General features: G+C 58.6%; 103 protein-coding genes and 4 pseudogenes (1 of these 107 only partly in view). 56 read left to right on the top strand and 51 right to left on the bottom strand.

Annotation, left to right across the window (positions count from 1 at the left end):
- The 10 genes from B3I26_RS17505 to yaaA all read right to left on the bottom strand — a co-directional run.
- Window positions 1-952, bottom strand: the 5' portion of a protein-coding gene (locus B3I26_RS17505) for an MBOAT family O-acyltransferase (RefSeq protein ID WP_296259441.1). It extends 614 nt beyond the left edge of the window; only the first 952 of its 1,566 coding nucleotides appear in the window; the start codon lies at window positions 950-952; its stop codon lies beyond the left edge, outside the window.
- Between the two features lie 215 nt (window positions 953-1,167).
- Complete coding sequence (locus B3I26_RS17500; protein WP_296259439.1) at window positions 1,168-2,307, bottom strand: mannuronate-specific alginate lyase; 1,140 nt, start codon at window positions 2,305-2,307, stop codon at window positions 1,168-1,170.
- Window positions 2,308-2,314: 7 nt separating this feature from the next.
- Window positions 2,315-3,754, bottom strand: a complete 1,440-nt coding sequence (locus B3I26_RS17495) for an alginate O-acetyltransferase (RefSeq protein WP_296259437.1) — start codon at window positions 3,752-3,754, stop codon at window positions 2,315-2,317.
- A gap of 13 nt (window positions 3,755-3,767) precedes the next feature.
- The gene (algG, locus tag B3I26_RS17490; RefSeq protein ID WP_296259435.1) at window positions 3,768-5,423 is read right to left on the bottom strand and encodes a mannuronan 5-epimerase AlgG; all 1,656 of its coding nucleotides are present in this window, start codon (window positions 5,421-5,423) and stop codon (window positions 3,768-3,770) included.
- A gap of 27 nt (window positions 5,424-5,450) precedes the next feature.
- Complete coding sequence (locus B3I26_RS17485; RefSeq protein ID WP_296259434.1) at window positions 5,451-6,956, bottom strand: alginate export family protein; 1,506 nt, start codon at window positions 6,954-6,956, stop codon at window positions 5,451-5,453.
- Window positions 6,953-8,365 (bottom strand): alginate biosynthesis TPR repeat lipoprotein AlgK, encoded by a 1,413-nt coding sequence (gene algK, locus B3I26_RS17480; protein WP_296259432.1) that lies wholly within the window; start codon window positions 8,363-8,365, stop codon window positions 6,953-6,955. The genes B3I26_RS17485 and algK overlap by 4 nt, the downstream gene beginning before the upstream one ends.
- 2 nt (window positions 8,366-8,367) lie before the next feature.
- The gene (locus tag B3I26_RS17475) at window positions 8,368-9,540 is read right to left on the bottom strand and encodes a PilZ domain-containing protein (protein WP_296259431.1); all 1,173 of its coding nucleotides are present in this window, start codon (window positions 9,538-9,540) and stop codon (window positions 8,368-8,370) included.
- Window positions 9,541-9,581: 41 nt separating this feature from the next.
- Complete coding sequence (gene alg8 / locus B3I26_RS17470) at window positions 9,582-11,063, bottom strand: mannuronan synthase (RefSeq protein ID WP_296259429.1); 1,482 nt, start codon at window positions 11,061-11,063, stop codon at window positions 9,582-9,584.
- A gap of 128 nt (window positions 11,064-11,191) precedes the next feature.
- Window positions 11,192-12,508, bottom strand: coding sequence for a nucleotide sugar dehydrogenase (locus B3I26_RS17465; protein ID WP_296259427.1), 1,317 nt, complete (start codon window positions 12,506-12,508; stop codon window positions 11,192-11,194).
- A gap of 1,055 nt (window positions 12,509-13,563) precedes the next feature.
- Window positions 13,564-14,343, bottom strand: a complete 780-nt coding sequence (gene yaaA / locus B3I26_RS17460; protein WP_296259425.1) for a peroxide stress protein YaaA — start codon at window positions 14,341-14,343, stop codon at window positions 13,564-13,566.
- Window positions 14,344-14,628: 285 nt separating this feature from the next.
- Here yaaA and B3I26_RS17455 point away from each other — a divergent pair.
- The 5 genes and pseudogenes from B3I26_RS17455 to moaE all read left to right on the top strand — a co-directional run.
- Window positions 14,629-15,729 (top strand): annotated as a pseudogene (locus tag B3I26_RS17455) (polysaccharide deacetylase family protein); the annotation flags it as partial.
- Between the two features lie 464 nt (window positions 15,730-16,193).
- Window positions 16,194-17,588: a PhoH family protein gene (locus tag B3I26_RS17450; RefSeq protein ID WP_296259424.1), complete on the top strand. Its 1,395-nt coding sequence runs from the start codon at window positions 16,194-16,196 to the stop codon at window positions 17,586-17,588.
- 123 nt (window positions 17,589-17,711) lie between these two features.
- Window positions 17,712-18,197 (top strand): cyclic pyranopterin monophosphate synthase MoaC, encoded by a 486-nt coding sequence (gene moaC / locus B3I26_RS17445; protein ID WP_296259422.1) that lies wholly within the window; start codon window positions 17,712-17,714, stop codon window positions 18,195-18,197.
- Window positions 18,194-18,445, top strand: coding sequence for a MoaD/ThiS family protein (locus B3I26_RS17440; RefSeq protein ID WP_409521951.1), 252 nt, complete (start codon window positions 18,194-18,196; stop codon window positions 18,443-18,445). The genes moaC and B3I26_RS17440 overlap by 4 nt, the downstream gene beginning before the upstream one ends.
- Before the next feature lie 2 nt (window positions 18,446-18,447).
- Entirely contained in the window at window positions 18,448-18,897 is a 450-nt protein-coding gene (gene moaE, locus B3I26_RS17435) for a molybdopterin synthase catalytic subunit MoaE (RefSeq protein WP_296259421.1), read from the top strand.
- Between the two features lie 111 nt (window positions 18,898-19,008).
- Here moaE and rhlB read toward each other — a convergent pair.
- Window positions 19,009-20,292: pseudogene (rhlB, locus tag B3I26_RS17430) on the bottom strand (ATP-dependent RNA helicase RhlB); the annotation flags it as partial.
- Window positions 20,293-20,580: 288 nt separating this feature from the next.
- Entirely contained in the window at window positions 20,581-21,237 is a 657-nt protein-coding gene (locus tag B3I26_RS17425) for an alpha/beta hydrolase (protein ID WP_296259418.1), read from the bottom strand.
- A gap of 484 nt (window positions 21,238-21,721) precedes the next feature.
- On the opposite strand from B3I26_RS17425, the gene B3I26_RS17420 reads away from it, so the two are divergent.
- The 9 genes and pseudogenes from B3I26_RS17420 to B3I26_RS17380 all read left to right on the top strand — a co-directional run bounded on the left by B3I26_RS17420 (window position 21,722) and on the right by B3I26_RS17380 (window position 29,602).
- Window positions 21,722-22,753 carry an amino acid ABC transporter substrate-binding protein gene (locus tag B3I26_RS17420; RefSeq protein WP_296259416.1) on the top strand — a complete coding sequence of 344 codons (1,032 nt, stop codon included), beginning with the start codon at window positions 21,722-21,724 and terminating at the stop codon, window positions 22,751-22,753.
- 65 nt (window positions 22,754-22,818) lie between these two features.
- Window positions 22,819-24,000 (top strand): amino acid ABC transporter permease, encoded by a 1,182-nt coding sequence (locus tag B3I26_RS17415; protein WP_296259415.1) that lies wholly within the window; start codon window positions 22,819-22,821, stop codon window positions 23,998-24,000.
- A 10-nt stretch (window positions 24,001-24,010) separates the two neighbouring features.
- Window positions 24,011-25,108, top strand: a complete 1,098-nt coding sequence (locus tag B3I26_RS17410; RefSeq protein ID WP_296259414.1) for an amino acid ABC transporter permease — start codon at window positions 24,011-24,013, stop codon at window positions 25,106-25,108.
- A gap of 10 nt (window positions 25,109-25,118) precedes the next feature.
- Window positions 25,119-25,883, top strand: coding sequence for an amino acid ABC transporter ATP-binding protein (locus tag B3I26_RS17405; protein ID WP_296259413.1), 765 nt, complete (start codon window positions 25,119-25,121; stop codon window positions 25,881-25,883).
- Window positions 25,884-26,384: 501 nt separating this feature from the next.
- Window positions 26,385-26,954 carry a lipid II-degrading bacteriocin gene (locus tag B3I26_RS17400; protein ID WP_296259412.1) on the top strand — a complete coding sequence of 190 codons (570 nt, stop codon included), beginning with the start codon at window positions 26,385-26,387 and terminating at the stop codon, window positions 26,952-26,954.
- A gap of 33 nt (window positions 26,955-26,987) precedes the next feature.
- Window positions 26,988-27,413: a hypothetical protein gene (locus B3I26_RS17395; RefSeq protein ID WP_296259411.1), complete on the top strand. Its 426-nt coding sequence runs from the start codon at window positions 26,988-26,990 to the stop codon at window positions 27,411-27,413.
- 422 nt (window positions 27,414-27,835) lie between these two features.
- Window positions 27,836-29,131: a CynX/NimT family MFS transporter gene (locus B3I26_RS17390; RefSeq protein WP_296259410.1), complete on the top strand. Its 1,296-nt coding sequence runs from the start codon at window positions 27,836-27,838 to the stop codon at window positions 29,129-29,131.
- Between the two features lie 2 nt (window positions 29,132-29,133).
- Window positions 29,134-29,256, top strand: a pseudogene (locus tag B3I26_RS17385) (DUF4440 domain-containing protein); the annotation flags it as partial.
- A gap of 46 nt (window positions 29,257-29,302) precedes the next feature.
- Window positions 29,303-29,602 (top strand): GIY-YIG nuclease family protein, encoded by a 300-nt coding sequence (locus tag B3I26_RS17380; protein ID WP_296259409.1) that lies wholly within the window; start codon window positions 29,303-29,305, stop codon window positions 29,600-29,602.
- On the opposite strand, the gene B3I26_RS17375 is transcribed toward B3I26_RS17380, so the two are convergent.
- The gene (locus tag B3I26_RS17375; protein WP_296259407.1) at window positions 29,586-30,548 is read right to left on the bottom strand and encodes a hypothetical protein; all 963 of its coding nucleotides are present in this window, start codon (window positions 30,546-30,548) and stop codon (window positions 29,586-29,588) included. The two genes, B3I26_RS17380 and B3I26_RS17375, sit on opposite strands and share 17 nt — an antisense overlap.
- 191 nt (window positions 30,549-30,739) lie before the next feature.
- Here B3I26_RS17375 and B3I26_RS17370 point away from each other — a divergent pair, with 191 nt between their 5' ends.
- Window positions 30,740-31,672: a glutathione S-transferase family protein gene (locus B3I26_RS17370; RefSeq protein WP_296259406.1), complete on the top strand. Its 933-nt coding sequence runs from the start codon at window positions 30,740-30,742 to the stop codon at window positions 31,670-31,672.
- 300 nt (window positions 31,673-31,972) lie between these two features.
- Here B3I26_RS17370 and B3I26_RS17365 read toward each other — a convergent pair whose 3' ends face one another.
- Both B3I26_RS17365 and yejK read right to left on the bottom strand, forming a co-directional pair.
- On the bottom strand, window positions 31,973-32,323 hold the full coding sequence (locus B3I26_RS17365) for a glutaredoxin family protein (protein ID WP_296259404.1): 351 nt from the start codon (window positions 32,321-32,323) through the stop codon (window positions 31,973-31,975).
- Between the two features lie 5 nt (window positions 32,324-32,328).
- The gene (gene yejK / locus B3I26_RS17360; RefSeq protein WP_296259403.1) at window positions 32,329-33,330 is read right to left on the bottom strand and encodes a nucleoid-associated protein YejK; all 1,002 of its coding nucleotides are present in this window, start codon (window positions 33,328-33,330) and stop codon (window positions 32,329-32,331) included.
- Window positions 33,331-33,683: 353 nt separating this feature from the next.
- On the opposite strand from yejK, the gene B3I26_RS17355 reads away from it, so the two are divergent.
- Window positions 33,684-33,965, top strand: a complete 282-nt coding sequence (locus B3I26_RS17355; protein ID WP_007905514.1) for an HU family DNA-binding protein — start codon at window positions 33,684-33,686, stop codon at window positions 33,963-33,965.
- A 101-nt stretch (window positions 33,966-34,066) separates the two neighbouring features.
- Here the strand turns inward: B3I26_RS17355 and rlmF are convergent, their stop codons facing one another.
- The 5 genes from rlmF to B3I26_RS17330 all read right to left on the bottom strand — a co-directional run bounded on the left by rlmF (window position 34,067) and on the right by B3I26_RS17330 (window position 40,845).
- Complete coding sequence (rlmF, locus tag B3I26_RS17350; RefSeq protein ID WP_296259386.1) at window positions 34,067-35,095, bottom strand: 23S rRNA (adenine(1618)-N(6))-methyltransferase RlmF; 1,029 nt, start codon at window positions 35,093-35,095, stop codon at window positions 34,067-34,069.
- 131 nt (window positions 35,096-35,226) lie between these two features.
- On the bottom strand, window positions 35,227-38,073 hold the full coding sequence (locus tag B3I26_RS17345; RefSeq protein WP_296259385.1) for a valine--tRNA ligase: 2,847 nt from the start codon (window positions 38,071-38,073) through the stop codon (window positions 35,227-35,229).
- Between the two features lie 337 nt (window positions 38,074-38,410).
- Window positions 38,411-38,851 (bottom strand): DNA polymerase III subunit chi, encoded by a 441-nt coding sequence (locus B3I26_RS17340; protein ID WP_296259383.1) that lies wholly within the window; start codon window positions 38,849-38,851, stop codon window positions 38,411-38,413.
- Window positions 38,852-38,858: 7 nt separating this feature from the next.
- Complete coding sequence (locus B3I26_RS17335) at window positions 38,859-39,287, bottom strand: DNA polymerase III subunit chi (RefSeq protein ID WP_296259382.1); 429 nt, start codon at window positions 39,285-39,287, stop codon at window positions 38,859-38,861.
- A gap of 67 nt (window positions 39,288-39,354) precedes the next feature.
- Complete coding sequence (locus tag B3I26_RS17330) at window positions 39,355-40,845, bottom strand: leucyl aminopeptidase (protein ID WP_296259380.1); 1,491 nt, start codon at window positions 40,843-40,845, stop codon at window positions 39,355-39,357.
- A 305-nt stretch (window positions 40,846-41,150) separates the two neighbouring features.
- On the opposite strand from B3I26_RS17330, the gene lptF reads away from it, so the two are divergent.
- On the top strand, window positions 41,151-42,269 hold the full coding sequence (gene lptF / locus B3I26_RS17325; RefSeq protein ID WP_296259378.1) for an LPS export ABC transporter permease LptF: 1,119 nt from the start codon (window positions 41,151-41,153) through the stop codon (window positions 42,267-42,269).
- The gene (gene lptG / locus B3I26_RS17320) at window positions 42,262-43,323 is read left to right on the top strand and encodes an LPS export ABC transporter permease LptG (protein ID WP_296259376.1); all 1,062 of its coding nucleotides are present in this window, start codon (window positions 42,262-42,264) and stop codon (window positions 43,321-43,323) included. The genes lptF and lptG overlap by 8 nt, the downstream gene beginning before the upstream one ends.
- 143 nt (window positions 43,324-43,466) lie before the next feature.
- On the opposite strand, the gene B3I26_RS17315 is transcribed toward lptG, so the two are convergent.
- The 13 genes from B3I26_RS17315 to gap all read right to left on the bottom strand — a co-directional run bounded on the left by B3I26_RS17315 (window position 43,467) and on the right by gap (window position 59,450).
- On the bottom strand, window positions 43,467-43,679 hold the full coding sequence (locus B3I26_RS17315; protein WP_003227496.1) for a cold-shock protein: 213 nt from the start codon (window positions 43,677-43,679) through the stop codon (window positions 43,467-43,469).
- A 393-nt stretch (window positions 43,680-44,072) separates the two neighbouring features.
- On the bottom strand, window positions 44,073-45,194 hold the full coding sequence (gene gcvT, locus B3I26_RS17310) for a glycine cleavage system aminomethyltransferase GcvT (RefSeq protein ID WP_296259364.1): 1,122 nt from the start codon (window positions 45,192-45,194) through the stop codon (window positions 44,073-44,075).
- A gap of 61 nt (window positions 45,195-45,255) precedes the next feature.
- On the bottom strand, window positions 45,256-46,632 hold the full coding sequence (locus B3I26_RS17305) for an L-serine ammonia-lyase (RefSeq protein ID WP_296259362.1): 1,377 nt from the start codon (window positions 46,630-46,632) through the stop codon (window positions 45,256-45,258).
- A gap of 105 nt (window positions 46,633-46,737) precedes the next feature.
- Entirely contained in the window at window positions 46,738-49,596 is a 2,859-nt protein-coding gene (gene gcvP, locus B3I26_RS17300; protein ID WP_296259361.1) for an aminomethyl-transferring glycine dehydrogenase, read from the bottom strand.
- Between the two features lie 10 nt (window positions 49,597-49,606).
- A complete protein-coding gene (gene gcvH / locus B3I26_RS17295; RefSeq protein ID WP_296259359.1) occupies window positions 49,607-49,990 on the bottom strand; it encodes a glycine cleavage system protein GcvH in 384 nt (127 codons plus the stop codon).
- A 459-nt stretch (window positions 49,991-50,449) separates the two neighbouring features.
- Entirely contained in the window at window positions 50,450-51,958 is a 1,509-nt protein-coding gene (locus B3I26_RS17290) for a sigma-54-dependent transcriptional regulator (protein ID WP_296259357.1), read from the bottom strand.
- Between the two features lie 199 nt (window positions 51,959-52,157).
- Window positions 52,158-52,508: a DUF5064 family protein gene (locus B3I26_RS17285; protein ID WP_296259355.1), complete on the bottom strand. Its 351-nt coding sequence runs from the start codon at window positions 52,506-52,508 to the stop codon at window positions 52,158-52,160.
- 62 nt (window positions 52,509-52,570) lie between these two features.
- A complete protein-coding gene (locus B3I26_RS17280) occupies window positions 52,571-52,996 on the bottom strand; it encodes a YbaN family protein (protein ID WP_296259354.1) in 426 nt (141 codons plus the stop codon).
- A gap of 94 nt (window positions 52,997-53,090) precedes the next feature.
- The gene (locus B3I26_RS17275) at window positions 53,091-53,690 is read right to left on the bottom strand and encodes a biliverdin-producing heme oxygenase (protein ID WP_296259352.1); all 600 of its coding nucleotides are present in this window, start codon (window positions 53,688-53,690) and stop codon (window positions 53,091-53,093) included.
- 186 nt (window positions 53,691-53,876) lie between these two features.
- Window positions 53,877-56,459, bottom strand: a complete 2,583-nt coding sequence (locus tag B3I26_RS17270) for a TonB-dependent receptor (RefSeq protein ID WP_296259350.1) — start codon at window positions 56,457-56,459, stop codon at window positions 53,877-53,879.
- A gap of 122 nt (window positions 56,460-56,581) precedes the next feature.
- Window positions 56,582-57,487, bottom strand: coding sequence for a FecR family protein (locus B3I26_RS17265; RefSeq protein ID WP_296259348.1), 906 nt, complete (start codon window positions 57,485-57,487; stop codon window positions 56,582-56,584).
- Between the two features lie 134 nt (window positions 57,488-57,621).
- Window positions 57,622-58,140, bottom strand: a complete 519-nt coding sequence (locus B3I26_RS17260) for an RNA polymerase sigma factor (protein WP_296259346.1) — start codon at window positions 58,138-58,140, stop codon at window positions 57,622-57,624.
- 308 nt (window positions 58,141-58,448) lie between these two features.
- The gene (gene gap, locus B3I26_RS17255; RefSeq protein WP_296259344.1) at window positions 58,449-59,450 is read right to left on the bottom strand and encodes a type I glyceraldehyde-3-phosphate dehydrogenase; all 1,002 of its coding nucleotides are present in this window, start codon (window positions 59,448-59,450) and stop codon (window positions 58,449-58,451) included.
- 237 nt (window positions 59,451-59,687) lie between these two features.
- On the opposite strand from gap, the gene edd reads away from it, so the two are divergent.
- The 10 genes from edd (at window position 59,688) to B3I26_RS17205 (ending at window position 71,863) form a co-directional block, all read left to right on the top strand.
- Entirely contained in the window at window positions 59,688-61,514 is a 1,827-nt protein-coding gene (gene edd, locus B3I26_RS17250; RefSeq protein WP_296259342.1) for a phosphogluconate dehydratase, read from the top strand.
- Entirely contained in the window at window positions 61,511-62,476 is a 966-nt protein-coding gene (locus B3I26_RS17245) for a glucokinase (RefSeq protein ID WP_296259340.1), read from the top strand. The genes edd and B3I26_RS17245 overlap by 4 nt, the downstream gene beginning before the upstream one ends.
- Before the next feature lie 149 nt (window positions 62,477-62,625).
- Window positions 62,626-63,363 carry a response regulator gene (locus B3I26_RS17240; protein WP_296259338.1) on the top strand — a complete coding sequence of 246 codons (738 nt, stop codon included), beginning with the start codon at window positions 62,626-62,628 and terminating at the stop codon, window positions 63,361-63,363.
- Between the two features lie 6 nt (window positions 63,364-63,369).
- Window positions 63,370-64,830: an ATP-binding protein gene (locus tag B3I26_RS17235; protein ID WP_296259336.1), complete on the top strand. Its 1,461-nt coding sequence runs from the start codon at window positions 63,370-63,372 to the stop codon at window positions 64,828-64,830.
- Between the two features lie 147 nt (window positions 64,831-64,977).
- The gene (locus B3I26_RS17230; protein WP_296259333.1) at window positions 64,978-66,264 is read left to right on the top strand and encodes an ABC transporter substrate-binding protein; all 1,287 of its coding nucleotides are present in this window, start codon (window positions 64,978-64,980) and stop codon (window positions 66,262-66,264) included.
- Between the two features lie 112 nt (window positions 66,265-66,376).
- Window positions 66,377-67,285, top strand: a complete 909-nt coding sequence (locus tag B3I26_RS17225; RefSeq protein ID WP_110946572.1) for a carbohydrate ABC transporter permease — start codon at window positions 66,377-66,379, stop codon at window positions 67,283-67,285.
- Window positions 67,278-68,123, top strand: a complete 846-nt coding sequence (locus B3I26_RS17220; RefSeq protein WP_296259330.1) for a carbohydrate ABC transporter permease — start codon at window positions 67,278-67,280, stop codon at window positions 68,121-68,123. Before B3I26_RS17225 ends, B3I26_RS17220 begins: the two co-directional genes overlap by 8 nt.
- Before the next feature lie 2 nt (window positions 68,124-68,125).
- Window positions 68,126-69,286 carry an ABC transporter ATP-binding protein gene (locus tag B3I26_RS17215; RefSeq protein ID WP_296259329.1) on the top strand — a complete coding sequence of 387 codons (1,161 nt, stop codon included), beginning with the start codon at window positions 68,126-68,128 and terminating at the stop codon, window positions 69,284-69,286.
- A gap of 139 nt (window positions 69,287-69,425) precedes the next feature.
- Window positions 69,426-70,784 (top strand): carbohydrate porin, encoded by a 1,359-nt coding sequence (locus B3I26_RS17210; RefSeq protein ID WP_296259327.1) that lies wholly within the window; start codon window positions 69,426-69,428, stop codon window positions 70,782-70,784.
- 203 nt (window positions 70,785-70,987) lie between these two features.
- Window positions 70,988-71,863, top strand: a complete 876-nt coding sequence (locus tag B3I26_RS17205; protein WP_296259325.1) for a D-hexose-6-phosphate mutarotase — start codon at window positions 70,988-70,990, stop codon at window positions 71,861-71,863.
- Between the two features lie 118 nt (window positions 71,864-71,981).
- Here the strand turns inward: B3I26_RS17205 and B3I26_RS17200 are convergent, their stop codons facing one another.
- On the bottom strand, window positions 71,982-72,851 hold the full coding sequence (locus tag B3I26_RS17200) for a MurR/RpiR family transcriptional regulator (protein WP_296259323.1): 870 nt from the start codon (window positions 72,849-72,851) through the stop codon (window positions 71,982-71,984).
- 230 nt (window positions 72,852-73,081) lie between these two features.
- On the opposite strand from B3I26_RS17200, the gene zwf reads away from it, so the two are divergent.
- From zwf to B3I26_RS17185, 3 genes are read left to right on the top strand one after another with little or no spacing between them, the layout of a single operon-like run.
- Window positions 73,082-74,551, top strand: coding sequence for a glucose-6-phosphate dehydrogenase (gene zwf, locus B3I26_RS17195; RefSeq protein WP_296259320.1), 1,470 nt, complete (start codon window positions 73,082-73,084; stop codon window positions 74,549-74,551).
- Window positions 74,538-75,257, top strand: coding sequence for a 6-phosphogluconolactonase (pgl, locus tag B3I26_RS17190; RefSeq protein WP_296259319.1), 720 nt, complete (start codon window positions 74,538-74,540; stop codon window positions 75,255-75,257). The genes zwf and pgl overlap by 14 nt, the downstream gene beginning before the upstream one ends.
- A 17-nt stretch (window positions 75,258-75,274) precedes the next feature.
- The gene (locus B3I26_RS17185) at window positions 75,275-75,949 is read left to right on the top strand and encodes a bifunctional 4-hydroxy-2-oxoglutarate aldolase/2-dehydro-3-deoxy-phosphogluconate aldolase (protein WP_296259318.1); all 675 of its coding nucleotides are present in this window, start codon (window positions 75,275-75,277) and stop codon (window positions 75,947-75,949) included.
- 201 nt (window positions 75,950-76,150) lie between these two features.
- Here B3I26_RS17185 and B3I26_RS17180 read toward each other — a convergent pair whose 3' ends face one another.
- Window positions 76,151-77,362, bottom strand: coding sequence for an aminotransferase class V-fold PLP-dependent enzyme (locus B3I26_RS17180; protein WP_296259317.1), 1,212 nt, complete (start codon window positions 77,360-77,362; stop codon window positions 76,151-76,153).
- Window positions 77,363-77,386: 24 nt separating this feature from the next.
- Complete coding sequence (locus B3I26_RS17175; RefSeq protein WP_296259316.1) at window positions 77,387-77,650, bottom strand: DUF3820 family protein; 264 nt, start codon at window positions 77,648-77,650, stop codon at window positions 77,387-77,389.
- Between the two features lie 228 nt (window positions 77,651-77,878).
- Between B3I26_RS17175 and B3I26_RS17170 the strand changes: the two genes are divergently transcribed.
- Window positions 77,879-78,355: a PA2169 family four-helix-bundle protein gene (locus tag B3I26_RS17170; RefSeq protein WP_296259315.1), complete on the top strand. Its 477-nt coding sequence runs from the start codon at window positions 77,879-77,881 to the stop codon at window positions 78,353-78,355.
- 168 nt (window positions 78,356-78,523) lie between these two features.
- Here B3I26_RS17170 and B3I26_RS17165 read toward each other — a convergent pair whose 3' ends face one another.
- The 10 genes from B3I26_RS17165 to B3I26_RS17120 form a co-directional block, all read right to left on the bottom strand.
- Window positions 78,524-78,796, bottom strand: a complete 273-nt coding sequence (locus B3I26_RS17165; protein WP_296259312.1) for an HPr family phosphocarrier protein — start codon at window positions 78,794-78,796, stop codon at window positions 78,524-78,526.
- Between the two features lie 16 nt (window positions 78,797-78,812).
- Window positions 78,813-79,670, bottom strand: a complete 858-nt coding sequence (gene rapZ / locus B3I26_RS17160) for an RNase adapter RapZ (RefSeq protein ID WP_296259311.1) — start codon at window positions 79,668-79,670, stop codon at window positions 78,813-78,815.
- A 2-nt stretch (window positions 79,671-79,672) separates the two neighbouring features.
- Window positions 79,673-80,137 (bottom strand): PTS IIA-like nitrogen regulatory protein PtsN, encoded by a 465-nt coding sequence (ptsN, locus tag B3I26_RS17155; protein WP_296259309.1) that lies wholly within the window; start codon window positions 80,135-80,137, stop codon window positions 79,673-79,675.
- A gap of 11 nt (window positions 80,138-80,148) precedes the next feature.
- A complete protein-coding gene (gene hpf / locus B3I26_RS17150) occupies window positions 80,149-80,457 on the bottom strand; it encodes a ribosome hibernation-promoting factor, HPF/YfiA family (protein WP_296259308.1) in 309 nt (102 codons plus the stop codon).
- Window positions 80,458-80,534: 77 nt separating this feature from the next.
- Entirely contained in the window at window positions 80,535-82,028 is a 1,494-nt protein-coding gene (locus B3I26_RS17145; RefSeq protein ID WP_296259305.1) for an RNA polymerase factor sigma-54, read from the bottom strand.
- Between the two features lie 187 nt (window positions 82,029-82,215).
- On the bottom strand, window positions 82,216-82,941 hold the full coding sequence (lptB, locus tag B3I26_RS17140) for an LPS export ABC transporter ATP-binding protein (RefSeq protein WP_296259302.1): 726 nt from the start codon (window positions 82,939-82,941) through the stop codon (window positions 82,216-82,218).
- On the bottom strand, window positions 82,941-83,489 hold the full coding sequence (gene lptA, locus B3I26_RS17135) for a lipopolysaccharide transport periplasmic protein LptA (RefSeq protein WP_296259300.1): 549 nt from the start codon (window positions 83,487-83,489) through the stop codon (window positions 82,941-82,943). The genes lptB and lptA overlap by 1 nt, the downstream gene beginning before the upstream one ends.
- On the bottom strand, window positions 83,476-84,048 hold the full coding sequence (lptC, locus tag B3I26_RS17130; RefSeq protein ID WP_296259299.1) for an LPS export ABC transporter periplasmic protein LptC: 573 nt from the start codon (window positions 84,046-84,048) through the stop codon (window positions 83,476-83,478). Before lptC ends, lptA begins: the two co-directional genes overlap by 14 nt.
- A gap of 10 nt (window positions 84,049-84,058) precedes the next feature.
- The gene (locus B3I26_RS17125; protein ID WP_296259298.1) at window positions 84,059-84,592 is read right to left on the bottom strand and encodes a KdsC family phosphatase; all 534 of its coding nucleotides are present in this window, start codon (window positions 84,590-84,592) and stop codon (window positions 84,059-84,061) included.
- On the bottom strand, window positions 84,593-85,567 hold the full coding sequence (locus B3I26_RS17120) for a KpsF/GutQ family sugar-phosphate isomerase (protein WP_296259297.1): 975 nt from the start codon (window positions 85,565-85,567) through the stop codon (window positions 84,593-84,595).
- A gap of 313 nt (window positions 85,568-85,880) precedes the next feature.
- Here B3I26_RS17120 and B3I26_RS17115 point away from each other — a divergent pair, with 313 nt between their 5' ends.
- The 10 genes from B3I26_RS17115 to hisC all read left to right on the top strand — a co-directional run bounded on the left by B3I26_RS17115 (window position 85,881) and on the right by hisC (window position 93,890).
- Window positions 85,881-86,690, top strand: coding sequence for an ATP-binding cassette domain-containing protein (locus B3I26_RS17115; RefSeq protein ID WP_296259296.1), 810 nt, complete (start codon window positions 85,881-85,883; stop codon window positions 86,688-86,690).
- Complete coding sequence (gene mlaE / locus B3I26_RS17110; RefSeq protein ID WP_296259294.1) at window positions 86,690-87,487, top strand: lipid asymmetry maintenance ABC transporter permease subunit MlaE; 798 nt, start codon at window positions 86,690-86,692, stop codon at window positions 87,485-87,487. Before B3I26_RS17115 ends, mlaE begins: the two co-directional genes overlap by 1 nt.
- Window positions 87,487-87,954 carry an outer membrane lipid asymmetry maintenance protein MlaD gene (gene mlaD / locus B3I26_RS17105; RefSeq protein WP_296259293.1) on the top strand — a complete coding sequence of 156 codons (468 nt, stop codon included), beginning with the start codon at window positions 87,487-87,489 and terminating at the stop codon, window positions 87,952-87,954. Before mlaE ends, mlaD begins: the two co-directional genes overlap by 1 nt.
- An 11-nt stretch (window positions 87,955-87,965) precedes the next feature.
- Window positions 87,966-88,619 carry an MlaC/ttg2D family ABC transporter substrate-binding protein gene (locus B3I26_RS17100; protein ID WP_296259289.1) on the top strand — a complete coding sequence of 218 codons (654 nt, stop codon included), beginning with the start codon at window positions 87,966-87,968 and terminating at the stop codon, window positions 88,617-88,619.
- A complete protein-coding gene (locus tag B3I26_RS17095) occupies window positions 88,616-88,918 on the top strand; it encodes an STAS domain-containing protein (RefSeq protein WP_296259288.1) in 303 nt (100 codons plus the stop codon). Before B3I26_RS17100 ends, B3I26_RS17095 begins: the two co-directional genes overlap by 4 nt.
- A gap of 115 nt (window positions 88,919-89,033) precedes the next feature.
- Complete coding sequence (locus B3I26_RS17090; protein WP_296259286.1) at window positions 89,034-89,273, top strand: BolA family protein; 240 nt, start codon at window positions 89,034-89,036, stop codon at window positions 89,271-89,273.
- A gap of 22 nt (window positions 89,274-89,295) precedes the next feature.
- Entirely contained in the window at window positions 89,296-90,561 is a 1,266-nt protein-coding gene (murA, locus tag B3I26_RS17085) for a UDP-N-acetylglucosamine 1-carboxyvinyltransferase (RefSeq protein WP_296259284.1), read from the top strand.
- Window positions 90,562-90,727: 166 nt separating this feature from the next.
- On the top strand, window positions 90,728-91,363 hold the full coding sequence (gene hisG / locus B3I26_RS17080) for an ATP phosphoribosyltransferase (RefSeq protein ID WP_296259281.1): 636 nt from the start codon (window positions 90,728-90,730) through the stop codon (window positions 91,361-91,363).
- 143 nt (window positions 91,364-91,506) lie between these two features.
- The gene (gene hisD, locus B3I26_RS17075) at window positions 91,507-92,835 is read left to right on the top strand and encodes a histidinol dehydrogenase (protein WP_296259280.1); all 1,329 of its coding nucleotides are present in this window, start codon (window positions 91,507-91,509) and stop codon (window positions 92,833-92,835) included.
- A 2-nt stretch (window positions 92,836-92,837) separates the two neighbouring features.
- Window positions 92,838-93,890 (top strand): histidinol-phosphate transaminase, encoded by a 1,053-nt coding sequence (hisC, locus tag B3I26_RS17070; RefSeq protein ID WP_296259278.1) that lies wholly within the window; start codon window positions 92,838-92,840, stop codon window positions 93,888-93,890.
- 126 nt (window positions 93,891-94,016) lie between these two features.
- Here hisC and algW read toward each other — a convergent pair whose 3' ends face one another.
- Window positions 94,017-95,201 (bottom strand): Do family serine endopeptidase AlgW, encoded by a 1,185-nt coding sequence (gene algW / locus B3I26_RS17065; protein ID WP_296259277.1) that lies wholly within the window; start codon window positions 95,199-95,201, stop codon window positions 94,017-94,019.
- Between the two features lie 108 nt (window positions 95,202-95,309).
- On the opposite strand from algW, the gene B3I26_RS17060 reads away from it, so the two are divergent.
- The 3 genes from B3I26_RS17060 to cysN all read left to right on the top strand — a co-directional run bounded on the left by B3I26_RS17060 (window position 95,310) and on the right by cysN (window position 99,050).
- Window positions 95,310-96,068, top strand: a complete 759-nt coding sequence (locus tag B3I26_RS17060) for a Nif3-like dinuclear metal center hexameric protein (RefSeq protein WP_296259274.1) — start codon at window positions 95,310-95,312, stop codon at window positions 96,066-96,068.
- 150 nt (window positions 96,069-96,218) lie between these two features.
- Window positions 96,219-97,136 carry a sulfate adenylyltransferase subunit CysD gene (gene cysD, locus B3I26_RS17055; RefSeq protein WP_296259272.1) on the top strand — a complete coding sequence of 306 codons (918 nt, stop codon included), beginning with the start codon at window positions 96,219-96,221 and terminating at the stop codon, window positions 97,134-97,136.
- Between the two features lie 15 nt (window positions 97,137-97,151).
- Window positions 97,152-99,050 carry a sulfate adenylyltransferase subunit CysN gene (gene cysN / locus B3I26_RS17050; protein WP_296259271.1) on the top strand — a complete coding sequence of 633 codons (1,899 nt, stop codon included), beginning with the start codon at window positions 97,152-97,154 and terminating at the stop codon, window positions 99,048-99,050.
- 418 nt (window positions 99,051-99,468) lie between these two features.
- Here the strand turns inward: cysN and B3I26_RS17045 are convergent, their stop codons facing one another.
- Window positions 99,469-99,906 carry a YhcB family protein gene (locus tag B3I26_RS17045; protein WP_296259268.1) on the bottom strand — a complete coding sequence of 146 codons (438 nt, stop codon included), beginning with the start codon at window positions 99,904-99,906 and terminating at the stop codon, window positions 99,469-99,471.
- Window positions 99,907-100,051: 145 nt separating this feature from the next.
- On the opposite strand from B3I26_RS17045, the gene B3I26_RS17040 reads away from it, so the two are divergent.
- The 3 genes from B3I26_RS17040 (at window position 100,052) to zapE (ending at window position 103,215) form a co-directional block, all read left to right on the top strand.
- On the top strand, window positions 100,052-100,681 hold the full coding sequence (locus B3I26_RS17040; RefSeq protein ID WP_296259267.1) for an alpha/beta hydrolase: 630 nt from the start codon (window positions 100,052-100,054) through the stop codon (window positions 100,679-100,681).
- Window positions 100,682-100,709: 28 nt separating this feature from the next.
- Entirely contained in the window at window positions 100,710-102,059 is a 1,350-nt protein-coding gene (locus tag B3I26_RS17035) for a tryptophan--tRNA ligase (RefSeq protein WP_296259266.1), read from the top strand.
- 61 nt (window positions 102,060-102,120) lie between these two features.
- Window positions 102,121-103,215, top strand: a complete 1,095-nt coding sequence (zapE, locus tag B3I26_RS17030) for a cell division protein ZapE (RefSeq protein ID WP_296259264.1) — start codon at window positions 102,121-102,123, stop codon at window positions 103,213-103,215.
- A gap of 212 nt (window positions 103,216-103,427) precedes the next feature.
- Here zapE and B3I26_RS17025 read toward each other — a convergent pair whose 3' ends face one another.
- Window positions 103,428-104,324 (bottom strand): GlxA family transcriptional regulator, encoded by an 897-nt coding sequence (locus tag B3I26_RS17025; protein WP_296259502.1) that lies wholly within the window; start codon window positions 104,322-104,324, stop codon window positions 103,428-103,430.
- A gap of 306 nt (window positions 104,325-104,630) precedes the next feature.
- Here B3I26_RS17025 and B3I26_RS17020 point away from each other — a divergent pair.
- Window positions 104,631-104,738 (top strand): annotated as a pseudogene (locus tag B3I26_RS17020) (acyl-CoA dehydrogenase family protein); the annotation flags it as partial.
- 144 nt (window positions 104,739-104,882) lie between these two features.
- Here the strand turns inward: B3I26_RS17020 and B3I26_RS17015 are convergent.
- The gene (locus B3I26_RS17015) at window positions 104,883-105,920 is read right to left on the bottom strand and encodes an NADP(H)-dependent aldo-keto reductase (RefSeq protein WP_296259262.1); all 1,038 of its coding nucleotides are present in this window, start codon (window positions 105,918-105,920) and stop codon (window positions 104,883-104,885) included.
- A gap of 240 nt (window positions 105,921-106,160) precedes the next feature.
- Between B3I26_RS17015 and rplM the strand changes: the two genes are divergently transcribed.
- The 7 genes from rplM (at window position 106,161) to B3I26_RS16980 (ending at window position 114,421) form a co-directional block, all read left to right on the top strand.
- Window positions 106,161-106,589, top strand: coding sequence for a 50S ribosomal protein L13 (gene rplM / locus B3I26_RS17010; RefSeq protein ID WP_133749624.1), 429 nt, complete (start codon window positions 106,161-106,163; stop codon window positions 106,587-106,589).
- A 14-nt stretch (window positions 106,590-106,603) separates the two neighbouring features.
- A complete protein-coding gene (gene rpsI / locus B3I26_RS17005; protein WP_296259259.1) occupies window positions 106,604-106,996 on the top strand; it encodes a 30S ribosomal protein S9 in 393 nt (130 codons plus the stop codon).
- A gap of 259 nt (window positions 106,997-107,255) precedes the next feature.
- Window positions 107,256-107,873 (top strand): glutathione S-transferase N-terminal domain-containing protein, encoded by a 618-nt coding sequence (locus B3I26_RS17000; protein ID WP_296259258.1) that lies wholly within the window; start codon window positions 107,256-107,258, stop codon window positions 107,871-107,873.
- A gap of 18 nt (window positions 107,874-107,891) precedes the next feature.
- On the top strand, window positions 107,892-108,302 hold the full coding sequence (locus B3I26_RS16995; protein ID WP_296259257.1) for a ClpXP protease specificity-enhancing factor: 411 nt from the start codon (window positions 107,892-107,894) through the stop codon (window positions 108,300-108,302).
- 707 nt (window positions 108,303-109,009) lie between these two features.
- Window positions 109,010-111,061, top strand: coding sequence for a type VI secretion system tip protein VgrG (locus B3I26_RS16990; protein ID WP_296259256.1), 2,052 nt, complete (start codon window positions 109,010-109,012; stop codon window positions 111,059-111,061).
- Window positions 111,058-111,891, top strand: coding sequence for a DUF4123 domain-containing protein (locus B3I26_RS16985; protein ID WP_296259254.1), 834 nt, complete (start codon window positions 111,058-111,060; stop codon window positions 111,889-111,891). Before B3I26_RS16990 ends, B3I26_RS16985 begins: the two co-directional genes overlap by 4 nt.
- A 19-nt stretch (window positions 111,892-111,910) precedes the next feature.
- Window positions 111,911-114,421 carry a LysM peptidoglycan-binding domain-containing protein gene (locus B3I26_RS16980; RefSeq protein ID WP_296259253.1) on the top strand — a complete coding sequence of 837 codons (2,511 nt, stop codon included), beginning with the start codon at window positions 111,911-111,913 and terminating at the stop codon, window positions 114,419-114,421.
- A 51-nt stretch (window positions 114,422-114,472) separates the two neighbouring features.
- Here the strand turns inward: B3I26_RS16980 and B3I26_RS16975 are convergent.
- Window positions 114,473-115,343, bottom strand: an 871-nt coding sequence (locus B3I26_RS16975) for a formylglycine-generating enzyme family protein (RefSeq protein ID WP_296259251.1), incomplete at its 5' end; no start/stop codon positions are given.

The following is a 115,343-nucleotide window of genomic DNA, read 5'->3' as shown; positions in this document are numbered from 1 at the left end:
CCAGCAGCATGGTCAGGAACAGGTTGCGGTAGGTCGCAACCTTGCCGCGGCGATTGCCGCCCAAGGTGATGTACAGGTAATCGCGCAACCAGGTCGAAAGGCTGATGTGCCAGCGACGCCAGAATTCGGTGATCGACTGGCTGACGTATGGCTGCTTGAAGTTTTCCATGAAGCGGAAACCCATCATCAAGCCCAGGCCGATGGCCATGTCGCTGTAGCCCGAGAAGTCAAAGTACAGCTGCGCGGTGTAGGCCAGTGCGCCGAGCCAGGCGTCGCCCGTGGTGGGCGCTTGCAGGGCGAAGCAGTGGTCTGCCAGCACGGCCAGGGTGTCGGCAATGAACACCTTCTTGATGAAGCCCTGCATAAATCGAGTGATTCCCTCGGAGAACTTGTCCAGGGTGTGCGTGCGGTTGTTGAACTGATCGGCCAGGTCGCGAAACCGCAGTACCGGGCCGGCAATCAGGTGCGGGAAGATCGCCACGAATGCCGCGAAGTCGATCAGGTTGCGCGTCGCAGGCGTATCACCCCGGTAAACGTCGATGATGTAGCTGATGGACTCGAAGATGTAGAACGAGATCCCGATCGGCAACAGTACGTGGGTGAGGATAAACGGCTCAAGACCGAACGAGGTCATGATCGCGTTAATGCTGTCCACGCCGAAATTGGCGTATTTGAAATAACCCAGGATGCACAGGTCGAGCGCGACCCCCAGCAGCAACCAGCGCTGCGCGGGTTTGCTTCGAACCCCGGCTGCACCCACGCGCAGGCCGATCCAGTAGTTCCACAGCGTCACACCTGCAAACAGCGCCAGGAAGTCCACTCGCCACCATGCATAAAACACGTAGCTGGCCACCAGCAGCAGCAGGTTGCGATAGCGTTGCCCGCTCAAGTAGTACAAGCCGAGAAAAACCGGCAAGAACAGGAACAGGAACACGTTGGATGAGAAAACCATCCTTATCTCTCCGTTTGTCCAACATCGAGAGCCGAAGCCCCCCCAAACCCCCCCTGCAAATGGAGGGGTCAAACCTATCTGCGACGACCCGTGCGTGATCGTTTCCGCGCTCTGCGGGGGAATGCATCCCCTGACGCTCTGCGCCTACTGATGCTGACGCGCAGCGTCGTCAGATGCGTGCCGACGCAGGGCGTGGGCACGATCACGTCACCGAATCAGGACCCGCCTTTGTCGCCTTTCTCATGACTGGGGTCATACGTGCGGGTCATGTCGCCGCCCAACCGGAAGTTCTTGAACGGCTGCATCCTGTGCTTGTCATTGAGCACGTCTGGGCTGCAGTCGTAGAGCGAGCAGTAGGGTTCCAGCCAGGCGAATTTCATGTCGGTCTTAAGATCGGTCATGTCCTGCTTCTGGCCATCCCGGGCCTGGAATTCATTGCCTGAATCCTTGACCCCGGCCAGCACCCGATCACCCAGGCGCTTGAGCGCGCCGTTGTTTTCAGGACGCAGATCCACCCCGTTGGCCTGGGCGAAACTGGCGATCATCGCCAGCGGCGGCAGGGCGTAGTTGTGGTAGGCCAGAGCGCGCTGCCTGCGCTTGAGTTCGTTAGGCAAAAAGCCTTGCGAGTCGACCTGATTGGCCGCGACCTTGAATTCTTTTACCGACCAGTCGAACAGGTCCTTGCGGTTGGTAGCCACCGCTGTGGACATCACCGACCAGGCTGCCCAGTACGAGTGGTTGTTGGTCTTGTCCAGCGGCAGGTTGTTCCAGTCGCTGACGACCTGATCGGCGAGCTTGCTGAACCAGGCCTCGATCACCTGAGCATCCTGCTGACGAGTCGCAAGCGGATGCGATTCGGAGAACTTCAGGCGCAGGTAGGAGGAGGACATGCTGCCCAGCGCCCATTTGCGCATCGACTTGCCGGTATGGTTGAAGTCCTTGGACTCCAGCGCATCGGCCTTGGCCCAGGTGGTGAGCATGCCTAGCGCGCAGTCCAGCTGTTCGGGACGACCATCACGCATGTACTGCATCACCACTTTGCTGGTGTTGCGTTCCATGGTGGTGATGTCCTTGGTGGTGTCGCGGAAGGCTTGTTCCGAGGCCACGTTCAGCGTAGCGCGAGCCTTGTCCGAGCCCTCGTACTTACTGCGAAACTGCAGCGAGCCGGTGTAGGGCTGCGGCGTGGCATCGCAAGTGAACTTGTTTTCGCCGCTTTTGTATTTCTCGACGCTTTCGTAATAGCCCTTCGGCGGCACCAGTGTCGACCCTGTAGGGGTGTTGGCGCTGGAGCACGCAGACACGGACAACATGGCCAGTGACACAAGGGTGGGGAGCATCAGTTTTGGAGTGTGCATAGGAGCCTCATAACCCGGCTTGCGCGGCTTGATGCGCGACATTCGGGAACACGTTGCGTTTGCATACTTTCGCTTCGACCTGCTGTGGCGCAGCGCCCGCTTCCGGACCCTGCACTTCCAGTGCGAGCAATTGCTGGTCGGCCCAGTCTTTGTCATCGCGCAGTTCGAAGGAGAAGCGCCCGTCGGTTTCAGATGTTTCAGGTTTTTCGATCTTCAGGTCTTCGTGGCGGCCGTTCATGTACCACAGGCGCGCCTGAAGGGTTTTCACCGAGGTGTCGGCGAACTTGATGTCGATCTGATTACTACCGTTGCGCACATCCTTGATGCCGTTTTTGCCATTGACCAACAGCTCGTTGGTGCCTGGCTTGAGCGTGGTGCTGGTGGTCATCAGCGCCGGTTTGCCCTCGCAACCGTTGTCCAGCAGCGACATCATCTGGCGATAGATGGTCTCCTGATCCAGGCGGTACAGAGGCGAAAATTCCCAGATGAGAATTTTCGGAGGGTGTTTCTGGAAGTCATCGCTGCCCAGGTACTGCAGCATCGACCCTTCGAGACCGCCGCCAGGGAACGCAACGTTCAGCACGTCGGCACCGATGTATTGCTGCAGAAAGCCGGCGAAGTTGTAGTTCTTGCCGCTGTGACTGGTACCGACCAGGGTGATTTCCGGGTTACCGGCATCGCCAAAAAGGTCGCCATCAGCCGCCTCGCCTTTGGGTTCGGTCTCGAATTGATCCATGTACTGGATCGCGTAACTGGTGCCGCACAACTGACCTGCCATGTTATGCAGAGTGCCCTTCTTGCCCATGCGACCCGACAAGTGGGTCTCGAATTCGCGCTTGGGAATGCTCGCGTACTCCGGCATCTTCTTCACCGACTCGGCGACGATTTTTGCCGTGCGCTCGGCACCGTAAGGGGTCCAGTGCTGGTCGCCACGGAAGTAGAAATCGTGCGCCTGTTGCTCGTTGGTCAACGGCGACAGGTCGGGCACGGTGTAACCCATTTTCGCGAAGCGGCCCAGCATGGTCTGGTAGTTGCGCAAGGCGGTGTTGTAGTCGAACTTGTCGCGCTCGGCGGGGAACAGCTTGTTGCGATCGACCAGCCCGCGGGTTGGCTGATACACCACGACCAGCTCGACACCTTTGCTCTTGAAGGCGTCGTGCAGCTGTTGCATGCGGCGGTAGCCTTCAGGCGTGGTATCAAACTCGGTGCGCAAATCTTCCTTGGTGCGGAACAGCCAGTCGCCCTGAGCCTGCACCAGCGTGGTGAAGTTCTGCTGGTAGCGGGTGACGTAGTTTTTTTCGTCATGCGCTTCGGGGCACAGGCTGCAGCAAGGCTCGGCGGTAAAGCTCGGCGCCGCTGCATCGTCGGCACGCGCAGCATTGCTGGCGGCGAACAGTGCGAGGGTCAGGCCCGAGAGGCCGAGCAATTTTGTCAAATGTGCGTGCATAGAAATGGCTTCCTCAGTCCCGGAGTTGTTTCTGGCTTTCGACCGGGTCGATCAACACGGCTTTTTGTTGGCGCACCAGCAGATCGAGGATTTCATCCTGACGCTCGCCCAGTACGCCGTTGAAGCTGATGCCGGTGGTCTTGCTCGGTGCCAGCATCGACACCTTGTACAGCTCAACGCTTAGCGGCGAGTCGATGGACAGCGGGCCGGAACCGTTGGAGGTCAGTTCGCCACCGACCATGATCATCGACACCTCGGCGTCGAACGGATCAAGCTTGAAATCGCGGTCGGTATTGGAGAGGTCCTTGATGTGGCCATAGACGCCCATCAGGCCGTTACCAATGGCCAGGTTCTCGTACAGCTTGATGTTGGTGCTGTTGCGAACCCGGATGCCGTGGCGTTTGTTGGCGAACACGCGGTTGCCCCACAGCAGGTTGTCGGCGCTTTCATACAGCGTGATGCCGTCGGTGTGGTTGCGGTAGATCTCGTTGTAGGCCACCAGGTTGTTCACGCTGTTACGGTCAAGCACGATGCCGGAGAGGTGGTTCTCGTAGCTCTTGTTGTTGATGATGAAGCTGTCGTTCACCTCGCGGGAGATGATGATCCCGTGCTTTTTCCGCGTTCCGTACACCGTGTTCTCGGCGATGATCAGACCGTGTGAACGGTCGTGAGGGTCGATGCCATAGATGATGTTGTCGTGGTAAGTGTTGCTCTTGACCACGAAGTCGCGGGTTTCATAGCAGTAGAAGCCGTACCACATGTCCGAGAACTCGGAATTGACGATCCAGCCAGTCGGTTCCGGACGGTTCATCTGCGCCTTCATGTTCGGCGTGTATTGGGAAATACTGACCCCGTACGACTTGCTGTTGTTGTAGCCCAGGCTCGCTACCTTGGTGTTGAACATGTAGGTCTGGGTACCGCCCCAGGCCAGCAGGAACGGACGGAATTCCTTTGGCGCCTTGAAGGTGGACGCAGCGTTGGCTTTCTCGCTCCAGCCGGTCAGCCTGGTGTCGGCCATGAACAGCTGGTTGTCATTGACCAGAAACGCGCCGGCTTCCTGAGACAGGCGCAGCTCGACGGTTTTTTTGTCGACTTCGAAGATGCCTTTCTTGCCGATCACGATGGGCAGACGCGCCAGGTAAACGCCCGGTGAGGTCTCGCTCAGGTACTGTTTAGGCACCTTTTTCGCCAGGTCCTGAAGGGTCATGTAGCCGTCTTCGACAAAGATCGCCTGGGGGATACCGTGCTGTCGGGCCACCCATTCTTCCATCTTGTTATCGCCGCCGATGAACTCCTTCAGCGCGTCTTCCTGCATCATGCGACGGATCGAAACCTTGGCCGCCTTACTGCGTACGATCTTCTTCTGCATGGCCTGCTGGGTGTAGCCCGACAGGTTCGGCAGCTTGGGCTTGTCCATCTTCAACGGCGCGGCGTCCGGGCTGCTGACGGTGTAGGTTTTGGCCTGATGCAGGCCTTTGACCACTTCCTCGCTACCGGCCGGTTGCGCGGCGGTTGCGGCGGCGGGTGTATGCAAGGGCAGCGCGGTGTTGGCCACCGCCGCGGTGCTGGCCAGCAGCAGCGCGCTGCTGAGCACGGCGCTTTCCAGCAGCGCATGGGGCCAGGCACGAGGCCCGGTCAAGCGCCGCAAACTGTTTGCTTGGCTGTTCATGTCATTGCACTCCTATCGCGGCTTGCATCAGAAGCGCCAGATGACGTCGACGATGGCGCGGTGCATGTAGTCGTCGACACCGCTGTGGTACGCATCGCCTGGCTTGAACACGCCTGCGCGCAGACGAATCAGCGCCGACGGTTCGTCGAAGGACTGGCTCACCGAAGCGGGCAGCAGGCCTTGTTTGAAGTACTTGGTGAGCACCAGGTCCATTTCCTGACCCAGGTCCTTGCGGCCGTCTTCCAGCGGCAGGGAATCCAGACTGCTGACGCCATCGGCATCGACGTTTTGGCTGACTGGATTGAGCCCTGAACCGCCAATCCCTGAGTGACCGTCTACGCGCCGGAACTTGTGGTAGATCAGCGATGCATCGTAGTCATCCTGCATCTGCCAGGAGGTAAACAGCGAGCCGGATTCCACGTTGGCCATTTCGCCCTGGAAAGCCTCGCCAAAGCGGTGAATCCGCGAGCGGGTACCGGTCCAGTTCGAACGGTTGGTTTCTAACCCGTTCTGCTCGTAGTTCTTGCTGGCGCGGGAGTAGGCGCCGCCCACTTGCCACATCGGATCGAGACGGAAACGAAGACCCAGATCGGTGGCCCAGCCATTGACGCTTTCGTTGTTCCTGGTGCCCGCCACGTACTGATCGGCAGTCGCGTCATATGTCGTTCCCAGGCGGTCACGATTGCCGGTCAACCAGGTCAGGCTGCCCCAATAATTGACGGTGTTCAGGTTGCGAAAGTTGTAGGCGTCGCTGTTGGCCTGAATCCCCAGCCAGGTCAGGTCGCCACGGGAGGTCTTGTCCAGATCGTCGATGGCCTCGCCCTGGCGTTTGAGGCTGCCGCCGTCGTGGCTGTAGTGGGCACGCACGCCGGCCCACTGGCCCGGTGTCCACTGGTAAGCCACATCGCCGAACAGGTGCTGACGATCCTTGTCCTGGGCCGACAGTTGGGTGAGGTCGGTGCGGTATTCGCTGAACCGTTGTGCAGCGCCCACTTCTGCCTTGAGCAGCGTGGTATCGAACATCCAGTTCAGCGCTTCGATGTTGGTGTCGTGCCACTGACCGTCATCATTGCGCAAACGCTGACGGCCGAATTTGAGGATTTCACCGGGGTAGGGCGTGAAACCGCTGTAGCCGACCCAGAATTCACGCAGGGCCGCATAGCTGTCATCCACCTCACGGCTGCTGGAGGTGCTTTTACTGCGTTGCGAGGTCTGACCATTGGCATCGGTGACTTGCTGATCCAGCGGGTCGGTCTGGATGGTATCGGTAGCCGTCACCACCTGACCCATGGCATACGCGCTCCAGTTGCCCCATTGGCCGTACATCCATGGTCGCAAGTCCAGGCCGATGCCGTTGACCTTACCGCCACTGCGGGTGCCAAGGTCAGTGTCACCTTCGGTCTGGCCAGTGACTTTCACTTCGATGCCGAAATTCTGTGTATCGGTCAAGGCTGCCAATGTCGGCGTAGCCCAGATCAGGGTGAAGCCCAGGCCGAGCCCGGCCGCCATCAAAGGGTTCAACTTAAGCTTCATAGAGGTGCGTCCTCGCCGTCTTTTTCTTCTTGCAGGGTCTGCAAGGCCAGCGCGTTCTGCGCTGTGGTGCCACGGACCTGCTGTTCACGCTGGAGAAGACTTTGCGCCTGGGCACGCTTCTCAGGCGGCAATTGATCGTTGAGTTGCTGCATCAGGTCGGTTGCCTGTGGCGTGCCCTGGGCTTGCGCGAGCTGGCCGAACACCCAGGCATTGACCGGGTCGGGCTTGATGCCCTTGCCTTGCGAGAACAGCTGCGCCAGGGCGAAGTCGGCGCTGTTCTGCCCGCCGCGGGCGGAGGTCAGCAACTCGTCGACGGCTTTCTGCGGGGCCGGGTGGCCCAGATAACCACGGCGGTACAGCTGACCCAGGTAGTAGTGCGCGGAGATCTGCGTCGGCGCGGCCTTGGTCAGATGCTCCTCGGCTTTTTTCGCGTCGGGCAGCACCAGTTTGCCCTCGTAATACAGCTTGCCCAGTAGCAGTTCGGCACGTGGTTGATCCGCGGCGCGACCGTTGTCCAGGTATTCCATCATCTTGTTGACGTCGCCCAGCTCCGGATAGTCGTACAGCAGTTGCGCCAGACTCACCCAGGAAGCGGGATAGCCAGGGGCGACCTTTTCCAGCAGTTGCTGAGCGGTATTTTCGTCGGGCTTGCCCAGGGTAGCGTCCGCCAACACGCGGGCGACGCTGTCGACCCGCATGGCCGGGACGCTGCCACTGGAATAACCTTTTTGCATCTGTTCCAGCAGCGCAGCCTGTTTGTCGGCTTCTGCACGCTTCTGATAAACCGTGGCCAACTCCGTGTAGCAAACATCACTGGTGCGCAGGGCCTGTTTGCAGATGCTTTCGACGTCCGCCAGATGCTGATCGTAGGTACCCTGCGTGCGGTACAGCAGCACCTGAGCCAAACCGGCTTCCGGGTAACCTTGCGCACGCCAGTCGCTGATCTGCTGCTGCGCATTCACGTTCGAGAACGTGTGCGGGTATTGCAGATAGAGCAACGCCAGCGGAATCAGGGTGCCGGTTTCGCCATTGGCAAAGGCTTTCTTCAGCAGGCCCTCGGCTTCGCGCTGCTCGGCTTCGGTGGAGTTGGGCTTGACGGCCAGCAGCTTGCCCAAACGCGATTGCGCTCTGGGCGAGGTCTGGGCTGCGGCGCGGTAAGTCGCTTCGGCCTGCTTGATCAGTTCCGGATCACGGGTGCCGACCTGGATGTCCGCAAGACCGACCTGTGCATCGCTATAACCCAGGTCCGCCAGTTGCCGATAGTTCTGCTCCGCCAGCGCAGTGTCTCCGCGCTGCAGGGCCTCATTGGCCAGGCGTTGATCGGGCAGGCCGGCGCAGCCGCCCAGACCGAGTGCGATCGCCAGGCTCAACAACGTAGGGGCTGACAAGCTTCGTAGTGGGCTAGCCATGCTTAGAGACCTGCGGCCGTGGCTTTATCGATCAGCCAGTTCAGCGATGGACCGCGATTACTGACCACTTCGACCGGCAGACCGGCCAGGGTGCTGCTCAGGCTTTCGTCAGGCTGGATCTGTACACGAATGTCAGACGACAGGTCGGCAGGGCTCAGGGCCGTGGCGCTGACGATCTTGCCGCTGTGTGTGGTGTTCTCACCGGCCACCTGGAAGTTCACACGGGCGCCTGGCTGTACGTCCGAGAACTGGCGATAGGTGAAGCGGGCCTCGACGTTGGCGGCCACGTTGCGCGGGATCATTTGGAAGATCACCTGGCCTTTGCTGGCATATTGACCGTCGGCGACCAGTTGCTTGCCGATGACGCAATCGCAGGGGCTGGTCATGGTCCCGGCCAGTTGGCGACCGAACAGTTCTTCGATCTTCGCCGGCTGCATCTCGTCCGGGTCCAGATTGCCTTTGAGCATGTCCAGCATGCTGGTGTTGAACGTGGCCAGCGGTGCGCCTTTGGCGACCCGGCCATTAGGGCCGACGAGACTGGTCAGGGTGCCTTCGCGCGGCATGGTCACGTCCATGCTCGGCACGCTGACCAGACCGGAAGTGGAGTGGCTGACGAAGTACATGCCGTAGACCGATTTGGCCACGAATCCGAACGCCACCAGGCCGACGACGAAGATACCGGCGCTTAAGGCGACTGCGCGCAGACGACCGAACGCGCTCAGTCCGCTGCCGCTGTCCTTGACCTTGCGCGCCTTGGTGAAGTTGTCGCGCTGCAGGGTGGCGAGCACTTCGCCCATGCTGACGATGTCGCCGGACAGGTGCGAAGTGATCAGGTGACGCAGAGTGGCGATGTCCTGGTTTTCCAGATGCTGGAACTGGCAGCCGATGCGGCCGCTGGCCGAATCTACGCTGCGAACCTGCAAGTCGACGTCCATCGCCAGGCCAAGATTGTCGATCAGGAACTGCAGGCGGCCTCTGACGATTTCGCCCACTGCGGGACGCAGGTTGCTGGGGGCAACATAGCTCAGACCACCAGCGGAAAGGTCTTCGACGCGCACCAGCGGAGCATTGGGCTGACCATTGAGCAGGCGCAGCTTGGCTGGGATCTTGATCCTGGCATGCTGGCGCTGCGCTTCGGATTCATGGACGACGTTTGCATTCACGGCTGTATTCATGGCGGTAATTCCTGATTAATCGAGTTGATCCATTAGTGCGGTCAGACCATTGTCAGCAGCACGGCAATGAAGATGCTGCCAGCCGAGAAAGTCATGGTTCGAGACGACCAGGTGTTGAACCAACCCTGGAAGCTGGCCATGTCGCGGCTCAGTTTGGTGTCCTGGCGTGTCCAGGACTGGCGGTCGAGGCGGAAGAAGACGTAGATCTTCATCAGTGCGCCGACGATCTGGTTGTAATAAAGAATCACGGGGTAGGCCGGGCCGATGGAATGCCCCGAGCAGGACAGCAGCACTGTCAGGATCAGGCGCGTGATACCGATCCACAGCAGGTAAGCCAACAGCACACCCAGGCCGAATTTGAAACTGGCAAGTACGGCCACGGTCAGGCCCAGGATCGAGGTCCACATCGAGACACGCTGGTCGAACAACACGATGCTGGTGAACACGCCCAGGCGGCGAACACCCAGGCCCAGTGCGCGAGAGTTCTGACGCAGGTTGTTGCCGTACCAGCGATACATCAGCTTGCGGCTGGCCTTGAGGAAGCTCTTCTCCGGCGGGTGCTCGACGGTGTTGATCGCCGCGTCCGGCACGTAGAACGTGTCGTAACCCAGGCGCATCAGGCTGAACCAGCTGGACTTGTCATCACCGGTCAGGAATTTGAAGCGACCCAGGCGCCAGTGTTGCAGCGAATCGCTTTCGACGTCGGCGATGAAATCGGGGTCGGTGACCACGGTGGCACGAAACACCGACATGCGCCCGGTCATAGTCAGGACGCGCTTGGACAATGCCATCGAGCACATGTTGATGTGGCGTTGAGCGAAGCGAAGCTTGTGCCACTCACTCATGATGTAGCCGCCACGCACTTCACAGAATTCGTTGGTGGTCAGGCCACCGACATTGCCGAACAACTGGAACCACGGCACGGTTTTCTTTACCACGCCTTCGGCCAGAACGGTGTCGCCGTCGATCACGGCAACCACTGCGCGGTCGTCAGGCATGTGGCGAGAAATGGCGCGGAAACCGAAGGCCAGGCCGTCACGCTTGCCCGTGCCGGCAATGCGTACGAAGTCCAGGGTCACGTGTGCAGGCGGGTTGTGTTTGGCCCACAGTGCCTTGACCAGCAGTTCGTCGGACATCTCGACCAGCGAGCAGACCACGGTGGTCGGATAGCCACACGCGATCGCCTCCTGAATGACCGAGCTGTACACCTGTGCAGTGGTCAGCGCATCGATCCGAAAACTGGTGACCATCAGGAATACATGGGATGGATCGGCCGCCTTGCCCAGCTTGCGTACTTTGCGGCGCAAGTGCGGATAAACGATGTAGAGAAAGATCATGCCCCGCACAAAGTGCGTTGCGCCCATCGAGTAGCGCCAGATACCGACGATACCAACCAGGAAAATAAAGTCCTTGGACTGCGAGTCGAACAGGGTTGCCGGCAGCGCCATTGCGATGGCAGCCAGCAAACTTAAATAAAACAGCCAACCGGCGGCCTGAAGAAAGCCGTGTCTGAGCCTGTGCATAGTCGGATCCCTAAAATCAGTTGCAAGCCGCGAGCTTCAGGCCTCAAGTCCACGCGCGAAACGCGTTGGACCCGAGGCCTGGGGCTGGCTTTGAACTTGTCGCTTGAAGCTGGCAGCTTGCCGCTGCTTTACCAGCAGATGCCTTCGGTCTGACCACCTTCGATGGTGGTGCCGGTCATGAAGCCGACGAGGTCGATGACCTTCTTGCCGGCCGGGGCATTGTTGGCCAGGGCGCGGAAACGCTCGTCACGGTTGCCCAGGATGATCACGTCGGAGTTGTCGATCACAGCGTCGAAGTCCGAGTTGAGCAGGGACGAGACGTGCGGGATCTTGGACTCGATGTAGTCTTTGTTGGCGCCGTGAACGCGGGCATATTCGACGTTGCTGTCGTAGATGCTTAGGTCGAAACCTTTACCGATCAACATTTCGGCCAGTTCGACCAGCGGGCTTTCGCGCAGGTCGTCGGTGCCGGCCTTGAAGCTAAGACCCAGCAGTGCGACTTTGCGAGTGTGGCTCGCTGCGACGATGTCGAAAGCGTTCTGCACTTGGGACACGTTGCTGCGCATCAGCGAGTTGAGCAGTGGTGCTTCAACGTCCAGGGAGCTTGCGCGGTAGGTGAGGGCGCGCACGTCTTTCGGCAGGCAGGAGCCACCGAACGCAAAGCCTGGGCGCATGTAGTACTGCGACAGGTTCAGGGACTTGTCCTGGCAGACCACGTCCATCACTTCACGGCCGTCGACGCCGACTGCCTTGGCGATGTTGCCGATTTCGTTGGCAAAGGTGACCTTGGTTGCGTGCCAGACGTTGCAGGTGTACTTGATCATCTCGGCAACGGCGATGTCCTTGCGGATAATCGGTGCGTCGAGTTCTTCGTACAGCGATTGCAGGACGTCGCCGGACGCCTTGTCGAACTCGCCGATAACGGTCATTGGGGGATGGTCGTAGTCTTTGATCGCGGTGCTTTCACGCAGGAACTCAGGGTTCACTGCAACGCCGAAATCGATGCCGGCTTTCTTGCCCGAGCAGTCTTCCAGAATCGGGATGACCACGTTGGCGACAGTGCCTGGCAGGACGGTGCTGCGCACGACGATGGTGTGACGAGACGTTTTGTCACGCAGCACGAAACCGATTTCGCGGCACACGGATTCGATGAAGTCCAGCTCCAGATCACCGTTTTTCTTGCTGGGCGTGCCGACGCAGATCATCGACAGGTCGGTGGCGCGAATCGCCTCGGCGAAGTCGGTAGTGCCGCGCAACTTGCCAGTCTTGATACCTTTGTCCAGAAGCTCGCCCAGACCCGGTTCAACGATTGGCGACTTGCCCTGATTGATCAGATCGATCTTGGCGCTGGAAATATCCACGCCGACCACATCATGACCACGCGCCGAGAGGCAACCAGCACATACTGCACCGACATAGCCCAAACCAAAGATGCTGATATGCATCGTAATCTCCTCGATGTTTACGCCATTAGTTGGCTGGATATTAAGTACTGTCTTACACGTTTCGCGCACTCGTCCGCACGGCAAGTTAATGTCGTGACACAAGCACAGGCAGAATTTAATTTGAGCGGCCTAATCAATCAGACGGGCTCGAATGTTACAGATTTAAAAACGTCGGGTAGCCCATATATAGACGTATGAGTTCCCGATCTGGGAATGGCATAACACTCCACCGGATGGTTAAAAGTCACCGCTGCGCGTCTGGCTCAGGGCGTTCCGCCGTGATTCAGCATTGCCCTGCCCGGCAGTAACATCGAGCACCCGATTGGTGCTTGCTCTAACTACTTCAACCAGTTTGGTGCGTTATCTCCTGGCACGTACCACTTAGACGTGTGAGGTCTAACCATGTTGTTGAGTAACTTCCAGATCTATTCTTATGCCTTGTAAGACATGTCGCACAAGGTGGACGAGAATTGTTACGGGATGTAGGAGCATGAGGTTTCCCCATAAGTTCCTGGCCGCTCGTCCTGTTTTCGCAATTTTCCGAGATAGATCCGCGCTTTTGGTGTGGTTGCACTATGATGGCACTTTCCCGCCGGCCCTTTATATTAAGGGCCCTGGGCCTAGTAGGCGTTAGTTCGCCACTAGTGCGCAGCAGGTCGTACCACAACAAAAAAATATTGTTAAATTTTTGAGAAAAATCTTTGAAATTGAAAGTGCGTCCGGTTATTGGCGCCAAGGGTTTGGCTTTGGTGCCGTTCGTCTGAGAAATAGGCGAATGGGGAACTTGAAAAGGTGCAAAAGCGCGGGCGGGTGACTGGATGGTTTTGGTGCGGTTAAGGCTCTAACTTCACACTAGAGTGGGTTGGCGTTAGAGGTGTAGGCGCTGGCGGTGCAGTAAACATCTGATATATGAACGGGCGTCCCTCGCTGTAGCAGGTTTAGGCGGGCGCGCGGAGGATCCTGCCAAAGGCGAGCCAGACTGCTACAGGAGCGGGGTGGTTCACATTCCCGACGCCTTCTTCTGCGACGTCGGCGGCGTAACTGCGTCCTCAGTTCTACGCGTGCGCTTCATCACGCAAGAAAACCAGCTTGTCGGCAGTCGAAAGGTGCTTGTCGAAGCGGTATCCCTGCACGTCGAACTGTTTTAAATGCTCAGGCCTGTCGATGCGCTCGGAAATGACGAACCGGGTCATCATCCCGCGCGCTTTTTTGGCGTAGAAACTGATGATTTTATATTGGCCGTTTTTCTGATCGCGAAATTCGGTATCAATGACGCGGGCGTTGAGCGCAGGCCGTTTGACGGCCGAGAAATATTCGTTGGAGGCCAGGTTGAGCAGGACGTCGTCGCCTTGTTCGTCCAGCGCTTCGTTGAGCCATTCGCTGATGCGGTTACCCCAGAATGCGTACAGATCCTTGCCGCGGGCGTTGGCCAGTTTGGTGCCCATTTCCAGGCGGTAAGGCTGCATCAGGTCCAGCGGCCGCAGCAGGCCATAGAGGCCCGAGAGCATGCGCAGGTGTTGTTGGGCGTACTCCAGGTCGCTGTCGTCGAGGGTTTCAGCGTCCAGCCCGGTGTACACGTCGCCTTTGAACGCGAGAATTGCTTGCTTGGCATTTTTCACGGTAAAGGCTGGAGTCCAGCTGCCGAAGCGGGCGGCGTTCAGGCCGGAAAGTTTATCCGACAGGTGCATTAACTCGCCAATCTGCGCCGGGCTCAATTCGCGCAATTGAGTGATCAGCTCCTGCGAATGATCCAGATAGGGCGGCTGGGTAAAGCGCTCGGTGGTCGGCGGGGTTTCGAAATCGAGGGTTTTGGCTGGGGATATCACCATCAGCATGCAGTAGTCTCCTTTGATCGTGGTGGCGATTCTAGGGGTTGCGTGCGCAGGACTCCAGCTATGGTGGCGATAGGCATTGCTCTGGATTTCCGTACTCCCTTGTCACCGCCCGACTCGCTGAGCGAGTCATCAGCTCAGGCGCCGCCCTTGGCAAGTCGGATCGAACAGGGTAACCGGGCTGTGGGTCGATCTGCGTCGATGGCCATTTGGCCCGGACAAATCCGCTATAGTGCCTCGCCGGCTTCGGCCTCTTTATTAAAGGATTGGGAGCACATCGTTTTGCGCATGTTGTTATTGATCGGTGCCTGCCTGCTGGGTCTCAACGCTCAGGCAGCGACCGGAGATATTGCGACGATCGATCGCAGTGTTTGGCCGGAGGTCCTGGAGACCCCTCAATTGTTCGATGTGGCCTCCCGAGCCCAGATTCTGAGTTTCGCCCATCAGTTGCTGGAGAGTGAGAACCTCAGCGATGTGCAACTGGCCGACAGGCTGGGCTTGCGCCAACTGAATATGGCGACCCTGAATCTTACCCGTACCCGCTTATGGACGCGTCTGTTCGAGAACTGGAAGGCGGCCGAGCGATCCTGTGAAGCCGATGCGTCTTTCTGTGTGCTGGTTGACGATGTGCCCATGCTGCGCCAGCGCGCGGCGGAGTACAAAGTTGCCGACGACTCCTTCTATGCGCGCTGGGCGGCCCCGTCTGACGCCTTCAGTCAACGTTATCTGAACGAATTGCTGCGCATGGCGGCGTTGTTCCCGCAGACCAGCAGTGAGGTCGAGCGCTTCAACTCGGACGAGCTGAGCGGGGATGAGATGCCGGATCGCACCTTCCTGCTGAATTTCGAAAGCGGGCCGACGGTCGCCGACGGCGCAACCGACTGGCTGGCCGACTTCATGCGCCAACAGAAAATCAATGCCACGTTCTTTGTCTTGGGCAAAAACCTGCAAAGTCGCATCGACAGCAGCTCACCCCAAGCTTTGCAGACGCTCTACCGCCAGCAATGTGTCGGCATTCAGGGATGGGAATATCGCTCCCATGCGCACTGGAACGACTGGCAGGATTCCATCGAGCGTACCGCAGCGCTGACTCAGCAAATGCTGCCGGACAATTTCGTTCCGCTGTTCCGGCCGCCTTATGGCCATCGTCGGGCCGACAGCGCGCAGTTCTTCCGCGATCAACAGTTGCGTGTTTCGCTCTGGAACATCGACTCCCAGGACGGAACGGGTCGCATCAGCGCCGAGCAGACTGCGCACCGAGTATTGACGCTGATGCTGCTGTGGCGTCGCGGCAACATCGTGTTCCACGACACCACTGACAGGGCGCAGCAAGCTGTGCCGTGGCTGATGGCCAATACCGCGCAAAGCGGCATTTCCTGGGAAGACTGCCATGTTTATCCGCGGCAACTGTCGAACGAAACCGATCAGGATGCCCCTGGAGATGAAGACGGCGACGAGCCCGTAGATGACCCAGCAGCCGAGCAGGCGCCAGAGTCCGTGGACCAGGCTCAAATGCCCGGAAAACAAGGGGAATAGAGGGGGGAGGCAAGGGCGGTCGAAATTCGGCAGGGTTTCTGGCGGACCGGAATTCCGACTGTAAACGGCAGGCATGCATCCGCCAAGGGCTATTCGTCATGCCGTGAAATAAACTTCGATTTCTGTGAAAACGCTTTTTTATGTCATCGGTTTTGCGGTATTACGACAACAGACCGCCGAACCCTGCAACACAGGTGGCGTCACCCAGACCCCACTTTGCGCAATTCTCTCCTGCCTCAAGGGGAGTATCGGCGGCCTTTTCGTAGCGCAGCATCGCTGTGTGTTGCGTTATCTGGCTTCTACAAAGGTGAGCGAGTATGGATGACCACGGACGCACCCCTTCCTCTAACCAGCCAATCCTCTATGTGCTCGATACCAACGTTCTGATCCACGATCCAAACGCATTGCTCAATTTTGAAGAACACCACGTCGCAATTCCCATGACGGTCCTGGAAGAACTGGACAAGCTCAAGGCAGGCAAGCACTCGGTCGCCGCGGAATGCCGCCAGGCGATTCGGCTGATCGACAAGACACTGGGCGAAGCGACCCCGGAGGAAGTCGAACAAGGTGTACCGATCGATCGCGGTACGGGTGTTTTAAAGGGGTATTTGTCCATCCTGATGAGCAAGCGCGAAGAGCCCAACAGCCTTCTGCCGGAACACCTCAACGACAACATCATCATCAACCAGTTGATCGACCTGCACGCACGCAAGAAGGACGTGCGCATCGTGCTGGTCACCAAAGACATCAATATGCGCCTCAAGGCGCGCGCGTGCGGTATAGAAGCCGAGGACTACAGCACGGACCAGTTGGTCGACGATGTGTCGATGCTGTCGCGTGGATATCACACCATGACGGGCTCCTTCTGGGATCGGGTCAGCAAGGTCGATACCCGACAGGATCACGGTCGCACCTGGCATAAAGTGCAGATGATCGAGCAGATTCCAGCGGTTCACATCAATGAGTTCATCATCGATGAACAAGGCTTCGTCGGTTGGGTCAAGGGCGTCAAGCCCGATGAATTGCTGCTGCTGGACATGCACCAGGAACCGCTGCTGCATCAGGAAGCCTGGGGCCTGAAGCCGCGCGACATTTACCAAGGGCTGGCGCTGTTTGCGCTGCTCGATCCGGATATTCACCTGGTTAACCTGTCCGGCGCAGCAGGCTCGGGCAAGACCATCCTGGCGCTGGCCGCTGCCATCGAGCAAACCATGGTCAGCAAGCGCTATCGCCGCATTATTGCCACCCGTAGCGTGCAAGGGCTCGATCAGGAGATAGGCTTCCTGCCGGGCACGGAGGCTGAGAAGATGGAGCCTTGGCTGGGCGCTATCACCGACAACCTGGAAGCGCTGCACATGGATGATGAGAACACCCATGGCAGTGTTGATTACATCCTCAGCAAGGTGCCGTTGCAGTTCAAATCACTCAACTACATTCGAGGCCGCAGTTTCCAGCAAAGCCTGATCCTGATCGACGAATGCCAGAACCTTACGCCGCACCAGATGAAAACCATCATCACCCGTGCCGGCGCCGGTTCCAAGGTGGTCTGCCTGGGTAACCTGGCGCAAATCGACACCCCTTACCTGTCGGCCACCAGTTCTGGCCTGACCTACCTCACGGAGCGCTTCAAGGATTTCCCCAACGGTGTGCACATCACCCTGCAAGGGGTGCCACGTTCCATCCTGGCCGAATACGCGGAGAGCCATCTTTAAGTAGAAGCATCGAGTCTCAAGCTACAAGCTTCAAGCGATGGTCCGGCGAACGGCTGTAGCTTTTGGCTTGTAGCTTGCCGTTGTAACTCCCTACAATCGCGGCTCCTGTCCAGGAGTCATCCCGTGCTTACTCATCTCGATTCCCAAGGTCGCGCCAACATGGTCGACGTCACTGAAAAAGCCGTGACGTCCCGTGAAGCCGTGGCTGAAGCGCGCGTGCGCATGCTACCCCAGACCCTGCAAATGATCGTCGCCGGTGGCCACCCGAAAGGCGATGTGTTCGCCGTGGCACGTATTGCCGGGATTCAGGCTGCCAAAAAAACCAGCGATTTGATCCCGCTCTGCCATCCGCTGATGCTGACCAGCGTCAAGGTCGAGCTAAGCGCCGAAGGCGATGACACCGTGCACATTGTCGCCCGCTGCAAACTTTCCGGTCAGACCGGGGTGGAAATGGAAGCGCTTACCGCTGCCAGCGTCGCGGCACTGACGATCTATGACATGTGCAAGGCGGTCGACCGTGGCATGGTCATCGAGCACGTGCGGTTGCTGGAGAAGCTCGGCGGCAAAAGCGGGCACTTCGTGGCCGATGAACAAGTGGGGGCGGCATGACTATTCACGTTCAAGTGCAATTTTTCGCCCGTTTTCGCGAGACGTTGGGCACCGAAAGCGAAAACCTGGAGGGTAGCTTCGCCACCGTCGAGGCCGTGCGCCAGCATTTGCTACTGCGCGGTGGCGTGTGGGAGGTGTTGAGCGAGCAAAGCATCATGTGTGCTCGTAACCAGGCCCTATGCTCGCTCGATGAGCCGGTGGAACCCGGTGACGAAGTGGCATTCTTCCCGACCGTTACCGGAGGCTAGGCATGGCCGTTCGTGTGCAGGTCGCAGCGTTCGACCCAGGCGCTGAAGTCAATGCGATGCATGACGCCAATGTCGGGGTCGGTGCAGTGGTGAGCTTTGTCGGTTATGTCCGAGACTTCAATGAGGGCCGGGAGGTCTCGGGAATGTTTCTGGAACACTATCCGGGGATGACCGAAAAAGCGCTGGTCAGGATTGTCGAAGAGGCGCAACAGCGCTGGCCGGTGCTCAAGCTTGAGGTGCTGCATCGAATCGGCCCGCTTGAGCCGGGTGAGCCGATTGTCTTTGTCGGCGTGGCCAGCGCTCATCGTCAGGCGGCATTCGAGGTCTGCGACTTCGTGATGGATTACCTGAAGACCCGAGCGCCTTTCTGGAAGAAGGAAAACACCGCTGAAGGACCACGCTGGGTAGAAGGACGCGACAGCGATCACAAGGCGGCGGATCGCTGGAAATAGGCGTTTGATCCAACAACTGTAGGGGGTCCGGCTGCCGGGCGATAGCATCCATCAAATCGCTACCGCCACCAAGGCGCACTGCTGCAGCAAATCATGCACCGACCTGCGGCATCACTCCCCCGCAGGCTCTACCTTTGGTTGACGCACTACTGCACGCAGCAACTCGGTCGGGGGCATCTCGCAGCTGATCTTGCGGCCCAGCTTCTCCTCGATGGAAGGCAACTGATAGGAGTCGTCTTCACCGGCAAAGCTGATCGACACCCCATCCGCCCCGGCGCGGCCGGTACGGCCAATACGGTGCACGTAGTCGTCCGGTACTTCCGGCAGGGTGAAATTGATCACGTGGCTGATGCCATCGATGTGAATCCCACGCCCGGCAACGTCCGTCGCCACCAGCACCCGAATCTTGCCTTCGCGGAAGCCTTCCAGGGTCTTGATACGCTTGTGCTGCGGGACATCGCCCGACAGCTGCGCAGCGTTGACGCCATCGCGCACCAGACGCTCTTCGATGCGCCGCACTTCGTCCTTGCGATTGGCGAAGACCATCACGCGAGACCAGCCATTGTCGGTGATCAGGTTGAACAGCAACTTGTATTTATCCGCCGCCGCCACGGCATAGATGTGCTGTTCTACATTGTCGCTGGCCACGTTATCGGATTCGATTTCGACGATCGCAGGGTCGGTGGTCCATTGCTTGGCCAGGTTCATCACGTCTTCGGTGAAGGTCGCCGAGAACAGCAGGGTCTGGCGCTCGCCCTTGTGCGGGGTCTGGCGGATGATCGAGCGCACCTGGGGAATGAAACCCATGTCCAGCATGCGGTCGGCTTCGTCCAGCACCATCACCTCGACCATGTCCAGGTGCACTTCGCCGCGCTGATTGAAGTCCAGCAGCCGCCCAGGGGTAGCCACCAGGATGTCGCAGTGACGGGCTTCGAGCTGCTTGAGCTGTTTATCGAAGTCCATGCCGCCGACGAAGGTCATGACGTTGAGGTCGGTGTATTTGGTCAGTGCCGCGGCATCCTTGGCGATCTGCACCACCAACTCACGGGTCGGGGCGATGATCAGTGCGCGGGGTTCGCCCATGTAGCGCTCTTTGGGCGGTGGTGTCTGCGTCAACTGAGTAATGATCGAGATCAGGAATGCAGCCGTCTTGCCGGTGCCTGTCTGCGCCCGACCGATCGCGTCCTTGCCCTTGAGGGTGAAGCCCAGTACGCCGGCCTGAATCGGCGTGCAATACGGGAAACCCAGATCCTGAATGGCATGCATCAGTTCCGGGGCGAGCGGGAAATCATGAAAGCGGGTCTTGCCTTCCTGAGGTTCGACCACGAAGTCATCAACACTCCACGGCACGACGACAGGCTTGGGTGCGCGTTCGCGGCGTGGGCGTTCAGCCTTGGCCCGTGGCGATGCAGTCAGGCTGACGGCCTCTGGTTCTGCGGTTGGCGCGACAGGTGAGAAGGTTTCCCGGTGCGTGTCTTCGGTCGAACTCTTGGGAACAGGGAGAGGAGCAGCTGGCGCGAGCTGCTCAGCCTCGCTTTTACCGAACATTTTTTTAAGTGCTTTGAGCACGGTCATCTCATCGATTGATTAAGGGATGTACGCCGGGCAGTGTAAAGCAAGAACCCGACGCGGCGTAGTGCCATACCAAATCCGCCAGACAAAAGAAACAGGCAAATGCGTTGTTTAACGCAGCCGGTCCCCGAGCCAGACGCCTATGTCGGCGATTTCCTGCGGTAACACTTCATGGCCCATTGGGTACTCCTGCCATGTCGCGGTGACGCCTTGGGCTTTTAGATGCTCGTAGGCGGTCCGGCCCATGGCGTTATGCACGACCTCGTCGTAGATGCCATGCAAGCAACACACCGCAATGCGCTGTTGACTGGCCGACAGGCTCATTTCGTCGCTGAACGTCGGCGCGTAAGTGGAGAGCGCAAGCACCCCGCCCAATGGACCTTGCCAGCGTAGAAAGGCTGTGTGCAGCACGACGGCGCCGCCTTGAGAGAAGCCTGCCAGAAAGATTCGGGCCGGGTCGATGCCACTGTCCCGTTGCTCCTCGATCAGCGACAGCATGCGCTGGGCCGAGTCTTCCAGTTGATCGCGGTCAATGGCCCTGGCCGGGCTCATGGCTTTGATGTCGTACCAGCTAGGCATTTCGTAGCCACCATTAATAGTGACTGGGCGGGTTGGCGCCTGGGGAAGAATGAAGCGGGTGGTGAGCAATGATTGCTGCAGCGCTTCGGCCACGGGCAGGAAGTCGTAACGGTCTGCGCCCAGGCCGTGCAGCCAGATTACGCAGGCGTCGGCTGGTTTTTCGGGCTCGATGATCAGGGGTTCGCTCATGTGCGCTCCGTTTGTGTGCAACGACTCTGGCGCAACGCTTCAGGGCGGTGCGCCTCGATATGCGGATGTGAAAGAAGATGTCGCAAGACTACAAGTTTTGACCTTGACCTGTCGCTAATTCGAGTTTGCCACCATGGTGGTACGGGCTTTGCTACAACTCAGGCGGAGTGAAGACGCTCACCTTGGCGGTAACACTGCCGCGCTCTCAATGACGCGGACCAGTGGTGAGCCGAGGCAGCATGGAGACCATCGACAGGATCTCCGGCACGATTTGCCTTGAGCCTTCGCGGTTCAGGGACATCATGGGGCTTGAATCCATTGGACCGGACAAGCCGATGACAAGGTGGACGAGATGCCAGGTACCGTCTCGGATTCGGTTTCAGCGTCGCATGACCCAAAAAATAGCCAGCACGGGTCATCACCGCCTCACAAGGGTGCGACGGGTTAAGGCTCCCACACAACAAAGAGCAAACTGGAGGTTTGAATGAAGATGTTGAAATCCACCCTGGCTGTAGTAGCCGCCGCTGCAGCGCTCGGTATCACCGGGTTCGCTCAAGCGGGCGCAAAACTGGACGCGATTCAAAAGAAAGGCTTCATCCAGTGTGGCGTGAGCGACGGTTTGCCGGGCTTTTCGGTACCTGATAAGGACGGCACCATCAAAGGTATCGACGCGGACTTCTGCCGTGCTGTCGCAGCCGCCGTTTTTGGTGACGCCAAAAAGGTCAAGTTCAGCCAGTTGAACGCCAAGGAGCGTTTCACCGCGCTGCAATCGGGCGAGATCGACATCCTCTCGCGTAACACCACCTGGACCAGCTCTCGCGACGCGAGCATGGGGCTGGAGTTCCCGGGCTTCGTCACGTACTACGACGGCGTTGGTTTCCTGGCCAATAGCAAGCTAGGCGTGAAGAGCGCCAAGGAACTGGACGGCGCAACCATCTGTATTCAGGCCGGTACGACCACCGAGTTGAACGTGTCCGACTACTTCCGTGCCAACAACCTCAAGTACACCCCGATCACCTTCGACACCTCCGACGAAAGCGCCAAGTCGCTGGAGTCCGGTCGTTGCGACGTGCTGACCTCCGACAAATCGCAGCTCTACGCACAGCGCTCCAAGCTGGCCTCGCCGAAGGACTACGTCGTTCTGCCTGAAACCATCTCCAAAGAGCCCTTGGCGCCTGTGGTTGCCCGCGGTGACGACGAGTGGACCGCCATCGTTCGCTGGGTTGGTTACGCGCTGCTGAACACCGAAGAAGCCGGCATTACTTCGAAAAACGTCGAAACCGAAGCCAAATCCACCAAGAACCCTGACGTAGCGCGTCTATTGGGTGCCGACGGGGACTACGGTCCGCAGCTGAAACTGCCGAAGGACTGGGTCGTCAAGATCGTTGCACAAGTAGGTAACTACGGCGAAATCTTCGAGAAGAACCTGGGTAAAGGCACTCCTCTGGAAATCGACCGTGGTCAGAATGCTCTGTGGACCAACGGCGGCATTCAATACGCACCACCAGTGCGTTGATTGACCTGCGCCCGGCTGCGTGATCCGCAGCCGGGTGCTTCGTTGTATTTCTTCTGGGGCACTCCATGCAAAATCAAATCAGCGCACCCAAGCCGAGGCTAACCCTCAGCGATCCCAAAGTGCGTGCGTGGCTATTTCAGATAATCACGGTTATCGCAGTAGTCGCGATGGGTTGGTATCTGTTCGATAACACTCAAACCAACCTGCAACACCGGGGCATCACTTCAGGTTTCGGCTTCCTTGAAAACAGCGCTGGCTTCGGCATCGCGCAGCACCTGATTCCCTTCAAGGAGTCAGACTCGTATTCGCGTGTTTTCCTCATCGGCTTACTCAACACGCTGCTGGTGACGTTCATCGGCGTGATTCTCGCGACCCTGCTCGGCTTCATCGTCGGCGTGGCGCGTCTGTCCAATAACTGGATCATCAACAAGCTGGCGACGGTTTACGTCGAAGTGTTCCGTAACATTCCGCCACTGCTGCAGATTCTGTTCTGGTATTTCGCCGTGTTCCTGACGTTACCGGGCCCACGGGCTGCGCACGGGTTCATGGGGTCGTTCTTCGTCAGCAGCCGCGGCCTGAACATGCCCGCGGCCCTGACCACCGGCGCCACCTGGCCGTTCGTGATCAGCATCGTGCTGGCCATCGTCGCCATCGTGCTTATGACCAAGTGGGCGAACAAGCGCTTCGAAGCCACGGGTGTTCCATTCCACAAGTTCTGGGCCGGCGTTGCGTTGTTGATCGTGATCCCGGCGCTCTGCGCGCTGATCTTCGGCGCCCCTGTACATTGGGAAATGCCCGAGCTTAAAGGTTTCAACTTCGTCGGCGGTTGGGTATTGATTCCCGAGCTTTTGGCCCTGACCCTGGCATTGACGGTCTACACCGCAGCGTTCATTGCCGAAATCGTGCGTTCGGGCATCAAGTCGGTCAGCCACGGCCAGACCGAAGCGGCGCGCTCGCTGGGCCTGCGTCCGGGGCCAACCTTGCGCAAGGTCATCATCCCGCAAGCCCTGCGGGTGATCATCCCGCCATTGACCAGCCAATACCTGAACCTGGCGAAAAACTCTTCGCTGGCCGCCGGTATCGGTTATCCGGAAATGGTTTCGCTGTTCGCCGGCACCGTACTGAACCAGACCGGGCAGGCCATCGAAGTGATTGCCATCACCATGAGCGTGTACCTGGCGATCAGTATCAGCATTTCGCTGCTGATGAACGGGTACAACAAGCGCATTGCGCTGATCGAGCGGTAAGGAAACGCGCATGACATCCCATACTTTCAAACCCGACATGCCGCCGCCAAGCAAAGTCTTCGGCCCCGTGGCATGGATGCGTGAAAACCTGTTTTCTAGCTGGATCAACACGCTGTTGACCCTGTTCGCGGTCTACCTGATCTGGCTGATCGTTCCGCCGCTGCTGAGCTGGGCGCTGTTCGACGCCAACTGGGTCGGCACCACGCGCGCCGATTGCACGAAGGCAGGGGCCTGCTGGGTGTTCATCGAGCAGCGCTTCGGCCAGTTCATGTACGGCTATTACCCACAGGCATTGCGCTGGAGGGTCGATTTGACCGTGTGCCTGGCGATCGGCGGCGCCGCGCCGCTGTTCATCAAGGCGATGCCACGCAAGGCGGTCTACGGCCTGAGCTTTCTGGTGATCTACCCGATCGTCGCCTTCTTCCTGCTCCATGGCGGGATCTTCGGTTTGACCGAAGTGGCGACCAGCCAGTGGGGCGGTCTGATGCTGACGTTGGTCATCGCAACCGTAGGCATCGCCGGTGCGCTGCCGCTGGGCGTGGTGCTGGCGCTGGGGCGCCGTTCCGACATGCCGGCGATTCGCGTGATCTGCGTAACCTTCATCGAGTTCTGGCGTGGCGTCCCGTTGATCACCGTGCTGTTCATGTCTTCGGTGATGCTGCCGTTGTTCCTGCCCGAGGGCATGAATTTCGACAAACTGCTGCGCGCCCTGATCGGCGTGATCATGTTCCAGTCGGCATATGTGGCCGAGGTGGTCCGTGGCGGCATGCAGGCCATTCCCAAGGGTCAGTATGAAGCAGCTGCGGCCATGGGCCTGGGCTACTGGCGTCGCATGGGTCTGGTGATTCTGCCGCAGGCCCTGAAGCTGGTGATTCCGGGTTTGGTGAACACAGTGATTGCGTTGTTCAAGGACACCAGCCTTGTGATCATCATCGGCCTGTTCGACCTGCTCAACAGCGTCAAACAAGCTGCCGCCGACCCGAATTGGCTCGGCATGGCGACCGAGGGCTACGTGTTCGCAGCCTTGGTGTTCTGGATCTTCTGTTTCGGCATGTCCCGCTACTCCATGCACCTGGAGCGTAAGTTGGACACAGGCCACAAGCGTTAGGAGTGATGTGATGATTGAAGCTGTCAGTAAACCGCTGGGCGCCGAAGGCATGATCCGGATGGAGGGCGTACACAAGTGGTACGGCCAGTTCCACGTGTTGAAAGACATCAACCTGAACGTGCGTCAGGGCGAGCGTATCGTTCTGTGCGGCCCGTCGGGTTCGGGCAAGTCGACCACCATCCGCTGCCTCAACCGCCTGGAAGAACACCAGCAAGGCCGCATCATCGTCGATGGCACCGAGCTGACGTCGGATTTGAAGCAGATCGAAACCATCCGTCGTGAAGTCGGCATGGTGTTCCAGCACTTCAACCTGTTCCCGCACTTGACCATCCTGCAGAACTGCACGCTGGCGCCGATGTGGGTACGCAAGATGCCGAAGAAAAAGGCCGAAGAAATTGCCATGCACTACCTGGAGCGCGTCCGCATTCCAGAGCAGGCGCAGAAATTTCCCGGCCAGCTCTCCGGTGGCCAGCAGCAGCGTGTGGCCATCGCCCGCGCCCTGTGCATGAAGCCGAAAATCATGCTGTTCGACGAGCCGACATCGGCACTGGACCCGGAAATGGTTAAAGAAGTGCTCGACACCATGGTCGGTCTGGCCGAAGAAGGCATGACCATGCTCTGCGTCACCCACGAAATGGGCTTCGCCCGCACCGTGGCCAACCGCGTGATCTTCATGGACAAAGGCGAGATCGTCGAACAAGCCGCACCCAACGACTTCTTCGACAACCCGCAAAGCGACCGCACCAAGCTGTTTCTCAGCCAGATCCTGCATTGAGATAACGGTTGCTGTACCCAAAAGCCCGGGCCTTTGTGCCCGGGTTTTGTTTTTTGAATCGCATTAAGTTTGTTAATTTTACTCAAGATTTTATTGATTTCAGGCCCAACGAGGTTGGTATGTCTTCGGACGCTTCCTACCGAATTGCAGGATGTGTAGTATTTTTTAATTATTAGTGAAGTGGTTAGATTAAATACCGGGTCGTGGTGATCCGGTTTAGAATCTAACAAGAGAGCTTTAAAATGAGTAGTGTGATCACTTTGCCTGCCACTAATATAAATGCGGTTGCTGGGGCTTTTTCAGTTTCATCACTGGGTCTGGCTCCTCCAATGCCCAATCCTGCGACTATAATGGTGGCTCAGCATCGTTGCAGAATGAAGATATAGGGCGATGGATTTTGGCGAGTTATAAATCATATGGAGAAAATGAATAGATATCTTCAGGATGGATGGCGAGTGATGCCGACTGCGGGTTTCCTGTTTGATCTGGAGAAAAATTCCCGTGGCTGACAAATTCATGTGCGTGCACCCCCACGCTCTTTCTACCGAGGCAGTAAGGCAGGCAGTATCCCGCTGGGGTTATGGAAAGAAAATCGCTGACGTTCGAGAGTTATCTGGCGGTGTATTGAGCGCTTTCGCAGCGTATGGGCATTATTTCAAAGGCGGTGGCGAAGAGGTTGTAACGAATATCAATAGACTTGGACTCAGTATCTCGGGAAAAAGCATCCCGGTTTTAGAAAGCGTGTTTGCCGCTGCACACATCGGACGTTCCCCAGTCAATCTGCCCAAGGTACCTTATAGTACGTGGGATAGCTCATGGATTACGGGAACATGGTTAGGGAATATCACCCTTAATGTTCAAGGAGTCGTTCACCAGTATCATGACGGGCGTTTGTCATTCAGTAGAGTCTCCAGTGCGTACAATGATACCTTCGATTTTAATGCCAGCACCCAACGAGCCGCGATCGGAAAAGTAGCCACTCGCGTGGTTAGGGAATTAGTTAAGGTGATGAGACCTCAACCGTATCAAATAGTTATACAGGGCAAGCTGCCTATCTCTATTAACCGATAGGAAAATCTTAGTAGACTGCTGGCGAGGAATAATATGCTGTTGGCTCGTTCAAAAAAAAGTATAGCGAGAGCTGCTTTTAATATGGGGTCGATCATGGTCGGTTTAGTGCTGCTACCCTGGCTGGCGTTTTTTCTCAGTAATCCTGTTGGTATGGACGATGGCTATATCCATTTAATTGTGTTTACGCTTTCGGTTTCGTCCATCTTGGTGCTAATTGTATTTTTGCTCTGCAGTCTTGTCAGTGTGTTGGGCCGATTTTCAGGGTCGACCTGGTGTGCGAAGATATGCGCGGCCTTACTACTGTCCGTGACTTTAGTCATTGTTCTGACAGTGATGCTTATTTTGCTGTACATCGGCACTGATGGATTACCCCTTGTTACAGCCGCAGCCGTTGTTTATGTCTGGCCAGTCGTTGTATTAGGCAAGCGCTTGTTTAGAATTGGCGAGGCGCGCGAATAGGCGTAGATATTATGAGGTCCTGGGTCATTTATTGGCCCATAACCTTTAATCATTCTGATCTTTGTGCGCGACGTTGAGCCTTCGATGAATCCGCGAACGCCCCAAGCTGGTCTTCAGCCAGATTCCGGACCGAGTTAACAGCAACTTTACCCAATGGAGCAGCGGGCCTTGTTCGGGTTTTTGTTTTACAGGCGGCCGTGTCACCCGTGCAGAAGGGCGCTTGATCCGCGATGGCGTTGTTGTCGCGGTGCAGCGCCTATGCTGGCTCAATCGCGAGCAAGCGATCTTAAAATTGATCGCGTCCGCCATGGATGTTAAGACTGTACCCAGTCCTCAGCAAAACTTGTGTTCTTTGCCGTTCTCCAACAGGATTGCACCTTTGCGCAATGCGCTGTTACACATCCTGCCCCCACGAGAATCCCATGACGACCAAGGCCCCGCCGGCGAGTGACACGCTGTCCCGTTCCCCGCAACATCACGAAATCGACGAGTTGCTGATCGACGTAGAGGCTGATGACGAGCAGGTTCAACAGCATCATCCGGTGTTGAAGAGGCCGTGGTTTTTGCTGCTCGGGCTGGTGCTGGTGGCGTTGAACCTGCGTCCGGCACTGTCGAGCATGGCGCCGTTGCTCAGTGAAGTGTCGGCGAGCCTCGGGCTGTCCGCGGCCAGGGCCGGGCTGCTGACAACGCTGCCGGTGCTGTGCCTGGGGCTGTTCGCGCCTTTAGCGCCGGTGCTGGCGCGCCGTTTCGGCAGCGAGCGAGTGGTGCTGGGTATCCTGATGACCCTGACCTGCGGGATCCTGCTGCGCAGTTCGTTTGGTCAGGTGGGCTTGTTCGCGGGCAGTATCATGGCCGGGGCGAGTATCGGCATTATCGGCGTGCTGCTGCCCGGCATCGTCAAACGCGATTTCGCCAAACAGGCGGGCACCATGACCGGTGTCTACACCATGGCGCTGTGTCTGGGCGCGGCCGTGGCCGCAGGCTCGACCGTGCCGCTGAGTCATCACTTTGACGACAGCTGGGCCATTGGCCTGGGGTTCTGGATCGTTCCGGCGCTGCTCGCCGCCGTCTTCTGGTGGCCACAGACGCGTCAAAGTCACGGCCAGCATCAGGTCGCCTATCGAGTGCGCGGTTTGCGCCGTGATCGCCTGGCGTGGCAGGTGACGCTGTACATGGGCCTGCAATCTTCGCTGGCCTACATCGTGTTTGGCTGGTTGCCATCGATCCTCATCGGTCGCGGCCTGACGCCGACCGAGGCAGGGCTGCTGCTGTCGGGCTCGATCATGGTGCAGTTGATCAGCTCACTGGCCACACCATGGCTGGCCACCCGCGGCAAGGATCAGCGTCTGGCGATCGTTCTGGTCATGGTGCTTACCCTGGGAGGCCTGTTCGGTTGTTTGTACGCGCCGGTCAGTCAGCTTTGGGGGTGGGGCATTATGCTGGGCTTGGGGCAGGGCGGGACGTTCAGCCTGGCCCTGACGTTGATCGTGCTGCGCTCACGCGACTCCCATGTCGCTGCCAACCTGTCGAGCATGGCCCAGGGCTTCGGATACACGCTGGCTTCCCTTGGACCGCTTGCGGTAGGTCTGGTGCATGACTGGACCGCAAGCTGGGCCCCGGTAGGCTGGATCTTTGGCGTCATCGGCATCGCCGCCATCGTTGCCGGCATGGGCGCTGGACGTGCACTTTATGTGGATGTCAGCAGCGAAAAGGTCTGAGTTGGGGCATCTGCCCTCAGGCACTCGGTGCAAAAGGCGCGCTGCTGGGTTGGACACCTTTTGTACAGGGCGCCATTCGTGCCCAGGCGCAGAAGGGCTTGAAGGCTTTTCAGGCAGGCCGTTGACCTCTGCTAGAATCGCCGCTCCCACGCGTTTAAACCCCGATGCCCTATGAATGACACCGCCCGTTCCGCCACTGCAGCCTTTGAAGACGTCACGCCAAAGCCTTGGTTCGTGTATCTGGTGCGCGCGGCGAACGGCGCTTTGTACTGCGGCATCAGCGATGATCCACACAAGCGCTTCGCCAAGCATCAGAGCGGCAAGGGTGCGCGATTCTTCCATTCCAGTCCGGCGGTAGCGCTGGTGTATACCGAGGCCCTGGAAAGCAAGGGGGCGGCGCTGCGTCAGGAGTTGGCGATCAAAAAGCTTAGCAAGGCAGCCAAGGAACTGCTGGTCACGGCCCAGCGATAGCCTGGTCTTCTGCGTGGAACGAGAACGGCTGCTGTGCCTGATAGTCGAGGCGAACGATAGGCACCGTATTGCCATTGGCGGCGAGTTTTCTTTGGAAATTTCGCGCCGCCTCCAACCCTTCCTCGCGTGAGGGCGCGTAAAGAAACACCGCCGGGATGTCGTCTTTCAGGGCGTAACCGTCATCTACGGTGGCCATGATCAGTTCATTCCAGATGAAGTCCAGTGACGGGTAAAGCGGGGCGATGGCAAGGGCGTTATTCCAGCCTGCCTGGCTGTCCACGTTCCATGAGCACTGACTGTGGGTGTCGCCTGCCTGTAGGTCGCCGGTGTACTCGACCCACTCTGCGACCGTTCTGATTCCGATGTCCTCACAAGACCCCCAGGCATAGGCGGCATTACGGTGGGGGACGTCCGGTTGCGGATAAACGGCTTGCGTGGTGGGCTTGCTGCCCTGGCGGCCACAGCCGTTGTGGCGCATGTTGCCGCTTGTCGACGCATCGAACGGGTAGAAGCAGATCAATCCTGCGTCATAGCCAGGCAGGCCGTATCGTTCTCCCTCTTTGGCGGTGCGCAAGATGAAGCCCGAAGGACTGAGCATCATGCTCGGGTGCATGTCCTTGCGAATCCATGAAAAGGCAGCGCCACCCTGAGCAATCGCACCGGGACTGAAGGTCCACGGAAGATAATCACCATCGGACGTTGCCCTGATCAACAACCCGCTGCAGTAGTAGTGGCCACGGGGCAGCAGCGTGCCGATTTCCCGGCAGTCATTCTGATCATCGTTATAAAGCCGATTAAGGGAGGCCACGACCTCATCGGTCGACTGCACACGGTGAGCGGCCTGGGGAGTTGCTACAACGTCCAGGTTATGTGAAGGCTTGGACTGGGTTAACGCGCAGCCGTATAACAAGACACAAAGCGCCAGACTGGTGCAAATCATCTTCATGATGTGATCGCTCCTTCCATTGATAAACCAAGCGTAGCCGGCCCCGCTACCACACGAGCGTTGCCGCGATAACGTCTTGCGATAAGCCCACCCGACTTTATCGCGGGCCTCTGAATTGGCAGTGTCGTCACTCGACGCCCCTTCACGGACCCTTTAGGCTGATCGCTTTTCGGACGAGGCTTCGAGCGCAAATGTCAGAACTGATCCTGCATCATTACGCAATCTCCCCTTTCGCCGAAAAAGCGCGCCTGATGCTCGGTTTCAAAGGGCTGTCCTGGCGCTCGGTGAGCATTCCGTCGATCCTGCCAAAACCTGATCTGACGGCGCTCACCGGCGGCTATCGCAAAACGCCGGTGCTGCAGGTCGGCGCAGACATCTATTGCGACACCGCGCTGATCGCTCGCCGACTTGAAGCTGAAAAGTGCTCGCCGTCTTTCTATCCCGAAGGTCAGGAGTTCACTTGCGCGAGTCTGGCGAGCTGGGCGGATTCGGTGTTGTTTCTGCACTCGGCGAGCCTGGTGTTTCAACCCGCGTCGCTGGCCGTGCGTTTTGCCAAAGTGCCGCCTGAGGCGGTGAAAGCCTTCATCGCCGACCGTTCGACCCTGTTTGACGGCGGCAGCGCGACTCGTCTACCGCTGGAGTTAGCGCAGCACCAATGGCCGACGTTAATGAATCGCCTTGACACCCAGCTGCAACGCAATGGCGACTTCCTGTTGGGAGTACCGTCGATTGCCGACTTCTCCGTCGCTCATAACTTTTGGTTTTTGAAACAGACACCGGTCACGGCGCCTCTGGTCGACGATTACCCGGCGGTGCTGGCCTGGTATCAGCGGGTGATCGGCTTTGGGCATGGCGCTGCCAGTGAGTTGAGCCCTGCCGATGCCATCGAGATAGCGCGCAACGCAACCCCTGTGGCATTACCGGAGGAGGCGTTCATCGATCCGAATGGCTTCAACGTGGGTCAACAGGTCAGCGTGTCGGCCGTGGACTACGGTGTGGACCTGGTCGAGGGCGAGCTGGCATTCAACGGCCGGGAGGAAATTATCCTGCGTCGTGAGGATGCGCGCGCGGGTGTGGTGCATGTGCACTTTCCTCGTTACGGGTTTCGAATCAGTGCTGTTTAAGGGCGGCCCCGACCAGTTGAATGATCGGGGCGTCTGCCGATGCTGCTACTGAGCATCCGCTTGATCCGCTGCGACGTAGCTGAAAATATCACCGCCTGCATTGGCCTGTTTAGTCCCACGAACGTAGGTCAGACTGATTTAAGTATCGGACCGGGAATCGCGGGTCTAATCAGTAAAAATTACAACGAGAACTCCACTTCGTGTATCGAGTATGGAGGGCAATGTGCATGGGATGCTGACAACCCGACAGGCTGGGCCAATAGAGCGGCCGGCTCCTATCCTTAGCGGATGAAGCCCCCTTCACTTCAACGCAGCCAGAATCGCGTCAGGCGAGAACCCTCTGATCAGCGTGCCGTTCACGTCGATCAGAGGGATACCTCGGCCACCCAGCGCCTCGTAGGCCGTGCGGCCTTCCTTGGACTTTTCGATGTCGAACTCGGTGTAGGGAATGCCCTTGCTATCGAGAAAGCGCCGCGTCTGCTTGCAGTAGCCGCACCAGTCGGTGGCGTACAGCGTGACTTTGGCGTTCGCCTGAACCTGCGTCGACACGGCGGCGGAGGGGTGGATGAAGTTTTCGATCTTGCCCCAGTTCTGATAGACGACCACCACCAGCATGATCAGCGCTAACTTCTTGAGAGTACGTATCAGCATCGCCGTCAGCGCCGCTTCAACTGGTCGGTCAACTGCGTCGGCAGGCCCTTGATGATCAGCGTGCCTTTTTCTTCGTCGTACTCGATCTTGTCGCCCAGCAAGTGCGCCTCGAAACTGATCGACAAGCCCTCGGCACGACCGGTGAAGCGGCGGAACTGGTTGAGCGTGCGCTTATCGGCCGGAATTTCCGGCGACAGGCCGTAATCCTTGTTGCGGATATGCTCGTAAAAGGCCCGCGGGTGGTCTTCGTCGATCAGCCCGGAAAGCTCTTCCAGCGCAATAGGCTCGCCCATTTTGCTCTGGCTGCTGGCGTAATCGACCAAGGCCTTGGTCTTCTCGCGGGTGGATTGCTCGGGCAAGTCTTCGCTCTCGACGAAATCACTGAAGGCCTTGAGCAGGGTGCGGGTCTCACCCGGGCCGTCCACGCCTTCCTGACAACCGATGAAGTCGCGGAAGTATTCGGAGACCTTCTTGCCGTTCTTGCCTTTGATGAATGAGATGTACTGTTTGGACGCCTTGTTGTTCTGCCACTCGGAGATGTTGATGCGCGCGGCCAGATGCAGTTGGCCCAGGTCCAGATGCCGCGACGGCGTAACATCCAATGCTTCGTTCACCGCCACGCCTTCGCTGTGATGCAACAGGGCGATGGCCAGGTAGTCGGTCATGCCCTGTTGGTAGTGGGCAAAGAGCACGTGACCACCGACCGAGAGGTTGGACTCTTCCATCAGCTTCTGCAGGTGCTCGACCGCGATGCGGCTGAAGGCGGTGAAGTCCTTGCCCTCGTCCACGTATTCCTTCAGCCAGCCGCTGAAAGGGTGTGCGCCGGATTCGGGGTGGAACAAACCCCAGGCCTTGCCTTGTTTGGCGTTATAGCTCTCGTTGAGGTCGGCCAGCATGTTCTCGATGGCCTGGGACTCCGCGAGTTCGGAATCTCGAGCGTGGAGGACTGCGGGCGTACCGTCGGGTTTCTTGTCGATCAGGTGAACGATGGCATGACGGATCGGCATGGATTTCTCGGCTGCTGAAGTGGAACTGAACGGGTGCAAGCTTGGCCCGTGCGAAAGGCGGCAAGTGTACCGCAGACTCGCCCCGGAACGGGTTGGCGAGGCCTGAAACAGGGATTGAGGCCCATTAATATGACTTTTTTGGGCTCCATCCGCGATAAAGCTGACCAAATGGCTAGGTAGGTGCGGATATTTGCGTGGCTCTGTGCTAGTTTTGCCCGGTCTTGCGCACTGAAGCGCGCCAAGCACGCAGTTTGTGGGCGTTCGGCCGAACCAAAGGCCGATTTCAGTATCTACATTTCGCGTCCGTACACACTCTGCAAACCATATGAATTTGATAGGGAAGGAACACCACCATGGCTCTGACTAAAGACCAATTGATCGCCGATATCGCAGAAGCTATCGACGCGCCTAAAACCACCGCGCGCAATGCTCTCGACCAATTGGGCCAAATCGTCGCCGACCAACTGGAAAATGGCGGCGAGATCACCCTGCCAGGCATTGGCAAGCTGAAAGTGACCGAGCGTCCTGCCCGTACCGGCCGTAACCCTTCGACTGGCGCTGCCATCGAAATCGCTGCCAAGAAAGTGATCAAGCTGGTTGTGGCCAAAGGCCTGACTGACGCAGTCAACAAGTAAGCGAAAAACGCTGCTTGCTGGAAAAAACCGTGCGACGGAGTGATCCGGGCGCGGTTTTTTTGTGCCTGGAATTCAAGTGCGCGCGAGTGCAGAACCTTCATTCATTGGGAACTCATGGCCCACCGCGCCGCCCGCCACGCCGCCTGTTGGGCCTTGCCATGGAAGGTCCAGGCAACGAAGCGACTTTGTTTTTGTCCTTGCGACATCTCCACGACCCGGCTTTCCACGGCACCGGCTTTTTTCAGCGTGTTTTGAATCGAAGGCAGATTCGAAGCCTTGGACACCAAGGTGCTGAACCACAGCACCTGAGTCGGCACCTGTGCGCTCTCTGCGATCAGTTGCGAAACGAACCGCGCCTCGCCGCCTTCGCACCACAATTCGGCCGCTTGGCCACCGAAGTTCAGCACCGGGAGTTTGCGCTTGGGATCGGCCTTGCCCAGTGCGCGCCATTTGCGCTGGCTGCCCCGCAGGGCTTCCTCGGGGCTTGCGTGGAACGGAGGGTTGCACAGGCTGATGTCGAAGCGCTCATCGGCCAATAGCAGACCTGCAAGGATCTGCCTGCGGTCGTGCTGCTGGCGCAGGCTGATGGCTTTACCCAGATGGTTTGCCTTGACGATGGTCGTGGCCGAGGCCAACGCCACTTTATCGATATCCGAGCCCAGGAAGTGCCAGCCATATTCACCAAGGCCGATCAGCGGGTAGACGCAGTTGGCGCCGGTCCCGACATCCAGTGCCTTGACCGCCGCACCACGAGGAATGACACCATCGTTGTGCTCGGCCAGCAAGTCAGCGAGAAAGTGCAGATAATCGGCCCGCCCCGGTATCGGCGGGCACAGGTAATCGGCCGGGATGTCCCAATGGGCAATGCCGTAGAAAGCCTTGAGCAGTGCCCGGTTGAATACCCGAACCGCTGCCGGATTGGCGAAGTCGATGCTTTGCTTGCCGTAGGGATTGGTGATCAGGAATTTGCCCAGTTCCGGGCTGCTCTTGATCAGGCGCGGGAAGTCGTAATGACCCTGATGGCGATTGCGCGGGTGCAGGCTGGCCTTTTCTCGCGGCTGGACAGGCTGGAGTGCTGACGCAGGTCTGGGTTTTTTACGCGGTGGCTTGGGAGGTGTCTGATCGTTCATAAGTGTCGATTCTGTCGAAGATACGTAGCAGTCCGGCAGGCCGTAATGCCACGCAAACGTGTGAGCGGTCAGGCTAGCGCGACAAAAAAGGGAGGTCTGTGCAGACCTCCCTTTTTCAATTGCTTTACCTGTTACAGACTGGCAATCCGCGCATGCTGTTCGGCCAGCTTGGCCAGTGCTTGCTCGGCTTCGGCCAGCCTGGCGCGTTCCTTGGCGATGACCTCAGGCGGCGCCTTGTCAACGAACGAGGCGTTGGACAGCTTGCCGCCCACGCGTTGCACTTCGCCTTGCAGGCGCTGGATTTCCTTGTTCAGACGGGCCAGTTCAGCGTCTTTGTCGATCAGGCCCGCCATAGGCACCAGCACCTCCATTTCGCCGACCAGTGCGGTCGCGGACAACGGCGCTTCAGCACCTGCCGCCAGCACGGTGAACGATTCAAGCTTGGCCAGCTTCTTGAGCAAATGCTCGTTCTCGTTCAGGCGGCGCTGGTCTTCAGCGCTGACGTTGTTGAGGAACAACTGCAGTGGCTTGCCCGGGCCGATGTTCATCTCGCCGCGGATGTTGCGCACGCCAAGCATCAGGCCCTTGAGCCATTCGATGTCGCCTTCGGCAGCCGCATCGATGCGAGATTCATTCGCCACCGGCCATGGCTGCAGCATGATGGTCTTGCCCTGAACACCCGCCAGCGGCGCGATGCGCTGCCAGATTTCTTCGGTGATGAACGGCATGAACGGATGGGCCAGACGCAGCGCCACTTCCAGCACGCGTACCAGTGTGCGACGGGTACCACGCTGACGCTCGACCGGCGCGTTCTCATCCCACAGCACGGGCTTGGACAGCTCCAGATACCAGTCGCAATACTGGTTCCAGATGAACTCGTACAGCGCCTGCGCCGCGAGGTCGAAACGGAACTGGTCCAGCTGGCGCGTCACTTCGGCTTCGGTACGTTGCAGTTGCGAAATGATCCAGCGATCCGGCAGCGACAGTTCGACTTGCTCGCCGTTTTGACCACAGTCCTCGCCCTTATCCAGCACGTAGCGCGCAGCGTTCCAGATCTTGTTGCAGAAGTTGCGATAGCCTTCGACGCGCCCCATGTCGAACTTGATGTCGCGGCCGGTGGAGGCCAACGAACAGAAGGTGAAGCGCAAGGCATCGGTGCCATAGCTGGCAATGCCGTCGGCAAACTCATCACGGGTCTGTTTTTCGATCTTCTTCGCCAGTTTCGGCTGCATCAGGCCCGAAGTGCGTTTCTGCACCAGCGTTTCCAGCTCGATACCGTCGATGATGTCCAGCGGGTCCAGGACGTTGCCCTTGGACTTGGACATCTTCTGACCCTGGCCGTCGCGGACCAGACCATGTACGTAGACGGTCTTGAACGGGACCTGCGGGGTGCCGTCCTCGTTCTTCACCAGGTGCATGGTGAGCATGATCATCCGGGCGACCCAGAAGAAAATGATGTCGAAGCCGGTGACCAACACGTCAGTGGGGTGGAAGGTTTTCAGGAAATCGGTCTGCTCAGGCCAGCCCAGCGTGGAGAAGGTCCACAGCCCCGAACTGAACCAGGTGTCTAGCACGTCGTTGTCCTGCTGCAGCGCAATCTCAGGCCCGAGGTTGTGCTTGGCGCGGACTTCGGCTTCATCGCGACCGACATAGACTTTGCCCGACTCGTCATACCAGGCCGGAATGCGATGGCCCCACCACAGCTGCCGGCTGATGCACCAATCCTGAATGTCGCGCATCCACGAGAAGTACATGTTTTCGTATTGCTTGGGCACGAAGGCGATACGGCCATCTTCGACCGCAGCGATCGCAGGCTCGGCCAGCGGCTTGGTGGACACGTACCACTGGTCGGTCAGCCACGGCTCGATAATGGTGCCGGAACGGTCGCCTTTCGGGACTTTCAAGGCGTGATCGTCGACGCTGACCAGCAGGCTCGCGGCATCGAACGCAGCGACGATCTGCTTGCGCGCTTCGAAGCGGTCCAGTCCTGCGTATTCGGCAGGCAGCGTGCCGTCAAGCGACTCGTTCAGCGTGCCATCCAGGTTGAACACCTGGGCCGAAGGCAGAACGGCGGCGTTCTTGTCGAAGATGTTCAGCAGCGGCAGGTTGTGGCGCTTGCCGACTTCATAGTCGTTGAAATCGTGAGCCGGGGTGATTTTCACGCAACCGGTGCCGAATTCAGGATCGCAGTAATCGTCAGCGATGATCGGGATGCGACGGCCAACCAGCGGTAGCTCGACGAACTTGCCGATCAGCGCTTTGTAACGCTCGTCATTGGGGTTAACCGCTACGGCGGCATCGCCGAGCATGGTTTCCGGCCGCGTGGTGGCAACGACCAGGTAATTCAGGCCTTCGGCCGTCGTGGCGCCATCGGCCAACGGGTAGCGCAGGTTCCACAGGCTGCCTTTCTCGTCATGGCTTTCCACTTCAAGGTCGGAGATCGCCGTGTGCAGCTTGGTGTCCCAGTTGACCAGGCGCTTGCCGCGATAGATCAGGCCGTCTTCATGCAGGCGCACGAAGGCTTCTTTAACGGCTTCGGACAGGCCGTCGTCCATGGTGAAGCGCTCACGGCTCCAGTCTACGGACGAGCCCAGGCGACGGATTTGACGACTGATGTTGCCGCCGGACTGATCCTTCCACTCCCAGACTTTTTCGAGGAATTTCTCACGACCCAGGTCGTGACGGTTCTGGCCCTGTGCTTCGAGCTGACGCTCGACCAGCATCTGCGTGGCGATACCGGCGTGGTCGGTGCCGGGCTGCCATAGGGTGTTACGACCCTGCATGCGGCGCAAACGAATCAGCGCGTCCATGATCGCGTTGTTGAAACCGTGGCCCATGTGCAGGCTGCCGGTGACGTTCGGCGGCGGAATCATGATGGTGTACGAGTCGCCCTCGCCTTGCGGAGCGAAATAGTTTTCGGACTCCCAGGTCTGGTACCAGGAAGTTTCGATGGCGTGCGGCTGGTAGGTCTTGTCCATGCGCGGCGGGAACCCTGATCTGCTTTGAGTCGGAAAAGCCGGGAAGTATAGCTTTTCGAAGCAGCTGCAAGCTATAAGCGGCAGTCCCTTTGATTCTGCGCGGAGGGTCTAGGCGCGTGGCTAACCCAAGATTCGGCGCGAGGCAGCAGTGAAATCAGGCGACATGTTGTGTCAGACAGACTTCGTTCATTTACTGCCGATTCCCGGCAGATTGCTGGTAAGCCCGCTCCTACACCCTTCTGGCAGAAGCGCAGTCCTGTCGCTGGAAAGCCATGCTCCTACGCGTCCGGCCGAAGCGGAGTTGGTCGCTGGCAAGCGAGCCTTCAGTTGATCGGGCTCAGTTTTCGTACTGACTCAAGAGCCGTTCCATCCGCGCTTCCAGGCGGCGTTTGATTTCGTTTTCGATGTGGGGGGCGAAATCGTTGATCACGTCCTGCATGATCAATTGCGCTGCAGCGCGCAATTCGTTGTCCAGGTGCAACAGAGCGTCCGGGTTCGGTGTACGGGGCGACGGCTCTGATGGTGCAGGCGTTGGCGGCTCGATGGCAGCTGCGGGCTCGGCGGTGAGCACGGGAATGTCGTCAACGGCCTGATCATACTCATCGGCGCTGATTACTTGACCCGTGACCACATCGAACAACAGGGGAATCTGTTCGTCGCTCTGAACCGTATCGGTCAGCAGCGGCGGTTGCAGCGTTTCATCGCCGAGCAACTGGCGGATCGACTCGAGGTCATCGAGCAAGTGGGCGGAGTCTTTCATGTTTTTGGAAGTATCCATCGTATGCTCAAAGCCGCTGCAGTCGGTGATCCTGCAGAGGATAGCCCTGTTCACGGTAGAAGCGAAAACTCTCGCGCGCTGCCAGCCGGATGGACGGATCTTCCACGACGATCTCCGCCACACGGGCGAATCGTTTGAAGAATTCGGGAATACGCAGGTCCAGGTTGACCAGCAAATCCTGATGGGGCCCGGGATCGGTGCCAATGCCCAGTGCCACGGGAGCGTCCTGATCGTCCTCCACGGGACCATGAGGCAGGAAAGTCTCGCCCTTGAAGCGCCACAAGCGGGCGTCCAGTTCTGTCCGTTGCTCGGCGTCACTGCAATGCAGATAGACCTTATGGCCGAGTCGCCAGGCCTTGTCCGTCAGTTTGCAGGCGAAGTCCAGGCGCGCGAGCGGGTCGGCGCTGGGCAGGATGTAGAAGTCGACTTGGGTCATGGAGATTCCAGAGCGCAGGCCCTGCCAACCCCTGACCGATGCCAGGGTTGGCAGGCTCAATGCGTGGTTACACGCCAGCGCGGTCGAGCAGGTATTGAGTCAGCAGCGGAACCGGACGGCCTGTGGCGCCCTTGTCCTTGCCACCGCTCAGCCACGCGGTGCCGGCGATGTCCAGATGCGCCCACTCGTAGGCTTTGGCAAAGCGTGAGAGGAAGCAAGCCGCGGTGATGGTGCCGCCTTTCGGACCGCCAATGTTGGCGATGTCGGCGAACGGGCTGTCCAGTTGCTCCTGGTATTCATCGAACAGCGGCAGTTGCCAGGCACGATCATCGGCGCGCTTGCCAGCGTCCAGCACCTGGTTGATCAACGCATCGCTGTTACCAAGCAGGCCGGAAGTGTGGCCGCCCAGGGCAACGACGCAAGCGCCGGTCAGGGTGGCGATGTCGATCACCGCTTGTGGCTTGAAGCGTTCGGCGTAGGTCAGGGCGTCACACAGCACCAGACGACCTTCGGCGTCGGTGTTGAGGATTTCCACGGTCTGACCGCTCATGGTCTTGACGATGTCGCCAGGGCGGGTCGCGTTGCCGCTCGGCATGTTTTCCGCAGCTGCGATGATGCACACCAGGTTGATCGGCAGTTGCAGTTGCAGTACCGCATTCATGGTGCCGAACACGCTGGCCGCGCCGCACATGTCGAACTTCATTTCGTCCATGCCCAGGCCTGGCTTGAGACTGATGCCGCCGGTGTCGAAGGTGATTCCTTTACCGACCAGCACGAACGGTTTTTCGCTTTTCTTGCCGTTGGAGTACTGCATGACGATCAGGCGCGGCGGCTGAGCGCTGCCCTGACCCACGGCCAGGAACGAACCCATGCCAAGGTCTGCAATTTTCTTCTCGTCGAAGACCTCAACCTTCAGGCCCTTGTTCGCCTTGCCCAGCGCCTTGGCTTGTTCGCCCAGGTAGGTCGGGTGGCAGATATTAGGCGGCATGTTGCCAAGATCGCGAGTCACCGCCATGCCTGCAGCAATGGCCTGAGCGTGTCTGGCGGCGCGTTCGACTTCGACAGCGGCAGACTTGGCGGTCAGCAGGGTGATCTTCTTCAGGGCGCGCGGGTCGACTTTCTGGCTCTTGAAGCGATCGAACACATACTCCCCATCAACCAGGGTCTCGACCAACAGACGATTCTTGCCATAGATGTCGCGGTTCTTGACGTTCAAATGGTCCAGCGCGAAGGCCGCGTCGGTGCCGCCCAGGCTTTTCAGGGTGCTGAGCACGCCGCTGATGATCTTGCGGAATTGACGATCGGAGAGTTCGGGCTCCTTGCCGCTGCCCACCAGCAGAACGCGGTCGGCCTTGAGATTTGGCAGGCTATGCAGCAACAGGCTCTGGCCAACCTTGCCAGCCAGGTCGCCGCGCTTGAGCACGGCGCTGATCGCCCCGCCACTGAGGGTGTCGATGCTTTGTGCAATATCGCTAAGGGTACGGCCTTCACCGACGGCAACCACCAATGTGGCAGTCTTAAAGGTTTCTGCAGTGACGCTTTTAACAACCAATTCCATGTCGGGGTCCCCGGATAAACAGTGGGTTATCGCAAAATGAATGCGCGGCTTGGTGGCTGCCAAGACCCGCGGCACCGAGCTCGCGGCAAGGCCCGCAGTTTGACCCCGCCAAAGGACCGATGACAACCCCGTTAAGTGCGCCCGTGTCAGGTCGGGTTAAGGAAGTATCCGGCGCGCTCAGTGACAGACACACCCAATCACAGGATAATGCCGCATATTTTTTCGCTGGTTCGCGGTCGCGCGCGCCAAGAGTGACCCATTTCCTTGTCAGGCTGTATGAGCGTGACGACCCTGGAGTGTCTGGTTTGATTGTCTTCCGTTACCTGTCCCGAGAAGTGCTGGTTACCTTGAGCGCTGTGAGTGCCGTGCTGCTGGTAATCATCATGAGTGGCCGTTTCATTAAATACCTGGCCCAGGCTGCATCTGGCGCGCTCGATCCCGGCGTGCTGTTTCTGATCATGGGTTTCCGTCTGCCGGGCTTCATGCAACTGATTCTGCCGCTGGGCCTGTTCCTTGGGATTCTGCTGGCCTACGGGCGCCTGTATCTGGAAAGCGAAATGACTGTCCTGGCGGCCACCGGCATGAGCCAGCAACGCCTGCTGTGGATGACCCTTGCACCTGCCGCCCTGGTGTCGCTGCTGGTGGCATGGTTGAGTTTCAGCCTGGCGCCTCAGGGTGCGACTCAGTTCCAGCTGCTGATCAACAAGCAGGACGCAATGACCGAGTTCGACACCCTGGTGCCGGGACGTTTCCAGTTACTGCGCGACGGTAGCCGCGTTACCTATACCGAAACCATGACCGATGACCGTATCAACCTCGGTGGCGTTTTCATCTCCGAAAAGAAAGTGGATGAGAAGAAGGACCATGGCATCACCGTACTGGTGGCCGAAAAGGGCAGGCAGGAGATCAAGCCCGATGGCAGTCGTTACCTGATCCTCAACAACGGCTATCGCTATGACGGCAATCCCGGTCAGGCCGACTATCGTGCGATCCAGTACGACACCTATGGCGCGCTGCTGCCAAAACCGGACATCAGTGACGAGATCACCGACCGTGACGCCATTGCGACCAGTGAGTTGCTGACCGGCGAGAATTCGTTGCGCAACAAGGCCGAGTTGCAGTGGCGCATTTCGCTGCCGATCCTGGTGTTCATCGTGACGCTGATGGCGGTGCCGCTGGCGCGCGTCAACCCGCGTCAGGGCCGCTTCCTAAAGCTGTTGCCAGCGATCCTGCTGTATATGGCGTACCTCACCATCCTGATTGCCGCTCGCGGTGCGCTGGAGAAAGGCAAGATTCCGGGGCCGCTGGGCTTGTGGTGGGTGCATCTGATCTTCCTGTCTATTGGGCTGGGCCTCCTGTACTGGGAGCCGCTGCGTTTGAAGATGGCCAGTCGCCGCGATGCGTCGGAGGTGACCCGTGGCTAAGCTCGATGGGTACATCGGCAAAAGTGTGTTCATGGCGATTCTCGCCGTGCTGGGCATCATCCTCGGCCTGGCTTCGCTGTTTGCGTTCATCGACGAGATGGCCGATATCAGCGATACGTATACCTTCTGGGATGCTGGCAGTTACGTGGTGATGACCGCGCCGCGGCGGCTATACGACATGCTGCCGATGGCCGCGCTGATCGGATGCCTCATTGGCCTGGGTGCCTTGGCCAGCAGCAGCGAATTGACCATCATGCGTGCGGCGGGCGTGTCGATCGGGCGCATCGTCTGGGCAGTGATGAAACCGATGCTGGTGCTGATGCTTGCGGGTCTGCTGATTGGCGAGTACGTCGCGCCGGTCACCGAAGCGCAGGCTCAGGCGGCCCGCTCCCTGGCACAGGGTACCGGTGATGCGCAGAGTGCTCGTCACGGTTTGTGGCATCGTCAGGGTGACGAATTCATACACATCAACACCGTGCAGCCCAACGGCCTGTTGTATGGCGTGACCCGCTACCGCTTTGACGACCAGCGTCACATGATCAGCGCCAGTTTTGCCAAACAGGCGAACTACATGAACGACTACTGGCAACTCAAGGACGTTGCTACCACGCTGTTCCATGAAGGGCGTACTGAAGTGGTCAACACCCCGGAGGAGCGCTGGAATATCGCGCTCAGCCCTCAGCTGTTGAGCACGGTGGTACTGCCGCCGGAATCTCTATCCATGACCGGACTGTATGGCTATGCGCACTATCTGGCTGATCAGGGCCTGGCCAACGGTCGCTACTGGCTGGCGTTCTACACCAAGATCCTGCAGCCGCTGGTGACGGTGGCGCTGGTGTTGATGGCGATCTCGTTCATCTTCGGTCCGCTGCGTTCGGTCACCCTGGGGCAGCGCGTATTTACCGGTGTGCTTGTGGGGTTCACGTTCCGCATCGCGCAGGACCTGCTGGGCCCATCGAGTCTGGTATTCGGCTTCTCGCCATTGTTTGCAGTGCTGGTACCTGCGGGTGTCTGCGCGCTGGCGGGTATCTGGTTGTTGCGTCGAGCGGGTTGATCGTCAGTCTGCAATGAACAAGCCGGTCTCAGGGCCGGCTTTTTCATGAGGCATCAGCGCTTTTCTCCCTGTACGGCCTCAACGAATCGCAGGCATGAAAAAGCCCCTGACGTCGCCATCAGGGGCTTTTGTGTTTGCAGCTATCAGGCTTCAGCTTGAACTTCGTCAGCCTGCATGCCTTTCTGCCCTTGCACTGCAACGAAGGTCACCTTCTGGCCTTCCTTCAGGCTTTTGAAGCCATTGCCCTGAATAGCGCGGAAGTGGACGAACAGATCCGGACCGCTCTCAGGAGTGATAAAACCAAAACCTTTCTCGTCGTTAAACCACTTAACGGTGCCGCTCTGACGTGTAGACATTTTTCTTATTCCTAAACACATAAATTAATGACAGTCTCTTTCGCGCGAAAGAGTACTGGGCTGGTTGCAGGAAGAAGAAACGTAGAGCGGGATGTAGCATTGCTTTTGGCGCTACTGCCCAGGTCACGATCCCAGCGACCCATGCAAACACAGTCGGGAAACTCTACGCTAACTCTCGCAGAAAAAACAAGCCCCCGAATAGGCCCGGTTTCAGGGGGCTTGGGCTAGATTTTGAAAACATTAACCAAGACGGCTGGATCGATAGTTTTTGCTATTGGAGTCAGCAAAAGAGTGCACTTTTCTGACACTACATTGCTGTTAAAAGAAGCATCAAGCTGCGGCAGCCGAACTACAACGCACTGTTGCGGTGCCGCAGTTTTTTGACGTTGGAAATCAGCCGCGGAAGTAACGGGGTGCGACGAAAGGCATTTTGCTGACCCGCATCGGCACTTTCTTGCCTCGTACGATAGCCCACATCGGGGTCTCGAGCGCTGTGAACGCCGCGTCCACATATCCCATGGCCAATGGAGCGCTCAACGTCGGTCCAAACCCGCCGCTGCAGATGGCGCCGATGACGTTGTCATGGGTATCGACGATTTGCGCGCCCTCACGCACCGGTGTGCGCTCTTGGGGCAGCAGACCAACCCGCTTGCGAGCTGCACCGGCCTGGTGCTGGGCGAAGATCCGTTCGGCGCCCGGGAATCCGCCTGCCCGCGCGCCATCGACCCGACGCACTTTGGAAATAGCCCATAACAAGCTGGCCTGGATCGGCGTGGTCTCGGTATTCATGTCGTTGCCGTACAGGCACAGACCCGCTTCCAGACGCAGAGAATCTCGCGCACCCAGCCCGATCGGCGCGACTTCTGGTTCGGCCAGTAAGCGACGCGCCAGGGATTCTGCCTGATCAGCAGGAACGGAAATCTCGTATCCATCCTCGCCGGTATAACCCGAGCGGCTGACATAGCAGTCAATGCCGATGACCCGGGCCTTGGTGTACTGCATGAAGGTCATGTTCGCGACATCTGGCGCAAGCCGGGCCAGAACCGTTACGGCTTGCGGGCCTTGCAATGCGAGCAGCGCGCGATCTTCGAACAGCGGGGTAATTTCGCACTGCCCGCCGATGTGCTTGCGCAGGTGTGCAAGATCTTGGTGCTTGCACGCGGCATTGACCACCAGCATCAGTTGATCGTTGCCCAGATTGGCAACCATCAGGTCATCCAGGATGCCGCCGCTTTCATTGGTGAAGAAGGCATAGCGCTGCATCCCCACAGGCAGGCCGATGATGTCCACCGGCACCAGTGTTTCCAGGGCTTGGGCAGCTGTCGGTCCGCTGAGCAGGATCTGACCCATGTGCGACACGTCGAACAGACCGGCGTGCTGGCGCGTATGCAGGTGTTCTTTCATCACGCCGGCCGGGTACTGAACGGGCATGTCGTAGCCAGCGAATTCGACCATCCGGGCACCCAGTTCCCGATGCAGGTCGTTAAGTGGGGTTTTCAACAGTTCTGCAGACATCGATGACTCCTTGAATACAGGTGCAGCCGTCGGGGGCTGCACCCGATGAAATGGGCTGAGATCAGCACTCGATAATGTTCACGGCCAGCCCGCCACGGGCTGTTTCCTTGTATTTGCTTTTCATGTCGGCGCCGGTCTGGCGCATGGTGCGGATCACCTTATCCAGCGAGACGAAGTGCTGGCCGTCACCGCGCAAGGCCATTCGAACGGCGTTGATCGCCTTCACCGAGCCCATCGCATTGCGCTCGATGCAAGGCACCTGCACCAATCCGCCGATGGGGTCGCAGGTCAGGCCGAGGTTGTGCTCCATGCCAATCTCGGCCGCGTTTTCGGCCTGCTGGACGTTGCCGCCCAACACTTCGCAGAGGGCACCGGCGGCCATGGAGCACGCCACGCCGACCTCACCCTGGCAACCGACTTCGGCGCCGGAAATGGAGGCGTTCTCTTTATAAAGAATGCCAATGGCGGCTGCAGTGAGCAAAAAACGCACGACACCGTCTTCGTTGGCTCCGCCGATGAAGCGCATGTAGTAGTGCAACACCGCCGGAATGATCCCCGCCGCGCCATTGGTCGGTGCGGTCACCACGCGCCCGCCATTGGCGTTTTCCTCGTTGACTGCCAGCGCATAGAGGTTGACCCAGTCCAGCACGGACAAAGCGTCCCGCAGGGCAGCTTCCGGATTGATGCACAGCTGCCGATGCAGCGCGGCGGCACGCCGTTTGACCTTAAGGCCCCCCGGCAGAATGCCCTCGTTGCGACAGCCTGCCTTGACGCAATCCTGCATGACTTGCCAGATATTCAGCAGTCCTGCGCGGGTTTGGGCCTCTGGCCGCCAGGCGGCTTCGTTGGCCAGCATGACCTGACTGATCGCCATGCCGGTATTTGCGCAATGGGCCATCAACTCTTTGCCGGTCTTGAAAGGGTAGGGCAGCGGGGTGCTGTCCTCAACGATGCGATCGGCACCGGCGGCGTCCTCGTCCACCACGAACCCGCCACCAACCGAGTAATATTCACGGCTGCGAATCTGCAAGCCAGCGCCATCCAGGGCGCGGAAAATCATGCCATTGGGATGGTAGGCCAGCGGCTTGCGGATCATCGCCAGGTGCTGTTTTTCGATGAATTCGATGCTGTGTTGACCGAGTAGATTGATTCGCTCGCCGCTGCGAATTCGCTGCAAACGCTCGTCGACCTGTTCGGTGTCCACGGTATCCGGGTGTTCACCTTCCAGGCCCAGCAACACGGCCTTGTCGCTGCCGTGGCCTTTGCCAGTGGCGCCCAGTGAGCCGTACAACTCGACCCGCACGCTGGCGGTAGCGGAAAGCAGGTCATCACGGCGCAGGCCCTCGGCAAACCGCGCCGCAGCGCGCATCGGGCCCACGGTGTGGGAGCTTGAGGGGCCAATGCCAATCTTGAACAGGTCAAACACGCTCAGGGACATGGTCAGGCTCCAATTGTTGTTATAGGCGCAGTTGCGAGCGACAAGCCGCACGCCAGAGCCAAACGGCGTCTAACGTGCGGCTTGCAGCTCAAACTCGCAGCTTTTTCAGGCGTAATCTGCGATGGACGGGCAGGCGCAGACCAGATTGCGGTCGCCGAACACGTTGTCCACACGACCGACCGGCGGCCAGTATTTACCTTCGATCAATGAGGCAACCGGGTAAACGGCCTGCTCGCGGCTATACGGGTGTTTCCACTCGCCAACCAGTTCCGCTGCGGTGTGCGGCGCGTTTTTCAGCGGGTTGTCGTCCTTGTCCAGGGCGCCGTTTTCGACCGCGCGGATTTCCTCACGGATCTTGATCATGGCGTCGCAGAAGCGATCCAGCTCTTCTTTGGACTCGCTTTCGGTCGGCTCGATCATCAGCGTGCCCGCTACCGGGAACGACATGGTCGGTGCATGGAAGCCAAAATCGATCAGGCGCTTGGCCACGTCGTCGACAGTGATGCCGCTGGTTTCCTTCAGCGGGCGCAGGTCAAGGATACACTCGTGTGCCACCAGGCCACTGCTGCCGGTGTACAGCACTGGGTAGTGCTCTTCCAGGCGACGGGAGATGTAGTTCGCGTTCAGGATCGCCAGTTGCGACGCGCGCTTGAGACCTTCGCCACCCATCATGCGGATGTACATCCAGGTGATCGGCAGAATGCTCGCGCTGCCGAACGGCGCCGCACAGACCGCGCCTTCCTTGCGATCCAGTTTGCCGTGCCCTGGCATAAACGGCGCCAGGTGCGATTTCACGCCGATCGGGCCCACGCCTGGACCGCCGCCGCCGTGCGGGATGCAGAAGGTTTTGTGCAGGTTCAGATGGGACACGTCACCGCCGAACTTGCCCGGCGCACAGAGGCCGACCATGGCGTTCATGTTGGCGCCGTCGATGTAGACCTGACCGCCATTGTCATGAACGATGCCGCATATTTCGCGGATGCCTTCCTCGAACACCCCATGGGTCGAGGGGTAGGTAATCATTAGCGCTGCGAGGTGTTCGCGGTGCTCGATTGCTTTGCCGCGCAGATCTTCGATGTCAACGTTGCCGCGGGCGTCGCAGGCGGTCACGACCACGCGCATGCCGGCCATGTTGGCAGTGGCCGGGTTGGTACCGTGGGCGGACGACGGGATCAGGCAGATGTCGCGACGGTCATCGCCACGGCTCTGGTGATAGGCACGGATCGCCAGCAGGCCTGCGTATTCACCTTGGGAGCCAGCGTTCGGTTGCAGCGAGATCGCGTCGTAACCGGTCGCGGCACACAGCATCGTTTCCAGCTCATCGGTCAGTTGCTGATAACCGGCGCTCTGTTCGGCTGGCGCAAACGGGTGCAGGTTGCCGAATTCGGCCCAGGTCACCGGAATCATTTCGCTGGCGGCATTGAGCTTCATGGTGCACGAGCCCAGCGGAATCATGGTGCGATCCAGCGCCAGGTCCTTGTCGGCCAGGCGACGCAGATAGCGCATCAGCTCGGTTTCGCAATGGTAGCGGTTGAACACCGGGTGGCTGAGGATCGGCGACTGGCGCTTCAATGCTGCAGGCAGGCGCGCTTCGACGTTGTTGGCCAGTGCGGCGAAATCAGGCAGCGTCTGACCCTCGTTGGCGAACAGCTTCCACAGCACTTCAACATCGCCTTGCTGGGTGGTTTCGTCCAGCGACAGGCCCAAACGATCGGCGTCCACTTCACGCAGGTTGATCTGCTGAGCGCGTGCCTTGGCGTGCAGGTCGGCGGTTTTAGCGCCAGTGTCGAGGGTAATGCTATCGAAGAAGAACGCCTGTTCGACGTTTAGGCCCAGTTGGCCTAGCCCCTTTGCGAAGATAGCGGTCAAGCGATGCACGCGGTTGGCAATACGGGTCAGTCCGCGCGGACCGTGATACACGGCGTACATGCTGGCGATGTTGGCGAGCAGCACCTGCGCGGTGCAGATGTTGCTGGTGGCCTTTTCGCGACGGATATGTTGCTCGCGGGTTTGCATCGCCAGACGCAGGGCCGTCTGGCCGAAGCGGTCGATGGACACGCCCACCAGACGGCCTGGCATGTCGCGCTTGTAGGCATCGCGGGTCGAAAAATAAGCCGCGTGCGGGCCGCCGAAGCCCAGAGGAACGCCGAAGCGCTGTGCGCTACCGATGGCCACATCGGCGCCGAATTCGCCCGGCGGGGCCAGCAGGGTCAGGGCCAGAAGATCGGCGGCGACCGCAACCAGTGCGTTAGCTGCATGGAAACGCTCGACCAGTTCCCGGTAGTCGAACAGGTCGCCATTACTGGCCGGATATTGCAGTATCGCCCCGAAGAACTCATTCACATCGCTCAGTTGGCTCTCGTCCGCCACTACCACCTCAATACCCAAGGGTTCGGCGCGGGTGCGCAGCACGTCGAGCGTCTGTGGGTGGCAGTGGGCGGAAGCGAAGAATTTGTGGCTGCTTTTATTCTTGCTCAGGCGTTTGCAGAAGGTCATGGCTTCGGCAGCGGCGGTGGCTTCGTCGAGCAGCGAAGCGTTGGCAATCGGCAGGCCGGTCAGGTCGCTGATCAGGGTCTGGAAATTGAGCAGAGACTCAAGGCGACCTTGGGAAATCTCTGGCTGATAGGGCGTGTAAGCGGTGTACCAGGCCGGGTTTTCCAGCAGGTTGCGCAGGATCGGTGCAGGGGTATGCGTGTTGTAGTAGCCCTGGCCGATGAAGGTTTTGAACAGCTGGTTCTTGCCAGCGATGGCCTTGATGTCGGCCAGTGCGTCCGCTTCGCTTTGACCCGCAGACAGGCCGAGGACGCTGGAGCTCTTGATGGATTCAGGAATGACGCTGGCACTCAGCGCCTCCAGCGAGTCGAATCCCAGGGTGGCGAGCATGGCTTGCTGGTCGTCGGCGCGTGGCCCGATATGACGGGCGATGAACTCGTTGGCGGTGCTCAATTCGATGCGATCAGTCATGACGTGCTCCTCAGGCTTCGGCGCTGGCTTTGATCAGGCGGTCGTAAGCGTCCTGATCCAGCAGTTGGCCGACAGCGGTGGCGTCGGAGGGGATAAAACGGAAGAACCAGCCTTCGCCCAGCGGGTCTTCGTTAACCAATTCAGGGCTTTCGTCCAACGCAGGATTGGTTTCTACGATCTCACCATTGAGTGGCATATACACGCCGCTGGCGGCTTTCACCGACTCAACGGTCGCGGCTTCCGCACCCTTGTCGTAGGACTGAAGCTCTGGCAACTGCACGAATACCACGTCACCCAGTGCGTTTTGCGCGAAAGCAGTGATGCCCACGGTGACGCTGCCATCCGCTTCGGCCCGCAGCCACTCGTGATCTTCGGTGAAACGCAACTCGCTCATGGAAACTCCCGTGAATGGAAAAGCTGCTCGTCGTTGGCGCGAGCATGATTGGGGATTGTGCATAGCAAATTCGCGGCCAACCTATGGCAAGTGTTGTAAACAAAGGGTTTCAAACGCTTTTCGCTATTCCTGTGGTAGGACGTCTGTAGCGAAATCGATACGGTTGGCGGACATTTGAAAACGGGTGCGGGATCAAAGTCTTGTCTGTCGGGGGTAGGAGATAAATGGAATGAAAACGTTACGCTGTTTCGAAATCGTTCCGGGCCACTTACCTCGGGTTCAGGCGTTGGAACAAGGCTGGCGGCGAGGAGTTAACGCGTGTCGTTGAACGCGTCAGGCGGCGATCGCGGTGCATGTCATCGACTGACCAGCTGTGGTTTCGCGGCAGATCGCTGGCGAACCGAACGCTAACGCTTTGGGCAGAAGCAGTCCGCATCAGGTCGGCGCCTCTGTCGACGATCAACCCTTGCCAGGAATCCCATACTTGCGTAACCGATGAGCGATTGCGGTGTGCGAGGTTTTTAACCGGGTGGCCAACTGCCGCGTCGAGGGATAGTGGCCGTAGAGCTTTTCCAGCAGCGACTTCTCGAAATCCTCAACAGCCGCTTCCAGGCTCTCAATCTCGCCATCGTTCTGCCGAGCGACCGAAGTGCCTGCGATGTCGAGGTCGCCGATGTCCACGATCGCGCTCTCGCAGATTGCCGCCGCACGGAAGATCACGTTCTGCAACTGGCGCACGTTGCCTGGCCAGCGGTTACCGAGCAGGGCAGGGTAGGTGCCCGGCGCAAGTCGGCACACCGGGCGCTGGATCTGGGTGCAGGCCTGCTCCATGAAATAACGGGCCAGCAACAGGATGTCCTGGCCACGATCGCGCAGCGGAGGGACTTCCAGATTCAACACGTTGAGGCGATAGAACAGGTCTTCGCGGAATGTACCTTCGACGACCATTTTCTCCAGATTGCGGTGAGTGGCGCTGAGAATGCGTACGTTGACCTGCACCTCCTTGTCACCGCCAACTCGTCGAAAGCTGCCATCGTTCAGAAAGCGCAGCAGCTTGGCCTGAAGGTAAGGGGACATTTCGCCGATTTCGTCGAGAAACACCGTGCCTTGGTTGGCCAGTTCCATCAAGCCAGGCTTTCCGCCGCGCTGCGCCCCTGTGAATGCGCCGGGGGCATAGCCGAACAGTTCGCTCTCGGCGAGATTTTCCGGCAGCGCTGCGCAATTCAATGCCAAAAACGGCGCCCCGTTGCGTGCACTCACCGCATGGCAGGCGCGGGCCACCAGCTCTTTACCGGTGCCGGTTTCGCCCTGAATCAGCAGTGGCGCATCCAGCGCAGCCACCCGTTGGGCACGCGCCTTGAGCGTGCGGATGGGCGTTGAGTCGCCGAGCAGGGCATCGAACCCTTCGGCGTGATCGTGATGCAACGCCGACAACCGCTCGCCGATACGGCTGGGCAGGTACAACGTCAGCAGCGCTCCGGCGTCGGTGATCGGGGTGGCATCCAGCAGCAGCGCTTCGCCATTGAGCGTGACCTCGCGCAGAGGCAGTCGGAAGCCGTTTTCCAGCAAGGCCGTTTGCAAGGCTGCATCGGAAAACAGATCCCCCAACGACTCCCCGGCAGGCTCGCGCCCGCACAAGGCTACCAGCGCGGGGTTCGCCAGCAGTACATGCCCGGCGCTGTCCAGCGCCAGCACCGGGTCGGTCATGGCGGCCAGCAGGGCGTCGAGTTGGAGGTGACGACGCTGGCCGGGGAGGATGTCGACGACGGTGATCGCCTCCACGCCGCGCACCCGAAATAGCCGGTCCTTGAGTTCTTCGAGTACGTCGTGGCTTAAGGTCGGCGCATCGATGTAGACGTTGGGTGGCACCATTTCCACCGCATCCAGGTTCAGATTGCGTCCACCCAGAATTGCCAGCACTTCCTGGGTAATACCGACGCGGTCGATGAATGTAACGTGGATGCGCATGGCGGGTGGGAGGGTTCGGGCGATAGACGAGGGCGATTATGCCAGTAAACGTCGTGTGCGTTGCCACCGCAGTCTGGGGCAGGTTGACCGGAGCTTCCAGAGCTGTGCAACAGTAGCTAAAGCGTTACATCAGGCAGCCCCCCCTCGCGACTGTTGCACCGCATCAAGATGCTCCCAGAGGTGTGCGCTGCTCTATGTGTTACTGCAAATGCTCCGGCTTTACCGGATCGCCAGACTTCATGTGTAGCTGGTGTCGGACGTCTTCGAACATTGCGTCGTACTCGCCGTGCATGTTGTGCAGGTCGGTGGTTTTGGGCAGGCCGTGCTTTTCGAGGATGTGCGAGGCTTCGCTGGCGAAGTTGTAGGCTTTGTCCTTGAGCAGGTCGAAGGTCTCGTCGACGGCCTTGCCATTGACCTCGCCTTGCAGGGTGAAATGCATCCCGGCGCCCGCGTCGGTCTGGCTCACTTCGTAGCGGATGTGAATGTCGTAGCCTACGTCGTGCGGTTGCAGGGCAAAGTGGACGATGTGCAGATGGCCGGGTTCGAACATGTGACGGCTCCCCTTTGGTAACGATGACGGTAAGCAAGCAGACCGCTCGCTTTTGTCTCGGTTCAGCGTGGGCCGGAAGACTCGGCGGCCTTCGCGTCTTGCGCTTCAGGCTCAGGCCGCGACCAGATCCACAGATTGACCAGCAGCATGCCGGTGATTGCGAAGTAGATCCACCAGTTGTGCTTGAGCACCATCAGCATAACCACCGCGCAGATCAGCATGGTCAGGGTGGCGCTGATCTTGGCGCTGCGAGCAATGAGCTTGCCATTGCGCCAGTTGCTCAGCATGGGGCCGAACAGACGGTGGTTTTCCAGCCAGGCGCTTAGACGTGGCGAACTTTTGGTCGCGGCCCAGGCGGCCAGCAGGATGAACTCAGTGGTTGGCAGGCCGGGAATAAAGATTGCGATGATACCGATCGCAAGGCTGATGTACGCCAGGATGCCGAACAGGATGCGGGACAATTTACTGCCTGGGGGTGTGTTGGTCATGAGTCTCGGGTACGGCAGGGTGAAGACGCTTCTTGCCCGGATCGCTCCGGCAAAGGCGCCCAGCTTAACAGTGCCGGGCGTGGAACGCTTCGATTCAGGCAGGTTCGGCTTCAGGAGCCGTTGTATAGGCATGCCGCAGCAGAACGTTAAAGCGTTCGAATGCGGCCACGGCGGCCTTGTCGATTTCACGCTCCTGTTCATCGCTGAACGGCAAGTCGTCGAGGATGCGAATGAAGCGTTTCCAGCCCTCGGCACGGCCGCCGACCGGTTCTCCAAGATGACGTGCGCCGAAGGTCTCGCTGAGGTTAAGCGCCGCGGCGCGCTTGATCAGAAACGCTGCGCCAAGCTTCGAGCCTTCCGAGACGAACAGCCAGCCCAAGGCTTCGGCCTGGGAGGGAGCCAGGGCGGCGCCGGCAATGGCCGTGGGAATCTTGGCACCGAGGTCTGCCAGGTCGGCTTTGGCTTGTTCGGCACGGCAGCGCTCGGGCAGGTCAGCGATCAGTTCGACCAGTTGAGGATCGGAGTACAGGGCTTTGAGTTCCTGTTGAAACAGGTACTGGGCGCTCAGGAAGCGGGTGTAACTGGCCAGGGTATCGAACGGCGCGTTGGCCTTGACCGCCTTGTCCAGTTGTTCATGCGCAGCGTGGGTAATCTGGTTCAGGCGTTGGGAGCGACGAATCGGTTCTTGAGGCATGGTGGTCCTTGTAGATAGAGCGCGTGTAGACGAAACGAGTGAGCGGGGCCACACGAAAAAATCCCGTTGGCGCGGGAGGGCTGTCAGCCACCCTGATCGACCTGGCAGCACGGCTTGCCGGCGGTGACGGTTGCGAATACGCCACCGCTGGCGAGGCGGACTGCTACAGCGCGCGGCAAATGCGGGTTAGATATCCCACACCACGTTGATCGCGAAGTTGCGCCCTGGCTGGGTCAGGCGATCCAGGCTGGCGGGCGCGGTCGCGCCTGCTTCGCCGACTCCGTCGTAGCCACGCACGTCATCCCAGCGCCAGTATTTCTTGTCGGCCAGGTTGTAAACGCCGCCGCTCAGCGTCACGTCGTCGGTGACTTTGTAGAAACCGGTCAGGTCCACCAGACCAAAGCCAGGCGTCTTGAACTGTTTGGAAACACCGTCCGGCGCGTGGAAGTTGTCACTGTCGACGCGGGTCTTGCGCTTGACCAGGGTCCAGTTGAGCAGACCACCGTAGTTATCGTGCTCATATCCCAACCCGAATACGCCGGTCAGTGGGTTGACGCTGTTGATCGGCTTGCCGGTGTCGTCGTTACGGCCATACAGGTAGGCTAGCGAGCCTTGGGTGTAGAGGCCCTGTGGTGCGCCGAAGCTGTCCAGGTCCAGGCGGCCTTTGAGCTCCACACCTTTGATGGTGGCGTGCCTGATGTTGTTGGACTGGAACACCGCCTCATTCGATGAGGCTGGTTGAATGGCATCTTCATTAATGAAGTCACGGTATTTGTTGTAGAACACCGCGACATCGAACGAACCTGCATCGAAGCGTCCGCGCAGACCGGTTTCAAAGCTTCTGCTCTTCTCCGGCTCCAGGTTCGGGTTGGGTTCGACGATGTAGCCGGCGGTGCGGTTTTCGAAACGGCCATAAAGCGCCTTGGCGCTCGGCGTACGGAAACCTTCAGCGTATTGGCCGTACCAGGTGTAAGCGTCATTGATCGCATACGTCACACCCAGTTTCGGCGACAGGCGATGCCACTTTTTCTCTTTATCGTCGAACTCGGCAGCATTGGTCAGCCGGACGGCGCGCAGAAACGCCTCGGTCGCGTGTGGATCGAGCGTTGTGTAGTCGTAGCGTGCGCCGGGCGTGAAGGTCCAGTCGCCCCACTTGATCTGGTCTTGGGCGAACAGGGCATAGGTATTGACGGTAGGGTCCGGGAAGTCGCTATTCGGCTGAAGAAGATCATTTGCAGAGGGCGCTCCAACGGTCCGACATGAGCGCAGCACTGCGGCGCAAGTGCCACTCCCGCTGCGCAGTCCGGTGACTTTCTGCTGTTTAAGGGTAGTGCCGTAGGTCAGCAGATGCTCGGTGTCGGCGATGCTGAAAGCCTTGTCCAGTTGTGCATCGAAGATCCATTGGCGCTCTTTATAGGTGGTGTCGCGGCTGCGCCAGACATCACGACTGACGGGCACATAACGTTCAAGGGTGTCTTGATCGGTCTTGGCAATCTGGTAGTTCAGGCTCCACTTGACGTTGTCGACCAGCAAGCTGTCCAGCGCGAAGGTGTTTTCGAGGCCGAAACGCTCGCGTGTAATGACGTCATTGCCCTCGCGTGCGCGATAGAAGCCGATAGCGCGCCCACGGCCGAAGGGCCCACCCACTGCGCTTTTCTGGTTGGTGTGGATGTCGTTCTTGTATTTCTCATAGGTGAACGCCAGCCGGTCGCCATCGCCGTAGTTCCAGCCCAGTTTGGCCAGCACATTGGTGGCGCGAGCGTCTTCCGGGTTCGCGGCGGAACGGCTTAGGCCGGTGCCACCGTGTTCGCCATAGGATTCGGTCTCACGACCGTTACGCTGACTGACATGCAGCAAACCGTCGACATCGCCCTGGCGACCGGCCACGGTGGCTGAGTTCAGCCAACTGTTGTCCGCCGAGCTGTATCCGGTCTTCAAACGTGCACCGACGTCCTTGCCCGGTTTGATGATGTCCTCGGGGTTGAGGGTGTAATAGCTCACGGCACCGCCAATGGCGCTGCTGCCGTACAGCGCCGATGCCGGGCCACGCAGGATCTCGACGCGCTTGATGATTTCCGGATCCACGTAGTTGCGATGGGTGTTGGCGTAAGGGCCGTAGAAGTAATTGTCCGGCACTTCGACGCCGTCCACTTGAGTGAGAATCCGGTCGCCGTCGATACCGCGGATGTTGAAGCCGCTGGTGCCTGCGCGTTGACCTGCGCCACCTACGGAAACACCGGGCTCATAGCGCACCAGATCACGAATGTTGTTGACGTTCTGGCGGTCCAGATCGGCGCGGTCATGCACGGTGACGGTATTGGGTACCGAATCCACTGATTGCGCCTGCCGGGTTGCACTGACAGTGACCTGGTCCAGCGCCAGTGCACCGATGACGTTGCGCTTTTCCAGCACGACGTTGTTGTTGCCCAGATTGCGGTAGCTCAGGTTGCTCCCTGCGAGCAGGCGATCCAGGGCACCTTCGGCCGACAGGGTGCCGCTAACTCCTGGCGAGGTAATGTTACGCGCCAGATCCGACGAAATTCCCACCTGCCAGCCGGTGGTCTGGCTGAATTCATTGAGGGCCGAAGCCAGCGGTTGTTGCTTGATCGAAAACGGATAGCTGCCAGCCATGCGGACCGTCTGCTCGGCGGCGGCAACGGGTGCGCTGTGCAACCCTGCGGCCAGCATCGCCACGGTTAATACCGAAAGTGTGAAATGGCGGGTGCTGGTGGGCGAATGGGATAAAGCGGGGGTGAACGTGGACGGCATCGATAGCGCTCCCTGTCGTGCGAGTCGAGATAGTGTTGACAAGTGTTTTTAGTAATAGGAATCACTTGCATTGGCTATGACGAGACGTACGACGAACGGTTATCGCGTAAAAATAATGGTTCTTAATCCAAAATAACCAGGGCAGGCAGTTCATGTAGATGCGCAGAGGTGATTTGCGCCAGCGAGCGGACTACGTCCAGCGGATTGTCCAGACGATAATTACCTGTCACTGCGACCTGATCCAACCGCGTGTTGGCATTGACGATCCAGCCGGGGTAGTAGCGACGAAGCTCGGCCAGTACGTCCTTCAGCGGGCAATTATCAAAGACCAATCGACCCTGTACCCAGGCCAAATCCTTGCGCTTGTCAATGTTCTCCCGAGGGCCGAAACCCTCGGGACCGACGCGAAGGCTGTCTCCGGCACCGAGGTTGAGCTGAGAGTTGCCTTGGGTCGCCTGCACATTTACCGCGCCGCGCTCGACCTGAATCTGCGCCACGCCGTCCAGGTAACGCACGGCGAATGATGTGCTGCTGGCGCTCATCCGCACTGGGCCGGCTTCCACTTCCAGGGGCAGACCCTTGGCGGTGGGTACTTCGAAGAAGGCTTCGCCTTCGTACAATCGTGCGAGGCGGTGCCGGTCATCCAGGTCGCTGGAAAAAGCCGATCGGGTATTGAGTAGCACCTTTGATCCGTCGCCTAGCTGCAGGCGCTGGCGCTCTCCCGCCACCGTCATATGATCGGCCTTGAGGCGCAACGACAGGTCGCTGAAGCTGAAAAGCCCCAGCAGCAACACCGCCGCTGTAGCCAGTGGAGCCCAATGTGGACGCCAGCGCTTGAGCGCTGACGGTTGTTTCGGCGTCACCACGGTCGCGGCCGCCTCAAGTACCGTTTGCGAATTCCAGAGGGTTTGCGCCTTGGTGAAGGCTCGGCCGTGTGCGGGGTCTGCCGCCAGCCAATTCTGAAAGCGCGCCCGCTGCTGAGCGTCGGCATGCTCCAGTTCGATCAGCCAGTTCAGGGCCTGGTCCATAGCGTTGTCCGTCACAGGCCCGGGAGAGTGGGAGTCCGTCAAGGAGCGTCCTCGAATACACGGTGGGGTGCGCAAGTGTAGCGATAGGTTCGCCGCGCTGCCGCCGGATTTCTTGTTAAATAGGGATCAAGCTCTCATCGACGTTCAAGTCGGGCTGCTACTTCTACGCAGATGGCCATGATCAGCTTGAGCTCCTTTTGTACGGTGCTGGCGGAAACGCCCAGTTGCTCGGCAATTTCCAGATAACTGCGACCGTTGAGTCGGCTCAGTGCAAAGATTTTCTGCTGGCGCGGCGTGAGTTTCTCAAGGCTCGCGTTCAAGCTTTGCAGGAGGCGGTTGGCGTGGGCGGCATCCTCCAGCGCAGCTTCGGGCGCGACCACGTTATGCAATTCGGACAGTGGAGCGTCGTCGACGATGGTGCGGGCATGAATACGGCGGGCTCGCAGATGGTCCAGCGCCAGGTTGCGGGCAGTCTGGAATACGAACGGTTCGAGATGATCGATGGCCCGCTCGCGCAGTGCACGGGTCACTCGCAGGTAGGTTTCCTGCAGCAGGTCTTCGGCGGTGCTGGGGTTGCGGACCATGCGCTGCAGGGTACGCAGCAGGATCGTTCGCCTTGCCAGGAAAACGTCGTTGAAGTGCGACTGAGTCACAAGGATATCCGAGCAGAAATTCAGCGAATGATAATGATTGTCATCTACTGCTCGGGTCAAGGGCGGTTGCCGATGATTTTGTAAAGGTTAGAGTCTGATCTGCGTACACCGCGTCCCCGGCGAAACTTCCGCTGGCGAGTCGCTCCTGTTCGCTGCAACTGCACGCCGAACGGCTACGCAAAGAGCCGATCTTTCCTGCAGGTTCAACCGGGGTTCTACAGCAGTCCGGCTTGTCGGCGGCGTACCAGAGGTCGCCGCCGTCAGCCGGTCGCACGGCTACAAAGTGATGCCCAGGGTCAACCCTGCGTTTATTCGGCGTTCATCAGCGCCAGGCAGTTATCCAGCATGCGGTTGGAAAAGCCCCACTCATTGTCATACCAGGCCAGGACCTTAAGCAGACGACCGCTGACCTTGGTGTGATTGGCATCGAATATCGACGACAGCGGGTTGTGGTTGAAGTCATGGGAAACCAGCGGTAGCGAGTTGTAACCGAGGATCTTCGAGTGCTGCGCGGCCTCTTTCATGATCGCGTTGACCTCATCGACCGTTGCATCACGCTTGAGTTGAAGGGTCAGGTCCACCAGCGACACGTTAATGACCGGCACTCGCACCGCCATGCCGGTGAGCTTGCCTGCCAGTTCTGGCAGTACCAGGCCAACGGCTTCAGCGGCGCCGGTTTTGCTCGGGATCATCGACTGAGTCGCCGAACGCGCGCGGTACGGGTCGGTGTGATAGACGTCCGTCAGGTTCTGGTCATTGGTGTAAGCGTGAATCGTAGTCATCAGCCCGCTTTCGATGCCCAGCTCGCGATTCAACACCTGCGCGACAGGTGCCAGGCAGTTGGTTGTGCAGGATGCGTTGGAGATCACCTGATGGGACTGGCGAAGCACATCGTGGTTGACGCCGTAGACTACGGTGGCGTCGGCGCCCTTGGCTGGAGCCGAGACGATGACTTTTTTAGCGCCGGCGGCAATGTGCACAGCCGCTTTATCTCTGCCGGTGAATAGGCCCGTGCACTCGAACACCACATCGATGTTTTGGGTTTTCCACGGCAGCTCGGCGGGGTCGCGAATGGCCGTCACCGTAATCACGTCACCATTGACGGTCAGGCTTTCCTTGTCGTGCTCGACAGTGCCGTCGAATTGGCCATGGACCGTGTCGTACTTAAGCAGGTGGGCGTTGATCTGACTGTCGCCCAGGTCGTTGATGGCGACGACCTGCAGGTCTTGACGATAGCCTTGGGTATAGAGTGCACGTAGGACGTTGCGGCCGATACGGCCAAAGCCATTGATTGCGATGCGGAGAGTCATACACCCGTCCTCTGTGAATTTGTTGTTGGAATTACAAGATTATTCTCATAAAAATAGAAAACAAGCCTTTTTAGTGGCAGTATTTTGTTTTATCTACAAATAGAAATCCGTAAAGCCTACACAACTGTTTGAAAAATCAGGCCTTTGCTGAAGCGTTTCTCCAGGAGCCTGGTTCGACCGTCGGTTTTGAAAGCGCTTGAACGGGTGACCACATCCGCTAGCCTGGAGTTCATCACAATGCATCCCCGCGTCCTTGAGGTAACCGAACGGCTGATTGCTCGCAGCCATGAAACCCGTCAGCGCTATCTGCAACTGATCCGGGGTGCGGCGAGCGACGGCCCGATGCGCGGAAAGCTGCAATGCGCCAACTTCGCCCATGGGGTCGCGGCATGTGGCACCGAAGACAAGAACAGCCTGCGGATGATGAATGCGGCTAACGTCGCCATCGTTTCTTCTTACAACGACATGCTCTCGGCGCACCAGCCGTATGAACATTTCCCTGAACAGATTAAAAAGGCCCTGCGTGAAATCGGCTCGGTCGGGCAGTTCGCTGGCGGCGTGCCAGCCATGTGCGATGGCGTGACGCAAGGCGAACCCGGCATGGAGTTGAGTATCGCCAGCCGGGAAGTCATCGCCATGGCAACGGCGGTCGCGTTGTCGCACAACATGTTCGATGCGGCTTTAATGCTGGGTATCTGCGACAAGATCGTGCCGGGCCTGCTGATGGGCTCGTTGCGCTTTGGTCATCTGCCGACGATCTTCGTGCCTGGGGGGCCGATGGTGTCAGGCATCTCCAACAAGGAAAAAGCCGACGTGCGGCAGCGCTACGCCGAAGGCAAGGCGACCCGTGAGGAACTGCTGGATTCAGAGATGAAGTCTTACCACGGCCCGGGCACGTGCACTTTCTATGGCACGGCTAACACCAACCAACTGCTGATGGAAGTCATGGGGCTGCATTTGCCGGGCGCCTCCTTCGTCAATCCTTACACGCCGCTGCGCGATGCCCTGACACGCGAAGCGGCGTTCCAGGTGACGCGGCTGACCAAACAGAGTGGAGAATTCATCCCCCTGGGTGAGATCGTCGACGAGCGCTCGCTGGTCAACTCCATCGTTGCGCTGCACGCGACCGGCGGTTCCACCAACCATACGCTGCATATGCCTGCTATCGCGCAGTCCGCCGGGATTCAACTGACCTGGCAGGACATGGCGGATCTGTCGGAAGCGGTACCGACCCTGACTCACGTTTACCCCAACGGCAAAGCCGACATCAATCACTTCCAGGCGGCGGGTGGCATGTCGTTCCTGATCCGCGAATTGCTCGATGCCGGTTTGCTGCATGAAGACGTCAACACTGTCGTGGGCCACGGCCTGCGTCGTTACACCCAGGAGCCGTTCCTTGACGACGGCCAGTTGGTGTGGCGTGACGGCCCGACCCAGAGCCTGGACGAAAACATCCTGCGCCCGATCGCCCGTCCGTTCTCCCCGGAGGGCGGGCTGCGCGTGATGGAAGGCAACCTTGGGCGCGGTGTGATGAAGGTGTCGGCCGTTGCCCTGGAGCACCAGTTCGTCGAGGCGCCAGCCAAGGTGTTCGAAGATCAGCAGGACTTGGCGGACGCGTTCAAGGCCGGAGAGCTGGAGTGTGATTTTGTCGCGGTCATGCGGTTTCAGGGGCCACGCTCCAACGGCATGCCCGAGCTGCACAAGATGACGCCGTTTCTGGGCGTGTTGCAGGATCGCGGTTTCAAAGTGGCGTTGATCACGGACGGGCGCATGTCGGGCGCCTCCGGGAAAATCCCGGCGGCGATCCACGTTTGCCCTGAAGCCTGCGATGGTGGCCCCTTGGCGCTTGTGCGTGACGGGGACCGTATTCGGGTCGATGGCGTGAAAGGAACGTTGCAAGTTCTGGTCGAACCGGCAGAATTGGCAGCCAGAGAGCCGGCAATCGGGCGTCTGTCACACAATGTGGGCAGTGGTCGCGAGTTGTTTGGTTTCATGCGCATGGCCTTCAGCTCGGCAGAGAAGGGCGCCAGCGCCTTTACTTCGAATCTGGAGACGCTCAAGTGACATTGGCGATGGTGGGTGATATCGGCGGCACAAATGCTCGTTTTGCCATTTGGGAAGATGATCAGTTGCATTCGATCCGGGTGTTCCCGACGGTCGATCACCCGAGTCCGGAACAGGCGTTGCTGGTTTATTTGCAGGATATGAAGCTGCAACCGGGTGATGTCGGGTCGATCTGTCTGGCCGTCGCAGGGCCGGTCACCGGTGACGACTTTCACTTCACCAACAGCCACTGGAAAATCAATCGCCCGGCGTTCTGCGCAGCGCTCAAGATCGACAGCCTGATCATGGTCAACGATTTCACCGCTATGGCGTTAGGCATGACCCGCCTGCGAGATGACGAATACCTCACCGTGCGAAGTGGCAAGGGAGACCCGAAAGCCGCACGCGTAGTGATCGGGCCGGGCACCGGCCTGGGTGTCGGTGCGTTGATCCGTTCCAGTGAAAGCCACTGGACCGCCATACCGGGCGAGGGCGGCCATGTCGACCTGCCCATCGGTACTGCACGCGAAGCGCTGCTTTGGACGCGGTTGATGGCCGATCACGAGCATGTCAGTGCTGAAACGATTCTCAGCGGCGCCGGTCTGTTGTTGCTGTATCAGGTCAGCTGCGCGCTGGATGGGATCGAGCCGGACCTGAAATCTCCCGCAGCCATCACCTCGGCGGCGCTCAAAGGCGATGCGCTAGCCAGCGCGGTGCTCGAACAGTTCTGCGTATTCCTTGGTCGCGTGGCAGGCAACACGGTCTTGACCGTTGGCGGCCGTGGCGGTGTGTACATCGCCGGTGGGGTGATTCCGCGCTTTGCCGATTTCTTCATGCAAAGCGGCTTTAACAAAGCACTTGCGGAAAAAGGCCTGATGAAGGATTACTTCGATGACGTGCCGGTGTGGCTGGTGACAGCCGAGTATCCGGGTTTGATGGGCGCCGGGGTGGCGCTGGATCAGGCACTGCTCGCCCAACGTTGAGTCGCTACCTGTGGCAGTCCGGCTTGCCGGCGGTGGGCTGGCAAGCTCGCTAACGCCGAAGCCGTGCTGCTACAGGGGGCGTTCTCGCTCACGTGGTGTGCAGAGCTGCTGCCTCATAACAATAATCAGTGCTTACAAGGACGACCAAAGTGAACGCTGTCAGTAAATCGATTCTGGTGGTCGACGATGACCAGGAGATTCGGGAATTGCTGCAAGCCTACCTGAGCCGCTCTGGCTTTCAGGTGCGCACGGTAGGCGATGGTGCCGAGTTTCGTCAGGCGTTCAATGAAGAGCCCAGTGACCTGCTGATTCTCGATGTCATGCTGCCTGATGAAGATGGCTTCAGCCTGTGCCGCTGGGTCAGGCATCACCCGCGCCAGCCTCACGTGCCGATCATCATGCTCACCGCCAGCTCCGATGAAGCTGACCGGGTCATCGGCCTGGAACTCGGTGCCGATGATTACATGGCCAAACCCTTCAGCCCTCGTGAACTCCAGGCCCGCATCAAGGCGCTGCTGCGCCGTGCCCAGTTCGGACAGGAGCGTGCCGGTGGTGAAGTGCTGGTGTTCGATGAATGGCGGCTGGATATGGTCAGCCATCGACTGTTCCACAACGATGGCGAAGAAGTGATTCTGTCTGGCGCCGACTTCGCACTGCTTAAGTTGTTTCTGGATAATCCGCAGCAGATCCTCGATCGTGACACCATCGGCAACGCCACGCGCGGTCGCGAGCTGATGCCGCTGGAGCGCATCGTCGATATGGCGGTCAGCCGTCTGCGCCAGCGTTTACGCGACACCGGCAAGGCACCGCGCTTGATCCGCACGGTGCGAGGCAGTGGTTATTTGTTGGCGGCCAATGTGCTACCGCAAGCCAGCAGCGGTTATTGACCGCTGATGGTGGCCGAGAAAAAGCGCCGTCTGCCCGCACCGCGTTCCTTGCTCGGGCGCATGTTGCTACTCACCCTGCTGGCGGTTTTGCTTGCCCAAACCCTTTCGAGCCTGATCTGGCTTTCCCAGTTGCGCGCTACGCAGATGGAGGGCCTGATTACCAGTGCGCGCAGCTTGGGTTATTCCATGTCGGCGAGCGTCAGTTACTTTCGTTCCTTGCCGGTTGCGTTTCGTCCTCTGGTGCTCGATCAACTGCGCAGCATGGGTGGCACACGGTTCTTCGTCTCGCTCAATGACCGCCCGCTGGACATGCAGGTGCTGGAGCCCACTGCACGCAAAACCGCCGTGATCGATGTGGTAGGGCAGGTGTTGCGCCAGAACCTGGGCGCTGGCCCCGACATTCTGGTGCGGTTCGTGCGGCCGGAGGACTTGCGCATCTTCAACAGCGGTCTGAGGCTGGACGAGTTACCGCGTTCCTGGGCCCACTACGCGCTGACCCTGGAACCGGTGAACCCGCCGGTGCTGGTGACGCAGATCGAGCTGTCGCCCGGCGAGTGGCTGTACATCGCTTCATTGTTGCCCGAGCCGTACACGATGCTTGAAGAGGAAGGTCTGCCCTCGCAACAAGTGTGGTTCATTGGCCTGACGAGCCTCTTCCTGCTGCTGTTCATCGGCTTGCTGGTGCACTGGCAAAGCGGCCCGCTCAAGCGTCTGGCACACGCGGCCCGGGATTTGTCGCTGGGGGCTGAGGTCGAGCCGGTAGTCGAGGGCGGGGGCAGCGAAGTGGTCGAGGTGATGCGCGCCTTCAACACCATGCGTGATCGGATCAGTCGTTACCTGACCGAGCGCGGGCAGCTGTTCAGCGCCATTTCCCACGATCTGCGCACCCCGATCACGCGCCTGCGCCTACGCGTGGAACTGCTGGAGGACGAGGTCGTCCAGGCTAAATTCACCCGCGATCTCGATGAACTGGAGTTGCTGGTCAAGGGCGCGCTGCAGTGTGTGAAGGACACCGACATTCACGAGAACATCGAGCCTGTGGATCTGAATCACGCACTCGACTGCCTGATCGAGCCTTATCTGGCGTGTGCCGGGGATGGCCGCGTCACGCTTCAGGGCAAAGCCATGTCGATGTTTCACGGCAAGCCGCTGGCGTTGCGGCGGTGCATGGGAAACCTGATCGACAACGCTATCAAATACGGTGACAAGGCGCATCTGTACATCGAAGACAACGCACAGGCGTTCGTACTGCATGTCGAAGATGAAGGGCCAGGCGTGCCAGAGCAGCGACTGGAGCAGGTGTTTGAGCCGCATTTTCGGCTGGCTGGCAAATACCAGCAGGGATACGGGCTAGGTTTGGGCATTGCACGCAACATTGCTCACAGTCATGGCGGTGAAGTGACGTTAAAAAATCTGCGTGAGGGCGGGCTGCGGGTGACGTTGTATCTGCCACGCGGCACGGAATGAATGCATGATGAGCGACGTTTTTCGAATGTAACCGTCCAGTGACACTTGCGCATCGCTTCGTTACCGTCCTTGCAAGCCCCTTGTTTAGAATCCATGCAGCGCAAGCACCAAGACTTGCTCATGCATAACAACAATAAGGTTAACTAGATGAAATCGATCTCCCGTCTCGCAGCACTTATTTCTCTCGCCTCATTGTTCCCTCTGAGCGCCATGGCCGCTGATTCCAAAGGCACCGTTGAAGTTGTCCACTGGTGGACCTCCGGTGGCGAAAAAGCGGCTGTCGATGTGCTCAAGGCCCAGGTTGAAAAAGACGGCTTCACCTGGAAGGACGGCGCTGTCGCCGGCGGCGGCGGCTCGACCGCCATGACCGTGCTGAAAAGCCGCGCCGTCGCCGGTAACCCGCCTGGAATCGCTCAGATCAAAGGCCCGGACATTCAGGAGTGGGCGTCTACCGGTCTGCTGGATACCGACGTTCTGAAGGAGGTCTCCAAAGGCGAGAAGTGGGACAGCCTGCTCGACAAGAAAGTCTCCGATACCGTGAAGTACGAGGGTGATTACGTGGCCGTGCCGGTGAATATTCACCGTGTGAACTGGTTGTGGATCAACCCGGAAGTCTTCAAGAAAGCCGGCATCGAAAAAGCCCCGACCACCCTCGAAGAATTCTACGCAGCGGGCGACAAGCTCAAAGCGGCAGGCTTCATTCCGTTGGCGCATGGCGGTCAGCCCTGGCAGGACAGCACTGTCTTCGAGGCCGTCGTGCTCTCGGTGATGGGTGCCGACGGTTACAAGAAAGCGCTGGTTGACCTGGATAACGGCGCATTGACCGGTCCTGAAATGGTCAAGGCGCTGACCGAGCTGAAGAAAGTGGCTACTTACATGGACCCCGATGGCAAAGGCCAGGACTGGAATCTGGAAGCAGGCAAGGTCATCAACGGCAAGGCCGGCATGCAGATCATGGGGGACTGGGCCAAGAGCGAATGGACCGCCGCCAAGAAAGTCGCTGGCAAGGACTATGAGTGCGTAGCGTTCCCTGGCACCGATAAAGCTTTCACCTACAACATCGACTCCCTGGCGGTGTTCAAGCAGAAAGACAAAGGCACCGAGGCGGGTCAGCAGGACATTGCCAAAGTCGTACTGGGCGAAAACTTCCAGAAAGTCTTCAGCATCAACAAAGGGTCGATTCCTGTTCGAACCGACATGCTGGCTGACATGAACAAGTACGGCTTCGACTCATGTGCCCAGACCGCTGCCAAGGATTTCCTCGAAGATGCCAAGACCGGCGGCCTGCAACCAAGCATGGCGCACAACATGGCAACCACGTTGGCCGTTCAAGGCGCGTTCTTTGACGTTGTGACCAATTTCATCAACGACCCGAAAGCAGATCCTGCAGACGCGGCGAAGAAATTGGGCACGGCGATCAAGGCTGCCAAGTAAGCGTTCGCGCACTACGTAAATCCCAGCCGCAGTACGTGCTGATGAAACCGTCTCATCCGGTTTCACGCACGACTGCGGCCTGGGCCTGATGGTTTCAGAGTGGATGCTTCCAATGAGTTCTGTTGCTGTGTTCAGCAAAGCCTCGCCGTTCGATGCACTGCAGCGCTGGCTTCCGAAACTGGTGCTGGCGCCCAGCATGTTCATCGTATTGGTGGGCTTCTACGGCTATATCCTGTGGACGTTCGTGCTGTCGTTCACCAACTCGACTTTTCTGCCGTCCTACAAGTTCGTTGGATTGGCGCAATACGCTCGGCTGTTCGACAACGACCGCTGGTGGGTAGCGAGCAAGAACCTGGCGGTATTCGGTGGCATGTTCATCGGTATCAGCCTGGTGGTCGGCGTGTTACTGGCGGTGTTCCTTGATCAGCGCATTCGTCGTGAAGGTTTCATCCGCACCATTTATCTGTACCCGATGGCGCTCTCGATGATCGTCACTGGTACGGCCTGGAAATGGCTGCTCAACCCTGGCATGGGCCTGGACAAACTGCTGCGTGACTGGGGCTGGGAAGGCTTCCGCCTGGACTGGCTGATTGATCCTGATCGCGTGGTATATTGCCTGGTTATTGCGGCGGTATGGCAAGCGTCGGGCTTCATCATGGCGATGTTCCTGGCGGGATTGAGGGGGGTCGACCAGTCGATCATTCGTGCCGCGCAGATCGATGGTGCCAGCATGCCGAAGATCTACTGGAAAGTGGTGCTGCCAAGCCTGCGTCCTGTGTTCTTCAGCGCCGTGATGATCCTGGCGCACATCGCGATCAAAAGTTTCGACCTGGTCGCTGCGATGACCGCAGGTGGGCCGGGCTATTCGTCCGATCTGCCTGCGATGTTCATGTACTCGTTCACTTTCAGCCGCGGCCAGATGGGCATGGGCTCGGCCAGTGCGATTCTGATGCTCGGCGCGATTCTCGCGATCCTCGTGCCTTACCTGTATTCCGAGCTAAGGACCAAGCGCAATGACTAGTTTCGCCGCCAAACCATCGATCAGCCTGAGCCGGATTGCGATCTACGCCGTGCTGATCGGCGCTGTGTTGATCTATCTGATTCCGCTGGTGGTCATGCTGCTGACCAGTTTCAAATCGCCTGAGGACATCGGCACCGGCAACCTGCTGAGCTGGCCCACCGAGATCACCACCATTGGCTGGGTCAAGGCCTGGGCGACGGTGAAGGGCTACTTCGTCAACTCGATCCTGATCACTGTTCCTGCGGTGCTGATCTCAACGGCCATTGGCGCCTTGAACGGCTACGTGCTGTCGATGTGGCGGTTCAAGGGCTCGCAGATGTTCTTCGGGCTGTTGTTGTTCGGTTGCTTCCTGCCTTTCCAGACCGTTCTGCTGCCAGCTTCCTTCACCCTCGGCAAAATGGGTCTTGCCAGCACGACGACAGGCCTGGTACTCGTCCACGTAGTCTACGGGCTGGCCTTCACAACGCTGTTTTTCCGTAACTACTATGTCAGCATTCCCGACGCACTGGTCAAGGCCGCGCGCCTGGACGGCGCTGGCTTCTTCACCATTTTCCGGCAGATCATCCTGCCGATGTCGACGCCGATCATCATGGTCTGCCTGATCTGGCAGTTCACGCAGATCTGGAACGACTTCCTGTTCGGTGTGGTGTTCTCCAGTGGTGACTCGCAGCCCATCACGGTGGCGCTGAACAACCTGGTCAACACCAGCACCGGCGCCAAGGAGTACAACGTTGATATGGCGGCGGCGATGATCGCCGGTCTGCCGACCCTGCTGGTCTATGTGGTCGCAGGCAAGTATTTCGTGCGCGGGCTGACGGCCGGCGCGGTCAAGGGGTAATCATGGCAACGCTTGAACTTCGCAATGTAAACAAGACGTATGGCGCCGGTCTGCCGGACACCCTGAAGAACATCGAGCTGTCGATCAAGGAAGGTGAATTCCTGATCCTGGTCGGTCCATCGGGTTGCGGCAAGTCGACCCTGATGAACTGTATCGCGGGCCTGGAAACCATTACCGGCGGCGCGATCATGATCGGCGATCAGGACGTCAGCGGCATGAGTCCCAAAGATCGCGACATCGCCATGGTGTTCCAATCCTATGCGCTGTACCCGACCATGAGCGTTCGCGAGAACATTGAGTTTGGCTTGAAGATTCGCAAGATGAATCAGTCGGACATCGATGCGGAAGTGGCTCGCGTCGCCAAGCTGCTGCAGATCGAGCACCTGCTCAATCGCAAGCCCGGTCAGCTTTCCGGTGGTCAGCAACAGCGCGTCGCCATGGGCCGGGCGCTGGCCCGACGTCCGAAGATCTACCTGTTCGACGAGCCGCTGTCCAACCTCGACGCCAAGTTGCGGGTCGAGATGCGCACTGAGATGAAACTGATGCACCAGCGCCTGAAGACCACCACCGTCTACGTGACCCACGATCAGATCGAAGCGATGACCCTGGGCGATAAGGTGGCGGTGATGAAGGACGGGATCATCCAGCAGTTCGGTACGCCCAAACAGATTTACAATGATCCGGCCAACCTGTTCGTCGCCAGCTTCATCGGTTCGCCGCCGATGAACTTCATCCCGCTGCGCCTGCACCGCAAGGATGGCCGACTGGTTGCACTGCTCGACAGCGGGCAGGCACGGTGCGAACTGCCATTGAGCATGAGCGATGCCGGTCTTGAAGACCGTGAGGTGATTTTGGGGCTGCGTCCTGAGCAGATCGTGTTAGCGTTCGGGGAAGCTGCGGGGATGCCGACCATTCGAGCCGAGGTACAGGTCACCGAGCCGACCGGCCCCGACACGCTGGTATTCGTCACGCTCAACGAAAGCAAGGTGTGCTGCCGCCTGGCGCCTGACGTGGCACCCGCGGTGGGCGAAACCCTGACCCTGCAATTCGATCCAGCCAAGGTTCTGCTGTTCGATGCCAAGAGCGGCGAGCGCCTGGGTGCTTTGGGAAAGCCGCAGCCGGTTGAGAACATGGGGAATGTGACGCGGCTCAACCGCAACTGAATTCCGCGCGCAGGAAACTGCGTTAAGGAGCACATCTGTCGGGGGTGATCTTTGTGCCGTAGAACAACCCCGGCAGGCACACGAAGCAAGTGGTTACGATGCTGTTTAGAGCTAATAACAATAAAACGAGGAATAAGGGATGAAGAAGGTAAAAGGCAAATCGCTTAACCAGCAGATGCACCTGATCGGTGGGTTGTCTGTTTTGAGCGCATTGACGCTGTCCGGCACTGCCATGGCCATGGAACCTTTCAACGCCAACGAGCACATGACAGGTGACTGGGGCGGACTGCGTCAGGAATTGCATGACAAGGGTTACGACTTCAGCCTTGAGTACGTCGGTGAGATGGGAGCCAACGTCAAAGGCGGCTATAACCATGACAAGACGGCGCGCTACAGCGATCAATTCGCGATCGGCACCAACATCGACCTGGAAAAGGTATTCGGCCTCAAAGACGCCGAATTCAAGCTCGCCATCACCGAGCGTAGCGGCAACAACATCTCCAACGACCGCCTGGGCGATCCTCGTATCGGCACCCTGAGTTCGTCGCAGGAAGTCTGGGGTCGCGGCCAGACGTGGCGCCTGACACAAATGTGGGTCAAGCAGAAGTACTTCGATGGCGCACTGGACATCAAGCTGGGTCGGATGGGTGAAGGTGAAGACTTCGGCAGCTTCCCTTGCGACTTCCAGAACCTGACGTTCTGCGGCACGCAAGCGGCTAACTACGTGAACACCTGGTACAACTGGCCGGTCAGCCAATGGGCGGTCCGCGTGAAATACAACATCACGCCGGAAGTGTTCGCCCAGGTCGGGGTGTACGAGCAAAACCCTTCTTATCTCGAAACCGGTAACGGCTTCAAGCTCAGCGGCAGCGGTGCCAAAGGCACGCTGGTTCCCGTTGAGTTGGTGTGGTCGCCTATGGTCAACGACTATGCGGGCGAGTACCGCCTGGGTTGGTATTACAGCAGCCCAAGCGCGAACGACCTGAAGGACGATGTCAATGGCCAGCCGCAAGCGCTGACCGGCAATGACTTCAAGTCTCACGGCAGCAAGCATGGCTGGTGGGTGGTTGCTCAGCAGCAACTGACGTCTGTGGGCGGCGACAAGTCTCGCGGCATGAGCGTGTTCTTCAACGCCACCGTGCATGACAAGGCGACCAACTTCGTCGACAACTTCCAGAACGTCGGTCTGGTGTTCAAAGGGCCGTTCGATGCACGCCCCAAAGACGACATCGGTGTAGGCCTGTCGCGTATCCACGTCAACGAAGCCGTGCGCGATCGTGCGCGCTTGATCAACGACCTGAACGGTATCGAGGATTACGATAATCCCAACTACCTGCCGATTCAGCACACCGAGTACAACTCGGAGATCTACTACGGGGTACACGTAACAGATTGGCTGACCGTGCGTCCTAACGTGCAGTACGTCATGCACCCAGGCGGAACCGATCACGTGGATAACGCGCTGGTTGCCGGTATCAAGCTGCAAACGAAGTTCTGAGTCAAAAGCGAACGCTCCTTCGCGCTTCACAACGATCAAGGGTCGTGTGTGCTTTACGGGTAGCCTGGCTACCCGTTTTTTTTGTGGCGTATCGGCTCCGTTATTCGGAGCGTTTTTTGTAGCGAGCTTCGATTGAACCTGTGGCAGACCGGCAACCGGCGTGCGCCACACGGGTTGGTGAAACTCAATGGATCGCAACGGCAATGGCCACCAGAGATACAGGATCGCTCGACCATCCTCTGCAACGCTTCTTCACGGCTGCCAGGCCGCAGCCGACATTTCAATGGGAGCGGTATCAGCAGCGCGATGTGCTGGTGATCAATCATCCACGTTGTCAGGCGGTGTTCAGTCGCCAGGGCGCGCAACTGCTGCATTTTCAGCCAGCGCAGCAAAAGCCCTGGCTATGGTGCGCCGCACAATGGCCGCAGGTCGGCGCGATTCGGGGTGGCGTGCCGGTGTGCTGGCCGTGGGTCGGGCGTCATCCAGGGGAGGGCGGTTGGCCGGCCAATGGCTGGGCCCGTTTGCTGGACTGGAAGCTGATCGACAGCCGCGAACACGATGCCGGTGTCTCGCTGCATTGGCGCCTAAGCCTCTGGGACTGGCAGGCCGATCTCTATGCCGAGCTGGGGCAGGGCATGGACCTGCGGCTGGAAACCCGACACGAAGACAGCCAGCCCTGCCATTTTGGTCACGCCTTGCACGCGTACTGGCGCATCAGCGACATCGCCGACGTTGCGCTTGAGGGGCTGGACGGTGCTCAAGGCTATGACGCGCTCAGTCGCAGTGCTTGCGAACAAAAGGGCGAGTTGCGGGTGATGGGCGGTTGTCAGCGGGTCTTCGAACGCGCAGGCCCGTTGCAACTACACGACGATGCCTGGTCGCGCAGATTGAGTATCGATACCCGCGACAGCCGCAACACCGTCGTCTGGCATCCCGGCAATCGGCCCTTGCTGGGTGTGGGCGGCAGCGAAGCGGCAGGGTTTCTGCGAGTCGAGGCAGTGTCAGGCGCCGACGATTGCCTGAGCCTGGCGCCGGGGCAACAGGCGCGCTTGAGTTTGCAGGCGATGCTGGTGCATTGAGCGAGCATGGGTGTCACGTGCTGTCCCGTGGCCATCCGGCCTGGCGGCGATAGTCATTGAAGTCCGTCGCCGCCAAGCCAGATACCTGCAGGGCATCATTGCCTTCGAATGCGCAGGTTCAATTCAGCTCATCGTCCACTGGATAGCGGCTGGCGTTGAGGCTTTCCTTGATCTTGCGCAAATGCGGCTGGAAATCCACGCCACGGCGCAGGGTCATGCCGGTGGCAAGGACGTCGAGCACCGTCAGCTGGACGATCCGCGAGGTCATCGGCATATAGATGTCGGTATCTTCCGGCAGCGGAATGTTCAGGCTCAAGGTGCTGGCCTTGGCCAAGGGCGAGTTGGCGGCTGTCAGGCCCAGCACCGAGGCACCGTTCTCTCGCGCCAGGCGTGCGACTTCCACCAGTTCGCGTGTACGTCCTGTGTAGGAAATGATCACGAACAGCTCCCCCGTGTGCGCCACCGAAGCCAGCATGCGCTGCATCAGCACATCGGCGTGGGCTGTCACCGCCAGATTGAAGCGGAAGAACTTGTGCTGTGCATCCAGCGCCACCGGTGCCGAGGCGCCGAGGCCGAAGAAATGGATTTGTCGCGCCTGGATCAGCAGGTCTACGGCCTTGCTGATCAGGCTGGGGTCCAGCACCTGACAGACACTGTCGAGCGATGCAATGGCGCTGGCGAAAATCTTGCGAGTATAGGCTTGCGGATTGTCATCGGCTTCCACTGCGCGGCTGACGTAAGCAGCGCCGCTGGCCAGGCTTTGCGCCATTTGCAGTTTGAGTTCGGGGTAGCCACTGACATCGAACGAGCGACAGAAGCGATTGACCGTCGGCTCGCTGACCTTGGCCGCCTGCGCCAGCGCAGCAATACTGAAACGGGTGGCCTGCTGGGGATTGCTCAGGATCACCTCGGCGACCTTGCGCTCGGCCTTGTTCAGTTCAGCAAGACGAATCTGGATCTGCTCCAGAAGATTGCGTACGCGGTCCATTCAAAGTCCTTCTCGTGAAGCTTTAACAGGCTAATTTGCGAGCATTTATGCAAAGGTGCGCAACTGGGCCTTTAGCCTGTCGCAAAGGTGGCCTATCGTACTGAGGGCCTGTTGTGATCACCACTGTAATGTGCTCTTTGAATAAATGTTGTGGTTATTACTACATATGGCCTTGAGTAACGCCTTTAAAAAAGGTATTTGTAGCCTAACTTGATAAAAGAACCAACATTATGCTCTCGATTACGGTTGAACCGTGCACTTTTGCCTTGTTCGGCGCTCTGGGCGATCTGGCCGTGCGCAAACTGTTCCCTGCGTTGTACCAGTTGGACCGTGCTGGACTGCTGCATGCCGAGACCCGAATCCTTGCCCTGGCGCGTGAGCCGGGTACTCCCCAGGAACACCTGGCTTATATCGACAAGAGCCTGCGCCGCTTCGTCCCCGATGCCCAGCTTGAAAGCGAACACGTGGAGCGCTTTCAGGCTCGCCTGAGCTACCTGCACGTGGACTTCCTCAAAGGTGAGGACTATGTCGCCCTGGCGCAAACCGTGGGCGAGGCGCAGACCATGATCGCTTACTTCGCCACTCCGGCTTCGGTATACGGGGCGATCTGCGAAAACCTGGCACTGGTGGGCCTGACCGATCGCACACGTGCGGTGCTGGAAAAGCCGATCGGCCACGACCTCGCCTCATCGCGCCGGGTTAACGACGCAGTCGCCCAGTTCCTACCGGAAAATCGCGTCTACCGCATCGACCACTATTTGGGCAAGGACACCGTACAGAACCTCATCGCACTGCGCTTTGCCAACAGCCTGTTCGAGACCCAGTGGAACCAGAACTACATTTCCCACGTCGAGATTACCGTGGCGGAGAAGGTGGGAATCGAGGGCCGCTGGGGCTATTTCGATCAGGCCGGTCAACTGCGCGACATGATTCAGAATCATCTGTTGCAGTTGCTGTGCCTGATCGCGATGGACCCGCCAAGCGATCTTTCCGCCGACAGCATCCGTGATGAAAAGGTGAAAGTGCTCAAGGCGCTGGCACCCTTTACCCCGGAGCGCCTGGCGACCCAGGTGGTGCGCGGGCAATACATCGCCGGTTACAGCGAAGGCAAGCCGGTCCCCGGTTATCTGGAGGAGGAAAATTCCAACACCCAGAGCGACACCGAAACGTTCGTTGCGATTCGTGCTGATATCCGTAACTGGCGTTGGGCAGGGGTTCCGTTCTATCTGCGTACCGGCAAGCGTATGCCACAGAAGCTGTCGCAGATCGTGATCCACTTCAAGGAACCGCCGCATTATATTTTCGCCCCGGAACAACGAATGCAGATCAGCAACCGCTTGATCATCCGCTTGCAGCCTGATGAAGGTATCTCGCTGCAGGTGATGACCAAGGACCAGGGACTGGATAAAGGTATGCAATTACGCAGCAACCCCTTGCAACTTAGCTTCTCCGACGCCTACCGCAGCGCCCGCATCCCGGACGCCTACGAGCGGTTGTTGTTGGAGGTCATGCGTGGCAACCAGAACCTGTTTGTCCGCAAAGATGAGATCGAGTATGCGTGGCAATGGTGCGACCAACTGATTGCTGGCTGGAAAAAGGCGGGCGATGCGCCCAAGCCCTACGCAGCAGGCTCTTGGGGCCCCATGAGCTCCATTGCGCTCATTACTCGTGACGGGAGGTCTTGGTATGGCGATATGTGAACTTGAATTTCCGGCTGGCTTGAAAGCCAACGAATTCGATAACCCCGAGCAACTGGCCAATGCGTTGGCTGACCATGTGGCCGAACGTTTGAGCGCGGCCATTTCCAGCAATCCACACGGCATCGCGACATTGGTCGTGTCCGGCGGCAAAAGTCCGGTGGCTTTCTTTCAGGCGTTGTCGCAAAAGCCGATCGAGTGGTCCAAGGTCGCCATCAGTCTGGCCGACGAGCGTTGGGTGCCCACCGAGCACGCCGACAGCAATGCCGGCCTGCTCAAGCGTTACCTGTTCCGGGGGCTGGCGGAAAAAGCGGGCTTTTTCAGTCTGTACCGCCCGACCGCTACGCTGGACGAAGCCGCTGTTGCCGCCGATGAAGCGCTCAAGGAATTGCCGAAAATCGATGTGCTGGTGCTCGGCATGGGTGATGACGGTCACACGGCATCACTGTTTCCCAACAGCCCGAACCTGACCCAAGCGCTGGATCTGCACAGCGAGCGCCGATGTCTGCCGATGTTGGCGCCGACCACACCCCATCAGCGCTTGACCATGACGCGGGCGCTGTTGTCGTCGGCTACGACCCCGATTCTGTCCATTTCCGGGCAGGCCAAACTGCAAACCCTGCGCAAGGCCCTGGCTGGCGACGACCTCGCCGAAATGCCGGTGCGTGCGTTTCTCAACTCGTCTTTAGAGATCTACTGGTGCCCATAAGCAAAGGATCAGCCGCCATGGTAAATACCCAAGCGAAACAGCCGTTGAATAACATGGCGAGCAAGATTGCCCGGATCGACGAACTCTGCGCGAAAGCGAAGATTCTGCCGGTCATCACCATCGCGCGCGAACAGGACGTGCTGCCGCTGGCCGATGCGCTGGTTGCAGGCGGCCTGAACGCGCTAGAAATCACCCTGCGTTCCGAGTTCGGTCTCAAGGCCATTCGCATCCTGCGTGACGCACGCCCAGAGTTGTGCGTTGGAGCCGGTACCATCCTAGACCGCCATATGCTCAAGGCGGCGGAAGAGGCCGGGTCGCAGTTCATCGTTACCCCTGGCAGCACCCAGGATTTGCTGGAAGCTGCTGTGCAAAGTGAATTACCGCTGTTGCCGGGCATCAGCAGTGCGTCGGAAATCATGATCGGTTATGCCTTAGGCTATCGTCGCTTCAAGCTGTTTCCCGCGGAAATCAGCGGTGGCGTTGGCGCGCTTAAGGCATTGGGCGGTCCCTTCCCGGAAGTGCGGTTTTGCCCCACTGGCGGCGTCAGCGCAGCCAACCTGAAAAGCTATATGGCACTGCCCAACGTGATGTGCGTCGGCGGCACCTGGATGATCGACAATGCCTGGGTCAGCAATGGTGACTGGGGCCGCATTACTGACGCGACTGCCGAAGCGATCGCTCTGTTCGACTAAGACGTGAGCCAAAACGCTTGTCCATCGGCCCTCGATTGATTTTCGACAGCTGCGGTTCATGAAGAGGCTGTTTTAATCATCTCAATGTGACGGATTCAAGCGCCTCTGCGCTGCTACGAAAGTCGTTGTTGCACGGCTGTTTAACGGTGCTCCCTTGGTCAGGAGCACCGTTTTTTTTGCGTCCTTGTTGCGCGCGGTGGCTCAAGCCAACGCGCGTAATGCCTCGGTCAGTCGCGCGACATCATCGGCCGAGGTCACCAAGCCCGGGGTGATGCGAATGCACGGTCCACATGCCGATCCATTTCTGGCGACGGTAAAAATTCCGTGCTCATCCAGCAGTCGCTGGGTCATGAGTAATTGGTCGGCCTGACGCGTGAAGCGCAGAGACGTGATGCCGCAATATAGGCGCGGGTCATCCGGAGTCAGCACTTCGACACCCTGCAGGTTACGAGCTTCGCGCACCCACAAGTCTCGCAGGTAGGCCAGGCGCGCACCCTTTACGATAGAGCCGCCAATTGCCCTGTGCTCACTGAAGACCTTGGTCAGCGTCATCAGCGCGGGAATATTGGGTGTGCCGTAAGGCGCTTGGCCCAGAATATCGTCAGGCGCATAGCGTGCATCGCCCATGTCGGGATCTATAGATGACAGCCGTTCCTGCTTCACGTAGATGAAGCCCAGACTCAACGGTGCCCCCATCCATTTCTGCAGGTTAAAGCCGGCAAAGGCCACTCCCAATTCACCCAGGCTGAAATCCAGTTGCCCGAGGGCGTGGGCGCCATCGAGAATCACATCGATGCCGTGGGCCGTGGCCAGAGCCGCGATGGCCTGGACAGGCATTACCAAGCCGGTGCGATGAGTGACATGGGTCAAAGCCATCAACTTGATTCGTGGATGGGCGGCAAATGCGTCGCGATAGGCGTTGAGCAGAGACTCATAACTGGCGGGGTGCGCGTGGCTGATCTCGATCACCTCAACACCACGATTTTTCGCCAGCCAGCGCATCGAGGTCTGTACGCTGTTGTAGTCCAGATCGCTGATGAGCACCTGATCTCCAGGTTGCAGCTCATTGTAGTTACGGATCAGCGTTTGCAGCGACTCCGAGGCGCAGCGGGTAAAGGCGATTTCTTCAACGGAAACATCCAGCAACTGCGCCAGATCGGCTCGAATGACCCCGCTGTCTCGCGTGTCGAACCGCTGGCGTACGTAGACGGAGTTGCTGCGGTTCACATAGGCGAGATTCTGTTCGTACGCGCGTAACACCTCTCGTGTCATACGCCCAAAATAGCCATGTTCAAAGTTGATTGGGCCGGGCTCAATGTCGTACTGGCGCGCGACGTCCTGCCAGAAGGCCTCATCCTGTGCACGTTCATTTGCAAATTTCTGCACTGCAGATTGAGCACTGGCACGGGTCATCGTTTGCTCGTCTCGTCGAATGGGTCAGGAAAAACGGATGGGAGTCTTTGAGGGTTTTCCCCCTAGCGGTTCACGAGGTCGAGTACGCAGGGGGGCCAGCAGGTCTGACAGGCCGTTGTGGTCGATCTCGTGCATCAGCGCCAGCAGACTGCCGAGCTCTCCAGTCGGAAACCCCTGGCGTGCAAACCAGTTAAGGTAATCGCCCGGGAGGTCGGCGAGCAGGCGGCCCTTGTATTTGCCGTACGGCATGTCGCGGCTAACCAAAAGTTTGAGTTTTTCGGGATTCATCGCATGCCTTTCGCTTTTTCATGGAACCTTAAGATACGTGCATTCTGCATGCCTGCAAACAGGTAGATCATGCATAACGCGAGGGTTGGCGGAGTATCACTAAGGATAACCCGTTGAAAAATAAGAATTTATTTCAAACAAAAAGTTGGCATGCACTCTGCAGCAGTATTGTTATCGAATAGATGTAACGGTTTTTACCCAATTAACCTGCCAGAAAGGAACTGCAAAATGACAGATATTAATAAAGAAGCGATTTCGGTCCTTAATGATCTGATCCAGACCAGCATTGATGGCGAAAAAGGTTTTCACACCAGCGCCGAAGATATCAAAAACCCAGAAATCAAAGCGTATTTCCTGTCGCGTTCGTCAGAGTGCAAGGCCGCTGTTACCGAGCTACAAAGTGAAGTCCGCGCATTGGGTGGAGATCCAGAGGACTCTTCCAGCGCCGCCGCTGATGTGCATCGTCTCTGGGTTGGGCTGAAATCCGCCCTCGCTGGTAAAAGCGATGAGGCTGTGTTGAACGAAGTAGAGCGCGGCGAAGACCATGCGCTAAAAGCGTATAAAGAAGCATCACAGAAGGCACGTGAGAAAAATCTGCCTGTGAATGTGACGAGTCTGATTGAGCGCCAGCAGGCGGGCGTGCAAGCCAATCACGACAAGGTCAAACAACTGCGTAACACCGTCAAGGCTAGCAATACGCACTAGGCATTGTGGCCGGATTAGTTTCTGATTCGGTCGTGCAGCATAAAAAAACGCCAGCGTAGCCTGGCGTTTTTTTATACCACTGATATATAGATAACGGCCCTTGGCTTCAACGAAAGTCAATTTTCCCCATGCTCAGCCAGCGCTCTCAGCCCGCAGACAGTCAAGCGATCACTCACCCTCATCAAACCTGTCGTTGATCAATTTGATCAAATCATCCAGCGCTGCCTGTTCGCCTTCACCCTCGGTCATCAGGTGTATATCGGTGCCCTTACCGGCTGCCAGCATCATCACGGCCATAATGCTTTTGCCATCGACCATGCTATCTGGCGTGCGACCGACCCGAATCTGGCAGGAATATTTGCCGGCGACGCCGACGAACTTTGCAGCGGCGCGGGCGTGCAGGCCCAGCTTGTTAATAATGGTAATTTGTTGAGCGGGCATCGCGGTGGGGATCCTTTCAGCTTAGGTCGCGGTGGCGGACCTGAACATTCTTGAGCGATTGTTGCAGGACCTGACCTAAACGTTCGGTCAGGTAGACGGAGCGATGATGTCCGCCGGTGCAGCCAATGGCAATGGTGACATAGGCTCGGTTGCTGGCAGCGAAACGCGGAAGCCACTTGGTCAAGTAGGTAGAGATGTCCTGAAACATCTCTTCAACGTCAGGCTGTGCCGCCAGATACTCCGCTACCGGTTTGTCGAGCCCGGATTGCTCGCGCAGACTGGGTTTCCAGTACGGGTTGGGCAGGCAGCGCACATCGAACACCAGATCCGCATCTACCGGCATGCCCCGTTTGAAGCCGAAGGACTCGATCAGGAAAGCCGTTCCGGGTTCTGGTCTGTTTAAAAGGCGCAACTTAAGAGTGTCGCGCAGTTGATAGAGATTCAGATGGGTCGTGTCGATGGTCAGGTCGGCCAAGTCGATGATCGGTCCAAGTAAACTCTTCTCGTCACGTATGGCTTCTGCCAGCGAGCGCGTGGCGTTGCTCAAGGGGTGGCGTCGACGTGTTTCCGAAAAGCGCTTGAGCAGCGTGGCCTCGTCAGCATCCAGAAACAGGACATCGCACTGGATATGGCGGTCGCGTACTTCTTCGAGCATTCGGGGGAAACGGGTCAAATGACTGGGGAGGTTGCGTGCATCTATGGACACCGCGAGCAGCGGTTCAGCATGTTCGCTATTGATTAGCGCACGCTCTGCAAGCTCAGGGAGCAAGCCAGCCGGCAAGTTGTCGACACAATAAAATCCGCTGTCTTCAAGAACATCGAGGGCCGTGCTCTTGCCGGAGCCTGAGCGACCGCTGACGATGATCATGCGCATGGTCAGTGCCCGTTCTGAACGTTGAGCACCACGTTGTACAGTTCCTCGCTACTCTTGGCATTGCGCAGGCTGGCGCGCGCCTCGGCGCGGTCAAGCATACTGGCAATCTGGCGGAGCAGCTCGAGGTGTGCATCGGTGGCCGCCTCAGGTACCAAGAGAACGAACAGCAGGTCCACCGGGGCGCCGTCGATGGCATCGAAGTCGACCGGACGCTCCAGATGCAACACAGCGCTGACCGGCGATGTGCAGCCCTTGAGTCGGCAGTGAGGAATAGCGATGCCATTCCCAAACCCGGTAGAGCCGAGTTTCTCTCGGGCGATAAGGCTTTCAAAAACGGATTGCCGGTCGAGTTCGGGCACTTGTTGCCCGATCATCTTGGCAATCTCTTCGAGTACAGCCTTTTTACTGCCGCCTGGCACATTCACGAGAGAACGGCCAGGGGTCAGGATATTTTCAAGTCGGATCATGGATGGGATCGTTAGCGAGCGGCCGCACCTTTGAGGATGTTGTGCTGCTTTTCCTTATGCTTGAGCAATTGTCTGTCTAGCTTGTCAGTGAGCAGGTCGATCGCCGCGTACATGTCATCATGTTCGGCGTTGGCAACCACCTCTCCACCGTGGATATGCAGGGTGGCCTCGATCTTCTGCTTGAGCTTCTCGACGGCCATCGTCACCTGCACGTTCGTAATCTTGTCAAAATGCCCTTCGAGCTTTTTCAGCTTCAGCTCGATGTACTCGCGCAGGGGCTTGGTCACTTCCAGTTGGTGTCCACTGATGTTGACTTGCATACAGCTTCTCCTTCGTTGCCAGTGCATTAAGAGGCAGGCTTGGATGCCTGCCACTGGAACGCTGTGGCGTGTGACCTTTACATCAGCCGCTTGCGTTCGCTTGATGGCGCTATCCCGAGGGACTCGCGGTATTTGGCGACTGTGCGGCGGGCCACTTGAATGCCTTGTGCCTCCAGTAAACCAGCGATCTTGCTGTCACTCAACGGCTTTTTCTGATTTTCCGCCGCCACCAGTTTTTTGATGATCGCGCGGATGGCGGTGGACGAGCATTCACCGCCTTCGGAGGTGCTGACGTGACTGGAAAAGAAATACTTGAGTTCGTAGATGCCGCGGGGCGTGTGCATGAATTTCTGCGTGGTCACCCGTGAAATCGTCGATTCGTGCATGCCCACTGCCTCGGCGATGTCATGCAGTACGAGCGGCTTCATTGCCTCGTCGCCATACTCGAGAAACCCGCGCTGATGCTCGACGATCTGAGTCGCGACCTTCATCAGCGTTTCGTTGCGGCTTTGCAGACTCTTGATGAACCAGCGCGCTTCCTGCAACTGGTTGCGCATGAAGGTGTTGTCGGCGCTGGTGTCGGCACGACGCACAAAGCCGGCGTACTGCGGGTTGACGCGCAAACGCGGTACCGCTTCCTGATTAAGCTCGACCAGCCAGCGTTCATTGTCTTTGCGCACGATAACGTCGGGAACGACGTATTCGGCTTCGCTGGACTCGATTTGCGAACCGGGACGCGGATTGAGGCTCTGCACCAGTTCAATGACCTGGCGCAGGTCATCTTCCTTGATCTTCATGCGACGCATCAGCTGTGCGTAATCGCGGCTGCCCAGCAGGTCGATGTAGTCGCTGACCAGCCGCTGTGCTTCAGCGAGCCACCTGGTCCTGGCCGGCAACTGACGCAACTGCAGCAGCAGGCATTCGCTCAGGGTGCGGGCGCCTACTCCGGCAGGCTCGAATTGCTGAATGCGGTGCAGCACGGCTTCGATTTCGTCCAGCTCGATGTCAAGTTCCGGGTCGAAGGCGTCGAGCAGTTCTTCGAGCGACTCGTCGAGATAACCCTGATTATTGATGCAGTCGATGAGCGTGACGGCGATCAGTCGATCGGTATCGGACATCGGAGCCAGGTTCAATTGCCAAAGCAGGTGGCTTTGCAGGCTTTCCCCAGCCGACGTACGGGTGGTGAAGTCCCACTCGTCATCATCGTTGCTGGGGAGGCTGCTGGCGCTGGTCTGGTACACATCTTCCCAGGCAGTGTCGACAGGCAGTTCGTTGGGAATGCGCTCGCTCCAGTCGCCATCTTCAAGATTGTCGACAGTGGGGGCGGGTTCCTGATAGGTCGGTTCCTGAACGTCAGGGTTGGGCTTTTGCTCGATGTTGTCGGCCATCGGGTCGACGTTGTCGAAGTCCTCACCCTCTTCCTGGCGCTCCAGCATGGGATTGGACTCCAGTGCTTCCTGGATTTCCTGTTGAAGGTCCAGAGTCGACAGTTGGAGCAAGCGGATGGCCTGTTGCAGCTGCGGTGTCATCGTCAGCTGCTGGCCCATTCTCAAGACTAGCGAAGGTTTCATGGCAGGGGCTTCATACCTTATTCGCCGGCGCATATGCGCGCCATCCACTACTAGGGCGCCGAAGCGCCAACTTAAGCAAATTATATGCCTGAAAGCGGAGTATTTGCCTAGGGTGTGATGACAATTATTGTGAGAGGGCAAAGAGGCGTATGTTGCATCCGCCCACCCATCTCTGTCATCGCTACGCTTACAGGCGGAACTCGTGACCCAGATACACTTCCTTCACCAGCTGGTTGGCAAGGATGGTTTCAGCGTTGCCCTCTGCGATCAGCTGCCCATCATTGACGATGTAGGCGGTTTCGCAGATATCGAGGGTCTCACGGACGTTGTGGTCGGTGATCAATACACCGATGCCTTTAGCCTTGAGATGGTAGATGATTTGCTTGATATCGCCCACTGAGATGGGGTCGACGCCGGCAAATGGTTCGTCCAGCAGTATGAATTTCGGCGAGGTCGCGAGCGCGCGTGCGATTTCGACACGGCGGCGTTCACCACCGGACAGGCTCATGCCCAGGTTGTCGCGGATGTGCGTGATGTGAAATTCCTGCAACAGGCTTTCCAGCTCCTTGCGGCGCCCGGCCCGGTCGAGTTCCTTGCGGGTCTCGAGGATCGCCATGATGTTGTCGGAAACCGAAAGTTTGCGGAAGATCGAGGCTTCCTGCGGAAGATAGCCGATACCGGCACGCGCACGACCGTGCATGGGTTGGTGGCTGACGTCATTGTCGTCGATCAGCACGCGCCCCTGATCAGCCTGAACCAGGCCGACGATCATGTAGAAGCAGGTGGTCTTGCCTGCACCGTTTGGCCCCAGGAGGCCAACGATCTGACCGCTGTCGATGGACAGGCTGACGTCGCGTACGACCTGACGGCTTTTATAGGCCTTGGCCAGGTGTTGGGCTTTCAGCGTCGCCATTACTGGGCCTTCTGCTGGTCGGTTTTCTTTTTCGGCTGGATCACCATGTCGACACGAGGCCTGGCTTCAGTGACCTTGCTGCCCGTGGCGCGCCCGGCACTGGCCTGTTTCTTAACCGTGTCATAGACGATTTTCTCGCCCTGAGTGGTATTGTTGTCCTTGTCGATCACCTTGGCCTTGTCGATCAACACAATGCGGTTCTGGGGTGCATGGTACTGAATCGTGACGCCCCAGCCCTGGACGGGCTTCGGGTCCCCGGCGGTCTGTATCTGCTCGAAATAGGCAAGGTTGCCCACCGATGTCACGACGTCAATGTCACCTGCCGGCGTACGGGTCATGGTCACTTTGTTACCGGTCACCTTCATCGAGCCCTGGGTGATGATCACATTGCCTGTGTAGGTCGCGATGCCTTGCTTGTCGTCCAGCTGCGCATCGTCGGCCGAAATGTGGATAGGCTGATCCTGATCGTTCGGCAGAGCCCAGGCGCTCACGCTTCCCAGTGCTGCGCCCAGGCCGAGCAAAATAGGGAGGGTTTTAAGGAGCCTCATACTGTCCTCTTGCGTTCGATAGCAGGTGTATCCTGCTTTCTTTTAGATAGGCTTTCATACCCGTGCCGGTGCTCACGCCGTTGAATCCGTCGATTCTAACGGGTTGAGCGGTTTCCGCATATTGCTTCTGAGGGAAGACAGTCATGCGCGTGCTGGTAATGATGGTTTCGCGCTTCTGTTCGTCGGTACGGTTGATGCGCACCTTGTCGATCAGTTCTACGTGATCGCCACCGGGGGAGACTTCGGCGCGCACGCTCTGAACATGCCAGGGAAACTCCGAGCCGCGATACATCTGCAGGACCGGAGTGGTCATCAGCGTGACGTCGGTGGCCTTCAGATGCTCGACCTTGTCTGCCGTCATGTCGTACTGCATGCCGCCATCGGGCAGATACTGAATGCTGTGAGCATTCGTCGCGTAATAGTCGATAGCGCTCTCGTCCACGGCGGCCTTTGGCTGGTCCATGAAGCTTTCCGGGCTGATATTCCAGTAGCCAGCCGCCGCGAGCAATGCTGCCAGCACACCGAAGATCAGGAATGTACGAATTCGTTTGCTCAGCATAAATCCACTTCTATAAGTAGGCGGCGTGGGCCGCTTCGAGGTTGCCCTGAGCTGTCAGGATCAACTCGCAGAATTCTCGAGCCGCACCACCGCCGCCCCGTGCCTGGGTAGTGCCATGCGCGTGCTCGCGGACGAAGCCGGCGGCATTGGCGACGGCCATCCCCAGGCCGACCCGGCGAATAACCGGCAGGTCCGGCAAGTCGTCGCCCAGATAAGCGACCTGTTCATATGTTAGGTTCAACTGCTGCAACAGCTCGTCGAGCACTATCAGCTTGTCTTCGCGGCCTTGATAAAGATGGGCGATGCCCAGGTTTTTTGCACGGCGCTCGACCACCGGCGTTTTGCGGCCGCTGATAATGGCGGTGATGACACCCGAGTTGATCAGCATCTTGATGCCTTGGCCGTCCAGGGTGTTGAACGTCTTGAATTCACTTCCGTCTTCGAGAAAGTACAGGCGGCCATCGGTCAGCACGCCATCGACGTCGAAGATGGCCAGTTTGATCTGTTTACCGCGCTGCAGCAGTTCGTTTTTATCGAGGTTCATTTACATCACTCCTGCGCGCAGCAGATCCTGAAGGTTGAACGCGCCGACCGGGTAGTCGTTCCCGTCGACAACGATAAGCGCGCCGATCTTGTTGTCTTCCATGATTTTCAAGGCCTCGGCTGCCAGCATTTCGGCTCGCACGGTCTTGCCATGGACGGTCATGACATCGTCGATGGTCGCCTGGCGAATGTCGATGTCGCGATCCAGGGTTCGGCGCAGGTCGCCATCGGTGAAGATCCCGGCCAGACGCCCATCGGCTTCGATGATCGCCGTCATGCCCAGGCCCTTGCGGGTCATCTCCATCAGCGAGTCGCGCAGCGGCGTGCCGCAAGCTACCTTGGGTAGTTCATCCCCGGTGTGCATGACGTGCTCGACCTTGAGCAGCAGGCGGCGGCCCAGCGCACCGCCGGGGTGCGAGAAGGCGAAGTCTTCGGCAGTGAAGCCGCGCGCATCCAGCAACGCCACCGCCAGCGCGTCACCCATGACCAGCGCTGCGGTAGTGGAGGAGGTCGGGGCCAGATTCAACGGGCAGGCTTCTTTTTCCACTCGCGCATTGAGATTGATGTCGGCGGCCTTTGCCAGTGTCGATTCGGCGTTGCCAGTTAAGCTGATCAGCTTGATGCCCAGGCGTTTGATCAGCGGCAGCAAGGTCACGATCTCAGCGGTGCTGCCGGAGTTGGACAGCGCCAGGATGATGTCGGCGCTGGTGATCATGCCCATGTCGCCGTGGCTGGCCTCGGCAGGGTGTACGAAGAAGGCCGGAGTGCCAGTGCTGGCCAGCGTGGCTGCGATCTTTTTGCCAATGTGCCCGGATTTGCCCATGCCCACCACGACCACGCGGCCCTGGCTTGCCAGAATCATCTCGCAGGCGTTGACGAAATCCGCATCGATGTGAGCAAGGACACCTTCGACCGCCTCGATTTCAAGGCGGATGGTGCGCTGTGCAGATTGGATCAGGTCGCGGGCGTTGGTCATGTCGGGAAAGGGTCAGTCGGGTGAAAAGGCCGGGATTATAGCGACAATGTTCAAAACCCTCACGCATCATCGTCGCTCTTTGTTTATAGAATCGCTCGGTCCGTCAGTTCCTGTTCAGCAGGTGGCTCATCCACTGCAGGAAATTTCTGCTAGCGGCGAAATATTTCTCGCCATCGTGCGACTTGCCGTGTTGTAGCTTTGGCGGCATACGACAGCGGTGTTATAGTTCGCCGCTTGTTCGGCCCCTCCAGACAGTGTGTCGTTCGTCAAGGACGCGACGTCTGAGAGACTGGCTGCCTCGCAAGGAGTTTAGATGAGTGCCGATAACGCCTACGCGGTCGAATTGAAGGGCGTGTCCTTCAAACGCGGTACGCGCAGCATCTTCAATAATGTGGACATCCGCATCCCCCGGGGCAAGGTCACCGGCATCATGGGGCCGTCGGGCAGTGGTAAAACCACGCTGCTGCGACTGATGGGAGCACAGCTGCGCCCGAGCGGCGGCGAGGTTTGGGTCAATGGCCAGAACCTGCCGAAGCTGTCGCGCAGCGATCTTTTCGATGCTCGCAAGCAAATGGGAGTTCTGTTCCAGAGCGGCGCGCTCTTCACCGATCTGGACGTGTTCGAAAACGTGGCGTTCCCGCTGCGTGTGCACACCAAGCTGCCCGAAGACATGATTCGCGACATCGTGCTGCTCAAGCTCCAGGCCGTGGGCCTGCGTGGCGCGGTCGAGTTGATGCCTGATGAGCTGTCCGGTGGTATGAAGCGCCGCGTGGCGCTCGCCCGCGCGATTGCGCTCGACCCGCAGATTCTCATGTATGACGAGCCATTCGTGGGGCAGGACCCTATCGCCATGGGTGTGCTGGTGCGCCTTATTCGCCTGCTCAACGATGCGCTGGGTATCACCAGTGTCGTGGTTTCTCACGACCTGGCGGAAACCGCGAGCATCGCCGACTATCTATATGTTGTCGGTGACGGTCAGGTTCTGGGGCAGGGAACGCCGCAGGAACTGATGCAGTCGGATAACCCGCGTATCCGTCAATTCATGACAGGGGATCCAGACGGCCCCGTGCCTTTCCACTATCCGGCACCGGATTATCGCGAAGATCTTTTGGGGAAGCGCTGATGCGCAGAAAGTCATTGATGGATCGTGTTCGCCTGATGGGGCGCTCGGCGATCGATATTGTTGCAGTACTGGGGCGTTCGGGGATTTTTCTGGTTCATGCGTTGCTTGGGCGCGGCGGAATCGGTGGCGGTTTCCAGCTGCTGGTCCGTCAGCTTCACTCGGTTGGCGTGATGTCGCTGGCAATCATCGTCGTGTCCGGTGTGTTCATCGGCATGGTATTGGCGCTGCAGGGTTTCAGCATTCTCGCCCAATACGGTTCCGAGCAGGCGGTCGGGCAGATGGTCGCCCTGACCTTGCTTCGCGAGTTGGGACCGGTGGTGACGGCGTTGCTGTTCGCCGGTCGTGCGGGTTCCGCGCTGACCGCCGAAATCGGCAACATGAAGTCCACCGAGCAGTTGTCCAGCCTCGAAATGATTGGCGTCGATCCGCTCAAGTACATCGTCGCGCCACGTCTGTGGGCCGGCTTCATTTCGTTACCGGTGCTGGCCCTCATATTCAGTGTTGTCGGCATCTGGGGCGGTTCATGGGTCGCGGTGGACTGGCTGGGTGTCTACGAAGGTTCGTTCTGGGCGAATATGCAAAACAGCGTTTCTTTCCCCAACGATGTGATCAACGGTGTCATCAAGAGCGTCGTCTTCGCCTTTGTGGTTACCTGGATTGCCGTGTTCCAAGGCTATGACTGCGAGCCCACGTCAGAGGGGATCAGCCGCGCCACGACCAAGACCGTGGTTTACGCCTCATTGGCCGTACTGGGCCTGGACTTTATTATGACCGCCTTGATGTTTGGAGACTTCTGATGCAAAACCGCACCCTAGAAACCGGTGTCGGCCTGTTCCTGCTGGCCGGGATCCTGGCTTTGCTCTTGCTCGCCCTGCGCGTCAGCGGTCTGAGCGCCAGCACGACGAACGACAGTTATAAACTTTATGCAAATTTCGACAATATTGCCGGTTTGACTGTCAGAGCGAAGGTGACTATGGCCGGTGTGACCATCGGCAAGGTCACAGCAATCGATCTGGACCACGATACCTTCACCGGTCGGGTGACCATGGAAGTCAACAAGAAGGTCAACAATCTGCCGTCGGACTCCACCGCCTCTATTCTCACCGCAGGCTTGCTGGGCGAGAAATATGTCGGCATCAGCGTCGGCGGTGATGACCAGTTGTTGAAGGATGGCGGCACGATTCATGACACCCAGTCGTCGTTGGTACTCGAGGACCTGATCGGTAAGTTCCTGCTTAATTCCGTAGGCAAAGACGCCAAATGAGGAGTTTTTTCATGATCTCGATTCTGCGCCGTGGCCTTTTGGTGCTATTGGCTGCTCTGCCCTTGATGGGCAATGCTGCCCCTACGACTTCTGCACATGATTTGGTTCAGGACACAACCAATCGGTTGCTGGCCGATCTGGCTGCAAACAAAGAGCAGTACAAAAGCAACCCGCAGGCCTTCTACGATGCGCTCAACGGCATCGTCGGACCGGTACTCGATGCTGATGGCATTTCAAAAAGCATCATGACCGTCAAGTACTCACGCAATGCTTCCCCTGCGCAGATGCAGCGCTTCCAGGAAAACTTCAAGCGCAGCCTGATTCAGTTCTATGGCAACGCGCTGCTCGAATACAACAACCAGGGCATCACCGTCTCCCCAGCCAAGGAGGAGGGTGCTGACCGCACTTCCGTTGATATGTCGGTCAAGGGCAATAACGGCGCGGTCTATCCTGTGTCCTACACCCTCGTCAAACTCAACAACGAGTGGAAAGTGCGCAACGTGATCATTAACGGCATCAACATTGGCAAGTTGTTCCGTGATCAGTTCACTGACGCCATGCAGCGCAACGGCAACAATCTAGACAAGACTATCGATGGCTGGGCGGGTGAAGTCGCCAAGGCCAAGGAATCTACCGAGAATTCCAACGACAAGGTCGTTAAATGAGTGATCCAAATGTCACCGTTGGCGGCGGCGAGCTCAAGCTGTTCGGCGTACTGGATTACCGTACCGGCCCGGCGCTGCGTGAGCAGGGGGCCGAATTGATCAAGGCCAGTGATGCACCAGCGTTGGTGCTTGATTGCTCGGCGGTGGAGAAATCCAGCAGTGTGGGCCTGGCCCTGCTGCTGGCGTTCATGCGCGACGCCCAGGCCGCTGGTAAATCGGTCAGCGTTCGCTCCTTGCCTGCAGACATGCGGGAAATTGCACAGGTATCGGGTTTGACCGAACTGTTCGACCAACATTGATTGCTGTCATCGCTCAAGCCCCTCGTCCGGCTCCTATGAAAGTAGGGTTCGCAACGAGAGGGCTTTTTTGTATGATGGCCGACCCGCGCGCGTAGGGCGCCGATTGAGGTTAAGCATGCAGGCCGTAGAAGTTAAAGGCTTCCTTGAAGGTAAGTTGCCAGAAGTCCAGGTTGAAGTTGAAGGTGAAGGCTGCAACTTCCAGTTGAATGTGATCAGCGACGAATTGGCCGCGCTGAGTCCGGTCAAGCGCCAGCAGCAGATCTACACGCATTTGAACCCATGGATCGCCGATGGCAGCATCCATGCGGTCACCATGAAATTTTTCAGCCGCGCTGCATGGGCCGAGCGCACCTGAGCCAATTGGCGTCGAGATTCTAATGGACAAACTGATTATTACTGGCGGCATTCGTCTTGATGGCGAAATCCGCATTTCCGGGGCGAAGAATTCTGCCCTGCCGATTCTCGCTGCCACGTTGCTGGCTGATGGTCCTGTGACCGTCGCCAACCTGCCGCACCTGCACGACATCACCACCATGATCGAGCTGTTCGGGCGCATGGGCATCGAGCCCATCATCGACGAGAAGCTCAGTGTCGAAATTGATCCACGTACCATCAAGACCCTGGTTGCCCCGTACGAACTGGTGAAAACCATGCGTGCGTCGATCCTGGTGCTGGGGCCGATGGTTGCCCGTTTCGGTGAGGCGGAGGTTGCATTGCCGGGCGGGTGCGCCATCGGTTCGCGCCCGGTAGATCTGCACATCCGCGGCCTTGAAGCCATGGGCGCGATCATCGACGTCGAAGGCGGCTACATCAAGGCCAAGGCGCCAGAGGGCGGCTTGCGTGGGGCGCACTTCTTCTTCGACACCGTAAGTGTGACCGGTACCGAAAACATTATGATGGCTGCCGCTCTGGCCAACGGCCGCAGCGTACTGCAGAACGCCGCGCGCGAGCCGGAAGTCGTCGACCTGGCAAACTTCCTCAACGCCATGGGCGCCAGTGTCTCCGGTGCGGGCACCGATACGATCACCATCGAAGGCGTCAAGCGTCTGGGTTCGGCGACCTATCGCGTCATGCCTGACCGAATCGAAACCGGTACCTATCTGGTCGCAGCAGCTGCCACTGGCGGTCGCGTCAAGCTCAAGGACACCGATCCGACGATTCTGGAGGCCGTGCTCGAGAAACTGCGTGAGGCCGGCGCCGAAATCACTACTGGCACCGACTGGATCGAACTGGACATGCACGGCAAGCGTCCGAAAGCGGTCAACGTGCGCACCGCGCCGTACCCGGCTTTTCCGACCGACATGCAGGCGCAGTTCATCTCGCTGAACGCCATTGCCGAAGGCACAGGTGCAGTGATCGAAACCATCTTCGAAAACCGCTTCATGCACGTATATGAAATGCACCGCATGGGCGCGCAGATCCAGGTCGAAGGCAACACGGCGATCGTCACCGGTTGCACCAAACTCAAGGGCGCGCCAGTCATGGCGACTGACCTGCGCGCTTCGGCCAGCCTGGTGATCTCCGCGTTGATCGCTGAGGGCGATACGCTGATCGATCGCATCTACCACATCGACCGCGGTTACGAGTGCATTGAAGAGAAACTGCAAATGCTGGGCGCCAAGATCCGTCGCGTTCCGGGTTAGCAGTGTTCGGCGCTCCCTCGCTTGCATCGAGTGCAGGCGAGGGAGCCGCTGAGTGAAGGTTTGACCTTTTGAATCGTTTCGCTTCGAGTCCGCGTCATGGGCTCGAAGGTTGCCGGGCGCCGCTTGCGACCCGACACGCGCTTGCTGATAAGGACTGACGTTTCCCATGTTGACCATTGCACTGTCCAAGGGCCGAATCCTTGACGACACTCTGCCGCTTCTCGCTGCTGCGGGCATCGTGCCGACTGAGAATCCGGACAAGAGCCGTAAGTTGATCATTCCTACGACTCAGGACGATGTGCGCCTGCTAATCGTACGTGCGACCGATGTGCCAACCTACGTCGAACATGGCGCGGCTGATCTGGGTGTGGCCGGCAAGGACGTCTTGATGGAATACGGCGGCCAGGGCCTTTACGAACCGCTGGATCTGCAAATCGCCCAGTGCAAGTTGATGACCGCCGGTGCCGTCGGTGCTGCCGAGCCCAAGGGACGTCTGCGCGTTGCCACCAAATTCGTCAACGTTGCCAAGCGTTACTACGCCGAACAGGGCCGTCAGGTCGATATCATCAAGCTGTATGGCTCCATGGAGCTTGCGCCGCTGGTGGGGCTGGCCGACAAGATCATCGACGTGGTCGACACTGGCAATACGCTGCGTGCCAATGGCCTGGAGCCTCAAGACCTGATCGCACACATCAGTTCGCGTCTGGTGGTCAACAAGGCATCGATGAAAATGCAGCATACCCGTATCCAGTCGCTAATCGACACTCTTCGCAGTGCCGTGGAGTCGCGACACCGCGGTTGACTGTTCTGCGTGACCTCTCGCGGGGTTGCGCCCAGCTATCCGTGTCATAGCCAAATTCTCAGGTGCCTGCGCGGATGGCTTGGTAGCTTAGGCTGCCGCTGTTCAAGGCATCTGAGAAAACGCCAATTAATGAGGCTCACGCTATGACCACTTCCAACCCCATTCGCCGACTCAACGCTGCTGATCCGGATTTCGCCCGACATCTGGATCATCTGTTGAGCTGGGAAAGTGTGTCTGACGATTCGGTCAATCAGCGTGTGCTGGACATCATCAAAAACGTGCGCGAGCGCGGCGATGCGGCGGTGGTTGAGTACACCCAGCGTTTCGATGGGCTGAACGTCGCCTCGATGGCTGAGCTCATCCTGCCCCGCGAGCGTCTGGAACTGGCGCTGACCCGCATCACTGCCGCTCAGCGTCAGGCACTGGAAAAGGCCGCCGATCGCGTGCGCAGTTACCATGAGCGGCAGAAGCAGGACTCGTGGAGCTACACCGAAGCCGACGGCACGGTGCTGGGCCAGAAGGTCACGCCGCTTGATCGGGCTGGGCTTTATGTGCCCGGAGGCAAGGCCTCTTATCCGTCGTCGGTGCTGATGAACGCGATCCCGGCCAAAGTCGCTGGGGTAGGCGAGGTGGTTATGGTCGTGCCGACTCCGCGCGGCGAGCTGAACGAACTGGTGCTGGCGGCTGCCTGCATTGCTGGCGTCGACCGGGTGTTCACCATCGGTGGCGCGCAGGCAGTCGCGGCGCTGGCCTATGGCACGCAAAGCGTGCCGCAGGTCGACAAGGTTGTCGGCCCAGGCAACATTTATGTGGCCACGGCCAAGCGTCACGTGTTCGGTCAGGTCGGTATCGATATGATCGCCGGTCCTTCGGAGATTCTTGTCGTGTGCGATGGCCAGACCGATCCGGACTGGATTGCGATGGACCTGTTTTCCCAGGCCGAGCACGATGAAGACGCCCAAGCGATCCTGGTCAGTCCGGATGCCGAATTCCTCGATAGCGTCGCCAACAGCATCGCCCGGCTGATGCCGACCATGGAACGCGCCGAGATCATCAACACCTCGATCAACGGCCGCGGCGCCCTCATCAAGGTGGCTGATATGAGTCAGGCCATCGAAGTCGCCAATCGAATCGCGCCCGAGCACCTGGAATTGTCGGTGGCAGATCCTGAGGTATGGCTGCCACAGATTCGCCACGCCGGCGCCATTTTCATGGGGCGTCACACGTCTGAAGCACTGGGCGACTACTGCGCAGGGCCGAACCACGTGCTGCCAACATCCGGCACCGCACGTTTCTCCTCGCCGCTGGGCGTTTACGATTTCCAGAAACGCTCTTCGATCATCTTCTGCTCGGAGCAGGGCGCATCGGAACTGGGCAAGACCGCCTCGGTACTGGCACGTGGCGAGTCGCTGACGGCTCATGCACGCAGTGCCGAGTATCGGATCGTCGATAACCAACAAGAAGGCAAGTGAGCATGAGCAAATTCTGGAGTCCCTTTGTCCGTGACCTCGTGCCTTACGTGCCGGGCGAACAACCCAAGTTGACCAAGCTGGTGAAGCTGAACACCAACGAAAACCCCTATGGCCCTTCGCCAAAGGCCATTGAAGCGATGCGCGCCGCGATCGGCGACGATCTACGGTTGTATCCTGATCCAAATGGTGACCTGCTCAAACAATCCGTAGCTCGCTATTACGGTGTAGACACCAACCGTGTGTTCGTCGGCAACGGTTCCGATGAGGTGCTGGCGCACGCCTATCACGCGTTTTTCCTGCAGGAAAAACCGCTGCTGTTCCCGGACATCAGCTACAGCTTCTACCCGGTGTATTGCGGACTGTACGGCGTTGAATACCAAGCCGTGCCACTGGATGAGCAGTTCCAGATTCGCGTCGAGGATTACGCCCGTCCAAACGGTGGCATCATCTTCCCGAACCCCAACGCCCCGACCGGTTGCCTGATGGCGCTGGACGCGGTGGAGCAAATCCTCAAGGCGAACCCGAATTCAGTGGTGATTGTGGACGAGGCTTACATCGATTTTGGTGGTCAGAGCGCGATTGGCCTGGTGGATCGCTATCCGAACCTGCTGGTGACGCAGACCTTGTCCAAGTCGCGCTCACTGGCTGGCCTGCGCGTGGGGCTGGCGGTGGGGCATCCCGATCTGATCGAGGCCCTTGAGCGAGTGAAGAATAGCTTCAACTCTTACCCGCTGGATCGCATGGCTATTGTAGGCGCGGCTGCTGCATTCGACGATCGCGAGCATTTCCAGAACACTTGCAACCTGATCATCGCCAGCCGGGAAAAACTGGTTGAGCAATTGCAGGGTAAAGGCTTCGAGGTGCTGCCTTCGGCGGCTAACTTTATCTTCGCCCGCCACCCCAAACATGACGCCGCCGGCCTTGCGGCTAAGGTGCGTGAGCAGGGCGTGATTGTGCGTCACTTCAAACAGGAACGCATCGCCCAATTCCTGCGCATCACCATTGGCACGCCTGAGCAAAATCTGGCGCTGCTGGAGGCGTTGGGGGAGTTGTAACTGAACGCATCCACTCAGGAAACCGCCTTGATCGGCGGTTTTTTTATGGCATGCAACAACCTCGAACTGCGCACCCTGGCTCTGTAGCTGTCCGGCCGGAGCTATTACAGGAGGTGTCGACCTATTTCAATTTTCAGGCGCGGGCGCGGGCGCCGTCGCTGGCGCGGCTGCTGGCGTCTGCGGCGGACGCAGGCCAACTTCGGCCGTCAGCTTCAGTTCTTTGCCATTGCGCATCACCTGAATCGCGATCTTTTCCGAGGGTTTGGTACGTGCAACCTGGTTCATCGACTTGCGACCGTCGCCGGCAGGTTCGCCGTTGATGCTCAAAATCACGTCGCCCAGTTGCAGGCCGGCTTTTTGTGCGGGGCCGTCGCGGAAGATACCGGCAACCACGATGCCAGGGCGATCCTTCAAACCAAAGGATTCAGCCAGCTCCTCGGTCAGGGGCTGCACTTCGATGCCCAGCCAGCCACGAATCACCTGACCATGCTCGATGATCGATTTCATCACTTCCAGCGCCAGCTTGGTCGGAATCGCGAAACCGATGCCCTGGGATCCTCCGGACTTGGAAAAAATTGCGGTGTTGATGCCGGTCAGGTTGCCATTGGCATCCACCAGCGCGCCGCCCGAGTTGCCCGGGTTGATTGCCGCGTCGGTCTGAATGAAATCTTCGTAGGTATTGAGCCCCAGCTGGTTGCGGCCTGTGGCACTGATGATGCCCATGGTGACCGTCTGGCCAACACCAAACGGGTTGCCGATAGCCAGCGCGACGTCGCCGATACGAATACTGTCAGAGCTGCCCAAGGTAATGGAGGGCAGGTTTTTCAGATCGATTTTCAGCACGGCAAGGTCGGTTTCCGGATCGCTGCCGATGACACGCGCGACGGTTTCACGACCGTCCTTCAATGCCACGACAATCTGATCGGCACCGGAAGTCACGTGGTTGTTGGTCAGCAGGTAGCCTTCCGGGCTCATGATGACCGCCGAACCCAGACTCGACTCCATGCGGCGCTGCTTGGGCAGGTTGTCACCGAAGAAACGACGGAATTGAGGGTCCTCGAACAACGGATGGTTCGGTTTGTTGTTGACCATCTTGGTCGTGTACAGGTTGGCCACCGCAGGCGCCGCGCTGCTGACGGCGTCGGCATAGGACACCGGGCCTTGCTGGATAAGGGTCGTCTGCGGCGCCTGTTGCAGGTTGACGTCCTGGCTCGGCAGACCGACCCACTGCGGATAGCGCTGAATAACCAATAAAGCGATAAGCACACCAGCGAGCAACGGCCAGCCGAGAAAACGCAGCGCTTTGAACATTTATAGAGTCCTGAGGTGAACGCGCAGGGTTCGAGGCTTGTCTGCGCCATAATGGCGGGCATTATACGAGGACCGGCACGGTCTGAGATGCCTATTTAGGAGACTTTTATGGCTGTTTCTCTGAGCACTCTGGTCGAAGAAGCCGACCGCTATCTGGGCAGCGCCCGGGTTCAGGATTATTGCCCCAACGGTCTGCAGGTCGAGGGACGCCCACAGGTGCGCCGAATCGTTTCCGGGGTGACGGCCAGTCAGGCCCTGCTGGACGCGGCGGTCGATGCCGATGCCGATCTGATTCTGGTGCACCACGGCTACTTCTGGAAGGGCGAGAACCCGTGTATCACTGGGATGAAGCAGCGTCGTCTGAAAACCTTGCTCAAGCACGATATCAGCCTGTTGGCCTATCACCTGCCGCTGGATCAGCATCCGGAAGTGGGCAATAACGTGCAGCTGGCACGGCAACTCGAGATCACCGTTGAAGGCCCGCTCGACCCGGACAATGGGCGCGTCGTGGGGCTGGTCGGGTCACTGTCCGAGCCGGTAACCCCACGCGATTTTGCTCATCGGGTGCAAAGTGCCCTCGGTCGTGAGCCATTGCTGATAGAAGGCGCCGCAATGATCCGGCGTGTGGGTTGGTGCACGGGGGGCGGGCAGGGGTACATCGATCAAGCGGTGCTGGCTGGCGTCGATCTGTACCTCAGTGGTGAAGCTTCCGAGCAGACTTTTCACAGCGCTCGCGAAAATGACATCAGCTTTATCGCCGCCGGGCATCATGCGACTGAGCGCTATGGCGTGCAGGCGCTGGGAGACTACCTCGCAAGACGCTTCGCGCTGGAGCATCTGTTTATCGACTGCCCGAATCCCATCTGACTGGCGCATCCTTCAACCAAATCGGGGGCTATAACCTTAGATCGTTTCGATCTATGGGCGTCACTGATTAGAATCGGGCCCCATGATAAAGTGCCTCGCTCGACAAAGCCCGCAGGCTTTCCACACAAGTACGTTATCCCGTGAGTAACCATGGTCGACAAATTGACGCATCTGAAACAGTTGGAGGCGGAGAGCATCCATATCATCCGCGAGGTCGCCGCCGAGTTCGACAACCCGGTGATGCTGTACTCGATTGGCAAGGACTCTGCCGTGATGCTGCATCTTGCGCGCAAGGCATTCTTCCCGGGCAAGTTGCCGTTTCCGGTGATGCACGTCGATACCCAGTGGAAATTTCAGGAGATGTACCGTTTCCGCGACAAGATGGTCGAGGAACTGGGTCTTGAGCTGATCACCCACGTCAACCCGGAAGGTGTGGCGCAGGGCATCAACCCGTTCACCCATGGCAGTTCCAAGCACACCGACATCATGAAAACCCAGGGCTTGAAGCAGGCCCTGGACAAGCATGGCTTCGATGCCGCCTTCGGTGGTGCCCGACGCGATGAAGAAAAGTCTCGCGCCAAAGAGCGCGTTTACTCGTTCCGCGACAGCAAGCATCGCTGGGACCCGAAGAACCAGCGTCCAGAGCTGTGGAACGTGTACAACGGCAACGTCAACAAAGGCGAGTCGATCCGCGTATTCCCGCTCTCCAACTGGACCGAGCTGGACATCTGGCAGTATATCTACCTTGAAGGCATACCGATCGTCCCGCTGTACTTCGCCGCCGAGCGCGAAGTCATCGAGAAGAACGGCACCCTGATCATGATCGACGACGATCGTATCCTGGAGCACCTCAGCGATGAGGAAAAAGCCCGGATCGTCAAAAAGAAAGTGCGTTTCCGTACCCTTGGCTGCTACCCGTTGACGGGCGCCGTCGAGTCTGAGGCCGAAACCCTGACGGACATCATTCAGGAAATGCTCCTGACCCGAACGTCCGAACGCCAGGGCCGCGTCATCGACCACGATGGCGCAGGTTCCATGGAAGACAAGAAACGCCAGGGCTACTTCTAATTTCAGGGTCTCCTCATGTCGCACCAATCTGATTTGATCAGCGAGGACATCCTCGCTTACCTGGGCCAGCACGAACGCAAGGAAATGCTGCGTTTCCTGACCTGCGGCAACGTCGACGACGGCAAGAGCACGCTGATCGGCCGTCTGCTGCACGACTCCAAAATGATCTACGAAGATCATCTGGAAGCCATCACTCGTGACTCCAAGAAGTCAGGTACCACCGGCGATGACGTCGACCTGGCGCTGCTGGTGGATGGCCTGCAGGCCGAGCGCGAGCAGGGCATCACCATCGATGTCGCCTATCGTTATTTCTCCACGGCCAAGCGTAAGTTCATCATTGCCGACACCCCCGGCCATGAGCAGTACACCCGTAACATGGCCACCGGTGCTTCCACCTGTGACCTGGCGATCATTCTGGTCGATGCCCGATACGGTGTGCAGACCCAGACGCGTCGCCACAGCTATATCGCATCGTTGCTGGGCATCAAGCACATCGTGGTCGCCATCAACAAGATGGACCTTAATGGTTTTGACGAGAAAATTTTCGAGCAGATCAAAGCTGACTACCTGCAGTTCGCCGATCGTATCTCCCTGAAGCCGAGCACCATGGAATTCGTCCCGATGTCGGCGCTCAAGGGCGACAATGTGGTGAACAAGAGCGAGCGCTCGCCCTGGTATACCGGCAAGTCGCTGATGGAAATCCTCGAAACCGTCGAGATCGCCAGCGACCGCAACTTTGACGACCTGCGTTTCCCGGTGCAGTACGTCAACCGTCCGAACCTGAACTTCCGCGGCTTCGCCGGTACGCTGGCCAGCGGCATCGTGCGCAAGGGCGATGACATCGTGGTTCTGCCGTCGGGCAAGACCAGCCGGGTGAAATCCATCGTCACGTTCGAGGGCGAGTTGGAGCACGCAGGCCCAGGCCAGGCCGTTACCCTGACCATGGAAGACGAAATCGACATTTCCCGTGGCGACCTGCTGGTGCATGCCGACAACGTGCCGCAGGTGACCGATGCCTTCGATGCCATGCTGGTGTGGATGGCCGAAGAGCCGATGCTGCCGGGCAAGAAATACGACATCAAACGTGCCACCTCTTACGTGCCGGGTTCGATTGCCAGCATCACCCATCGGGTCGATGTGAACACACTGCAAGAAGGTCCTGCCAGTGCGTTGCAACTGAACGAAATCGGCCGCGTGAAGATCAGCCTCGACGCACCGATCGCCCTGGACGGTTACGACAGCAATCGCACCACCGGCGCATTCATCGTGATCGACCGCTTGACCAACGGGACTGTCGCCGCCGGCATGATCATCGCCAAACCGGTCGTTGCCGGTGCAGGCAATCACCATGGCGCACTGGCGCACGTCTCGGTCGAAGAGCGCGCTCAGCGTTTCGGTCAGAAGCCAGCCACGGTCCTTTTCAGCGGTTTGTCCGGCGCTGGCAAAAGCACCCTGGCCTATGCCATCGAGCGCAAGCTGTTCGACATGGGCCGCGCGGTGTATGTGCTGGACGGCCAGAACCTGCGTCACGACCTGAACAAAGGCTTGCCGCAGGATCGCGCCGGGCGCACCGAGAACTGGCGTCGCGCCGCGCACGTGGCGCGTCAGTTCAACGAGGCAGGGCTGTTGACCCTGGCGGCATTCGTCGCGCCGGACGCGGCTGGCCGTTCCAACGCCAAGGCGCTTATCGGTGATGAGCGCTTGATTACGGTCTACGTGCAGGCCTCGCCTCAGGTTTGCCGTGAACGCGATCCACAAGGCCTCTACGCTGCGGATAAGGACAACATACCGGGTGAATCCTTCCCGTATGACGTTCCGCTGGATGCCGATCTGGTGATCGATACCCAATCGCTGAGCGTGGAAGACAGCGTCAAGCAAGTGCTGGATCTGCTGCGGGCTCGTGGTGCGATCTAAACGTCGTGCGCACTACAGGAAGCCCGCCAGTGATGGCGGGTTTTTTGTTTCGTGGCCGCAGCCATCGTCAACGGCAAGCGCTCACGGTTTATCGTGCCAAGCTGAAGGGTGAACGCCCTTCGCAACGCCTGTCGAACGTATGCTTGTCGCACAACGCTGCCCAGCGGGACGAATGCTCCTGTTGTTCAGTGAGATAGCAATCCTCGGTGCAGCTTGGGGAAATGCAGCCCGTCAGCGCAACGCAGGCTGCAAGTGTCTTGATGATGTGCATGATCCCTCCGACAATTCGCCGCAGAGCATAGGTCGCGCGAAATGAACCCGTAACCGGCTACTTCCGCGAGTGGCGTAATACTTTTCCGAGCCTCACAAAAAAGCCCGCCCCTGATTACCTCAGGGGCGGGCTTTTTCATGAATCATCCTACCTGTTCAAGCCGTACTGCTCATCGAGCATGCCTGGCTTGTCAGGCGCTTTGGGGGCGTAGTCGCGAGGGGGTTCGGCAACGGTACGCGGCGGCGTCAGGCGGTCGCGAGGCGGTTGCAGGGCGTCAGGGTGCAGCGCGGCGAGCAGGCGCTGGCGGGTGATATCGTCGGTGGCCAGCCGGTTGGCGCCTTCGGCGAGGTGTTCCTGCACGTCTTGATAGCTTTGGGACAGCTTCTGCACCAGATTAGCCGTGCTGTTGAAGTGGGTGACGACTTCATTCTGATACGTGTCGAAACGCTCCTGAATATCATCCAGCTGGCGCTGAGTGCTGTTAGGCGCGGCGTGGGGCAGCGCACGCGCCACGAAGAAACCGATGGCGACACCAACGATCAGGGCGATAGTCGGCAGCAACCAAACTAAGAGCGAGTAATCCACGAGTCCTTCCTCTATAAACGGCTTTGCTTTACGTTAACGGCTCGAACCTGCGCTGTATAGCGGCGACGCGTCGTCGATATGCCAGCCACAGACAATCAGCTAGACGAGTCGACCCATTTGAAGGTCACGGAGTTCATTCTTGCTCATGCGTGAAGCCCCTGTATTCATCGACGGCCCCGTGGGCCAACTGCAAGCCTTGTACCTTGACCTGGAAGGGGCCAAGGGCGTGGCACTGATCTGCCATCCTAACCCGGTTCAGGGCGGCACGATGCTCAATAAGGTCATCTCGACCCTGCAACGCACAGCGCGGGACGCCGGATACATTACGTTGCGTTTCAATTATCGAGGCGTGGGCGAAAGCGCTGGCAGCTCGGACATGGGGCAGGGCGAAGTCGATGATGCCGAAGCTGCCGCAGCCTGGTTGCGCGGAAAACATCCCCAGCTGCCGCTGACGCTGTTTGGCTTTTCTTTCGGCGGTTTTGTCGCTGCAACGTTGGGCGGGCGTCTCGAAGTCAAGGGCGAAACGCTCAGTCACTTGTTCATGGTCGCGCCTGCGGTCATGCGTATCACCGACCCGAGCGCGCTGCCGCAGAAGGGGCCCTTGACCCTGATTCAGCCGGAAACCGACGAAGTGGTCGACCCGCAAGTCGTCTATGCCTGGTCGGACGCACTCTCGCGCCCCCATGAGCTGCTGAAAGTGGCAGAATGCGGACACTTTTTCCACGGCAAGCTGACCGACCTCAAGGATCTGGTCCTGCCGCGCCTTTCGAACTGATTGCAGCACCCAGCATAAGCGACCCGCCATGACCACTCGTATCCTGACCGGTATCACCACCACCGGCACGCCCCACCTGGGCAACTACGCCGGTGCCATTCGCCCGGCGATCGTCGCCAGCCGCCAAAGCGATGCCGACTCGTTCTACTTCCTGGCCGATTACCACGCGTTGATCAAGTGTGATGACCCTCTGCGCATTCAGCGCTCGCGTCTGGAAATTGCCGCAACCTGGCTGGCAGCCGGTCTGGACGTCGACCGGGTGACCTTCTACCGCCAGTCCGACATCCCGGAGATTCCGGAGCTGACCTGGCTGCTGACCTGTGTTGCCGGTAAAGGCTTGCTCAACCGCGCCCACGCTTACAAAGCGTCGGTGGACAAGAACGTCGAAGCGGGCGAGGACCCGGATGCAGGCATCACCATGGGGCTTTTCAGCTATCCGGTACTAATGGCCGCTGACATTCTGATGTTCAACGCGCATCAGGTGCCTGTGGGTCGTGACCAAATTCAGCACGTGGAAATGGCGCGCGACATCGGCCAGCGGTTCAATCACCTGTTCGGCAATGGCAAGGAATTCTTTGTCATGCCTGAAGCGTTGATTGAAGAGAGCGTCGCGACGTTGCCGGGCCTGGATGGCCGCAAGATGTCGAAGAGCTACGACAACACCATTGCGCTGTTCAGCAGCGCCAAGGAGATGAAAGATGCGATCTCGCGCATCGTCACCGACTCGCGTTTGCCAGGCGAAGCCAAGGATCCTGACAACTCGCACCTGTTCACCCTGTATCAGGCTTTCGCCAACAAAGAGCAGAGTGATGCATTCCGTGCCGACCTGCTGCAAGGACTGGGTTGGGGCGATGCCAAGCAGCGCCTGTTCCAGTTACTCGATGGCGATTTGGGCGAAGCCCGCGAGAATTACCATCGTCTGATCGAGCGTCCGGGCGATCTGGAAGACATCCTGCAGACCGGCGCGCAGAAAGCCCGGCGCATCGCCACGCCTTTCCTGGGCGAGTTGCGCGAAGCAGTTGGTCTGCGTTCGTTTCGTACCACCACTCAAGCCCTTGTCACGACTAAGAAAAAAGCCAGCAAAGGCGCGCGCTTCGTCAGCTTCCGTGAAGACGACGGCAGTTTCCGTTTCCGCCTGTTGGCCGCCGATGGTGAGCAGTTGCTGTTATCGCGCAACTTTGCCGATGGCAAGGCCGCCGGTGCGGTGACCAAGCAGCTGCAGCAAGGTGCCGAGCTGGACATTCGAACAGAAGGCGAGGCCTTCAGCGTATGGCTGGAAGGCTCCTGCGTCGCCGATAGCCCTGCCTTCGCCGATGCCGCTGCCCGCGACGCAGCGGTCCAGAGCCTGAAACTGGCCTTGGCGCCACAACAGGATTAATTGCCATTCCAACGGGCCGTCGCTACAGTGACGGCCCGTTTTTGCTCCTTAGCCAGCGAATATGACGCCCTTAGAAAGTTATCAGAACGACCTGAAAAAACCCGAGTTCTTCCACGATGCCGCCCAGGAAAACGCGGTGCGTCATCTGCAGCGTCTGTACGACGATCTGGTCGCCGCTCACGAGAGCAAGCCGGGCCTGTTCGGCAAGCTGTTCGGCAAGAAAGACGCCACAGTGGTCAAAGGCCTGTATTTCTGGGGCGGCGTAGGCCGGGGCAAAACCTATCTGGTCGACACCTTCTTCGAAGCGTTGCCGTTCGAAGACAAGATGCGCACGCACTTCCACCGTTTCATGAAGCGTGTGCACGAAGAGATGAAGAATCTCAAGGGCGAGAAGAACCCGCTGACGCTGATCGCCAAGCAGTTCGCTGGGGAAGCTCGTGTGATCTGTTTCGACGAGTTCTTCGTGTCCGACATCACCGACGCCATGATCCTTGGCACGCTGATGGAAGAGCTGTTCAAGAACGGCGTGACCCTGGTAGCAACGTCGAACATAGTACCGGACGGTCTGTACAAAGACGGCCTGCAGCGTGCTCGTTTCCTGCCGGCCATTGCGCTGATCAAGCAGAACACTGACATTGTCAACGTCGACAGCGGCGTCGATTATCGTCTGCGTCATCTGGAACAGGCTGAATTGTTCCACTTTCCGCTCAACGAAGCTGCGCAGGAGAGCATGCGCAAGAGCTTCCGCGCCCTGACGCCTGAGTGCACCAAAGCGGTTGAAAATGACGTATTGATCATTGAGAACCGTCAGATCAAAGCGCTGCGTACCTGTGACGACGTGGCCTGGTTTGATTTCCGCGAACTGTGCGACGGCCCGCGCAGCCAGAACGACTACATCGAACTCGGCAAGATTTTCCACGCCGTGCTGCTCAGCGGCGTCGAGCAGATGAGCGTGACCACTGACGACATCGCTCGGCGTTTCATCAACATGGTTGACGAATTCTACGACCGCAACGTCAAGCTGATTATCTCGGCCGAGGTCGAGCTGAAGGATTTGTACACCGGAGGCCGTCTTAACTTTGAGTTCCAGCGTACCTTGAGTCGTCTGCTGGAGATGCAGTCCCACGAATTCCTTTCGCGCGCGCACAAGCCCTGATAGCCCGCTGCCTTTTGTAGTCGTGCGGCTCGCCAGCGGTAGCGATCTTTCGGCAGCCAGTGTCGGCAAGCTGTTCTGCTACTGAAGTCGTCGAGCGCTGCCGAGCCGCTAACGTTTTACAAAAAAGACCCTGCCTGGCTGCAGGGCCTTTTTATGCGCAACAAGGTCGTAGCTATGTAGCGCACAACCGTTCTGAAGAGCGCGTAGGCGCTTCAGGCCGCTTGTTGGAATTGCTGGCGGTACTGATTCGGCGACAGTTCAGTGTGTTGCCGGAACAGCCGCGCAAAAAAACTGGCGTCATCGTAGCCCACTTCGTAACTGATGGTCTTGATGCTTTTACGCGAGCCTGACAGCAAGCCCTTGGCGGTTTCGATGCGTAGGCGTTGCAGGTAATGAAGCGGCTTGTCACCGGTGGCGGTCTGGAAGCGGCGCATGAAATTTCGAATGCTCATCCCATGCTCCCTGGCCACATCTTCGAAGCGGAATTTATCGGCGAAATGCTCTTCGAGCCAGTGCTGGATCTGCAGGATGATCACATCCTGATGCAGTTTTTGCCCGCCAAACCCAATACGTCCCGGCGCGTAACTGCGCTGCACCTCGTAGAGAATGTCGCGGGCGACGGTCTGCGCCACATTGGCTCCGCAAAAGCGCTCGATCAGATAGATGTACAGATCGCACGCCGAAATGGTGCCACCTGCGCAATACAGGTTGTCGGCGTCGGTCAAATGCTTTTCCTGATTGAGCAACACGTTGGGGAAGCGCTCGCCGAACTCGTTGAAAAAGCGCCAATAAGTCGTGGCCTCCTTGCCATCGAGCAGCCCGGCCTCGGCCAGCCAGAACACGCCGCTGGCCTCACCGCACAGCACTGCACCCTGCGCATGTTGCTCGCGCAGCCAGGGAAGAATTTGTGGATAGCGCCCGCGCAACGTGTCGAAGTTGTCGACGAAAGCGGGAAGGATGATGATGTCCGCGCTTTCCAGTGCGCCGTCTACCGGCAGCACCACTTCACTGAAGCTGCGCACCGGCTGGCCATCCGGGCTGACCAAGCGGGTTTCGAAGGCAGCTTTGAGACCCTGGCCCAGCTGTTTGCCATAACGCAGGCTGGCCAGATGGAAGAAGTCCTTGGCCTGGGTAAGATTGGAAGCAAAGATCCCGTCGATCGCGAGGATGCTCACGCGCCGCAACGGCACGGTTTGTTGGATAGACATAATCTGTTGTTCTTATATGGGAAAGTGGTCAAGGAACGGCGTGATCGTCTTATTTTTTGTCGGAGGTGTCCAGTGTCGTCGTAAGGCCGCTCAGAATACGCTCTGCCTGCAATCGCGTCTGACATTCCTCCACGCCCAGATGTCCCATGCTCCCCAGAACCCTTTTCAGTTCCGAGCACGAGCTTTTCCGCGCCAGCGTCCGCAAATTTCTTGAGCAGCTACCCGATTGCTCGGGCGTGGGCAGCTGCTCGGGTGCAGCGGATTTATGCCGGGACCAACGAAATCATGAAGGAGATTATTGCCCGGGCTTTGTAACGTCTCGCTGAGGCTGCCGCATATCCACACATACTGTGTTCAGTCCGGCTTGCAGCGGTAGCGCTTTGGGCTCGCTACTGCAGGCAGACCGGACTGCTACAGAGATGGAACGGGCGCTTGATCGCAGCCAGCGTCCGCCATGGGTTATGGCGCGGGATTTGGCTGGTCCTTGTGAATCGCCTCGATCCCCGCCAGCACTTCTTCCGACAGCACCAGTTCGGCGCTGGCCAGGTTGCTTTCCAACTGCTCCAGCGTGGTCGCACCAATGATGTTGCTGGTCACGAACGCACGCCCTGTTACGAACGCCAGGGCCATTTGGGCCGGGTCCAGACCGTGCTCACGGGCCAGGGCAACATACCGGGCGCACGCAGCTTCCGATTGCGGATTGAAGTAGCGGGTGAAGCGACTGTACAGGCTCAGACGGCCTTTCGCCGGCCGTGCGCCATCGGCATATTTGCCTGAGAGCAAGCCGAAGGCCATCGGCGAATAAGCCAGAAGACCGCATTGTTCACGGATGGCAACTTCTGCCAGGCCCACTTCGAAACTGCGGTTGAGCAGGTTGTACGGATTCTGGATCGACACCGGGCGTACCAGGCCGTGGGCACCGGATTCGGCCAGATACTTCATGGTGCCCCACGGCGTTTCATTGGACAGACCGACATGGCGGATCTTGCCCGCCTTGACCTGCTCGTCCAGCGCCTGAAGGGTTTCCAGCAACGGTGTGAATTGCTCGTCGCTGTGGCTATAGCCCAATTTGCCGAAAAAGTTGGTGTTGCGTTCCGGCCAGTGCAGTTGGTAGAGGTCAAGGTAGTCGGTCTGCAGGCGCTTGAGGCTGGCGTCCAGGGCGGCAACGATATGGTCGCGATTGAATGTCAACTGACCATCGCGAATGTAATCGATCCCGTTGCCGGGGCCTGCGATCTTGCTGGCCAGAATCCAGTCGGCGCGATCGCCGTTCCTCCTGAACCAGTTGCCGATGATGGTTTCCGTGCTGGCGTAGGTTTCTTTCTTGGGCGGCACCGGATACATCTCGGCGGTGTCGATGAAATTGATGCCCACCGCTTTCGCCCGTTCGATCTGGGCGAAGGCCTGGGACTCGCTGTTTTGCTCGCCCCAGGTCATCGTGCCGAGGCAGATTGCACTGACATTGAGGTCGGTTCTACCCAGTTTGCGATAGTCCATCTGGCGCTCCTTTTGAAAACAGCCATAAAAGCAGGTTGAAATTTTTTTCGCAATCTGCATAATTCCGCGTCTCTTTGTCATGGGAGTGATGCCCCGCGACGCAAGACACCGCTGCGATCGAACGCGCTGACCCGAGCCCCCTATAGCGTTCGTGCCCGGCGGCCTTTGACTTGTCAAAGACCGTACTAATGAGTATGCTCCGCCGTCTATTTTTCAGGGCGGCCTTTGAGGCTATAAAGAATGAAAACTTTTACCGCTAAACCGGAAACAGTAAAGCGCGATTGGTATGTCGTCGACGCTGCTGGCCAGACTCTGGGTCGTCTGGCCACTGAGATCGCGAGCCGTCTGCGTGGCAAGCACAAACCGGAATACACTCCGCACGTCGACACTGGCGACTACATCGTCGTGATCAACGCTGAGCAGATCCGCGTTACTGGCGCCAAGACCACCGACAAGATCTACTACTCTCACTCCGGTTTCCCGGGCGGGATCAAGTCGATCAACTTTGAAAAGCTGATCGCCAAAGCTCCTGAGCGCGTGATCGAGACCGCGGTCAAAGGCATGCTGCCTAAGAACCCGCTGGGTCGCGACATGTATCGTAAGCTGAAAGTCTATGCGGGCGCTGCACACCCTCATACTGCTCAGCAGCCCCAAGAACTGAAGTTTTAACGGAATAGTTCATTATGTCGGCGACTCAAAATTACGGCACTGGCCGTCGCAAGACCGCAACCGCTCGCGTTTTCCTGCGTCCAGGTACCGGTAACATCTCCATCAACAACCGCTCGCTGGACTCGTTCTTCGGTCGCGAAACTGCCCGCATGGTAGTTCGTCAGCCGCTGGAACTGACCGAGACTGTTGAAAAATTCGACATCTACGTCACCGTTATCGGCGGTGGTGTGAGTGGTCAAGCTGGCGCAATCCGCCACGGTATCACCCGCGCTCTGATGTCCTACGACGAAACGCTGCGTAGCGCTCTGCGCAAGGCAGGCTACGTCACTCGCGATGCTCGCGAAGTTGAACGTAAGAAAGTTGGTCTGCGTAAAGCGCGTAAGCGTCCGCAGTACTCGAAGCGTTAATTCGCTTTCGTTCAAAAGAACGCCCAGTTTCCATGGAACTGGGCGTTTTTTTATGGGCGTCTGTTGAGAAGCGACGAACCCGGTGCAAGCGGAGCGGGGCGGTACAGCCTGCGAAGCGAAAGATTGCAGAATCTGCATCGCGTAAATGAGCTATCTTGTCGCCCCCGGCGAACACCCGCTGTTTGTGGATGGCGGATGCGCCTCCAGGGCGCGTTCGTTTTTTGTGCTTTCGAAATTTTAACAAGCGAGGAGGACCGCCATGGGCGTGACCAATCGGTTGGCCTGTTACTCCGACCCCGCCGACCACTATTCCCATCGCGTACGCATCGTGCTCGCCGAGAAAAGTGTCAGCGCCGAGATCATCGATGTTGTGGAAGGCCGTCATCCGGCCAGATTGATCGAGGTAAACCCGTACGGCAGCGTACCTACGCTGGTCGATCGAGATCTGGCGTTGTACGAGTCGACGGTGGTGATGGAATATCTGGATGAGCGTTATCCGCATCCGCCGCTGCTGCCGGTGTACCCCGTAGCCCGAGCCAACAGTCGCCTGCTGATCCACCGGATCCAGCGTGACTGGTGCGCTCTGGTGGATGTGATTCTGGATGCGCGCAGCAAAGAAGCTGTTCGCGTTCAGGCGCGCAAGGAGTTGCGCGAAAGTCTGACCGGCGTCTCGCCCCTGTTCGCGGAAAAGCCTTTTTTCCTCAGTGACGAGCAAAGTCTGGTCGACTGCTGTCTATTGCCCATACTCTGGCGCCTGCCGGTTCTGGGTATCGAATTGCCGCGGCCTGCCAAGCCGCTGCTTGATTATATGGAGCGCCAGTTTGCGCGTGAGGCGTTCCAGGCAAGTCTGTCTGCTGCCGAACGCGACATGCGCTAAGGCCTAAGGAACCCTTCGATGAACTCCAGTCGCCCCTATTTGATCCGCGCTCTTTATGAATGGATCGTGGATAACGATTGCACTCCGCACATTCTGGTCAACGCCGAATACCCGGCGGTGCAAGTCCCCCAAGGTTTCGCCAACGACGGCCAGATCGTCCTTAACATCTCGCCAAGCGCCGTGCGCCACCTGCATATGGACAATGACGCCGTGAGCTTTGAAGGCCGCTTTGGCGGCGTTCCGCACAGCCTCTACGTGCCGATTGCTGCAATCATGGGTATCTATGCCCGTGAGAACGGCCAGGGGATGGTATTTGATCTGGAGCCCGCTGCGGATGAAGACGAAGATCTGGAGGTGGACGACGATCTGCCGCCCGACGACGAACCGCCCCGTCCAAGCGGCCGGCCGAGTCTGAAAGTGGTCAAGTAATGACTGCGCTCTAATGTAAAGGCGATTACGGGGACTAATGCCAGTCAGCTCAGTTGGCTGGCATTAGTCTTTCTGAAGGCATATTTGTCGGTCTTGAACGTGACAGAGCGGGGATATTCCTGCGCTTCTCGACGATGCGGCCATACGGAATGTGGAGCTGAGTCATGTGGTTGCGCCAAGTGTTTGGAGAGATTTCCAGGCCGGTCAGCGACACTCTGTTGATAAACCCTCATGTGGCCCATGTGCAGGCGGTAAAGCTCATTTCGCACGGGTACACGCCGAGACAGTGGAGGCTCACTCTACCCTCTAATAACGACGCATCGGGTTGTAGCGAGCAATACTTCTTAGAGCTGCTGCTTGACCCTTTCGGGCGTCTTCCCACCAAGGGTATGGCTGCTACCGAGCAGCGTCTGCCTCATTTCTCGAAAGCCAACTTCGATCTCCCGGCGCCGGCGGTATAGCACGATGATTGCTCACCCGAAAAAGTATCTGAAATTCTTATTTCTCACCGCTGCTTGGGCATCTCTCTCCGCCGTTTCCTTTCCTGTGAAGTAACAATGTTTCGAAAAATCCGGATGTATTTCAGGACGCTTCTTACATCATTTTTTTTGCCGCTTTGTTAGCTTGCTCGAAAATTTGAGCTCGTCCAAGCCAGGCATTGCTTGGGTTCTGTGACTTATCTTCACTCTACGCTTAAGGATAAGCCTATGTTTGCGCCAGCCAATGCTGCGCACTTCACCTTATTGGTCCCTACTGTTCGCAACGACTTCAAGGTACTGGCCTTTGAGGGTACCGAAGCCATCAGCAGCTTGTATGCGATCGTGGTTGAACTGGTCAGCGAATACCCGGATCTCGATTTGGAGAGTGTGCTCAGCCAGCCCGCTTTTCTCCGGTTTGGCCTCGCGGGCGAAGGTATTCATGGGCGTATAGAAGATGTATTCGTGGGTGAAGCGGGCAACCGCCTGACACGTTATCGTTTGACCCTTGTGCCTGCTCTGCACTATTTGCAGTTCAGTCAAGACCAACGGATTTTCCAGCACCTGACGGTGCCGCAAATCATTGCCCAGGTCCTCAATGGGCATGGCATCCAGGCCGACGCCTTTACCTTTAATGTCAGTACCAGTCCAGAGCGCGAATACTGCACCCAGTACGGGGAGAGCGACTTTGAGTTCATCCAGCGGTTGTGCAGTGAGGACGGGATTTCCTGGCACCACCAGCACAGCCCGGATGGCCACCATCTGGTATTCAGCGACGATCAGACCTACTTCCCCACGCTGGGAGACACACCGTACCAGCAAGACTCGGCAATGGTGGCGGATCACCCAGTCGTCAGGCGGTTCTCCATGCGGGTCAACACCCGAACCAGCACAACCACGCGCCGGGGCTACGATCTGGATCGGCCAAGCCTGTTGCGCGAAAGCAAATATACCGCCGAGTTCAGTCCTGCACTTGAAGACTACTGCTACCCGGTGGCGATCAAAAATGAAAAGCTCGGCAATCAACTCGCCCGGCAGGCTTTGGAGCGGCACCGCCGCGACTACCTGCTGGCTGAGGGTCAAAGCGACCAGTCGATGTTGCGCAGCGGGCATTTCTTCAACCTGACTGATCACCCGCGCCGGTCATGCAACGATTTGTGGCTGCTACTTAGCGTCAAGCATTCGGGAAAACAACCTCAAGTGCTGGAGGAGGCGATTCCCAGCAACGCCGAGCCTCAGGACGGTTTCACCCAAGGATACCGCAACACCTTCAGCGCCATCCCGTGGGATGTGTTCTATCGCCCGCCGCTGGTCATGCGTAAGACGGTATTGGTCAGCCAAACGGCCCGCGTCACCGGTCCGGCAGGGGAGGAAATCTTTTGCGATGAGTACGGGCGGGTCAAGGTCGAGTTCCATTGGGACCGCGCCGAGTTGGGCAGCGACAAGAGCAGTTGCTGGTTACGCGTGTCATCCAGCTGGGCGGGAGATGGTTTTGGCGCGGTAACTGTTCCGCGTATCGGCATGGAAGTGGTGGTGACCTACCTGGAGGGTAATCCCGATCACCCATTGATTACCGGGTGCGTGCCCAACAAGGTCACGCCAGTGCCGTATCCCTTGCCCGAGCACAAGACCAAAACCGTGTTACGTACCCACAGTTCACCCGCCAGCGGGGGCTACAACGAACTGTCGATCGAAGATCGTGCGGGGCAAGAAGTGATCTACGTGCGGGCTCAGCGCGACATGGAGCAGAAGGTCGAGAACGACAGTCGGCTGCAAGTAGGTAACGAACGGCGGGAAACCATCAAGGGCAACAGCATTGCGGTACTGGAAGGCGAAGATCAGCGAACCGTCACCGCCGACCGCAAGGTAGACCTCAAATCCAACGACTACCTGCAGGTCGCTCAAAGCAGTCACACCCGTGTCGGCCGAACACTGGTCGCCGAGGCGGGCGACCAAGTGCACCTTCAGGCAGGGGCCAATGTGGTTATCCACGGCGGAGCCAGTATCACGTTGAGGGGCGGTGGCGAGCACTTGGTGATTGGCCCTGGTGGAATTTTCAGTAGTACGGACATTCAGGTTGGCGGTGCGCCTGCTGCAGGAACTGCCGCCGCTCCTGTGTTGCCCGGCATGCTTGCAGCGCTATCAGCGCCAGCTGCACTGCCGCTTCCTGGCGTGTCTTTGTATCGGGAACAAGTGGTCGCGGGGGCTCTGCTACCCGTGTCGGGCTGCCAACTCGACGCGTCAGGCCATTGTCCGATCCACCAGCCGGATAACGCCGCATGATCAATTCTATCGTTTCCCCCTTTCAGGAGCCTGCCGCTGCGGGCGTGTTGTGCGTGATTCTGGACGGTAGTTTCGAGCCGGACCTACAGGTCCGAGTCGAGGAGATCATCTGCTATGGCGCCGGACGGTGTACCCCGCTCTTCGACGGTACCCGCTATGTCGGTTTGCAAGCTGCAGGGCCTTTCGTGTTGCTGTGCCCGGCACCAGACACATTGATGCAGTACGCCAGCACGTTACTCGAACAGGCCGATGCGGGCTGTGTTGCTTATCTGCAAGATGAGCAGTCCTTTGAACGAGCCGTCCAGCATTGGCGCAGCCTGCTAACCGTCAGCACCGATCAAAATCCGGCTCAACTGATGCGTTTTTTCGAGCCGCGCTGGCTGGAGCCGCTGGTGAAGAGCCTCAATGAACCAGAACTGCTGCAGTTCATGGGGCCAGTCACCGATCTGGCCTGGCGCAACCAGCTGGGCTGGCGTCATCTGCCTAATCCCCGACCGGACCCGAACGCCGAGATACAGAAGTCCGGCTGGCTGCACCTCAGCCAAGAGCGCCAAGCCCTGATGGATCAGCATCGTTTGAAAGTGCTGGCCTCAGGGCTTGCTCTGGATTACCGAGCGGCATTGGCGATGCCTGAACCAGTGGAGTTCGTCTATCGGCAACTGCTCGCGGCCCGGCAAGCCGGATATCTGCAGCTGGCCGATCAGGAGCGCTGGCTGCGGTTGGCACTGAGGCAGGGCGAAAGCTTCTGGAATTGCTCGCCCGGTACCGAATTACTGGCCCGTGATGACTTGAGCCTTGACGACAAGCTTATCGAGCTAGAGCGTCTCTGAATAACAAGGACGATGATGGATGAATAGCACCTACACCGTTAAGAGCGGCGACACGCTGGGCAAAATTGCCCAACGATATGGGGCAAAAACGGCTGAGATTCAAGCGCTGAACCCGATCATCAATGACCCTAATCACATCAGGCCCGGTTTGCAGTTAAAGCTCCCCGAAGCCGCGTCCGAGCCGTCGCTGCCGCCAGCGATGCATGGGGACAGCGTTACTTCCACCGCGCTGAAGGGGCAATCCGAATGTGATGAAGAGCTGGTCGATGTGGCCCATATCCCTGGTGAGCCGCATTTTTACGTGCTGACCGATAAACAGTCCAAGGCATTGAAGCAGGAGATCAGCGCTGTTCAGACACTGATGGATGAGTTGCACCAAAATCTGGCGAGCGCCTTGCCTATCACCCAGTGCAACAAGACTCAGGATCCCAGCGCCGCTTGCGCGTGTGCCGGCTGTGTCAAAAAGGCCTGGGCGGCCAAAGCTGAAGGCGCCGGTTTGCTGGTCCGTGACACCAGGCCTGAGGCAATCAAAGTCGCACCATTGACCGCCGATGAGGATATACAGGGGCAAATGGCGGCTTTGCAGCAGGCGCGTGACTGGTATAAGGATTACCGGCCCAGTGCTTTTGGTGCAACGCAATTCGAAGCCAACTGGAAGTTGCTGCAGAAAAGGAAAGTCCTGGCGCTGGATCAGGAAATCGCCGAGCTGCGCACCCAACTGGCAGCCCAAAAAACAGCCGAATCCGCCGACAGTTCAACCAGTGCCAGCAATGCCGCCCCTGACTTGAAACATGGCAAGGGGCTTGGCATTGAAAGCCAGCTTGGCAAACAGACAAAAACCGGCTTCACAGTGGTTGAAATCTACCTGTTTAGCGACCCGAGCCGGCGTCATTACATCTCGATCCCCTATCGCACTACCACCACCTGGAACGTCCGCGTCCCGACCCGCATCATGGCTGGCAAACCATTCGACGGGCAACTGGCCGCCGAGCTGATCAAGGATATCAAAGGCGCAATCGGCGAAGCTCGCAAGGCCGGTCCCCTGGGCAATCTGGAACTCAAAATAAGTAGCTGGGCCAGTCAACAGGACAACCTGCTCAACACACTGCATCAGGAAGTGGCCTGGGCCTCAAGTCAGAGCGATGCATCACGCTTTGCAGTCTCCGCCGAAGCGCACGCGTTGCGTTTCGCGGCGAGTGCCAGTGCCGGGGTCAATAACTGGAACCCTAGGCAAGGCCATATCGAAGTGGGCGTCAAAGGTAGCGCGGCGCTCTCTTTGTCCGAAGCGTCGGTTTCTCTGAAGTTGCATTTTCCCGACCAGGGCGGGCGCGTCGCCAACATGGCCTACCGCAATGCTTTGGGTAAGGAAGTGGTTCGCCCGATGGGCGTGTTCCGCTTGAGCGGCAAGCTGGAGCTGTCGTGCTTTGGCGGAGCCAAGGCGCAGGGCGAGGCAGGGGTTAAAATGCAATACAAGCCCTCTGAAATGCCGGCAGGCGCCACTGCGCTGCTGGGCACCCCGACCATGGAAGTCGGTCCCAGTGGCAATATTGGCGTCAAATGCGAAGCCTTCGCCGGCGCGCAAGCCGGGGGCGCCCTGAGTGGCGCTTTTGAATGGGTTGAGCCTGATAAGCAAGGTTTGGGGGAGCCGGTGGTCGGTCAGGCGAATACCCGCAGCAGCTGGGTGAAGCTAGCTGAAATCCAGGTTGAGGGTAATGTAGCTACAGGTATTGGTGGTAGTGGTGAGTTTGGTATCGAGATTGCGAAGGGACGATTGGCTTTTAACTGTAGAGGATCACTGGTACTGGGCCCTGGCGCCGGTGGTGGATTCGGCACGGTGGTAAACCTTGAACAGGTCGGGAAGCTGACCTTGCTGTTTTGTAATGCCTTGGCTGATATGGATTACAGGCACCTGTTGGGAGTGACAAAAGATGCTTTTAGCTACATGGCATCAGGGCTGTATCAGGTGGCGACCACTCCGGTAAAAGTGGTCCGTGAAGCATTTGAAGAAAGCTTTTTTGATCTGAGCTCGTGGTGGGATGCCAGGAAAGCCACGAGGGCCGAGGCTCAAGCGCTGGCCGACTATTTAAACGCACACGAGCACGATAAAGTCATGCGGATTCGGCACCAGGACGTTCCACTAAGCCTGCTACCGCCTGAAACCATTGGTCCCATGGTCTACCTGCTGACTGAGGGGGTTGTCGCCAAGGGTGTTGGCTACTTCAATGAAAAGCAAGAGAAGGCCTTGGTGATTCTTCTTTCGGAGGTGCGTCGCTGGCGGCAATTTATCGAAGTACTGGAGCATTGCTCCATCGACGCAAGAAAGGTCAATGCCATGCAAAGCCTTGAGCGGATCAACGCCGTGCTCAGCGGTTATGAACAGGATGAGTTCAATCGGTATATTGACAACCTCGCTGTCCACCAAACGTCCGATAGCTCATTCAGATTGGTCTGGACACCCAGCAATGCGTGGCGCAAGGAGAGAGTGCTGGTGGCCGCGCAGCGCAGTGGCCGGTTTGAGGGGTTGGTCTAAACGCGGAGCGAGTAATGAGAGCAAGGTAACCGTGCCCTCGATGTTTTAACTCTAAAGTGGCTGGTCGGATTGAATGGCACAGCGGAAGCTATAACCTGGGACGTGCCGTTTTCTGACCGGCACTTCTTGCCACCGCCTTACGGTACTTGCGGAGAGCAATGGGCCTTCACCATACCCAGAGCCTCTAAGCACCCGATGTGTACCTGTCTCGGGGCCGGTGGGATTTTCAACCGGTGAATGACGGTAATAATCTTTGTCGTACCAGTCATTGACCCAGTCCACCGCATTTCCTGACAGATTGTAAATTCCCAAGGGGTTGGGCGCGTAACTATCGACCGCAAACGTGAGGTCTGTATTACGCGCTGGGCCCCCAAAATTGCGGCCATAGTTCAAACTTCCATTATCAGTAGGGTACGCCACATATTGACCCCGATTGCGCGCTGCATACTCCCATTGGGCTTCTGTGGGCAGATCCACCGCGTAGCCACTGAGCTCCCCCAGCCAACTGCAGTAGTCCTTGGCTTCTTGCCAGCTTTTAGTTGGCGCAGGCAAGTTGGGCGCGAAGAGAACTTCTTTAAGTTCTTCTCGGTCGCGATTTTCTTTATTCAACAAGGGTTTGCCTTCAGCAATAAAGAACACATCAAAATCTCCCAGCATCGTCTGGTATTTTGATAGAGAGTAGCTGCTCAGCTTAACGGGATGAACGAAGTCATCATCACCGTCCATGCTAATTCTACCCATGCGTTCAGGCTCAACCCCGCATGGCCAGTCGCACATGTTGGCGGGGTCATCGTCGTACGGCCAACCAAAATCCCCCATCTGGAATTCGCCGCCTTCGACAAAGACCATATTGTCCAGCGATCGCACGACGGTATTGAGCACTTTGCCGCGAAAATCGGCAGAGAGTTTCGGGTATTTCTGC

The organism is Pseudomonas sp. UBA5706 (assembly GCF_002419965.1).
In the GTDB taxonomy this organism is placed as follows: domain Bacteria; phylum Pseudomonadota; class Gammaproteobacteria; order Pseudomonadales; family Pseudomonadaceae; genus Aquipseudomonas.
The sequence above is the reverse complement of the archived record's forward strand: the minus strand, read 5'-3'. Positions and strand labels throughout refer to the sequence as shown.

Coding starts and splice junctions, on each gene's coding strand:
- B3I26_RS17500 (WP_296259439.1), bottom strand. CDS start 2,307: ATGCACACTCCAAAACTGATGCTCCCCACCCTTGTGTCACTGGCCATG.
- B3I26_RS17495 (WP_296259437.1), bottom strand. CDS start 3,754: ATGCACGCACATTTGACAAAATTGCTCGGCCTCTCGGGCCTGACCCTC.
- algG (WP_296259435.1), bottom strand. CDS start 5,423: ATGAACAGCCAAGCAAACAGTTTGCGGCGCTTGACCGGGCCTCGTGCC.
- B3I26_RS17485 (WP_296259434.1), bottom strand. CDS start 6,956: ATGAAGCTTAAGTTGAACCCTTTGATGGCGGCCGGGCTCGGCCTGGGC.
- algK (WP_296259432.1), bottom strand. CDS start 8,365: ATGGCTAGCCCACTACGAAGCTTGTCAGCCCCTACGTTGTTGAGCCTG.
- B3I26_RS17475 (WP_296259431.1), bottom strand. CDS start 9,540: ATGAATACAGCCGTGAATGCAAACGTCGTCCATGAATCCGAAGCGCAG.
- alg8 (WP_296259429.1), bottom strand. CDS start 11,063: ATGCACAGGCTCAGACACGGCTTTCTTCAGGCCGCCGGTTGGCTGTTT.
- B3I26_RS17465 (WP_296259427.1), bottom strand. CDS start 12,508: ATGCATATCAGCATCTTTGGTTTGGGCTATGTCGGTGCAGTATGTGCT.
- yaaA (WP_296259425.1), bottom strand. CDS start 14,343: ATGCTGATGGTGATATCCCCAGCCAAAACCCTCGATTTCGAAACCCCG.
- B3I26_RS17450 (WP_296259424.1), top strand. CDS start 16,194: ATGGATGACCACGGACGCACCCCTTCCTCTAACCAGCCAATCCTCTAT.
- B3I26_RS17440 (WP_409521951.1), top strand. CDS start 18,194: ATGACTATTCACGTTCAAGTGCAATTTTTCGCCCGTTTTCGCGAGACG.
- moaE (WP_296259421.1), top strand. CDS start 18,448: ATGGCCGTTCGTGTGCAGGTCGCAGCGTTCGACCCAGGCGCTGAAGTC.
- B3I26_RS17425 (WP_296259418.1), bottom strand. CDS start 21,237: ATGAGCGAACCCCTGATCATCGAGCCCGAAAAACCAGCCGACGCCTGC.
- B3I26_RS17420 (WP_296259416.1), top strand. CDS start 21,722: ATGAAGATGTTGAAATCCACCCTGGCTGTAGTAGCCGCCGCTGCAGCG.
- B3I26_RS17415 (WP_296259415.1), top strand. CDS start 22,819: ATGCAAAATCAAATCAGCGCACCCAAGCCGAGGCTAACCCTCAGCGAT.
- B3I26_RS17410 (WP_296259414.1), top strand. CDS start 24,011: ATGACATCCCATACTTTCAAACCCGACATGCCGCCGCCAAGCAAAGTC.
- B3I26_RS17405 (WP_296259413.1), top strand. CDS start 25,119: ATGATTGAAGCTGTCAGTAAACCGCTGGGCGCCGAAGGCATGATCCGG.
- B3I26_RS17395 (WP_296259411.1), top strand. CDS start 26,988: ATGCTGTTGGCTCGTTCAAAAAAAAGTATAGCGAGAGCTGCTTTTAAT.
- B3I26_RS17390 (WP_296259410.1), top strand. CDS start 27,836: ATGACGACCAAGGCCCCGCCGGCGAGTGACACGCTGTCCCGTTCCCCG.
- B3I26_RS17380 (WP_296259409.1), top strand. CDS start 29,303: ATGAATGACACCGCCCGTTCCGCCACTGCAGCCTTTGAAGACGTCACG.
- B3I26_RS17375 (WP_296259407.1), bottom strand. CDS start 30,548: ATGAAGATGATTTGCACCAGTCTGGCGCTTTGTGTCTTGTTATACGGC.
- B3I26_RS17370 (WP_296259406.1), top strand. CDS start 30,740: ATGTCAGAACTGATCCTGCATCATTACGCAATCTCCCCTTTCGCCGAA.
- B3I26_RS17365 (WP_296259404.1), bottom strand. CDS start 32,323: ATGCTGATACGTACTCTCAAGAAGTTAGCGCTGATCATGCTGGTGGTG.
- yejK (WP_296259403.1), bottom strand. CDS start 33,330: ATGCCGATCCGTCATGCCATCGTTCACCTGATCGACAAGAAACCCGAC.
- B3I26_RS17355 (WP_007905514.1), top strand. CDS start 33,684: ATGGCTCTGACTAAAGACCAATTGATCGCCGATATCGCAGAAGCTATC.
- rlmF (WP_296259386.1), bottom strand. CDS start 35,095: ATGAACGATCAGACACCTCCCAAGCCACCGCGTAAAAAACCCAGACCT.
- B3I26_RS17345 (WP_296259385.1), bottom strand. CDS start 38,073: ATGGACAAGACCTACCAGCCGCACGCCATCGAAACTTCCTGGTACCAG.
- B3I26_RS17340 (WP_296259383.1), bottom strand. CDS start 38,851: ATGGATACTTCCAAAAACATGAAAGACTCCGCCCACTTGCTCGATGAC.
- B3I26_RS17335 (WP_296259382.1), bottom strand. CDS start 39,287: ATGACCCAAGTCGACTTCTACATCCTGCCCAGCGCCGACCCGCTCGCG.
- B3I26_RS17330 (WP_296259380.1), bottom strand. CDS start 40,845: ATGGAATTGGTTGTTAAAAGCGTCACTGCAGAAACCTTTAAGACTGCC.
- B3I26_RS17315 (WP_003227496.1), bottom strand. CDS start 43,679: ATGTCTACACGTCAGAGCGGCACCGTTAAGTGGTTTAACGACGAGAAA.
- gcvT (WP_296259364.1), bottom strand. CDS start 45,194: ATGTCTGCAGAACTGTTGAAAACCCCACTTAACGACCTGCATCGGGAA.
- B3I26_RS17305 (WP_296259362.1), bottom strand. CDS start 46,632: ATGTCCCTGAGCGTGTTTGACCTGTTCAAGATTGGCATTGGCCCCTCA.
- gcvP (WP_296259361.1), bottom strand. CDS start 49,596: ATGACTGATCGCATCGAATTGAGCACCGCCAACGAGTTCATCGCCCGT.
- gcvH (WP_296259359.1), bottom strand. CDS start 49,990: ATGAGCGAGTTGCGTTTCACCGAAGATCACGAGTGGCTGCGGGCCGAA.
- B3I26_RS17290 (WP_296259357.1), bottom strand. CDS start 51,958: ATGCGCATCCACGTTACATTCATCGACCGCGTCGGTATTACCCAGGAA.
- B3I26_RS17285 (WP_296259355.1), bottom strand. CDS start 52,508: ATGTTCGAACCCGGCCATCTGCACATCGTCCACTTTGCCCTGCAACCG.
- B3I26_RS17280 (WP_296259354.1), bottom strand. CDS start 52,996: ATGACCAACACACCCCCAGGCAGTAAATTGTCCCGCATCCTGTTCGGC.
- B3I26_RS17275 (WP_296259352.1), bottom strand. CDS start 53,690: ATGCCTCAAGAACCGATTCGTCGCTCCCAACGCCTGAACCAGATTACC.
- B3I26_RS17270 (WP_296259350.1), bottom strand. CDS start 56,459: ATGCCGTCCACGTTCACCCCCGCTTTATCCCATTCGCCCACCAGCACC.
- B3I26_RS17265 (WP_296259348.1), bottom strand. CDS start 57,487: ATGGACCAGGCCCTGAACTGGCTGATCGAACTGGAGCATGCCGACGCT.
- gap (WP_296259344.1), bottom strand. CDS start 59,450: ATGACTCTCCGCATCGCAATCAATGGCTTTGGCCGTATCGGCCGCAAC.
- edd (WP_296259342.1), top strand. CDS start 59,688: ATGCATCCCCGCGTCCTTGAGGTAACCGAACGGCTGATTGCTCGCAGC.
- B3I26_RS17235 (WP_296259336.1), top strand. CDS start 63,370: ATGGTGGCCGAGAAAAAGCGCCGTCTGCCCGCACCGCGTTCCTTGCTC.
- B3I26_RS17230 (WP_296259333.1), top strand. CDS start 64,978: ATGAAATCGATCTCCCGTCTCGCAGCACTTATTTCTCTCGCCTCATTG.
- B3I26_RS17225 (WP_110946572.1), top strand. CDS start 66,377: ATGAGTTCTGTTGCTGTGTTCAGCAAAGCCTCGCCGTTCGATGCACTG.
- B3I26_RS17220 (WP_296259330.1), top strand. CDS start 67,278: ATGACTAGTTTCGCCGCCAAACCATCGATCAGCCTGAGCCGGATTGCG.
- B3I26_RS17215 (WP_296259329.1), top strand. CDS start 68,126: ATGGCAACGCTTGAACTTCGCAATGTAAACAAGACGTATGGCGCCGGT.
- B3I26_RS17210 (WP_296259327.1), top strand. CDS start 69,426: ATGAAGAAGGTAAAAGGCAAATCGCTTAACCAGCAGATGCACCTGATC.
- B3I26_RS17205 (WP_296259325.1), top strand. CDS start 70,988: ATGGCCACCAGAGATACAGGATCGCTCGACCATCCTCTGCAACGCTTC.
- B3I26_RS17200 (WP_296259323.1), bottom strand. CDS start 72,851: ATGGACCGCGTACGCAATCTTCTGGAGCAGATCCAGATTCGTCTTGCT.
- zwf (WP_296259320.1), top strand. CDS start 73,082: ATGCTCTCGATTACGGTTGAACCGTGCACTTTTGCCTTGTTCGGCGCT.
- pgl (WP_296259319.1), top strand. CDS start 74,538: ATGGCGATATGTGAACTTGAATTTCCGGCTGGCTTGAAAGCCAACGAA.
- B3I26_RS17185 (WP_296259318.1), top strand. CDS start 75,275: ATGGTAAATACCCAAGCGAAACAGCCGTTGAATAACATGGCGAGCAAG.
- B3I26_RS17180 (WP_296259317.1), bottom strand. CDS start 77,362: ATGACCCGTGCCAGTGCTCAATCTGCAGTGCAGAAATTTGCAAATGAA.
- B3I26_RS17175 (WP_296259316.1), bottom strand. CDS start 77,650: ATGAATCCCGAAAAACTCAAACTTTTGGTTAGCCGCGACATGCCGTAC.
- B3I26_RS17170 (WP_296259315.1), top strand. CDS start 77,879: ATGACAGATATTAATAAAGAAGCGATTTCGGTCCTTAATGATCTGATC.
- B3I26_RS17165 (WP_296259312.1), bottom strand. CDS start 78,796: ATGCCCGCTCAACAAATTACCATTATTAACAAGCTGGGCCTGCACGCC.
- rapZ (WP_296259311.1), bottom strand. CDS start 79,670: ATGCGCATGATCATCGTCAGCGGTCGCTCAGGCTCCGGCAAGAGCACG.
- ptsN (WP_296259309.1), bottom strand. CDS start 80,137: ATGATCCGACTTGAAAATATCCTGACCCCTGGCCGTTCTCTCGTGAAT.
- hpf (WP_296259308.1), bottom strand. CDS start 80,457: ATGCAAGTCAACATCAGTGGACACCAACTGGAAGTGACCAAGCCCCTG.
- B3I26_RS17145 (WP_296259305.1), bottom strand. CDS start 82,028: ATGAAACCTTCGCTAGTCTTGAGAATGGGCCAGCAGCTGACGATGACA.
- lptB (WP_296259302.1), bottom strand. CDS start 82,941: ATGGCGACGCTGAAAGCCCAACACCTGGCCAAGGCCTATAAAAGCCGT.
- lptA (WP_296259300.1), bottom strand. CDS start 83,489: ATGAGGCTCCTTAAAACCCTCCCTATTTTGCTCGGCCTGGGCGCAGCA.
- lptC (WP_296259299.1), bottom strand. CDS start 84,048: ATGCTGAGCAAACGAATTCGTACATTCCTGATCTTCGGTGTGCTGGCA.
- B3I26_RS17125 (WP_296259298.1), bottom strand. CDS start 84,592: ATGAACCTCGATAAAAACGAACTGCTGCAGCGCGGTAAACAGATCAAA.
- B3I26_RS17120 (WP_296259297.1), bottom strand. CDS start 85,567: ATGACCAACGCCCGCGACCTGATCCAATCTGCACAGCGCACCATCCGC.
- B3I26_RS17115 (WP_296259296.1), top strand. CDS start 85,881: ATGAGTGCCGATAACGCCTACGCGGTCGAATTGAAGGGCGTGTCCTTC.
- mlaE (WP_296259294.1), top strand. CDS start 86,690: ATGCGCAGAAAGTCATTGATGGATCGTGTTCGCCTGATGGGGCGCTCG.
- mlaD (WP_296259293.1), top strand. CDS start 87,487: ATGCAAAACCGCACCCTAGAAACCGGTGTCGGCCTGTTCCTGCTGGCC.
- B3I26_RS17100 (WP_296259289.1), top strand. CDS start 87,966: ATGATCTCGATTCTGCGCCGTGGCCTTTTGGTGCTATTGGCTGCTCTG.
- B3I26_RS17095 (WP_296259288.1), top strand. CDS start 88,616: ATGAGTGATCCAAATGTCACCGTTGGCGGCGGCGAGCTCAAGCTGTTC.
- B3I26_RS17090 (WP_296259286.1), top strand. CDS start 89,034: ATGCAGGCCGTAGAAGTTAAAGGCTTCCTTGAAGGTAAGTTGCCAGAA.
- murA (WP_296259284.1), top strand. CDS start 89,296: ATGGACAAACTGATTATTACTGGCGGCATTCGTCTTGATGGCGAAATC.
- hisG (WP_296259281.1), top strand. CDS start 90,728: ATGTTGACCATTGCACTGTCCAAGGGCCGAATCCTTGACGACACTCTG.
- hisD (WP_296259280.1), top strand. CDS start 91,507: ATGACCACTTCCAACCCCATTCGCCGACTCAACGCTGCTGATCCGGAT.
- hisC (WP_296259278.1), top strand. CDS start 92,838: ATGAGCAAATTCTGGAGTCCCTTTGTCCGTGACCTCGTGCCTTACGTG.
- algW (WP_296259277.1), bottom strand. CDS start 95,201: ATGTTCAAAGCGCTGCGTTTTCTCGGCTGGCCGTTGCTCGCTGGTGTG.
- B3I26_RS17060 (WP_296259274.1), top strand. CDS start 95,310: ATGGCTGTTTCTCTGAGCACTCTGGTCGAAGAAGCCGACCGCTATCTG.
- cysD (WP_296259272.1), top strand. CDS start 96,219: ATGGTCGACAAATTGACGCATCTGAAACAGTTGGAGGCGGAGAGCATC.
- cysN (WP_296259271.1), top strand. CDS start 97,152: ATGTCGCACCAATCTGATTTGATCAGCGAGGACATCCTCGCTTACCTG.
- B3I26_RS17040 (WP_296259267.1), top strand. CDS start 100,052: ATGCGTGAAGCCCCTGTATTCATCGACGGCCCCGTGGGCCAACTGCAA.
- B3I26_RS17035 (WP_296259266.1), top strand. CDS start 100,710: ATGACCACTCGTATCCTGACCGGTATCACCACCACCGGCACGCCCCAC.
- zapE (WP_296259264.1), top strand. CDS start 102,121: ATGACGCCCTTAGAAAGTTATCAGAACGACCTGAAAAAACCCGAGTTC.
- B3I26_RS17015 (WP_296259262.1), bottom strand. CDS start 105,920: ATGGACTATCGCAAACTGGGTAGAACCGACCTCAATGTCAGTGCAATC.
- rplM (WP_133749624.1), top strand. CDS start 106,161: ATGAAAACTTTTACCGCTAAACCGGAAACAGTAAAGCGCGATTGGTAT.
- rpsI (WP_296259259.1), top strand. CDS start 106,604: ATGTCGGCGACTCAAAATTACGGCACTGGCCGTCGCAAGACCGCAACC.
- B3I26_RS17000 (WP_296259258.1), top strand. CDS start 107,256: ATGGGCGTGACCAATCGGTTGGCCTGTTACTCCGACCCCGCCGACCAC.
- B3I26_RS16995 (WP_296259257.1), top strand. CDS start 107,892: ATGAACTCCAGTCGCCCCTATTTGATCCGCGCTCTTTATGAATGGATC.
- B3I26_RS16990 (WP_296259256.1), top strand. CDS start 109,010: ATGTTTGCGCCAGCCAATGCTGCGCACTTCACCTTATTGGTCCCTACT.
- B3I26_RS16985 (WP_296259254.1), top strand. CDS start 111,058: ATGATCAATTCTATCGTTTCCCCCTTTCAGGAGCCTGCCGCTGCGGGC.
- B3I26_RS16980 (WP_296259253.1), top strand. CDS start 111,911: ATGAATAGCACCTACACCGTTAAGAGCGGCGACACGCTGGGCAAAATT.